A 112858-nucleotide genomic window follows, 5' to 3' on the forward strand; every position below is an offset into this window, starting at 1 on the left:
GCAGAACATCGTGATGCTGAAAGTGGCCGGCGACGCCAGCGGCAGCATCGACACCAATGTGTCCGTGTTCGATTTTCATGGCGATGCCGTCGACTATCGGGCGTACTACGTTGCCCACACCGTGTTCGCCAATGAAGTCGGGCCCAAAGAGCTGGCCGATCCGCAATGGCGCCTGTTCGACCGCTTCACCCGTACCGCCGCGCGCTGCGACAAGATCGTGTATGCCGCCAGTATCCCGGCGGGCATCCAGAGCAACAACATCTACGATCCCGGCTACCGCACCAGCGCCTGCGGGTCGCCCGGCGGGCAGAGCGCCCGCATTCTGGACGGCCGCAACGAGATCTTCAACCGCTACGACACCCGTACCCGCGGCATGGCGGTGGAGCCGGGCGTGACCTTCGCCAATACCAACCGCGAGCTCGAATCGCTGATGTACCGCTACATGTTCATCCGCGACGAAAGCTGGCGTCCGAACTTGAACAACAGCCAGCGCGCCCGCGTGGTCAATGAAGGCACGCCTGACGAAGAGGTGGAGATCCGCGAAACCACCATCGACCTGAGCAAGCTGGTGTCGCTGTCATGGAAATCGCGTGCCGGCGGGACGCTGTCCGACGTGCTGATCGTGTCCGGCATCAGCGGCCAGACCGGCATTTACACCGATCCCTATGGCCGCCTGAAAGACATCACCGCCGACGCCGGCCTGCCGGGCAGCTATGGCGACGGCTCGGAACTGGGCAAGGCTGCCTATGCGCTGCCGGCGCAGGCCACGCGCGACTGGGAGCTTAAGCCCGGCGCCAGCGGCGGCCATGCCTATGTGCTGGAGTTCGCCATGCCGCAGGATGCCCGCGCGGAAAATAGCCTGCTGGCGCGCTGGGACGGCGGGCAATGGACCGCCCTGGCCACGGCCGAGTGCGTCAGCGGACAGCCATACCAGTCTGCCTACCTGACCGGTATGCCGTTCGATGTTGCCGGCTCTTGCGCCGGCGGGGCCCTGGTAGGCTACGACGCGGCGCGCAAGGCGTACTGGGCCCGCCTGCAAGAGGATGGCCAGTTCGCCATCATTGCCCGGAAGTAGCGCGGGCCAGTGACCTGGCCGGCTACGGCTAGATCAGGGCGCGGATGCCGGCGATGCCGTGCGCGCCGTGCTGGCGGGCTTCGGCCAGGGTATCGGCGGATTGCCCGCCCAGCGCCAGCACCGGCAGCCCGGCGTCGCGATTGCCCGCCACGAAGCCCTGCCAGCCGATGCCTGGCACGCCGGGGTGCGACGGCGTTTCCAGCACCGGCCCCAGCACCGCGAAATCGGCGCCCAGCTCGCGCGCATGCACGATCTGGGCGTTGCCGTGGGCCGAGACGCCCACCAGGGCGCCCGCGGGCAGTTCAGGACGCGTACGCAGCGCTGCCGCATCGGCCCAGCGCAGGTGCACGCCGTCGGCCTGGCGCCACCAGGCGGCCGGATGGGCGCTGTTGACCAGCAGCCGCGCACCGGCGGCGTGGCAGAGCTTCAGCATCGCCTGCATGGCGTCGCGCAGCGACGTGGCGCCCGGGCCGTCGGGCCAGTCAGGCTCGCGCAATTGCACCAGCTTCAGGCCGCGCGCCAGCGCGCGTTCCAGGCGTTCCAGGAAGGCCGGCACGCCGGCCCGGCCGCCAATGGACGAAATGCCGTAGGTGTCGGGCAGCTGCAGCCAGCGCAGCGGGGGCAGGGTGGCCGGCAGCAGGTCGCCCACCTGGCCGGCGTGGGCCGGGTCCACCCATTGCAGCTGCTGGTTTTCCAGGCCGCGCGGCTCGCCCCGCCAGCCGGTGACCTGGCAGAAGGCCAGCCGCACCGTGGTGTGCGGATAGACGTGCACGTAGGTGACCCAGGGCACCGCCTGGGTGACTTCGATGCCGATTTCTTCGCGCAGTTCGCGCGCCAGCGCCTGCAGCACGGTTTCGCCGGGTTCGAGCTTGCCGCCCGGCAGTTCCCACCAGCCCTCCCAGGGCTTGCCGACGGGGCGCTGCCCCAGCAGCAGCTGGCCGTCGGCGCGCAGGATCAGGCCGGCGGCGACGTCGACAATGCGCTCAGACATGGCGCGCCGCCCAGTCCCGCGCGAACTGGTGGGCCACGCGGCCCGAGCGCGAACCGCGTTCCAGCGCCCATTGCAGGGCTTCGGCGCGGCAGGCTTCGATGTGCCCGGCCGGGCAGTCCAGTTCGCGCAGCCAGTGGTGCACGATGTCCAGGTAGTCGTCTTGTTTGAACGGGTGGAACGACAGCCACAGCCCGAACCGTTCGGACAGCGAGATTTTTTCTTCGACCGTTTCGCCCGGGTGGATCTCGCCGTCGGGCTGGTGCTTGGCCTGCAGGTTCTCGCTCATGTATTCCGGCATCAGGTGGCGCCGGTTCGAGGTGGCGTAGATGAGCACGTTGTCGCCCGAGGCCGACACCGAGCCGTCCAGCACCGATTTCAGCGCCTTGTAGCCGGCCTCGCCTTCTTCGAACGACAGGTCGTCGCAGAACACGATGTAGCGTTCCGGCCGCGTGGCCACCAGTTCGACGATATCGGGCAGGTCGCCGAGGTCGGACTTGTCGACCTCGATCAGCCGCAGCCCCCGGTCGCCATAGGCGGCCAGCATGGCCTTGACCAGCGAACTCTTGCCGGTGCCGCGCGCGCCGGTCATCAGCACGTTGTTGGCGGGTTTTTTCTGCAGGAACTGCAGGGTGTTGCGGTCGATGATGCCTTTCTGGCGCTCGATGTGCTGCAGGTCAGTGAGGTCGATGCGGGCCACGTGGCGCACGGCGTCCAGCCAGCCGCGCGCGCCGCGCTTGCGCCAGCGGTAGGCATGGGCGGACCAGTCGATGTCGGGCGGGGCGGCCGGCAGCCAGGCTTCCAGTTGGGCCAGCACGCGTTCGGCGCGTTCGATCAGGACGGAGAAGTCGGAGGAAGTCACGTCGGTTTCCGGGTGCGGTGGGTTCAGGAACGATAGTCGGCGTTGATGCTGACGTACTCGTGCGAGAAGTCGCAGGTATAGACGGTTTCGCTGGCCTGGCCGCGCGCCAGCGCGATGCGGATGCCGATTTCGGCCTGCTTCATCACGCGCTGGCCGTCGGCTTCCTGGTAGTCGGGGTTGCGGCCGCCGTCGCGCGCCACCAGCACGTCGTCCAGCCACAGGCGCAGCCTGGAGACGTCGAGATCGTCGATGCCGGCATAGCCGATGGCGGCCAGGATGCGGCCCAGGTTGGGGTCGGACGCGAAGAACGCCGTCTTGACCAGCGGCGAGTGCGCCACCGAGTACGCCACTTTCAGGGCTTCTTCGGTGGTCAGGGCGTCTTCGACGCGGATGGTGATGAACTTGGTGGCGCCCTCGGCATCGCGCACGATCTTGGTGGCCAGGTCGAGCGCGGCGGCCGACAGCGCGTCGCGCACGGCGGCGTAGTGCGGGTCGGACTCGGCGCTGATGTCGATGCCCGACTGGCCGGTGGCGGCGATGATGAACGAGTCGTTGGTAGAGGTGTCGCCGTCGACGGTGATGCGGTTGAACGAGCGGTTGGCGATTTCCAGCGCCAGCTTGCGCAGCACGGGCTGGGCGATGCCGGCGTCGGTGGCCAGGAAGCTGAGCATGGTGGCCATGTTGGGGCGGATCATGCCGGCGCCCTTGCTGATGCCGGTGAAGGTGACGGTTTTGCCGCCGATCTGCACGCGCCGCGAATGGATCTTGGGCAGTGTGTCGGTGGTCATGATGCCGTGCGCGGCGTTGAACCACTGGTCGGCGCCCAGCCCGGCCAGCGCGGCGGGCAGGGCGGCGGTCAGGCGATCGAGCGGCAGGGGCTCGAGGATGACGCCGGTGGAAAACGGCAGGATCTGCTGCGCCGGCACGCCCATCAGCTTGCCCAGCGCGGCACAGGTGTCCTGGGCCTTTTTCAGGCCTTCGGCGCCGGTGCCGGCGTTGGCGTTGCCGGTGTTGATGACCAGCGCGCGGATCGGCCCGCCGGTGGCCAGGTGGGCCTCGCAGACCTGCACGGGGGCGGCGCGAAAGCGGTTGCGGGTAAAGACGCCGGCCACATTGGTGCCGGCCGTCAACTGGAATACCGTGAGATCGCGTCGGTTCGCTTTGCGGATGCCGGCTTCGGCAACGCCGATTTCAACGCCGGCAACGGGGAAAATTTCGGACTCGGAGGGGATCTGCAGGTTAACGGCCATGACTTCGTCTCTGTGGCTGGGCGGACAGCGCCGCGGGGGCGGGGAAGTCCGTATTATCCCACTGCCTGGGCGGGACTCGATCCGTGAACTCGAACCGCCGCGCAGCACTCATGCCGCCGGCGCGGTGGTCGGGTGCCGGATACCGTGTTGTTGAGACATTCGCTGCGCACATCGGTGTCAGGCACCTGGCGGAGCCAGACACCTTGGCAAAGACGGCGTGGGTACCGCCCAGGTGTCAGGCTCCGCAGGTGCCTGACACCGCTATACGCCACAGCCATTGCGCCGCCCCGGCTCGCCCGAGCACCGCGGGACGGTGCAAGAACCCCAAGCCCCGAAGCAGCAAAACACCGCTCAGCGCGCATTCCCCCGCGCCGCCACTACCTGCAACTTGAGTTCCCCCAGCGCCTGGTACAACGCATCGCGCCCCGCTTCGGGCAGGTCGTTGAACATTCCCTTGACCCAGCTTTCGTGCGCCCGCGCCATGCGGTTGAAAATGCGGCGCCCCTGCGGCGTCAGTTTCAGCACCGAGCTGCGCCGGTCGGTTTCCATCTTGGTGCGCATCACCAGCCCTTCTTTTTCGAGCTGGTCGGTAATGCCCGTGATGTTGCCGTTGGTGACCATCATGCGGCGCGACAGTTCGCCCATTTTCATGCCCTTGGGCGCGCGCTGCAGCTGCGCCATCAGGTCGAAGCGGGGCAGGGTGGTGTCGAATTCGGTGCGCAGGCGGGTGCGGATCTCGGATTCGATCAGGTTGCAGCAGGTCAGCATGCGCAGCCACAGGCGCAGCGCATGGTGGTCGTCGGGCGCGGCGCGGGTTTCCAGGTCGGGAGCGTCGATCATGGCGGGCATCAGCAGGCGGGCCGGCGGCTGCCGGCCAGGCCCATTTGGTCGAAGATGGCGCGCGTCAGCGGGCTGGCGGGATCGTTCAGCGTAAGCACGATGTCGTAATGATTGGTGTGCGGCATGGGCACGTGGCGGGCCGGCAGGCCGCGGGCGCGCCAGGCCTGCAGGTAGTCGTCGGTCTGGCGTTTGAATTCGTCGGTCTCCGTGCCGCCGTAGCTGGCCAAAAGCGGGCAGGCCGCGCCGGCGGGCAGCAGCGCCGGGCTGTTGCGTTCGGCGTCGGCCGGACTCAGGCGCATCCATTCGTTGATGTGCGTATGCACCAGCGGGCGCAGGTCGTACAGGCCCGACAGCGGCGCGGCGCCGGCAACGACATCGGCCGGCACGCCGTACTGGCCGTGCCAGCCGCCGGCCAGCAGCATGCCCACCAGGTGGCCGCCGGCCGAACTGCCGGCGATATGGATGCGGGCCGGATCGCCGCCATGGCGCGCAATGTGCCGGTATACCCACGCCAGCGCGCGGCGGTTCTGGTCGACGATGCGGTCCAGCGTGACCGCCGGCGCCAGCGAGTAGTTCACCGCCACCACCACCGCGCCGGCCCGCGTGAAGGCCGGCGCCATGCTGCTGGAGTCGTCTTTGGACAGCAGCCGCCAGTAGCCGCCATGGATGTACACGAACACCGGCGCGCCGGCCGCCGGCGCCTCGGCCTGCGGCGCGGCCGGGAAAATGTCGAGCAGTTCGTCGGGATGTTCGCCGTAGGGCACGTTGGCCGCGCAGGGCAGCGTGGCGCGCGCGGCCTGGCTCTGGGCGGTGTACTGCGCCAGGATGGGCTGGATGTCGGGCACGGTGGCGCGTGCGTTGTATTGCACGTCCAGCGCGGCGCGGTCGTATTGGCGGTAAAGGGCGGGCATGGCGTGGCGCGGGCAGGGCCCTGGTAAAAACCCTAGGCTTGTATTGCCGAATACTTTAAACCTAAACTATGCCGCACGCCAGCCCTCGCCGCATCGTCCGGGCGATGCCGGGCGGGCCGATGGCAGAAGCATCCGAACTCGCAATATTCCATAAAAACATCCGCCGCGCGGCATGCGCAAGGAGCACCAAGATGCGTTTCCTGACTTCCCTGGTAGTGGCCGCCGCGCTGGCGCCCGCCCTGTCATCGGCCGACCCGATCAAGGTCGGCATCGCCAATGATATATCGGGGCCGTTCGCGGCGCTGGGCGCCGAAGCGCGCGACGGCTTCAACCTGGCCATCAAGCAGCTCGGCGGCAAGCTGGGCGGCCAGCAGGCCGAATTCATGCAGGCCGACATGGGCGGCAACCCCGACCAGGCGCGGCAGCTGGTCACGCGCTACATCCAGCGCGACAAGATCGATTTCTTCACCGGCCCCATCGGCTCGAACGTGGCGCTGGCCGTGGGCCCGGCGCTGTTCGCCGCCAAGGTGCCGTACCTGTCGAACAACCCCGGCCCCAGCCAGTACGCCGGCGCGCGCTGCAACCAGTACTGGTTCGGCACCTCGTACCAGAACGACGCCTTCCATGAAGCCGCCGGCAAGGTCGCGGCCGACCGCGGCTTCAAGAAGGTGCTGATCATGGCGCCCGACTACCCGGCCGGCAAAGATGCCCTGACGGGCTTCAAGCGCGGCTACAAGGCCGACGTGGCCGAAGAGGTCTACACCAAGCTGGGGCAGATCGACTACGCCGCCGAGCTGGCGCAGATCCGCGCCGCCAAGCCCGATGCCGTGTTCATCTTCCTGCCGGGCGGCATGGGCATCAACTTCGTGAAGCAGTTCGTGTCCACCGGCCTGGCGCAAAGCGTCAAGCTCATCGGCCCGGGCTTCTCGGCCGACGAAGACGTGATCCAGGCGGTGGGCGAGCCCATGCTGGGCATGTACAACACGGCGCAGTGGGCGCACGATCTCGACGTGCCGCAGAACAAGCAGTTCGTCGAGGCCTTCCGCAAGGAATACAACGGGCGCTATCCGTCGGTGTACGCCGCCCAGGCCTATGACGTGATCATGGCCATGGATGCCGCGGTCAAGCAAGCCGGCGGCAAGGTCTCCGACCGCGAGGCCATCGTGCAGGCGCTGGCCAAGGCCGATTTCCCGTCGGTGCGCGGCAAGTTCACCTATGGCAAGAACCACTATCCCATCCAGGCCTACTACCTGCGCGTCATCGAGAAAGACAGCGAAGGCCGCATCACCAACAAGCTGGTGGGCAAGGTGTTCGACAGCTATCAAGACGTGTATGTGGGGCAGTGCAAGCTGTAGCCCCGCCATCCGCCCGCGGGCCGGCGCGCCCGCGGCGCTTTTTTCTTCGCGTGTATTTCTTTGCGTGTTAATGGGCCTTAGATGACGCTGGTCGTCGAGCAACTGCTGAACGGTCTGCAATTCGGACTGATGCTGTTCCTGATCGCCGCCGGGCTGACCCTGGTTTTCGGCATCATGGACATCATGAACCTGGCGCACGGTTCGCTGTACATGGCGGGCGCGTATGTGGCGGCCGAAACCATGCAGCGCACCGGTTCGTTTGCCGCCGCGGTGCTGGTGGCGGCGCTGGCCACGGGGCTGGTGGGCGTAGCGCTGGAACTGGTGCTGGTGCGCCGGCTGGCGGTGCGCGACCATCTGGCGCAGGTGCTGGGCACGTACGCGATCATTCTGATCGCCAATGACCTGGTCAAGATGATCTGGGGGCCGGCGCCGGTCATGCTGAACCTGCCGGCCGCGCTGTCCGGCCCGGTGCGCCTGCTGCCCGACCTGATGTACCCGGCCTACCGGCTGGTGATCATCGCTTGCGGCCTGGCGGCGGCGGTGGGCCTGTACTGGTTCGTGACGCGCACCCGTGCGGGCGTGCTGGTGCGCGCCGGCGCGTCCAACCGCCAGATGGCCACCCTGATGGGCGTGCGCGTGCCGCTGCTGTTCCTGGGCGTGTTCGTGCTGGGCGCCATGCTGGCGGCGGTGGCCGGCGCGCTGCTGGGCCCCATCACCGCCGTGCAGGTGGGCATGGGCGAAGAAATCCTGATCCTGGTGCTGGTGTGCATCGTCATCGGCGGCATCGGATCGATACGCGGCGCCTTCGTGGGGGCGCTGCTGGTGGGCATGGTCGACACCGCCGGCCGGGCTTTCCTGCCCATGCTGCTGCGCGAGGTGCTGCCGCCGGCCATGGCGTCCAGCCTGGCCGCCACCCTGGCCGCCATTTCCATTTACCTGCTCATGGCCGGCGTGCTGCTGTTCCGCCCGGCGGGGCTGTTTCCGGCGCGTGGTTGAACAATGCGCAGATCCACTTTCTGGACCCTGGGCCTGCTGCTGTTGCTGGCGCTGCTTCCGGCCATCACGGCGGCGCTGGGCCTGGACTTCTATGTGTCGGTGGCGCGCCGCATGCTGATCTACGCGCTGGCCGCCACCAGCCTGAACCTGATCCTGGGCTACGGCGGCATGGTGGCGCTGGGGCACGCCGCGTTTTTCGGGGCCGGCGCCTATGTGGTCGGCATCCTGGACGCGGCCGGCATCCACGCGGCGCTGCTGGCCTGGCCGGCGGCGGCGGCGGTGGCCGGGGGGCTGGCGCTGCTGATCGGCGCCGTGTCGCTGCGCACGCGCGGCGTGTACTTCATCATGATCACCCTGGCGTTCGCGCAGATGGTGTACTACCTGTTCATCTCGCTGCGCCAGTACGGCGGCGAAGACGGCCTGAACCTGTCCGGGTACTCGCTGCTGCCGGGCATCGACCTGGCCGACAGCACCAGCTTTTATTACCTGGTGCTGGCACTGTTCGCCGCGCTGATGTGGGTGTTCGGCCGCCTGGTCGACTCGCGCTTCGGCACGGCCCTGCAGGGCATCCGCGAAAACGAGTCGCGCATGGAGGCCCTGGGCTATCCGGTCTACCGGTTGAAGCTGGCCGCCTTCGTGCTCAGTGGCGCGGCCGCCGGGCTGGCGGGGGCGCTGCTGGCCAACCACAACCTGTTCATCTCGCCCAGCCTGATGCACTGGACACAGTCGGCCAACCTGCTGGTAATGGTGCTGGTGGGCGGCATCGGCCTGCGCTATGGCGGGGTGGCCGGCGCAATACTGATGCTGGCGCTCGAAGAGGCGTTGCGCATGTGGACGGAATACTGGCACCTGCCGCTGGGCATCCTGCTGCTGTGCGTGGTGTTCGGCGCGCCGCGCGGCGTGGCCGGGCTGGTGGGGCCATGGTTTGCCGGCGCTGCGCGCGGGGGGCGGCCATGACCGCGGCTTCCCCCGCCGCCGGCACGCCCGCCCTGCGGGCCGAAGGACTGGTGCGCCGCTTCGGCGCGCTGGTGGCCACCGACCACGTATCCCTGACACTTGCGCCGGGCGAGATCCACGCCCTGATCGGCCCCAACGGCGCAGGCAAGTCGACCCTCATCCACCTGCTGTCCGGCACGCTGGCCGCCGACGAGGGCAGGCTGGCGCTGGGCGGCGACGACATCACCCGGCTGAACGCGCACCAGCGCGTGGCGGCCGGGTTGTCGCGCTCGTACCAGGTCACCAATATCTTCAAGTCGTTCAGCGTGCGCGACAACCTGCTGCTGGCCGCGCAGGCGCACGCCGGCAGCAGCTTCCGCTACTGGAAGCCGCGCGCGGCCGACGCGGTGCTGCACGACACGGCGCACGCGCTGGCACAACAATGCGCCATCGATGCCAGCCTGCTCGACCGCCCGGCCGGCACCTTGCCGCACGGCGAGCAGCGCAAGCTGGAATTCGCCCTGGCCCTGGCGGCGCGGCCCGGCGTGCTGCTGCTGGACGAACCCATGGCAGGCATGGGGCCCGACGAAACCCTGCGCCTGACCGAGCTGATCGAGTCGCTGCGCGGGCAGGCCGCCATGCTGCTGGTCGAGCACGACATGCAGGCCGTGTTCCGTCTGGCCGACCGCATTTCGGTGCTGGTGTACGGGCGCATCATCGCCACCGGCACGCCGGCCGAAATCCGCGCCAACCCGGCCGTGCGCCAGGCCTATCTGGGCGAAGACGAGGCCGCCACGGAGCCCACGACATGTTGAGCATGCAGGCGGTGCAAAGCGGGTACGGCGCCAGCCAGGTGCTGTTCGGCGTCGACCTGGACATCGGCGCCGGCCAGGTGGTGACACTGCTGGGCCGCAACGGCATGGGCAAGAGCACACTGCTGCGCACGCTGTTCGGCCAGCTGCCGCTGCGCGGCGGCGCCATCCGCTTTGCCGGGCAGGACATCGGCGGCTGGACGCCCGACCGCATTGCGCGCGCCGGGCTGGCCATTGTGCCCGAGGGGCGGCAGTGCTTTCCCAACCTGACCGTGCGCGAGCACCTGACCGCCTTCACGGCCGTCCGCAACCCCGACATCGCCCGGCCCTGGACGGTAGAGCGGGTGCTGGAACTGTTTCCGCGCCTGGGCGAGCGCGCCCGCAATATGGGCAACCAGCTGTCGGGCGGCGAGCAGCAGATGCTGGCAATCGGCCGCGCCCTGGTCACCAACCCGCGCCTGCTGGTGCTGGACGAAGCCACCGAGGGCCTGGCGCCGCTGGTGCGCGAAGAAATCTGGTCATGCCTGGCCACCCTGCGCGCCGCGGGGCAGACCATCCTGGTCATCGACAAATACGTCGAGCGCCTGCTGGCCCTGGCCGACCGCCACGTCATCCTCGAGCGCGGCCGAACCGTCTGGAGCGGCGATTCCGCCGCGCTGGACGCCGACCGCGGCCTGTGGGAGCGTTACCTGGGGGTATAACTCGCGCGCCGGCAACCTTGGCAGGTGTCTGACTCCCGCAGGGTGTCAGACACCGAAGTCTGCAACGACTGTCTCAACAGCACGGGGTCTGGCTGCGGAGCCAGACCCGTGACAGGGCATGGGCGGCGGTTCGATTCACTGACCGAGTCCCGCGTCGTCCGGGCGGGTGGGGGCGGCGCGTTGGGCGGCGGGGAAGTCTGCGCAGCAGACCGAGGGCGCCTGCATGCGCCCGAGCCCGACGCACGTGCGCCGCCCCCACCCGCCCGGACGACGCGGGACGGGCCAGGAACACAACCCACCCCACCCAGCGCAACCCCCCCAGTACAAACCCGCATTCCTTGCGCACCCCCCGCTTGCGGTATATAGTTGAAACCTAAACTAATTGGACGGCCGGCACGTTTCGCCACCGCCACGGTTCACGGAGCCTGTAGCGCAATGAAAATCGTCTGCCTGGGCGGCGGCCCCGCCGGCCTGTACTTCGGCCTGCTGATGAAGCTGCAGGACCCCGCCAACGAAGTCACCGTCATCGAACGCAACCGGCCGTACGACACCTTCGGCTGGGGCGTGGTGTTCTCGGACGCCACCATGGACAACCTGCGCCAGGCCGATCCGGTCTCGGCCCGCACCATCGGCGACGCCTTCAACCACTGGGACGACATCGACATCCACTTCAAGGGGCGCAGCGTGCGCACCCATGGGCACGGCTTCATCGGCATCGGCCGCAAGAAGCTGCTGAACATCCTGCAGGCGCGCTGCGAAGACGTGGGCGTGAAGCTGGTGTTCGAAACCTTCGTGCAAGACGACCAGGCCGTGGCGCGGCAATACGACGCCGACCTGGTCATCGCTTCCGACGGCATCAACAGCCAGGCGCGCACGCGCTATGCCGGCACCTTCCAGCCCGACATCGACACGCGGCGCTGCCGGTTCGTATGGCTGGGCACCACCAAGGTCTTCGACGCCTTCACCTTTGCCTTCGTGCAGACCGAGCATGGCTGGTTCCAGGCCCATGCCTACCGCTTCCAGGACGGCCTGTCGACCTTCATCGTGGAAACGCCCGAAGAAACCTGGCAGGCGGCCGGCATCGGCGACATGAGCCAGGAAGAGGGCATCGCCTATTGCGAAAAACTGTTCGCGCCCTGGCTCGACGGCCACAAGCTGATCAGCAACGCCTCGCACCTGCGCGGCGCCGCCATCTGGATCCGCTTTCCGCGCGTCATCTGCGACACCTGGGTGCACTGGAACACGCTGGATACGCCGCGCGGCCCGCGCCGCGTGCCGGTGGTGCTGATGGGCGACGCGGCGCACACCGCGCATTTCTCGGTGGGCTCGGGCACCAAGCTGGCCCTGGAAGACGCCATCGAGCTGGCCCGCTGCCTGGGCGGCGCCGAAGGCGGCCTGCAACAAGGCTTGCAGCATTACCAGGATGTGCGCAGCGTCGAAGTGCTGAAAATCCAGAACGCCGCGCGCAATTCCACCGAATGGTTCGAGAACGTGCAGCGCTATGCCGGGCTGGACCCGGAACAATTCGCCTATTCGCTCTTGACCCGCTCGCAGCGCATTTCGCACGAAAACCTGCGCATGCGCGATGCCGGCTGGCTGGAAGGCTACGAACGCTGGCTGGCCGGGCGCGCCGGCGCGAGCGGCGATGCCGGCGCGCGGCCGCCCCTGCCCATGCTGACGCCCTACCGCGCGCGCGGCGTCGAGCTCAAGAACCGCATTGTCGTGTCGCCGATGGCCATGTATTCATGCGTGGACGGGGTACCGGGCGAGTTCCACCTGGTGCACCTGGGCGCGCGGGCCCTGGGCGGCGCCGGCCTGGTCATGGTCGAAATGACCTGCACCTCGCCCGACGCCCGCATCACCCCGGGCTGCCCGGGCCTGTGGAACGACGCGCAGGCCGGCGCCTTCGCGCGCATTGTCGATTTCGTGCACGCCAACAGCGACGCGCGCATCGGCATGCAGCTGGGGCATGCCGGCCGCAAGGGCTCTACCCAGCTGGGCTGGCAGCAAATGGACTACCCGCTGGCCGAAGGCAATTGGCCGCTGCTGTCGGCCTCGGCCCTGCCGTACCTGCCGGGCGTATCGCAGACGCCGCGCGCCATGGACCGCGCCGACATGGACCGCGTGCGCGACGATTTCGCGGCCGCCGCGCGCCGCGCCGCCCAGGCCGGCTTCGACTGGCTGGAACTGCACTGCGCCCACGGCTATCTGCTGTCCAGCTTCATCTCGCCGCTGACCAACCAGCGCGACGACGAGTACGGCGGCAGCCTGGACAACCGCCTGCGCTATCCGCTGGAAGTCTTTCGCGCGGTGCGCGACGCCTGGCCGCAAGACCGGCCCATGTCGGTGCGCATCTCGGCGCACGACTGGGTCGAGGGCGGCATCACGGCCGACGATGCCGTCGAGATCGCGCGCCGCTTCAAGGCCGCCGGCGCCGACATGATCGATTGCTCGTCGGGCCAGGTCAGCCCCGACCAGCACCCGGTGTATGGCCGCATGTACCAGACGCCGTTCGCCGACCGGGTGCGCAACGAAGCCGGCATCGCCACCATCGCGGTGGGCGCCATTTTCGAGGCCGACCATGCCAACGGCATCATCGCCTCGGGCCGCGCCGACCTGTGCGCCCTGGCGCGCCCGCACCTGGCCGATGCTTCCTGGACACTGCGCGAGGCGGCCCGCGTGGGCTACTGCGACACCGCGTGGCCGCGCCAGTACGCCGCCGGCAAGCGGCAGCTGGAAACCAACTTCGAACGCGCCGCGATGCTGGCGCAACAGGACGCCAAATGAACGCCGCCGCACGCCCGCTGGAAGGCCGCCACGCCCTGGTCACGGGCGGCGCCCGCGGCATCGGGCTGGCCTGCGCCCAGGCCCTGCTGCAGCGCGGCGCCGCGCTTACGCTGCTGGGCCGCGACCGCGCCGCGCTCGATGCGGCGGTGGCGTCGCTGGGCGGGCCGGGCGCCGTGCGCGCCGTGGCGGCCGACGTGTCCGACCAGGCCTCGGTGCAAGCCGCTTTCGACCAGGCCGCGCAGGCCGGCGGCGCGATCGACATCCTGGTCAACAATGCCGGCCAGGCGGCCAGCCAGCGCTTCGAGCGCACCGACGCGGCCCTGTGGCAGGCGATGCTGGCCGTCAACCTTACCGGCACCTACCATTGCATCCAGGCCGCGCTGCCGGGCATGCTGGCCGCCGGCTGGGGGCGCATTGTCAACGTGGCCAGCACCGCCGGCCTGATCGGCTATCCGTACGTCAGCGCCTATTGCGCGGCCAAGCACGGCGTCGTGGGCCTGACCCGGGCGCTGGCGCTGGAAGTGGCGCGCAAGGGCATCACCGTGAACGCGGTATGCCCCGGCTTTACCGAAACCGACATCGTGCGCGGCGCGGTCGACAACATCATGCAGAAAACCGGCCGCACGGCCGAACAGGCCCGCGCCGAGCTGGCGGCCCGCAACCCGCAGGGCCGGCTGGTGCAGCCCGATGAAGTGGCAGAAGCCGTGGCCTGGCTGGCCCTGCCGGCCTCGGCGTCGATCAATGGCCAGGCCATCGCCGTGGACGGCGGTGAAGTCATGCCCGGCTGAGCCCCACCCAGGAGACCCCATGAACAGCGCGCTTCCCGAGCACACCATGAAGCACCACCGGCGCCCGTACGCCGATTACGCCGCCCGCACGTTCCTGTGGCAGGTGTCGGCCGACGGCAAGGTGGCCACCATTACGCTGAACCGGCCCGAACGCAAGAATCCGCTGACTTTCGATTCGTACGCCGAGCTGCGCGACCTGTTCCGCGGGCTGGTCTACGCCACCGACATCAAGGTGGTGGTGATCACGGGCGCGGGCGGCAATTTCTGCTCGGGCGGCGACGTGCACGAAATCATCGGCCCGCTGACCCGCATGAGCATGCCCGAACTGCTGGATTTCACCCGCATGACCGGCGACCTGGTCAAGACCATGCGCGCCTGCCCGCAGCCCATCGTGGCGGCGGTCGACGGCGTGTGCGCCGGCGCCGGCGCCATGATGGCGCTGGCGTCCGACCTGCGGCTGGGCACGCCGGCCGCGCGCACGGCCTTCCTGTTCACCCGGGTGGGGCTGGCCGGCGCCGACATGGGCGCCTGCACCCTGCTGCCGCGCGTGGTCGGCCAGGGCCGGGCATCGGAACTGCTGTACACCGGGCGCGCCATGAGCGCCGACGAAGGCGCGCAATGGGGGTTCTTCAACAGCCTGCACGACAGTGCCGCGCTGCTCGAAGCGGCCCAGGCCCTGGCCGCGCAGCTGGCCGCCGGCCCCACCTTCGCGCACGGGGTCACCAAGAAGCTGCTGCACCAGGAATGGAACATGGGCGTGGACGAGGCCATCGAAGCCGAGGCCGAAGCGCAGGCCATCTGCATGCAGACGCGCGACTTCCGCCGCGCCTACGAGGCCTTTGTGGCCAAGCGCAAGCCGGTATTCGAAGGAGATTGAGGTGGCTGACACGACATGGTTGGACTGGCCGTTTTTCGACGACCGCCATCGCGCCCTGGCGGGCGAGCTCGAAGCCTGGTGCGTCGACGCGCTGGCCGATATCGACCACCATGACACCGACGCGGCTTGCCGCAAGCTGGTGGCGTCGCTGGGCCAGGCCGGCTGGCTGCGCTACTGCGTGCCGGCCGGCCCGGATGGCGCCTGGGGCGGCGCGCTGCCCCAGGTCGATTCGCGCATGGTCTGCATCTTGCGCGAAACCCTGGCGCGGCACGACGGCCTGGCCGATTTCGCGCTGGCCATGCAGGGCCTGGGCAGCGGCGCCATCGCGCTGATGGGCTCCGATGCGCTGCGCCGCCAGTACCTGCCGCGCGTGGCCGCCGGCCAGGCCATTGCGGCTTTCGCGCTGTCCGAACCCGATGCCGGTTCCGATGTGGCGGCGCTGGCGTGCAGCGCGCGCGCCGACGGCGACCACTATGTGCTCGACGGCGCCAAGACCTGGATATCCAATGGCGGCATCGCCGATTTCTATTGCGTGTTCGCCCGCACCGGCGAAGCGCCGGGCGCGCGCGGCATCAGCGCATTCGTGGTCGAGGCCGGCACGCCGGGCCTCGAGATCGCCGAGCGCATCGATGTCATGGCGCCGCACCCGTTGGCCACGCTGGCGTTCGACAACTGCCGCATTCCCGCCAGCCAGCGGCTGGGCGAGCCGGGGCAGGGCTTCAAGCTGGCCATGATGACACTGGACATCTTCCGCGCCTCGGTGGCGGCGGCCGCCCTGGGCTTTGCCCGGCGCGCGCTGGACGAGGCCGTGTCGCGGGCCCGCGGGCGCCGCATGTTCGGCCAGGCGCTGGCCGACCTGCAGCTGACCCAGGCCGCGCTGGGCGACATGGCCACCGCCATCGACGGCGCGGCCCTGCTGACCTACCGCGCCGCCTGGCTGCGCGACGTGCGGGGCGTGCGCACCACGCGCGAGGCGGCCATGGCCAAGATGGCCGCCACCGAATCGGCGCAGGCCGTCATCGACCGGGCCCTGCAGATGTTCGGCGGCGCCGGCGTGGTGTCGGGCGTGCCGGTGGAAAAGCTCTACCGCGAGATCCGCGCGCTGCGCATCTACGAAGGCGCCACCGAGGTCCAGAAGCTGATCATTGCCAGAGAGCTGCTGAAGGACTAGCAGGCGGCCGCTTATCGCATTGCCAAGGGGAATTTCATGGAACGCTCTGCCCACCTGGATACTTACGCCCGCGACCACCTGCCGCCCGCCGACGAATGGCCCGAGTTCCTGCTCGACGGTCCCGATGTGGCCTATCCGGCGCGCATGAATTGCGCGGTCGAGCTGGTCGATGCCATGGTCGCCCGCGGCCACGGCCAGCGCACGGCGCTGCGCTGGCGCCGCGACGGCGCGGCCGCCACGCTGAGCTACGCCGAGCTGCAGGCGCTGACCAACCGCATCGCCCGCGTGCTGGCCGAAGACATGAAGCTGGTGCCCGGCAACCGCGTGCTGCTGCGCGGGCCCAACAACCCCATGATGGCCGCCGCCTGGCTGGCCGCCATCAAGGCGGGGCTGGTAACCGTGCCCACCATGCCGCTGCTGCGCGCCAAAGAACTGAAGCAGATCATCGGCAAGGCCCAGGTGTCGGCCATATTGTGCGACGCGCAGCTGCGCGCCGAGGCGCAGTACTGCATGCAGGCCGGCCACGAGCATTTCTGCCCCGAGCTGCGGCAGGTCATGCTGTTCAACGACCCGGCGCCCGACGCGCTGGACGCGCTCGCGGCCGCCAAGCCCGACGACTTCGCCGCCTGCGACACCGCGGCCGACGATGTCTGCCTGATCGCATTCACCAGCGGCACCACCGGCATGCCCAAGGGCTGCATGCACTTCCACCGCGACGTGCTGGCGATGTGCGACCTGTTTCCGCGCCACGTCATCAAGCCCGGCCCCGACGACATCTTCTGCGGCACGCCGCCGCTGGCCTTCACCTTCGGGCTGGGCGGGTTGCTGTGCTTTCCGCTGCGCGTGGGCGCCAGCGTCGTGCTGGCCGAGAAGCTCACGCCCGACGGCCTGCTTGAACTGATCCAGGATTTCCGCGCCACCATCGTGTTCACGGCGCCCACGTTCTATCGCCAGATGGCGGCGCTTGCCGGCAAGTACGACATCGGCTCGCTGCGCAAAAGCGTGTCGGCCGGTGAAGCGCTGCCCGACGCCACGCGCCAGCTCTGGAAGCAGGCCACCGGCATCGAAATGATCGACGGCATCGGCGGCACCGAGATGATCCACGTCTTCGTGTCCAGCCCGCCCGACCAGGTGCGCCCGGGCGCCATCGGCAAGGTGGTGCCGGGCTACGTGGCCTGCGTGGTCGACGAGAACATGCAGCCCGTGCCCAATGGCACGGCGGGCCGCCTGGCGCTGAAGGGCCCAACCGGCTGCCGCTACCTGGCCGACGAGCGCCAGCGCCGCTTCGTGCAGCAGGGCTGGAACCTGCCGGGCGACACGTTTGTGCAGGATGACGACGGCTATTTCTTCTACCAGGCGCGCAACGACGACATGATCGTCTCGGCCGGCTACAACATTGCCGGCCCGGAAGTCGAAGACGCCTTGCTGCGCCACGAGGCGGTGGCCGAATGCGGCGTGGTGGGCGCGCCCGATGACGAGCGCGGCCAGCTGGTGAAGGCCTTCGTGGTGCTCAAGCCCGGCTTCGAGGCCGGCCCCGAAATGGCGGCGGCGCTGCAGGCCTTCGTGAAGGCCGCGATCGCCCCGTACAAGTATCCGCGCGCCGTCGTGTTCGTCGACGCGCTGCCGCGCACCGAAACCGGCAAGCTGCAGCGCTTCGCGCTGCGCAAGATGGCCTGAACCCGCTTACCCAGGACCGCCATGGCAGCCCCTTTTGTCAGCGAAGTGGAAGTGCGCTTCCGGCATTGCGACCCGGCCGGCATTGTGTTCTATCCGCGCTACTTCGAGATGATCAACGATTTTGTCGAAGAGTGGTTCGACAAGGGCATGGGCCTGCCTTTCCATGCCCTGCATGTCGACCGGCAGATCGGCACGCCGCTGGCATCGGTGCAGTGCGACTTCACCGCGCCCAGCCGCTGGCACGAGAAGCTGCGGCAAGAACTCGGCGTGCGGCGCATCGGCGGGGCGTCGTTCGCCGCCGATGTGCGCTTTGTCGGCCCCGACGGCGGGGCGCGGCTGAAAGCGGCGCTGACCATCGTGACGGTGAACCTGCGCACCATGCGCTCCACCGCCATTCCCGACGACCTGCGCCAGCGCATGCAGGCGTTTTTTATTACAGGATGATCCCATGAAGATTCTGCAACCGCCGGGCTGGATGCCGCCGCGGGGATATTCGAACGGCGTGATGGCGCAGGTTGCGGTGGGCGACCGGCTGGTGTTCGTGGGCGGGCAGGTGGGCTGGAACGGCCAGCAGCAGTTCGAGACCGACGACTTCGCCGGCCAGGTGCGGCAGACGCTCGAAAACATCGCGGCCATCCTGGCCGAAGGCGGCGGCCGCCCCGAGCACATCGTGCGCATGACCTGGTACGTGACCGACAAAGACGAGTACGTGGCCTCGTATCCCGAGATCGGCAGGCACTACCGCGAAGTGATCGGCCGCCATTTTCCTCCCATGACGGCGTTCCAGGTGGCCGGTTTGATCGAAGACCGCGCCAAGGTCGAGATCGAAGTCACCGCGCTGATCCCGGCGGCCTGAGGCCGGCCGCCTCAGCGGATGACCAGCTGCCCGGCTTCGAGGCAGGCCTTGCCGCCGGGCCGGTCTTCCAGCAGGGTCGTCACCTTGATGCCCACCTGCAGCGTCACCCCGCCAAAGTAGCGCTTGGCGGCGCTGATCGTCGCCGATTGCAGCGGCTGCATCCGGCGTTCCAGCTCGGCTTCCTGGTGGTCCAGGTCCTGCAGGTCGGCGCACGTCTTGGCATAGGTGTTGCGGGCGCGTTCGCCGACCCCGGCGGCCGCCTTTTCCGGATGCATCTGCAGGAACATCAGCACCTTTTCCAGCTTGGCCTTTTCTTCGTCCAGACGCGCGCGCGCAGCCTTCAGGTCGGCGCGGCGCGCCTCGGCATGCGGATCCAGGCCCACACGCACCACCGTGGGCACCGCGGCCATCGAGCCCAGCGTGCCCGCGCGCACGCCATGCAGCGCACAGACCTCGCCGCCCGTGACCACGCCTTGCTGCGAGCCCGGCGGGCCCACCATCACGCTGTGGCCGGCCAATACGCGGCTGTGGCGGATTTCGCGCTCGGCCGCCACCTGCTGGCCGGCGCTGATGGCGGCGTGTTCGATGAAGCGCGCCTTGACCGAGCCTTCGCACTGCACTTGCGCGGTGCGCGGGCCGGCGGCGCTGTCGCCCGGCGCCGCTTCGGTCATGCCGATGATGCCGCCGTTCACGGTCAGGCTGCCGCCCGCATGGATATGCGCGGCCTCGACCGTGCCGGCCACCACCACATCGCCGCTGACCCGCACGGTCATGCCGGCGGTGATGTCGCCCTTGACGCGCAGGGTGCCGTCGAAATCGATGTTGCCCGAGTTCAGGTCCACGGCGTCGACTTCCACCACCGAGTTCACCTGTGCCCCCTGCGGCAGCAGCATCGGCGCGCCGGCCGCCGTCGCACGCAGCAGGCAGGGGTCCTGCTCGTCGGGCGCCACGCCGGCCAGCCCGGCGGCAAAGGGCAGGTCGGGCACCGGCTCGGGCGGCACCGGCTGGCCCAGCACGTCCAGGCCCGCCACGCCCGGCACGGCGGGCACGCGCCGCACCAGCGCCGTGCCCGGCTGCACCAGCACCAGGCTGCCCAGCTCGCGGTAATCGACCGGCGCGTCGTCATCGTGCACCCGGGCCAGCGGACTGGGAACCAGGCTGTCGAAGCGGGTGGGCGTGCCCGGCTGGGCGGAGACGCCGCGCGCCACCGGCAGCGCCTCGCAGTGCCCCTGCCGCAGTGCTTCGCGCAGGGCGCCGTTGTCGATGCCCGCCACCACGCCCTGCGCGGCCAGCGCCGCGCCGATGTCGTCCTGGGTCACGGCGCGGCCGCCGCGCGCCGCCGTCAGGGTCAGCAGGGCGGCCATGCGGTCGGGTTCGATGTCGATGCGCAGCGTGCCGTCGAGCACGGCGCCCACGGGGCCCGCCACGGGCGTGCCCGGCTCCGCTTCGCGGCACTGCGCCACAAAAGCCGCCACGCTGGAATGATCCAGCACCTCGGGCCCCCAGCCCCGCGCCTGCGCGGCCGCGGCCAGATCGTCCCAGCCCGGCCCCGCCGCCGCGCCGTCGCCGGCGGGCGCATAGGTGGCCGCCAGCACCCGGGTGTCCGGATCCAGCGTCAGCTGCAGTACCGCCTCGTCGCCCATGTCTGCTCCTGTCCCCGCGCCCCTGCCGCGACCGGCCCAGCGGGTTATTTAATTAGTAAAACACAGAAATATTAAGACATATACGGGACGGAAAGACAGCCATTTGGCCGAACACAATGGCGAACGAGCGACAGCAGGGCCAGACAGGTGCCACGGTCAGACAGGCAGACAGGTGTCTGACTCCCGCAGGGTGTCAGACACCGAAGCGCGCAGAGGCTGCCTGACCTGCACGATGTCAGGCACCTGCGGCGCCCGACACCCGGGCCAGGAAGAAGCGCGCGGCGCTTCGGGGGTCAGCGCATTCCGGCAAAAACGGCTTCTGCCGCTTCCAGCGTGGCGTCGATGACCGCGTCGTCGTGGGTGGCGGACACGAAACCGGCTTCGAAGGCCGACGGCGCGAAGTGCACGCCGCGGTCGAGCATGGCATGGAAGAAGCGCTTGAAGGCCGCCGCGTCGCCGGCCGACACTTCGGCGAAAGACGCGGGCACTGTATCGCGGAAATACAGGCCGAACATGCCGCCGATGGCATCGGCCGCGAACGGGATGCCGGCGGCCTGGGCGCGCTGGCGCAGCCCATCGGTCAGGCGCAGGGTCTGCGCGGCCAGCCGTTCATAGAAACCGGGCTGGGCAATCAGGCGCAGCGTGGCCAGGCCGGCGGCCACCGCCACCGGGTTGCCCGACAGGGTGCCGGCCTGGTACACGCCGCCCAGCGGCGCCAGGTGGGCCATCAGGTCGGCCCGGCCGCCCAGCGCGCCCACCGGCATGCCGCCGCCGATGACCTTGGCCAGGGTGGTCAGGTCGGGCTTGATGCCCGCCAGGCCCTGCACGCCCTGCGGACCGACGCGAAAGCCCGTCATGACTTCGTCGAAGATCAGCACGGCGCCATGCTGCGTGCAGACGTCGCGCAGGCCTTGCAGGAAGCCGGCAGCCGGCTTGATCAGGTTCATGTTGCCGGCCACCGGCTCGACGATCACGCAGGCGATGTCGGCGCCGTGCTGCGCGAAGGCGGCCTGCACCGCGGCCAGGTTGTTGTATTCGAGGGTCAGCGTGTGCGATACGAACTCGGGCGGCACGCCGGCCGAGCTGGGGTTGCCGAAGGTCAGCAGGCCCGAGCCGGCCTTGACCAGCAGGCTGTCGGAATGCCCGTGGTAGCAGCCTTCGAACTTGACGATCTTGGCCCGGCCGGTGGCGCCCCGCGCCAGGCGGATGGCCGTCATGGTGGCTTCGGTGCCCGAGCTGACCAGCCGCACCTGTTCCAGCGAGGGCAGGCGTTCGATCAGCACTTCGGCCAGCTCGATCTCGGCCCGCGTGGGCGCGCCGAACGACAGCCCGTCGAGCGCGGCCTCGCGCACCGCCTGCACCACTTCGGGGTGGGCGTGGCCCAGGATGGCGGGGCCCCAGGAACCGACGTAGTCGATGTAGCGGGTGTCTTCTTCGTCCCACACATAGGGGCCCTGCGCGCGCTTGATGAAGCGCGGCGTGCCGCCCACCGAGCGGAAGGCGCGCACGGGCGAATTGACGCCGCCGGGAATGCTGCGGCAGGCACGATCGAAGAGTTGGGCGTTGCTGGACATGGTGTTACGGCTGGAAGTGAGTAGAAGCGGTGAAAGGCGCCGCGCAGGCCTGCGCGGCCTGCCGGATGTCGGGCGCCTCGAACAGGCCGGTGATGACGGCGACGCTGTCGGCGCCGGCCTGGGCGACTTGCGGCGCATTGGCCGGCGTGATGCCGCCAATGGCCACCACGGCGGGCCGCGGCGCCGCGCGGGTGGCGGCCAGCACGCGGGCCTGGCCGAGCAGCGCCAGCGGGGCGCGCACCGCCTGCGGCTTGGTGGAAGAGGGAAACACCGCGCCGAAGGCGATGTAATCGGCCCCGGCCTCGAGCAGCTGGCGCGCCAGCGCCAGGTCGTCGTAGCACGACGCGCCCAGGATCAGGTCCGGGCCGGCCTGGGCGCGCGCCTGCGCCAGGTCGCCGTCGTCGCGGCCCAGGTGGGCCCCGTCGGCGCCGACTTCCAGCGCCAGCCGCCAGTGGTCGTTGACCAGGAACACCACGCCCAGTTCGCGGCACAGCGGCGCCAGCGTGCGGGCCTGCGCGGCGCGCAGCGCGGGGCTGGCGTCTTTGCGGCGCAGCTGCAGGGCGGTCATGCCGCCGGCGGCGGCCAGGCGCACGGCGTCCAGCAGGCGGCCGGTGTCGTCCCATTCGGGGGTGACGCCGTACAGGCCGGCCGGAAAGCGCAGGGGGCTCATGGATGCCTTGGGGGTCATGGCGCGCCGATGCGGTTGGGAATGCGCCGGCCCATGCCGGCCAGGAACGCGCCGCCTACGCTGTCGTCGGCATGGCGCAGGGCCTGTTCGACAGCCTTGGGCATGTCCAGCCCCTGGGCCAGCATGGCCGCGACGGCGGTGGCGGCTACCCCGCCGGTGTCGCTATTGCGTTCGGGCGGCGCCTGCCAGGGCCAGGTGGCGGTCTGGCCGCCGGGGCCCAGCAGCACGTTGGCATGGTGCCCCGGGCGCACCGGCGCGCCCAGCACCAGCACCCATTGCGCGCCGCCCGCCACCAGGGCGTGCATCGGGCTGGGCGCGTCGCCGATGTCGATATCGCCATCGGCATGCCATTGCGCCAGCCGCAGGTGCTCGACCACCACCAGGTCGGTTTGCGGCAGCACGAGTTCCAGGGTGGCGGCCAGCAGGTCGTCGGCGTCGTCCTGCGAGGCGGCGTCGTGCGCCGGCAGGCCGCGCTGGCCCAGGTGCAGCACCAGCGGCACCTGGTTGTAGTCGGCGGCCACCTGCGCGGCCACGCTGGCCGCCTCGGCGCCGTACAGCCCGCCGACCTTGATGGCCTGCACCGGCATGTCCTCGAGCAGGCAGCGGGCCTGGTCGTCGAGCAGCTCGGGCGATACGGGGTGGATTTCTTCGATGCCGGCGGTATCCTGCACGGTCAGGGCGGTGGCCGCGGCCAGGCCGTGGCACCCCAGGCGGGCACAGGTGACGGCGTCGGCCGGCAGGCCGTCGGCGCCAGACGGGTCGACCGGCCCGAAAATCAGGATAAGAGGGGGAGTCACTGGAGCCACATGCTGCGCGAAAGAGGGGGGATGCGCCGGCTGCGCCAGGGCAAATCGGGCAACCCCTATTGGGTTTCGGTAAGATTGCCCCATTCTAATGGATGCGCCTGGCGCTTGGCCCGCACCCGGGGGCGGGCGTCCGTCGATGTAACAGAGAAAAGAGAACTATGCGTACTTGGATGTGTCTGATCTGTGGTTGGGTTTACGATGAAGAGGCCGGCTTGCCCGATGAAGGCATCGCTCCCGGCACCCGCTGGGAAGACGTGCCCCCCAATTGGGTCTGCCCCGAATGCGGGGCCCGCAAGGAAGACTTCGAACTGATGGAAATCTGATCTCGCGAGTGTCCCGGCCGTTCGCGGCCTGGCCGCCTGTGCACAGCCCCAAGGGGTTGCCATGACCGACGAAAACCACGATACGCAGGCCGACGACGACGACGCCACCGACGCCCCGGCCACCGATTTTTCCAATCAGTTCCTGATCGCCATGCCCCAGATGGTCGAGGGCAGCCTGGCCGGCTCGGTCATCTATGTCTGCGAACATACCGCGCGCGGCGCGCTGGGGCTGGTCATCAACCGGCCCACCGACCTCACTCTGGCCAGCCTGTTCGAGCGCATCGATCTCACCCTCGAGATCCGGCCCGTAAAAGACTCGCCCGTGTTCTTCGGCGGGCCGGTGCAAACCGACCGCGGCTTCGTGCTGCACGCGCCGGCCGGCGACTACAGTTCCAGCATCAAGCTGGGCGACCTCGCGCTGACCACCTCGCGCGACGTGCTGCAGGCCGTGGCCGACGGCAACGGCCCGGCGCGCATGCTGGTCACCCTGGGCTATGCGGGCTGGGGCGCCGGCCAGCTCGAAAGCGAAATGGCCCAGAACGCCTGGCTCAGCGTGGGCGCCGACGCCGACATCATCTTCGATGTGCCGCCCGAAGACCGCTACCCCGCCGCCCTGAAGCTGCTGGGCGTCGATCCGGTGATGCTGTCCGGCGGTGCGGGGCATGCCTGAAGAAACCCTGCTGGCCTTCGATTTCGGCGAAAAGAAAATCGGCATCGCCATCGGCAATACGCTGACGCGCCAGGCGCGGCCCCTGGAAATCATCTTCTCCGAAGTCCGCGAGGCGCGCTTTGCCCGCATCGGGCAGCTGCTGCAGCTATGGCAGCCGCAGCGCGTGGTTGTCGGCCTGGCGCTGGCCACCGACGGCGGCGAACAGCCCGCCACCGCGCGCTGCCGGCGCTTCGCCAACCAGCTGCACGGCCGCTTCGGCCTGGCCGTCGAACTGGTCGACGAGCGCGGCTCCAGCATGGAAGCCCAGCGCCTGCTGGGCACCCATGCGCCCGACGACGCGGTGGCGGCCGCGGTCATCCTGCAACGCTATCTCGACGCCCTGCCATGATCCGTGCCAGTCGTGCGCCGACCCCGATCGCGGGTATGATGCTGGCCGGCCGGCGGCGCGCCACACGGGTGGGCGCCGATGCGGCCTGGGAGCCCCTGATTTGCTGAAGTTGCCGCGTGTCATCCTGCGCCTGGCCCTGGTGGCGCCGTGGATCGTGTTCGGCCTGCTGTGCGTGGGCCTGGCCTACCCTTTCATGGAACTGCCCGCGCGCGCCGGCCTGAACCGCTACTGGTCGCGCAAGCTGATGGCCATGTGCGGCATCCGCGTGGTGGAAAGCGGCGACCCGGTGCTGTCCGGCCCCGTGCTGTGGGTGGCCAACCACGTGTCCTGGGTCGATATCTTCGTGGTCAATTCGGTGCGCGCCACGGCCTTCGTGGCCAAGAGCGAGATCCGCGGCTGGCCGCTGATCGGCTGGCTGGCCGCCGGCGCCGGCACGCTGTTCATCGAGCGGGGCCAGCGCCACGCCGTGCATGCGGTGGGCGAATCGGTGCAGGCGCGCTTCCGGCAGGGCGTGGCGGTGGGCCTGTTTCCCGAAGGCACCACCAGCGAGGGCGACACCGTGCGCCCTTTCCACGCCAGCCTGTTCGAGCCGGCCCGCACCGCGGGCGTGCCTATTCAACCGGTGGTGCTGCGCTTCCTGCAGCATGGCCGGCGCAGCCCGCTGGCCGCGTTCGTGGGCGAAGAAACCCTGGCGGTGAACTTGTGGCGCGTGCTAGGGGCCACCGGCCTGGCTGTGGAAGTCGAATTCCTGCCGCCGCTGCAGGCGCAGGCACCCGACGGCCAGCCGGTCAGCCGGCTCGAGATGTCGCGGCTGGCGCGCGCGGCCATCGCCGCCCGGCTGTAGGGCGCGCCCGCCGGCCCGCGGCCCGGCGATTCCCGCCGCGCTATTCGCCCAGCGGGTCCTGGAACTGCGAGCACTTGATCTGCGCCACCTTGCGGTCCTGCAGGCGCATGGCCGTCAGCGAGCCGCCCCATACGCAGCCGGTGTCCAGGCAGATGACGTCGGGCCGCACCAGCAGGCCCAGGGTGGACCAGTGCCCGAACACCACGGTGATGTCGCGCGTGGCGCGGCCGGGCACGTCGAACCAGGGCAGCAGGCCGGCCGGCCATGCGCCCGGGGCCACCTTGGTGGCGAATTCCATGTGGCCCGCCGGCGTGCACAGGCGGATGCGGGTCAGCGCGTTGATGATCACGCGCATCCGCTTGCCGCCCTTGTGGCGTTCTTTCCAGTGGGCCGGCTCGTTGCCGTACATTTTCTGCAGCGCCTTCTGCCAGTTCGGTCCGCGCAGGGCGTCCTGGACTTCGCCGGCCAGCGCCAGGGTCTTGGCCACGTCCCATTTGGCCAGCACGCCGGCATGCACCAGCAGGTGGCCCTGCTCGAAGTGGGCCAGCGGCCGAAAGCGCAGCCAGTCGATCAGTTCGTCGGCGTCGGGGGCCTGCAGGATCTCGTCGATGGTGTCCGACTTCGACGGCTTGCGCACGCCGGCGGCGGCGGCCAGCAGATGCAGGTCGTGGTTGCCCAGCACCGAAACGGCGCGCTCGCCCAGCCCGATGATGCGGCGCAGGCTGGCCAGCGACTGCGGGCCGCGGTTGACCAGGTCGCCGGCAAACCAGAACTGCGCGTCGGGGTCGCCGGCCAGGTCGGGGTGCGCAAGAAGTTCGTCCAGCGGCGCGCAGCAACCTTGCACGTCGCCGATCATCCAGATGCTGCCTTTCATGCGGGGCTTCGTCTCCAGGGCCAGCGCGCCTGCGCGAACCGCGCGGTGGCGTGGCGGTATTCCATCAGGCTGAGCGCGCCCAGCGCCAGCAGTGTGGCCCCCAGGTTGGGGCCCAGCGCCGTCAGCCACGGCGGCCAGCGGCTCAGCATGCCGACGTTCAGCGCCAGCTGGTTCAGCATGAAGAAGCCCACGCCCAGCAGAATGCCGATGAACACCTTGGCGCCCACGCCGCCGCGGCGCGTCTGCATGAAGCCGATGGGCGCGGCGATGGTGATCATGACCAGCAGCGTGAAGGGATACGAGACCTTGCGCCACAGCGCCACCACCTGGCGGCCGGCGTCGAGCTGGTTGTGGTGCAGGTAGTCGATGTAGTCGAGCAGGGTGCCCAGCGACATGCGCTCGGGGGTCAGCACGCGGGCCAGCAGGCGTCCGGGGCTGAGCGTGGTGTCCAGTTCGCGCTGCGGCAGCTTGCTTACGCGCGCCGGCGGCGTGCGCGGCGGCTTGGCGTCGGCCAGCGCCTGCGCGGCGCGGTCGTCGATGTGGGTTTCGGCCACGTCTTTCAGCATCAGCTTGTCGTCGGTGAACGCGCCGGTGGCGGCCGTGGACATGGTGGTCAGCTGCAGGCCCGGCTTGAATTCATACACCGTGACGCCCTCGACGTTGCCGTCGGCCAGCAGTTTGGCGATGTTGATGATGCGGGTGCCGCCGTCGCGGGTGGGTTCCTTGAACCAGTAGCCGCTGTCCATGCGGGTGCCGCTGGCCTTGCCGCGGAACATCAGGCTGGCCTCGCCGCTTTTGATCTCGGCGGCCGGCGTGACGAACTCGGACAACAGCGAGGCGCCGATCATCAGGGGCAGGGTGATCAGCCACAGCATGCGCAGCAGCCGCATGCCGCTGACCCCCGAGACCCGCAGGATGACCAGCTCGTTGCGCTGCGCCAGCCCGGCCAGCGCCAGGATGGCGCCGATCAGCAGCCCGATGGGCAGCAGGTCGTACAGGCGGGTGGGCAGCGCCAGGGCCTGCATGTACAGCAGGGCCAGCATGCTGAACTTGTCGCCCACGTTGTCCAGGTCGTCGACCAGGGCGAAGAACGTGAACAGGCCCAGCAGGGCCAGCAGGACCACTGCACAAGAGCGATAGATTTCGCGGGCCAGATAGCGGCGGGCTGTACGCATGAAAAGGGTGTGCGTCGGTATGCGCGTAAACGTGAAAGCTTACCAAAATCGGCCGGCATCCCGGCACTTCCTTGCGTGTGTCAAGGAATGTCAACCATGCGCATGCGGCGGGTCAGGGTGCCGGTGCGCGAATTCAGGTAACTGGTGTGCCGGTGTTTGTCGTAATAGCGCGGGTTGGGCAGCATGGCCGCCAGGCGCGCCGCCTGGGAACTGCCCAGCCCGGCGGCGCTGGTCTTGTAGTAGTGGCGGGCGGCCGCCTCGGCGCCGAACACCCCCACGCCCCATTCGGCCACATTCAGATACAGCTCCAGGATGCGCTGCTTGGGCATGACATGTTCGATCATGTAGGTCAGCACCAGTTCCTGGCCCTTGCGCAGGTAGCTGCGCGAGCTGGACAGGAACAGGTTCTTGGCCAGCTGCTGGGTAATGGTCGAGCCGCCGCGCATCTTGTGGCGGCCGCGCGCCTCCTGGCGCTGGTTGTATTCCCAGGCCTTGCGGATGGCGTCCCATTCGACGCCGTCGTGCTCGGTGAAATTGGCGTCTTCGGACGCCACCACCGCGCGCTTGAGCGAATTGCTGATGCGGTCGTACGGCACCCACCGGTACTGCAGCTCGGCATCGGGGTCGGTCTCGCGCAGCCGCGACAATTCCTGGCGCATGATGGCGCTGCTGCCCGGGTCGCGGTAGGCATACCAGACCACCAGGCAGAACATCCACAGCTGGTACATGATCAGCAGGCACAGCAGTGCCATGATGCCCGCGCCGATGACCCGGCCCCAGCGGATCCGGCCCATGGTCGAACGGCGCGTCGGCATGCCCGGTCAGTCCCTGGCCAGCAGCGCGGCGCGCAGGGCGGCCAGCACGGGCGACGGGTCGGGCCGCACCCCGTGCCAGATCAGGAAGCTTTCGGCGGCCTGGCCCACCAGCATGCCCAGGCCGTCGGCCGTGCGGGCGGCGCCGTCTTCGGTGGCCTGGCGCATGAACGCCGTGGGATGAGCCGCATACATCATGTCGTAGGCCAGGGCATCGGGCGCGTACAGGCCGCGCGGCAGCTCGGGCGCGGCACCCTGCAGGCTGCTGGCGGTGGCGTTGATCACCACGTTCCAGCCGCCCGCGGCGCCGGCCTCGGCCAGGGCCCCCGCCGTGACGTGCGTGCCCGGCACGGCGCCGGCCGCGGCCCAGCCGGCGGCCAGGTCGTGCGCGCGCTGGGGGCTGCGGTTGACGATATGGATGCGGGCGCAGCCGGCCGCGGCCAGCGGCTGCAGCACGCCGCGGGCCGCGCCGCCGGCGCCCACCAGCAGCACGCGGGCGCCTTCCAGCATCACGCCCAGCCGCAGCAGGTCGCCCACCAGCCCCACCCCGTCGGTGTTGCAGCCATGCCAGGCGCCGTCGCGCAGCCACAGCGTATTGACCGCGCCGGCCAGGCGGGCCCGCTCGCTCAGGTGCGCGCCGGCCAGTTCGCGGGCCTCTTCCTTGAACGGCACGGTCACGTTCAGGCCCAGGCCGCCCTGTTCGCGAAACGCCTGCACGGTGGCCGCGAAGCCGTCCACCGGCGCCGGCAGCCGCTCGTACTGCAGCGGCTTGCCGGTCTGCGCCGAGAACATGGCGTGGATCTGCGGCGAGCGGCTGTGCGCCACGGGGTTGCCGATCACGGCGTAGCGGGGCAGGGAACTGGCCTGGCTCATGGGACTCGGGTTTCCAGGGTGTCGTTGACGAAATGCCAGGTGCGGGTAATGACCAGCATGTCGGCTTCGCGCGCAATCTGCGGCGGGAAGGGAGGAAAGGGCGCCGCCATCTGCACGATGCGCCGCGCGGCCTGGTTCAGCACGGCGTGTTCCGACGGCTGGTCGATCTCGACACTGGCCACGCTGCCGTCGGCGCGCACCGATACGGTGATCTGCAGCGAGCCGTAGATGCGGCCGCGCGCCTCTTCGGGGTAGTGCCGGGTGCCGATGGCCTCGACGCGCGAGCGCCAGGCGTCGAGATAGGCGGCGTAGCGCGATGCCTGCGCCGAGGGCGCGACGAATTCCTTGCGCGGCTGCGCGTTGTACGACTGGATGCGGGCGGCCAGCGTGGCGACCTGCGCGTTCTGCACCACGCCGGGCTGGTCGTGCACGTCTTCGCCGGGCGCCGTGGCGTCGGGCCACGGGTAGACCGGCTGGCGCTCGGTGCCGGTCTTGGCCTGCGCTTCCAACTGGGTCAGCAGGCGCATCTGCTCGGCTTCGAGCTGCGCCTGCCGCTTGCGCATGGCCTGCAGCACGATGGTCTCGGCTGATTCGCCGGTGCGCGGCAGCGGCGTGGCGGCCACGCCGCGCTCGGCATTGCCGCCGCCGTCCACCTGGCTTTGCGCCACCACTTGCGCCTGGACGGGGGCGGACTGCGTATGGGCGTTGACCAGCACGATTTCCAGCGGCGCCTGGGCGGGCCGGGCCGGCGCAGGCGCGGCAAACCGCCACGCCAGCGCGCCGGCGTGCAGCAGCAGCGAAATCGCCAGTCCGATCCGCAAGTAGTGCTGGGCAGGCNATACGTACAAATGTTCGTATATAGAACATACTGATTCCCGGCCCGCGCGGGAATGCATGCTCGGCTGGGCGCGCTGCGCGCGTCTGGCCGCCCGGCGCGAGCATCTCAAGAGCGTATCGACATGGATCTTCCTATCCAGAGCCTGGCCGTGGTCGGCGCGGGCGCCATGGGCAGCGGTATTGCGGCCCTGTTTGCCGCCAAGGGGCTCGACGTGGTCCTGATCGACCCGGTGCCCGGCGCGCTGGAGCGCGCCGCCGGTGTCATCGACCGGCAGCTCGGGGTGTATGCCCCCGGCGCCGTGGCCGAGACGCGGCGCCGCATCCGCATGGACGCCGGCCTGGAAGCGGCCTGTTCCTGCGACCTGGTCATCGAGGCCGTTCCCGAAAAACTGGAGCTCAAGCGCGACGTGTTCGCGCGGCTGGACACGCTGTGCCGGCCCGAGACTATCTTCGCCACCAATACTTCGGGCCTGTCCATCAATGCCATCGCCCAAGCGGTCACGCGCCGCGACCGCTTCGTGGGCACGCATTTCTTCACTCCCGCCGACGTGATTCCGCTGGTCGAGGTGGTGCGCAACGACCACACCGCTCCGGCCACCGTCGACACGGTGATGGCCGCGCTGCGCCATGTGGGCAAGCGCCCCGTGCTGGTCAACCGCGACATTCCCGGCTTTATCGCCAACCGCATCCAGCATGCGCTGGCGCGCGAAGCGATGTCGCTGCTGGAAAAAGGCATCGCCAGCGCCGAAGATATCGACGAAGTGGTCAAGTGGAGCCTGGGCATCCGCCTGGCGCTGACCGGGCCGCTGGAACAGCGCGACATGAACGGCCTGGACGTGCACCACGCCATCGCCACTTATCTGTATCCCGACCTGGAAAACCGCACGACCCCGTCGCCCCTGCTGGCCGGCAAGGTCGCCAGCGGCCAGATCGGCGCCAAGGCCGGCAAGGGCTTCTACGACTGGCCAGCCGAACGCCGCGAGCAGGTGCTGCGCGACAAGAGCTCCGCCCTGGGCGACCTGGTGGACTGGCTCAATAGCCGGCAAGCCGATTGACCCCCATCCTATTCTTTTCAAACCCCTGACCCGGCGGGCCGCTGCGCCGGGCGGCCGCCACCGGCCGCGTGCCACGGCCCCCAACGGACACGCTTTACCGGAGCTGGAAGCAGCATGAACAAACTGACGTCGTTTTTCACGGAGCTGATGCGCAAGTATCTGCCCGACCCCTTCGTATTCGCCATCGCGCTGACGCTGCTGACCGTGCTGATGGCCATGGGCATCGAGGGCCAGAGCCTGGGCCAGGTCACCCGTGAATGGGGCAAGGGCTTCTGGAGCCTGCTGGCCTTCACCACGCAGATGGCAGTGATCCTGGCCATGGGCTATGTGCTGGCCACCGCGCCGCTTACCGACCGCCTGCTGAACCGCATCGTCAGCCACGTGCACCAGCCGCGCACGGCCATCATCGTGGCCACTCTGGTGGGCGGCATCGGCAGCTACCTGAACTGGGGTTTCGGCCTGGTCATCGGCGGCATCGTGGCCAAGAAACTGGCGTTGAAGGTCAAGGGCGTGCACTATCCGCTGATCATCGCGGCGGCCTACAGCGGCTTCACCATGTACGGCCTGGGCCTGTCGGCCAGCATTCCGGTGCTGATCGCCACGCCCGGCCACCCCATGGCCGACCAGATGGGCGTCATCCCGCTGTCGGAAACGATCTTCTCGGCGCCCATGCTGCTGACCAGCCTGGTCATCATCGTGACCTTGCCGCTGCTCAACGCCTGGCTGCATCCCCGCGGCGGCGACAAGGTCGTGGAAGTCGACCCCGCCATCGACAAGCCCACCGAAACCGCCGCGGCCGGCGACCTGATAGAACAGAACACCTTCGCCTCGAAGCTGAACAACAGCCGCCTGCTCAGCCTGGCGATCGGCCTGCTGGGCATGGCCTACGTGGCGTTCCACTTCATGGACGGCGGCTCGCTGGACCTGAACCTGATCAACTTCACCATCCTGTTCCTGGGCGTGCTGCTGCTGGGCACGCCGGCCGCCTACGTGGCCAAGCTCAATGAAGGCATCAAGACCATCTCGGGCATCATCCTGCAGTACCCGTTCTACGCCGGCATCATGGCCATCATGGCCGGCTCGGGCCTGGTCAACACCATCTCGCACGTGTTCGTCGACGTGGCCTCGGCCGGCACCCTGCCGTTCTGGGGCCTGATCAGCTCGTTCTTCATCAACTTCTTCGCGCCCTCGGGGGGCGGCCACTGGGTGATCCAGGGCCCGTTCATGATCGACGCCGCCAAGGAAATCGGCAGCTCGATCAGCCAGACCTCGATGTCGGTCATGCTGGGCAACGCCTGGAACGACCTGGTGCAACCCTTCTGGATCCTGCCCGCGCTGGCGCTCTCGAAGCTGAAGCTGCGCGACGTCATGGGCTACACCGTCATCATGATGCTGTGGGTGGGGCTGATCGACATCGTCGCCGTGCTCGCCTGGGGCATCCTGACCCACTAAAAGAGCATCGATATGAACAAAGCTCAGGCTTATCTGGTTACCGGCGGCAGCGCCGGCATCGGCGCCGCCATTGTGCGCGCGCTGCTCGACGCGGGCCACCGCGTGGTCAACATCGATTACCGCCTGCCCGCCAACCCGCCCGAAGGGCTGGTGTCGATCCAGGCCGACCTGACCGACGAAGCGCAAACCAGGGCCGCGGCCGCCCAGGCCACGCGCGACCACGCCATCGTGGGGCTGGTGAACAACGCCGGCGCCACCCGGCCCGGCACCGCCGACACCGCCACCCTGGCCGACCTGGATTACGTCGTGGCGCTGCACCTGCGCACGGCGCTGATCCTGGTGCAGGCCGTGCTGCCCGACATGCGCGCGGCCGGCTTCGGCCGCATCGTGAACATGTCGTCGCGCGCGGCGCTGGGCAAGCCCGACCGCGTGGTGTATTCGGCCACCAAGGCCGGCCTGGTGGGCATGACCCGCACGCTGGCCATGGAACTGGGCGGCGACGGCATTACCGTCAACGCCATCGGCCCCGGCCCCATCGCCACCGACCTGTTCCGCAACAGCAACCCCGACGGCGCCCCGCAGACGCAGCGCATCATCAACAGCATCGTGGTCAAGCGCCTGGGCACGCCCGAAGACGTGGCGCGCGCCGCGATGTTCTTCCTGTCGCCCGACAACGGCTTCGTGACCGGGCAGATGCTGTACGTGTGCGGCGGCACCACGCTGGGCGTGGCGCCGGTCTGAATGAACGGCCGCGCCGCCTTCGCCCCCGGCCGCCGCGCCTCAGCGGCGCCGCAGCGCCTGGTCGATGTGTTCGGCCGCGCGGCGCAGCGGCGGCAGGAAGGCGTCCAGCATGGCCTCGCGCGAGTAGCGGTTGGCATGCCCGCTGACGTTCATGGCGCCGATCACGCGGCCGCCCCGGTCGATGATGGGCACCGCCACCGACTGCAGGCCGGGTTCGAGCTCCTGCACCACGCAGGCATAGCCGTCGGCGCGCACCTGCGCCAGAATGCGCTTGAGCCTGCCCGGGTCGGTGACCGTGTGCCGCGTCAGGGGGCGGATATCGCTGGCGGCCAGCACGCGGTCTTGTTCGGCCGGCGGCAGGCCGGCCAGCAGCACGCGGCCCATGGAAGTCACCCAGGCCGGCAGGCGGCTGCCCACCGACAGGTTGATGCTCATTACCTTGTGGGTGGACAGGCGCAGGATGTACACCACGTCGACGCCGTCCAGCACCGACACCGAGCACGATTCGCGCGTGGTCTCGGCCACCTCTTCCATGTAGGGCAGCGCCAGGTCCCACAGCGGCGTGGCCGACAAGTACGAATAGCCCAGTTCGAGAATGCGCGGAGTCAGCGCGAATTTGCGGTCTTCCACCGACACATAGCCCAGGTGGGCCAGGGTCAGCAGGATGCGGCGCGCGCCGGCGCGCGTCAGGCCGCAGGCGGCCGCCACTTCGGACAGCGTCATTTGCGGGCGCTGCGGGCCGAACGCCCGTATCACCGACAGCCCGCGCGCGAACGACTGCACGTAGGTATCGCTGGGTTGCTGGGTTTCCTGCGTATCGATAGCCATGCGTGCGCCAACCCTGATCACCACCCGGGAACCCGCCAGGCGCATCCGCCTTGACACTCCCAGGTCACCATGAAACGATGTTCTTTAAAAGAACGAAAGTTCTAATAAAGAACAAATTATGACACGCCCTTTTTACTGCGGACACTCATGATCTCAAAGCTCGTTGCAAACGCGGCAGCCGCCCTGGCGGACGTACCCGACGGCGCCACCGTCCTGATCGGCGGTTTCGGCACGGCCGGCCAGCCGATGGAACTGATCGACGCCCTGCTCGAACAAGGCGCGAAAGACCTCACCATCATCAACAACAACGCCGGCAACGGCACCACCGGCCTGGCCGCGCTGCTGGGCGCGGGCCGCGTGCGCAAGATCATCTGCTCGTTCCCGCGCCAGGTCGATTCGCAGATCTTCGACGGCCTGTACCGCAGCGGCAAGGTCGAGCTGGAACTGGTGCCGCAGGGCAACCTGGCCGAGCGCATCCGCGCCGCCGGCGCCGGCATCGGCGCCTTCTTCACGCCCACCGGCTACGGTACGCCGCTGGCCGACGGCAAGGAAGTCCGCGAGATCAATGGCCGCCATTACGTGCTTGAATACCCCCTGCATGCCGACTACGCGCTGATCAAGGCCGAACGCGGCGACCGCTGGGGCAACCTGGTGTACCGCAAGACGGCGCGCAACTTCGGGCCCATCATGGCCAGCGCCGCGCGCGTGGCGGTGGCCCAGGTGCGCCAGGTGGTCGAACTGGGCGAGCTCGATCCCGAAACCGTCGTCACCCCCGGTATCTTCGTCAAGCGCGTCGTGCAGATCGACGCCGCCCCGGCCGCCAAGGAGCAGCAATGAGCAGCAAACTGACCCGCGACCAGATCGCCGCCCGCGTCGCGCAAGACATTCCCGAAGGCGCCTACGTCAACCTGGGCATCGGCCTGCCCACGCTGGTGGCCAACCACCTGCCGGCCGACCGCGAAGTGATCCTGCATACCGAAAACGGCATGCTGGGCATGGGCCCCGCCCCCGCCAAGGGCCAGGAAGACTATGACCTGATCAACGCCGGCAAGCAGCCCGTTACCGAACTGCCGGGCTGCTCGTTCTTCCACCATGCCGATTCGTTCGCCATGATGCGCGGCGGCCACCTGGACATCTGCGTGCTGGGCGCCTTCCAGGTGTCGCAGCGCGGCGACCTGGCCAACTGGCACACCGGCGCGCCCGACGCCATTCCGGCCGTGGGCGGCGCCATGGACCTGGCCATCGGCGCCAAAGACGTGTTCGTGATGATGGAACTGCTGACCCGCGACGGCCAGAGCAAGCTGGTGGCCGACTGCAGCTACCCGCTGACCGGCGTGCAGTGCGTGTCGCGCGTGTACACCGACCTGGCCGTCTTCGACATCGGCGCCGACGGCGTCACCGTCATCGACATGTTCGGCGACATGAGCGCCGACGAACTGCTGCGCCTGACCGGCCTGCCGCTGAAGTTTTCCCGCTGAATACGATTGGAGATACCCCATGCTTTTCATGGTCCAGATGCAAGTGAACCTGCCCGTGGACATGCCCGCCGAACGCGCCGACAAGCTCAAGGCCGATGAAAAGGCCTTGGCGCAGCAGCTGCAGCGCGACGGCAAATGGCCGCACCTGTGGCGCGTGGCGGGCCGCTACGCCAACGTCAGCATCTTCGACGTGGCCAGCAACGACGAACTGCACCAGCTGCTGTCGTCGCTGCCGCTGTTTCCGTACATGGATATCCAGGTAACGGCGCTGGCGCGCCATCCCTCGGCCATCTGAGCCCCGCGCGAGCCCGCCATGCCCTACATCATCGAAACCTTCGACAAGCCGGGCCACCAGGCCGTGCGCCAGCAGCAGCGCGCCGCGCACCTGGAATTCCTGGACGCCAACAAGCATCTGCTGCTGGCCTGCGGCGCCAAGCTGCACGACGACGGCCAGGATGCCGGCGGCGGGCTGTACGTCGTGGATCTCGACACGCGCGAGGCCGCCGAAGCCTTCATCGCCGCCGACCCCTTCAGCCAGGCGGGCCTGTTCGAGCGCGTGGCCATCACGCGCTGGCGCAAAGCCTACGTCAACGGCCAGTGCCTGCTGTAATGCGGGCCGCATCCCAGGAATCTTCTTATGTCTTATGCTGACCTGAGCCAGGTACGCCTGTACTACGTCATCGACGGCCCCGCCGACGCCCCCGTGCTGGTGCTGTCGAATTCGCTGGGCACCTGCGCCGACATGTGGGCGCGCCAGGTGCCGGCGCTGTCGCAACACTTCCGCGTACTGCGCTACGACACGCGCGGCCACGGCAAATCGTCGGTGCCGGCGGGCGAATACAGCTTCGCGCAGCTGGCCGGCGACGTGGCCGAGCTGCTCGACCACCTGGACATCGCCCAGGCCGATTTCTGCGGCCTGTCGATGGGCGGCCCCACCGGGCTGCAGCTGGCGCTGGACCACCCGCAGCGCGTGCGCCGGCTGGTGCTCAGCAACACGGCGGCGCGCATCGGCAGTGTGGAAAGCTGGTCGGCGCGCATCGCGGCGGTGGCGCAGAACGGCCTGGAAAACATGGCGCCCGGCCTGGTCGAACGCTGGCTGTCGCCGGCGTTTCGCGCCGACAAGCCGGGCCTGACCCAGGTGCTGGTCGACATGCTGCGCCGCATTCCCGATGAAGGCTACAGCGGCAACTGCGCGGCCCTGCGCGATGCCGACCTGCGCGGCCGGCTGGGCGACATCAAGGCGCCCACGCTGGTGATCGCCGGCACGCAAGACCCGGCGGCCACCCCGCAAGACGGCCGCGAGCTGGCCGCGGGCATCGCCGGCGCGCGCTACGTGGAACTGGACACTTCGCACCTTTCCAACTGGGAACAACCGGAAGCCTACACCCGCGCGGTCGCCGACTTCCTTACGGAGTAAGCCTATGCAACGCTGGAAGCAACGTCCCGAAGGCTCGAACTGGGGCGACTACGGCCCCGACGACCAGCTGGGCCGGCTGAACCTGCTGACCGAAGCGCAGGTGCTCAAGGGCGCGCGCGAGATCCGCGCCGGCAAGACGTTCTGCCTGTCGCTGCCGCTGGACCTGCCGGGCGGCAATGTGCTGAACGCCCGCCGCCACCCGCCCCAGCTCAGCCCCACGCGGCTGCAGGACACGCCGTACCTGAACTTCCCGCTGCGCAACCTGAACCCCGACGCGGTCGACGTGCTCAGCGACGACCAGGTGCTGCTGTCGATGCAGTACTCCACCCAATGGGATTCGCTGGCCCACGTGGGCGCGCTGTTCGACGCCGACGGCGACGGCCGCGCCGAGCTTTGCTACTACAACGGCTACCGCGCCGGCGCGGACATCATCGGGCCGGCCGACGCCGACCACGCCGGCTGCGGCTGCAACAGCGGCGGCCCCTCGGCCGCGCTGAAGCTGGGCGTGGAAAACCTGGCCTGGCAGGGCATGCAGGGGCGCGGCGTGCTGCTCGACCTGGCGCGCCACTTCGGCACCGGGCGCACGCTGATCGGCCATGCCGAACTGATGCAGGTGCTGAAAGCCGACGGCATCGCCGTCGAATCCGGCGACATGCTGGTGCTGCGCACCGGGTTCGCCGAGAAAGTCGTCGAAATGGCCGGCCAGCCCGACCCCGATGTGCTGCACGCCTACGGCGCCGCCCTGGACGGCACCGACGCGGCCCTGCTGCAATGGATTACCGACAGCGGCATCGTGGCGATCTGCGCCGACAACTACGCGGTCGAGGCCTACCCCGCGCGCGACCGCCAGGGGCCGCGCGCCATGCTGCCGCTGCACCACCACTGCCTGTTCAAGCTGGGCCTGCCGCTGGCCGAGCTGTGGTACCTGAAAGACCTGGCCGACTGGCTGCACGCCAACGGCCGGCGCCACTTCATGCTGACCGCCCCGCCGCTGCGCATGCCGCACGCCATCGGCTCGCCGGTCACGCCCATCGCGACCGTGTAACCGGCCGGCAGGCAGCTGCCTGCCCCGGTTGCCAGCTGACACACACTGCCGCGCCGCGCGCTTGCGCCATCGGGCGCGGCATTCTATGGTGGAACACGGGCCATGCGCCCCGGAGGACCACCATGAAAAAGATCCTGGCTTCGCTGGCGCTGGCGGCGGCGTCCGCCGCGGCCGCCGCCCAGAGCCTGCCGTACGGCGTGTCCATCGACAACCTGGCCGCCACCCGCCAGGCCGACGGCAGTTCGGTCATTACCGGCATCGTGTCCAACCACGGCGACAAGGCCGTGCAGGGCCTGACGGTTACTTTTGTGCTGTACGACGCCCAGGGCCGCGAAGTCGGCCGCACCACGGGGCGGCGCGACACCGCCCTGGCGCCCGGGGAAAACTGGCAGGTGCTGGCCACCACTCCGCACGCCTTCACGCGCTTTACCGCCATGGACATCAAGGCCCAATAAGCCCGCGCCGGCCGCCGCCCGCAAGCCGGGGGCCGCCCAGTAGCCTGTAAGGGTGGTGTGGGAAAATGGCAGGGTACCCACCCCATAACAACAAAAGGACACGTCCCATGTTTCCGAAACGACTTTCCGACGGCTACCAGGCATTTCTCGACGGCCGCTTCCACAACGAACGCAAACGCTACGAACAGCTGGGCGAAACCGGGCAAAGCCCCGAAATCCTGCTGATCGGCTGTTGCGATTCGCGGGTGTCGCCCGAAGTGATCTTCGACGCCGGCCCCGGCGAAATGTTCGTGATCCGCAACGTCGCCAACCTGGTGCCTCCGTACGAAGGCGAGGCCAAATCCTCGTCCCTGCACGGCACCAGCGCGGCCATCGAATTCGCGGTCAGCGCGCTCAATGTGAAACATGTCGTGGTGCTGGGCCATGCCTCGTGCGGCGGCGTGCGCGCCGTGTTCGACGACGCCAAGCCGCTGACCGAAATCGACTTCATCGGCAAATGGATGTCGCAGGTCACCTCTGTGGCCGAAGCCACCCCGCGCACCGGCGACCGCGACACCGATATCCAGCGGCTGGAATGGGCCGTGGTGGAACACAGCCTGAAAAACCTGATGACCTTCCCGTCCATCCGCAGCCGGGTCGAACAGGGCCAGATGGAACTGCACGGCGCCTATTTCGGGGTGGCCACCGGCCTGCTGTTCCTGCGCGACCCCGGCACCGGCCAGTTCTCGCCCTGCCAGCCGCAGGCGGCGGCGTAATTCATACGTATGCGAACGCCCGGTTCCGGGCGTAAGCCTGGCGCTATCCAGGCCCGGGCATAAGCATTAACCTTCGATGGGTTGGCGCCACGGCATCTTGCCCGCGCCCCCACCAAAGGAACCCGCATGAAACTCTATTTTTCGCCCGCCTCGCCCTTTGTACGCAAGTGCCTGGCGGTGGCGCACGAAACCGGCCTGGCCGGCCGGATCGAAAAGCTGCCCAGCGCCGCGCACCCGGTCAACCGCGACCAGACCATCATCCCCAGCAACCCGCTGGGCCAGGTGCCCACCCTGATCACCGACGATGGCCAGGCGCTGTACGACAGCCGGGTCATCTGCGAATACCTGAACGACCTGGGCGGCGGTGCGCTGTTCCCGGCCGCCGGCCCGGCGCGCTGGCAGGCGCTGGCCGACCAGGCGCTGGCCGACGGCATCCTGGGCGCGGCGTTGCTGGCCCGCTACGAAATCACCGTGCGCCCCGAGCCCAACCGCTGGAGCGGCTGGATCGACGGCCAGATGGGCAAGGTGGCCGACGCCCTGGCGCAATTCGAACGGCGCGCGGCCTCGCTGGCCGGCCGGCTGGACATCGGCAGCCTGACCCTGGGCTGCGCGCTGGGCTACCTGGATTTCCGCTACGCCGACTACGACTGGCGCAGCAGCCACCCCGGCCTGGCCGCCTGGTACGCCAGCTTCAGCCAACGCCCGTCGCTGGCCGAAACCGCCCCGCCGGCGCCCGGCGCCTGAACCCGCCGGCATGGCCGCGCCCGGCCTGCGGCACAGGGTGCGGCGGGCTTCTATTCTTATTACCAGAATGACTTAGACAAGCCAATCTAGCGGCTGTTACGGTTATGAGCATAGAACCCTGCGGCGCCGGGCGGCGGCACGTGTCCGTGTCCGCCGCAACCATTGCGGGCCGCTGCAAGCCGCAGGCTGTTCCCTTGCGCCCTCCGGGGCGTTCCAAGAAGGGCAACCTGCCATGTATGTGTACGACCCCGTCGATCAGCAACTCGTCGAACAGCGCGTCGCGCAGTTCACCGACCAGACCCAGCGCTTTCTTGCCGGCCAGCTGACCGAAGACGACTTCCGCACGCTGCGCCTGCAAAACGGCCTGTATATCCAGCGCCATGCGCCCATGCTGCGCATCGCCATTCCCTACGGCCTGCTGGCCGCGCGCCAGCTGCGCACCCTGGCCCACATCGCGCGCACCTGGGACCGCGGCTACGGCCACTTCAGCACGCGCCAGAACATGCAGTTCAACTGGCCCAAGCTGGAAGACGTGCCCACCATCCTGGCCGAGCTGGCCAAGGTGCAGATGCATTCCATCCAGACCAGCGGCAACTGCATCCGCAACACCACGTCCGATCACTTCGCCGGCATCGCGCCCGACGAGCTGGTGAACCCGCTGGTGTGGTGCGAGATCATCCGCCAGTGGTCTACCCTGCACCCCGAATTCGCCTTCCTGCCGCGCAAGTTCAAGATCGCCGTCAGCGGCGCCGAAGAAGACCGCGCCGCCGTGGGCGTGCACGACATCGGCCTGCAGGCGGTCGAGCGCGACGGCGTGCTGGGTTTTCGCGTGTGGGTGGGCGGCGGCCTGGGCCGCACGCCCATGGTGGGCCACCTGATCAACCCGTTCGTCGAATGGCAGCACCTGCTTACCTACCTGCAGGCCGCGCTGCGGGTGTACAACATGCACGGCCGGCGCGACAACAAGTTCAAGGCGCGCATCAAGATCCTGGTCAAGGACCTGACGCCCGAGGCCTATGCGCAACAGGTCGACGAGCAATGGCAGCTGACCAAGGGCGGCCCCGATACCCTGACGCAGGAATACGTCGACACCATTGCCGGGCGCTTCACCTGGCCCGACTACGACGCGGCCGCCGCCGGCGAGCCCGACCCCACCGGAATGCACGCCGCGGCGCACCCGGCCTTCGCGCGCTGGCTGCGCAAGAACGTGCATGGCCACAAGGTGTCCGGCTACGCCGCGGTCACCCTGTCGCTCAAGCCCACCGGCGTGCCGCCCGGCGACATCACGGCCGAGCAGATGGAAGCCGTGGCCGACCTGTCCGAACGCTACGGCTACGGCGAGGTGCGCGTGTCGCACGAACAGAACCTGGTGCTGGCCGATGTGCGCCGCGCCCAGCTGTTCGAGCTGTGGCAGGAACTGCGCGCGCTGAACATGGCCACGCCCAATATCGGGCTGCTAACGAACATCATCTCGTGCCCCGGCGGCGATTTCTGCGCGCTGGCCAATGCCGTGTCGATCCCGGTGGCCGAGGCCATCCAGCGCCGTTTCGACGACCTGGACTACTTGTTCGAAGTGGGCGAGCTCGACCTGAACATCTCGGGCTGCATCAACGCCTGTGGCCACCACCACGTGGGCCACATCGGCATCCTGGGCGTGGATAAGAACGGCGAAGAGTGGTATCAGGTCACCATCGGCGGCCGCCAGAACGGCGCGGCCAAGCCGCTGCCCGACCTGCAATCGCTGCGCGGCGGCGGCGCCGCCATCGGCCGCATCATCGGCCCTTCGTTCGCCCGCGAACAGGTGCCCGACGTCGTCGAGCGGCTGGTGCGCACCTACCTGCGCCTGCGCGACAGCGACGCCGAGCGCTTCATCGACGTGGTCGACCGCCTGGGCATCGCGCCCTTCAAAGAAGATGTCTATTCCGATCCGGCGGTGGCCAAGGCCGCCCCGGCGCAATCCCGCGAGGCTGCTCATGCTTGATGCCATTGCCACGAACCCCGACGCCGCGCGCCTGATCCGCCACGGCCGCCTGCAGGCCAACGACTGGCGCGTGTTCGCCCCCGAAGCCGGCACCGAGCCGGGCGCGCAGCTGCCGGCCGACGAACCGGGCTGGATCGTGCCGCTGCCTGTGTGGACCGCCGCGCGCGACACGCTGCGCCAGCGCCGCCATCCGGTGGCCGTGCTGCTGGCTCCGGCCACCGACCTGAACGAGCTGGTGGGCGCGGACGGCCGGGTAGACCCTGCAGGCATCGCCTTCATCGCCATCGACTTTCCCGTCTACACCGACGGGCGCGGCTATTCGCTGGCGCAATTGCTGCGCACGCGGCATGGCTGGCAGGGTGAACTGCGGGCGCTGGGCGATGTCATGATCGACACCATCCACTACCAGGCGCGCGTCGGCTTCGACAGCTTCCTGGTCAAGGAAGGCCACGACCCGCACAAGGCGCTGGCGGCCTTCAAGACCTTTACCGTGCACTACCAGAAAACGTATCCCAAGCCCCGGGCCCCGGAAGAACTGCTGGCGGCATAGCGGCAAGGCCAGGTGCCAGGCTCCCGAAGGGTGCCTGACACCGCTGTACGCCACAGCTATCTCAGTCGTACGGTGTCTGACACCCTGCGGGAGTCAGACACCTGGCCGCGCTGGCTACATGCCTTCCCAGTGCGGGCCCGGCACGTGGATGTCGAACAATTCCAGCACGCGCGCCACGGTGTGGTCGACCATCTGCTCGATGGACGCGGGGCGGTGGTAGAACGCCGGCAGCGGCGGAAAAACAATGCCGCCCATTTCGGTAACGGCGGTCATGTTGCGCAGGTGCGCCAGGTTGAAAGGCGTTTCGCGCACCATCAGCACCAGGCGGCGGCGCTCTTTCAGCGTAACGTCGGCCGCGCGCGTGATCAGGTTGTCGGACAGGCCGTGCGCCACGGCCGCCAGGGTGCGCATCGAACACGGCACGATCACCATGCCGGCCGTCTGGAAGGCGCCGCTGGCCAGCGTGGCCCCGACATCGCGCACGCTGTGCACGTGGTCGGCCAGCGCTTGGACATCGTGGCGGCCGACATCCAGTTCATGCTTGATGTTGAGCACGCCCGAGGCGGACACCACCAGGTGCGACTCGACGTCGTCCACCCCGCGCAGCGCCTGCAGCAGGCGCACCGCGTACAGGGCGCCGGTGGCGCCCGTGATGCCGACGACCAGCCGCCGCGGAGACGTCATGCGGTGGTGGCGCCGGAGGTTTCCAGCAGCGTCTTGAGTTCGCCGTTGTCGTTCATTTCGGTCATGATGTCCGAACCGCCGATGAACTCGCCGCTGACGTACAGCTGCGGAATGGTGGGCCAGTTGGAATATTCCTTGATGCCCTGGCGCACTTCGTCGTCTTCGAGCACGTTGACGGTGACCAGCTTCTTCACCCCACAGTCCTTCAGGATCTGGATGGCGCGGCCCGAAAAGCCGCACTGGGGAAACTGGGCCGTGCCCTTCATGAACAGCACAACGGGATGCTGGGTGACGGTGTCGCGGATGAATTCTTGCACGTCGCTCATGGTGGTCTCACAAACAGGAAAAGCAGGGGTGGCGGAATGAACTCATTATAGGGACCCGCCGGAAATCCGCTCGATGCCCGACAGGTCGCGCAGGCTGGAAACTTGACCGAACCCCGCCGCGGCCAGCAACTGCCGTACCGCGGCCGCCTGGTCCCAGCCGTGCTCCAGCCACAGCGCCCCGCCGGGGCGCAGCCGTCCGGCCGCCCCGGTAATGATGGCGGCCAAGTCGCGCAGGCCGTCGGCGCCGTCGGTCAGGGCGCTGCGCGGCTCGAACCGCAGGTCGCCGCGCCCCAGGTGCTGGTCGTCGCGGGCGATATACGGGGGGTTCGACACAATCAGGTCGTAGCGCGCGCGTGCCGGCAGCGCTTCGTACCAACTGCCCTGCGCGAAATCGACCCGGGCGCCCAGCCGCGCCGCGTTGCGCACCGCCACCTGCAGCGCGGCCGCGCTGGCGTCGGTGGCGGTCACGGCCGCCTGCGGCGCGCCCAGCGCGATCGACACGGCAATCACGCCGCTGCCGGTGCCCAGGTCCAGCACGGCGGCCTCGGGGCGGTCGGCCAGCCAGGCCAGCGCCGTCTCGACCAGCAACTCAGTTTCGGGCCGCGGAATCAGCACGTCGGGCGTTACCGCGAAATCGTGCCCCATGAACTCGCGATGGCCCACCAGGTAGGCCATGGGCTCGCCCGCCAGCCGGCGGGTGGCCAGCACCTGGTATTGCTGCGCCTGCCAGGCCTCGATGGGATCGGTATCGTGCGCCAGCATCCAGGCGCGCGGCTTCTGCAAGACATGCTCCAGCAGCATGCGCGCCTCCAGGCGCGGCAGGCGCGGGTCTTGCAAGAAAGCCTGCAGGATGGGGCGCTGCTCCACTTCAGGCATCATCCCCCAGCGCCGCCAGCTGCTCGGCCTGGTGTTCGGCGATCAGGGCGCCGGTCAGTTCTTCGAGATCGCCTTCCATGATCTGCTGCAGCTTGTACAGCGTCAGGTTGATGCGGTGATCGGTCACCCGCCCCTGCGGGAAGTTGTAAGTGCGGATGCGCTCGGACCGGTCGCCCGAGCCCACCAGGCTCTTGCGCTCGGCCGCTTCCTTGCTTTGGCGCTCGCGCAGCTCGCGGTCTTTCAGGCGCGCGGCCAGCACCTGCATGGCCTTGTCTTTATTGCGGTGCTGCGAGCGGTCGTCCTGGCATTCCACCACCAGGCCGGTGGGCAGGTGCGTGATGCGCACCGCCGAGTCGGTCTTGTTGATGTGCTGCCCGCCCGCGCCGCTGGCGCGGAACGTGTCGATGCGCAGGTCGGCCGGATTGATCACGATCTCGTTCATGGCGTCGGCCTCGGGCATCACCGCCACGGTGCAGGCCGACGTATGGATGCGGCCCTGCGCCTCGGTGGCGGGCACCCGCTGCACGCGGTGCGCGCCCGATTCGAACTTCAGCCGGCCGTAGGCGCCATCGCCGTCGATGCGCGCGATCACTTCTTTGTAGCCGCCCAGTTCCGAGGGGCTTTCGGACATCAGCTCGACGCGCCAGCCGCGCTGTTCGGCATAGCGCGAATACATGCGCAGCAGGTCGCCCGAGAACAGCGCGCTTTCGTCGCCGCCGGTGCCCGCGCGGATTTCCAGGAACAGGCTGCGGCCGTCGTTGGGATCGCGCGGCAGCAACAGCAGCTGCAATTCAGATTCGAGCCCTTCCAGGCGCTCGCGGCCGGTCTTGATCTCGTCTTCGGCCATGGCCTTCATGTCGGGATCGGCCAGCATTTCCTGCGCGGTGGCCAGGTCGTCTTCGGTGCGCGCGAACTGCGCGAACGCCTGCACCACCGGCTCGAGCTCGGCGCGCTCGCGCGACAGCTTGCGAAAGCGTTCCATGTCGGCAGCGGTGTCGGGTTCGGCCAACAGGGCGTCAACCTCGATCAAGCGGTGGGACAGCTGTTCCAGCCGGCTGCGCATGGAAGATTTCATAAGGGATACCAGGAAGACAAATAGCGGATTGGCAGAAAGCGGGCGCCCGGAAAGCGAACGCCCGCCATGGCGGCGGGCATTGCGGCAGCAGCGCTAACGGCGCGAATCGCGGCCCGGGAACAGGCGCGGCATCCAGGCGAGCAGTTGTTTGCGCTCGTCGCCTTCGCTGCGGTTCAGCGCCGCCAGCGGGCCGTGCAGGTACTTCTGGGTAAGCCCGTGCGCCAGCTGGTCGAGCACGGCTTCGGGCGATTCGCCGCGCGCCAGCAGGCGGCGGGCGCGCTCGAGTTCGGCGGCGCGCACGTCTTCGGCGGCCTGGTGCAGGTCGCGGATGACGGGCACCACTTCGCGCGACTGCATCCAGTGCATGAAGCCCTGGACGCGCGTTTCGATGATGGCTTCGGCCTGCACCACGGCAGCGCGGCGCGCGTCGGTGCCGCTTTGCACCAGGCGGCCCAGGTCGTCGACCGAATACAGATAGACGTCGTCGAGCCGGCCGACTTCGGGTTCGATATCGCGCGGCACGGCCAGGTCGATCATGACCATGGGGCGGTGGCGGCGCAGGCGCGTGGCGCGCTCGACCAGGCCCAGGCCCAGAATGGGCAGCGAGCTGGCCGTACAGGACACGATGACGTCGAACTCGGCCAGGCGCTCGGGCAGGTCGGCCAGCTTCATGGTGCCGGCCGAAAAACGCCCGGCCAGCGTTTCGGCGCGTTCGGCGGTGCGGTTGGCCACCACCATGCTGCGCGGGCGCTGCGCGGCGAAATGGGTGGCGCACAGTTCGATCATTTCGCCCGCGCCGATGAACAGCGTGCGAGCCTGGTCCAGGTTGCCGAACACGCGCTCGGCCAGCCGCACGGCGGCCGCCGCCATGGACACCGAATGCGCGCCGATGGCGGTTTGCGAACGGACTTCCTTGGCCACCGAGAAAGTGCGCTGGAACAACTGGTGCAGCAGCGTGCCCAGCGAACCGGCTTCGCCGGCCGCGCGCACCGCGTCTTTCATCTGCCCCAGAATCTGCGGCTCGCCCAGCACCATGGAATCCAGCCCGCTGGCCACGCGGAACGCATGGCGCACCGCGTCGTCTTGCTGGTGGCGGTACAGATGCGGGCTGAGCGCCACGGCTTCGATGCGGTTGTGATCGGCCAGCCACGCCGGCAGCTGTTCGGCCACCTGCGCCTCGGCGGCGCAATAGACCTCGGTGCGATTACAGGTGGACAGGATGGCCGCTTCGCGCACCGAGCCGCCAAAGGCCGAACGCAGGCCTTCCAGCGCCGGCCGCACCAAGTCGACCGGCATGGACACGCGTTCGCGCACCGACACGGGCGCGGACGTGTGATTCAGGCCGAAAGCGAGAACAGCGACGGACATGGGACGCGGCAAGCGCCGCCCGGCGAGGGTCGGCGCATTTGTAACATTAGGTCGATGAAAATTATACCTCTGCGGGTAATCCCGAGGGTAGTGGCCGCAAGCCGGTTTGTGGCTGAAGCGCCTGCAAGAATCAAGAAAATTGTGTATAGTTGCGGACTTCGTTGGCCTGGTAGCTCAGTTGGTAGAGCAGCGGATTGAAAATCCGCGTGTCGGTGGTTCGATTCCGCCCCAGGCCACCATTCATTTTCCCCAGAACGTCCCAAACAAGCCTAAAAAACCTTAGAAACCAAGGGCTTATCGGTAAAATCTGACTCACTGGGTTCATAGTCGTCTCAAGAAATCCCAAGCTTGCGGGTCCCCTACGGGGTCCCCCATAATGATTTCGTCGAAATCGCATTTTGGGGGGACCCCATGGGACTGCTCACTGACGTCAAAGTCAAAACCGCCACGCCGCACGGTAAAGAATATTTACTGTCCGATAGCGACGGCCTGTACCTGCGAGTACGCCCATCCGGCAAGACCTGGCTCTATATCTACAAACATCAAGGCACCAAGACCAAACTCGGACTCGGCAGCTACCCCGTTGTTTCGCTGGCCACTGCTCGCCAAAAGGCGCGGGCCGAGGCTGAAAAACGCGCCAGTGGTATCGACCCCAAACAGGCACGCCGACAGGAAGAAGAGCGCGAGCGTGTTTCCCGGCTCAACACATTTGAGCGCATGGCACGTGCATGGCATGCACAGTCCAAAGTGGACCGCGTGTGGTCGGATGATTACGCGAACAAGCTTATCCGCCATCTAGAACTGCACATCTTCCCTTGGGTCGGCAAACTAACTATCGACAGCATTCAACCCACCGAAATTGTGCGATGCCTGCACCGCATCAAAGAGCGTGGCCATCTTGAAACCGCCCAGCGCGTCCGCGAAGTTGTTCAGAATATCTACCAACACGCGGTCGATGTCGGCGCCCTGGAGCCGGCCAAGAACTTCGTCAACAATCGGACGGGCGGACTGCCAGCGCCGCGTAGTCGCCACTATGCCGCCATCACCGATCCCAAGAAACTCGCTCAACTGTTGATCGACATTCGGGCATACAGCGGGCATGTCATCACGCGCAGCGCCCTGCTCCTGTCACCCCTAATCTTTCAACGACCCGGCCAGATACGGCTGGCCGACTGGGAGGATGTCGATTTCGAGCAGGAGCTGCTGCGCAGTCCGCCCGAAAAAATGAAGATGCGCGAATGGATGAAACGCGATAACCGGACTCCCGCGCACCTGACTCCCCTGCCCCATCAAGCGATGGCGATCCTCCAAGAACTGTATCCGCTGACCGGCCCCACCGGGCCAATCTTTCGGAGCATGGCAAAACGCTCAGAAGGCAGCCGCTACATGAGCAACAACACCATCAACAGTGCCTTGAGAACGCTCGGTTACGACACTCAGGAGGAGATCACGGGACATGGCTTTCGAGCCACTGCGCGAACGCTCATCCGCGAATACCTGGGATGGGATAAGGACGTAATCGAGCGCCATCTGGCACACGTCTCAGATGAAGAACTGGGCGGTAGCTATGATCGCGCCGTTTTTCTCGCGCAGCGACGCAGGATGATTCAGGAATGGTCCGATTTTCTGGACGACTTGGCCGCAGGCAAAGAGGTCGTACCGGTAGATGGCATCACGCCCGAAGCGCAGCCGGCTCGGCTCAAAGTCAGACACAAGGCAGTTCAATTGCCCAGAGAGGAGCAATCTATGGCGTCGGAGCGGGCAGCCTGACGGCCTGATAAGTATCGGGACTGTTAATCCATTCCTGCAAGTCGTTGCTCGGCCATGCGGAAGCACGGCCACCCAAATGAATCGGCGCGGGGAAACGGCCTTCGGCGATTCGCCGATAAACCGTTGACCGACTCAACGCGGCAATACGAACTACGTCACGCAGACGGTAGAACGCAGGCGCAGCGTCAGACGACGATGGGGCGGGGCTGATGGCAAGTCTATGGTGAACAGGCATGGCACGCCTCCTTATTTACCAGGTAGACCTAGCTTGCCGCACTGTCCGTAGGAAGCACACTTAGCACAGCATGGTTCAACGTATTCAAGCGGATTCTCGGGCTTATTTGGGCCGACGCGAGAGGACGCACAGAACGAAGTGCTTGAGCCCAACGAGCTAGAAAGATCATTGCATGAAATACATTTTTGTAGTAACATTTTAGTATGTTCACGCAGTTTGAATGGGATGCTGCCAAGGCGGGAGCCAACCTACGTAAACACGGTGTGAGCTTCGAGGTCGCGATGCGGGTGTTTGCCGACCCTTTGGCGTTAACTGGGCTGGATCGCGTGGAACGAGGCGAGCAACGCTGGCAGACGCTTGGCATGGTGGATGGGTATCTCCTGCTTCTGGTGGCTCATACCGTTCTTGAACTGAACGCGGACAATCAATCCATTGAAGTTATCCGCATCATCTCGGCCAGACGGGCCGACAGGAAAGAAAGGCGACGTTATGAGCAAGAAATCCGTTAAACATGAGGTAAATCTGGCTAACCTGCCTCCCCTTAGCGACAAACAGAAAGCCGAACTGGCCGCGCTGTCGACGCGCGCTGATGAGGATGTCGATTACGGCGACATCCCTCCGTTGACGGCGGAGTTCTGGAAGACCGCTGAACGCGGCAAGTTCTATAAGCCGACCAAGACGTCCACCACCGTACGCATTGATTCAGATGTCCTAGCATGGTTGCGGTCGCAAGGCAAAGGCTATCAGTCTCGCATCAATGCGATTCTGCGACGGGAAATGCTGTCATCACTAAAGTAAGCAGTGATCAGCCCATACCAGCGATCAACACAGTAGAGGCTCCTAGCTCTGTTGCCGCGCTTAACGTATCGGCTGAGGGCCGCCCCTTCCCCTTCTTCGTACCCCTGACGACCTATCCGCAAAATCCTGTAATTGTTGCAGATACCCAGGTCACTTATTGGCTATCGGTCAGGTCTAAGACTAAGTTGGCCCAACGCTTCAAGTGTCCTAACGACAGCCTCCACATGGTCGCATTAGGCACATTGCCGGTAACGCGACGTTGGTAGTTTCCATCGTGATACCGAAGCAAATAGACTTTGCAATTGCCGCGCCGCTGAACAGGTATCCGCGGCCAAGCAATAGGGCCGGACCGCACTTCGCTTCGAACCTCTTGCAGAGTTTCGCCCCATGCGGGTATCCACTATTCCCTCGCTGCGCTCGGTTGACACCTTCGACCCGACTTATCGCTTCGGGCCTGCGCGTGCTTCGCACTTGCACCAAATGGCAGCGAGACGGTGGGTGGCGGACTTGCCGTTCCGGTCAGTGTGTCACGGCGTTCTCGGATTCAAGGGCTGCACGCCGGCGGCGCTTGCGGCCCGATAGGCCGGTGCCCCCTTGAGTCCTGCCCTGCGCCGTGCCTGTTCCCCGGAGACAGGGCAATTCCGCTCTGATTACCGGAGAAAACGATGAATACGACGACTTCCTTAACAGCTTCGGCCATCACTGGTCCGGCTCGTCTGAACTTCTTGCCTAAACTCTTTACCGAGCAAAGCTACTTTTATGGTGAGCGTGCGGTATTTGAATGGATGCGCCGACGGTGCCAGGACTACAACGGCGGATACCGGGAGTATTACGCGGTATCGAACGGTGCGTATTTCATGGCGCCGCATCGCCCTGAACCCATGCGCTTGCAGTGGGCGCTGAACTGGTCGAATGAAACGGTGTCGTCCGAGACGGCTGGCATCGTGGCGACATTGTTCGGCATCTATGAAATTCTGGAGTCTTTTCCCGACGAAGATTTGGCTGAGCACTATCGCTTGTTGTGCCAGTATGCGTATGAATTACCTGAGAGCTGCTCCATCATGCGCTTGATTGACTAATCCATCTTGGGGCTTGCGTGGAAACGCAGGCCCCACTTTTCTCGGTCAGATACTCTTTTGATTCACGCGCTTGCTTAATTCCTCGGCACTTTCCTTACGTTCGCTATAGCGGTCCACTAGATACGTTGTGGCATTGCGTGTCAGCAGCGTGAACTTCATCAGTTCTTCCATCACGTCTACGATGCGATCGTAGTAGGCCGACGGCTTCATGCGTCCGGCTTCGTCGAACTCTAGCCACGCTTTGGCAACCGACGATTGATTGGGAATCGTCAGCATACGCATCCATCGGCCCAGTACACGCATCTGATTAACCGCATTGAACGACTGCGAACCACCGGATACCTGCATGACGGCCAGTGTCTTGCCTTGTGTGGGGCGTACCGCACCGACTGAAAGCGGTATCCAGTCGATCTGGGTTTTCATCAGGCCGGTCATCGCACCATGGCGTTCGGGCGAGCACCACACCATGCCCTCAGCCCACTGCGCGAGTTCGTGTAGCTCCTGTACCTTGGGGTGATCGGCGGGCGCATCATCGACCAGCGGCAGCCCAGAGGGGTTGAATAGGCGAGTTTCACCACCGAGGACATGCAGGATGCGCGCGGCTTCTTCGGCGGCCAGGCGACTATACGAGCGTTCGCGCAGCGAGCCATAGAGCAGCAGAAAGCGCGGGGCATGGGTAGCACGCGCCGGGGTGAATAACCGCTGTGTATCGGGCTGTTGGAATAATTCCGTGCCGATATTGGGTAGATCCATCTGCAATGCCTTAGACACGACGACCCTCGGCATCAATCACAGGCTCGCCGTCTTCCTTGGTGAACGCACCACGTTGCGGTTGGGGCAGAATGTCCAGCACGATTTCCGATGGGCGGCATAGACGCGTGCCCATCGGGGTGACGACGATAGGGCGGTTCATCAGGATAGGGTGCTGTTCGATAAAATCGAGCAACTGTTCATCGGTCCATTTGGGGTCGCCTAGTCCGAGTTCGGCATACGGTGTGCCTTTTTCGCGGAGCACGTCGCGCACGCTCAAGCCTGCATCGGCCAACAGCTTGACCAGTGTTGCGCGCGTAGGCGGTGTTTTCAGGTACTCGATGACCGTGGGGTCTTCGCCGCTGTTGCGAATCAGAGCCAGGGTGTTGCGGGATGTGCCGCAGGCGGGATTATGGTAGATCGTAATGTTGCTCATAGTAGTTCCGGCTTATCTCTGGGAAACGCTGGCGCTGGCTTCGTACCAGCCCTTGCTTTGGTTGACGATACGCACCACCAGCAGCATGACGGGTACCTCGATCAGCACGCCGACCACGGTGGCCAGTGCAGCCCCCGATTCAAAACCAAACAGGCTGATGGCAGCCGCCACGGCCAGCTCGAAGAAATTGCTCGCTCCGATCAAGGCTGACGGGCAGGCAATGTTGTGTTTTTCACCTGCGCGGCGGTTGAGCCAATAGGCCAGCCCCGAGTTGAAAAATACTTGGATCAGGATAGGCACGGCCAGCATGGCGATGACCAGCGGTTGTTGCAGAATGGCTTGCCCCTGGAAGGCAAACAGCAACACCAGTGTCAGCAGCAAGGCCGCAATAGATAGCGGGCCAATGCGTTCCAGTGCTTGATCAAAGGCTGCTTGGCCCTTGCGCAGCAGTGCCTTGCGCCAGAGTTGAGCGATGATGACAGGTACCACAATGTAGAGGGCGACCGACACCAACAACGTGTCCCACGGCACGGAGATGGCAGAAAGGCCGAGCAGCAACCCGACAATGGGTGCAAACGCAAACACCATGATGGTGTCATTCAGTGCGACCTGTGACAGCGTGAATACCGGATCACCGCCGGTCAGTCGGCTCCACACAAACACCATGGCTGTGCAGGGAGCAGCAGCTAGCAGAATGAGCCCTGCGACATAGCTGTCAAGTTGTTCTGCAGGCAACCATTGGGCAAAGACATGGCGGATAAAGATCCATGCCAGCAACGCCATCGAAAACGGTTTGACTGCCCAGTTAATAAACAGCGTGACGCCAATGCCGCGCCAATGTTGTTTGACCTGTCCCAATGCGCTGAAGTCGACCTTCAGCAGCATTGGGATGATCATGACCCAGATCAGAATACCGACAGGCAGATTGACCTGGGCGATCTCCATGCGACCAATGGCCTGGAATACGTCGGGAACGAATTGCCCCAACGCAATGCCCACGACAATGCACAGGAAAACCCATACCGTCAGATAGCGCTCGAATACGCTCATCGTTGGCACCGGTGTGAGTCGGGCCGTTTCAATCGCTGCGGTCATGAGTGCCTCACTTCTTGCCGATGTCGCGCAACTCTTGTTGCAACGACAGGCTATCCAGGCGCTGGAAAGGCAATGAGATGAACAATTCAATGCGTCGGCGAAGCGCCATGGCGGTGTCGGAAAAGGCTTTGCGTTGCTGTTCTTCGGGGCCTTCAACTGCTGCAGGGTCTGGTACGCCCCAGTGAGCCGATACCGGTTTGCCCGGCCATATCGGACAAACTTCCCCCGCAGCGTTGTCGCAAACCGTGAAGATGAAATCAAACACGGGCGCGTCGGGCGCGACGAACTCGTCCCAGCTTTTGCTGCGGTAGCCCGTTGCAGGCAGATGCAGTCGTTCCAGCGTCGCTAACGCTAACGGGTGAACTTCGCCCTTGGGATGACTACCCGCAGAATAGGCACGAAAACGGCCATTGCCCAAGCCATTGAGCAAGCCTTCAGCGAGGATGGAACGGGCCGAATTGCCCGTGCAGATGAATAACGCGTTGTAGGTGGTATCGGTCGTCATGGTGTCAGCAGTCGCAGTGAGAGGATTCGGAGACTTCGCATACGCCGCCCTGGCAGCAATGTTCAGTCAGGTAGCCGAGTAGCCCATTCATCTGGGCAAAGTCGGCGCGGTAGATGAGGTTGCGGCCTTGCTGCTCAACCGTGACAAGACCTGCATGAGTGAGTTCTTTCAGGTGGAAGGACAAAGTGTTGCGGGCCACAGCAAGTTGCTCGGCCAGTACGCTGGGCGTCAGGCCTTCTAGGCCAGCAATAACCAAGGCGCGAAACACCCGAAGGCGTTGCGTGTGGGCCAAGGCGCTAAGTGCGGAGACAGTTTGAGCTTCGTTCATATTTCCATGATACAACGTTTGTTGAATTAATGCATAGAGGAATGTCGAAATGCTGCGCCGTATCCCTCGCAGTGTGCCTTGAGGCGTTGCGCAGATAGTCAAGACCATGCAACGTCAATCAATAGACTTGCCTTGTAAGGCGACACAGGGCACCCGCATCATCTGCTGTTGGAGAATGAATGGGCGGCCTTGCTTTTAGGCCATCATGCCACGACGTGCTCCGCGTCAAAGGCGGCGCGTGCTGTGCACGCTGGCGGCCTGGTGGCCGTCTGTGACCCTGTGACGGCGTGCGCTGCGCCGTGCCTCTTCGGTTATCCGGGCAATTCCGCCCAGTTACCGGAGAAGGTCATGAGCGACAAATCCCACGTTTCGCTGGAGCAGCATGTCTGCCTGGTGTGCGGCACCACTTTCGATACCGGCAGTCTGCTGCTGGACAAGCGTCTGCGTCAATGCATGGAGCACCACACGGTTACCGGCTGGGGCCTGTGCCGTGAGCACGAACAAGTGTTTAAGGATGGCTTCGTCGCCTTGGTTGAATGCGACCCAGCGCGTAGTGGTGGCGTGAAATCGGGGTGCATGAAACCCGAAGACGCTTATCGCACAGGTCGAGTGGCCCATCTGCGGCGCGAAGCATTCGCTCAGGTGTTCAACGTGCCGATTGAAAACACACAACCTTGCGTCTTTGTCGAGCCCGGCGTCCTCGCACATTTGCAGGCGATGGTCGAACCCGCATCGGACTGATGCGTCTGGCGCGCCGCCCCATGTCGTATCCGGGTGCGGCGCGCTTTTTTATGCGCGGCAGTCGATGGATGTACGACGCTAAGTGTCCATGGCCTGCCCTGATTCGACAGGGGTATTACACAGGTTTGCCGCCAAGGGTCTTGCCGATGGCGATGAACGGGTCAATCAGCGCGTGACCCGTGTGGTGCGTCATCGCTTGCAACGTCACGCCGTCTCGGTAGGTGTCATCGGTGTACCAAACGCCTTGTACGTCTTGCCGGGACAACAAGCAAAGCACGGTGAGGGCATAGTCCATGACGGGTCCTTCTGGGTAATGCTCGCTCCCCCCACAGGTGACGTACTGGATGTGGTGCAAGCGGCCTTGAATGAAAGGCACGTTTGACAGCGCGCCAGGCCGCGGGCGGGACAGGTATTGAAGCTCACCTTCGGCACAGACATTCGCTACCAAGTCCGCGTCCTCTACGGCATGGATGCGATCGTACGATGCGTGGCTCGGTACGAAGGGGCGGCCAATTCGGTTGGCAATGCGCAGGTGCAATTGCGCAAGATCCGTGTCCGATGGGGCGTGCTGGAACAGCACTTTCCCGCGTTGATGGAATGACCGCGTAGTGCGTCTCCCGGCCGGGCCGCGCTGCTCCAGGTTCGCTTTTCGCTCATCCCTGACGGGACGGGTCAAGCCCGCCTTGCGTATCGCTGACGCGGCGCGCGCGATGCGCGCTCAACGTCACCCCACTTCCATTCTCTGCTGTTGAGACAGGTGGCGGCTTTGCTTTGCCGTCAGTGTGTCACGGTGTGCTCCCAGTCAAGGGCGGCGCGTGCCGGGCACGCTTGCGGCCGATGGCCGTCTTTGACCCTGTGACACGGTGCGCGGCGCCGTGCCCTTGCCGGTTTCCCGGGCAATTCCGCCCGATTCCGAACCGGAGGCAGTCATGCAGCAATATTCCCTTTTCGTCGATAGTCCGATCAACCCGAGTAATACGCTGCTGGTGCGCGAGGCCGATGGCGCGATGCGCCCGGCCCAGCGGGCCGAGATTCTGGCCGTGGCGCGTGAGCTGGTGTCGATCGACACGTTACATGGCGAGGATCTGAGCAATCCCGATAAAGCTAAGGCATTTCTGCAGTTGCGTCTGGCGGGCCTGGAACACGAGGTGTGCGCGTTGATGCTGCTCGATGTGCAATTGCGGTTGATCACATACCTGGAGCCATTTCGCGGCACCTTGAGCCAGGCGCCCGTTTATCCGCGCGAAATCCTCAAGCTGGCCCTACGGCATAATGCGGCCGGACTCATGATGGCCCACAACCATCCGTCGGGTCTGGCCGAAGCCAGTCAGGCGGATAGGCAATTGACCCAGGCCGTGCAGCAGGCCTTGGCGCTCATTGATGTGCGGCTGCTCGATCACTTCATTGTCGCCGGCACCACGGTGGTGTCGATGGCGCAGCGCGGGCAGCTCTAGCCGGTTGTGCCGAAGGCGGGCGATGCCCGTCTGACTTCCTTTCATGGGGTCGATGGCGACGTTTTTGACGGGTAACACGGCGGTTAGGGACGCCTGCGCGCGCCGGGCGGCGCTTGCCTGGCATGTCTGGGGCGCATCCGTCAAGGGTCGCGTCCGGCCCCCGTGTCCTCGCTGCGCTGCGGGCCGCGCCAGGGCCGTGCGCTTTGTCCCCTTGACGGTGCGCTCCCGGGACATGCCGCGTGGTGGCCATGGGCACGAAGGGCCACTCCGGCCCTACGTGCCCAGATGGGAACTCACCCCCGGGCTTCTCTTACGCAAGGAGCGCATCATGAACACCACGATTTTCTCTGAAACCACCGCCGTGCAAGCCGTCAGTGACAAGGTATCGCAAGACGCGGCACAGCAAGCGCACACCGTGCTCGACCACGTTCAAGCCGCCGTCCAGACGGATGAAGGCGTGTCGCCCCAGCCGCAGGCCCCGGCGGCTGAACTGCGCTTTATCGCGCTCTCGCGCTTGCGCCTGTCCCAGCGCAATGTGCGCAAGACCGCCGGGCCGGTCGATGCCCTGGCCGATAGCATCGAGCGCGTGGGCCTGCTGCAAAACCTGATCGTCGTACCGCATGCGGACGGCAAAACGTTCGACGTCGTGGCAGGCGCTCGGCGTTGGGCCGCATTGCGCCTGCTGGCCAAGAAAAAACGCATGGCCCGCGAGCAGACCATTCCGTGCTTGGTCGTGCCCGATGCCCGCGCCATCACCGTCAGCCTGACTGAGAACGTGCAGCGCGAAGCAATGCACCCGGCTGATCAGTTCGAGGCGTTTCTGGCGATGGTCAACGAGGGGCGGCCTATCGAGGATATTGCGGCCGATTTTGGCGTGACGCCGCTGGTAGTGCAGCGCCGCCTGAAACTGGCCCGCATCTCTCCGCGCCTGATGGCGGCGTACCGCCAAGGCGATGTCACGCTGGAGCAATTGATGGTGCTGACGCTGACCGAGGACCACAAGGCGCAGGACGCCGCGTACTTCGATGCGCCACCCTATGAGCGCGAGCCTTACGCGCTGCGTCGGCGGCTCACGCAAGGCGACGTGGACGCGGCGCGTAGCCCCTTGGCGCATTTTGTGGGCGTGGACGCCTATACGGCGGCAGGCGGTGGCATCCGGCGCGATTTGTTCGCCCAAGACGGCGATGGCGTGTATCTCACCGATGCGGATCTGCTGGCGCGGTTGGCGGCAGACAAGCTGGAAGCGCTGGCCGCAGACGTTCGCGCCGAGGGGTGGAAATGGGTTGAAGCGGTGGCCGTGTTCGGCTACAGCGAACTGGCCGCGTTTCGCCGCGCCCCGCAGATCGAGCGCCAGCCCACCGCCCGGCAAGCCAAACGCCTTGCCAAGCTGCAAGCGCGGCAGGCAGCCATTGAGCAAGCGCTGCATGCCGCCGAAGACGCCGAGGACGAAGATGCCGCCGCTACGCTCTACGAGGAAGGCGACCGCGTGGGCGAAGCGCTGGACGCGCTCTATGCCGATTTGCTGGCCTACGCGCCTGAAACGATGGCGGCATCCGGCGCGGTGGTGACCCTCGATCACGATGGGCAAGTCCTCGTTCATCGCGGCTTGCTGCGCCCGGAGGACGCCAAGGCCATCGAATCCCCCAGCCACGCCAAACACCCCAGCAGCGGCGACGGTGAGCCAGACAGCCAGAGCGACGCCGCCGACGCGCCACCTGCCAAAACGCTGTCCGAACGGCTGGTGCGCAACCTGAGCGCACACCGAACCGCCGCGCTGCAAGCCACGCTGGCGAAAAAGCCCGAGGTGGCACTGGCCGCGTTGGTGCATCGACTGGCGTTGACCGTGTTCTATCACGGCGGCGACAGCCTGCTGCAAATCGCTGCGCAACCGCAGGATGGTTTGACACACCATGCGCCGGAACTGGCCGAGAGCAAGGCGGCAGGCGAGTTCGCTGCGCTGCGCACCGCATGGCGTGAACGCCTGCCTGCCCGCGAGGACGAGTTGTTCGACGCCGTGCGCCAGATGAAGCGGGCCGATGTGCTGGCGCTGTTGGCGGTGTGCGTGGCAGGCACGGTTGATGCCGTGGTACGCAGCGAACACGACACCCACGCTGACGCATTGGCGCAAGCCGTGGCGCTGGACATGAGCACTTATTGGCAACCCACTGCCCAAGCGTACTTCAATCATGTCTCCAAACCCCACATTCTGGCGGGATTGCAGACCTTCAAACCCTCGGAAGTGAACCGCGTGGGCGGCTACAAGAAGCCGCAGATGGCCGCAGAAGCCGAGCGGTACGCCACGGCGGCGGCATGGTTGCCTGACATGCTGCGCACATCAGTGTAAACGCGTCCGATACGCATGGGCCTTGGCGGCGCAGGTTCGCGCCGTCAGGCGGATGCGGCATCGCCCGCCGTTGTGAGGTCATGAGCGGCGGGCGTTTTTTGTGCCGACGATTTGCCCGTCCATCGGGGGCCGTACAAACCGCGCCCGCTCGCGCCTGTAGGCTCAGGCGCGAGCGGGCAACGGCCAGGGCCGCGTCGGCCTGGACGCGGCCCAGTACGCGCCGCAGAGCGGCGACAAACGCAACCAGTCGCGCATCGGCAGATAGACCACGTGAGGTAATGAACACGCCCGGCGAACCGGGCAGGCGAATCCGCCGCTACGCTGGAATGCGACCAGATCGGTTGTGTAGGAGCCGGCCGTACTCGATCCTATTGCGTAGGCGTGCCGGCGAGGGCACCTCAGCGCCCAGCGATGGGAGCGACCGTCGACCTTGCGCCATGCCGCGCCGATGTACCCATCACACCGCACCGACACCTTATCGCAAATCCCGGACGGATCACTCGACATGCCCAGGCATCACACCGCGCGCCGCTGCACCGTCATGACATTGACCGAGCCAGCCATGAAGACTCTTGCGTACCGTCCGTCCCAAGGCGGCCTTGTTGTTGTGAATCCTGGCTCCGGCACGGCGGCCCGGCAAACCTCACCGGGCCGCCTCGGGCTTGTGCGGTGCAACCGGCTGTCACAACGATTTTCCCCTGCGCGTGCCGCGCCTTCCTCGCGAGTCAAAATCGCCGTGCCTACCGGTCGTCCACTGGCGTTCCCGCCCCAAGGGGTGCACCGCGCCCGACCTGCGCCTGATCGGAATCACACAAGGACGCGATGGGCGCGGACTTGAAACTTCAGGAGAGTCATCATGGCTAACATCGGCACCTTCACCGCTCAGGACAACGGCTACACCGGCACGGTGCGCACCTTGACCTTGAACGTCAAAGTCAAGTTCGTTCCGGCCGACAAGGACAGCGACAAGTCGCCCGACTACCGCATCGTGGTGGGCAGCTACGAGATCGGCGCGGCATGGCGCAAGGTCTCCAAACAGGACCGTTCCTATCTGTCGGTCACGCTCGATGATCCGTCGTTCCCGGCCACCATCTACGCCCGGCTGATCGGGAACGAGGCCGGCGATTTCGACCTCATCTGGTCGCGTCCAGCGAAGGCGAACTAGGGTTCGCCCGCACGCCCGGTTCGCCGGGCGTGCTTCACATTCCGTTACTATCGGAATATGGACGCTTTGAACTCCCGTCCTTCTTCTGCAAGTGGCCGTTCACGGCTTACCGTCCGCGCTTTTGAAATGGCGGCGCGCCTGCGTTCGCGTCGTAAGAATCTTAAACTGACATGCCGTTTCGTTGCCGAAAGATTAGGCATTCCCGCCGTGCGCTATCGTTTCTGGGAAAAGCAATTTGGCCCTGCTGCTGAAAAACAGTACCTTGAGGCTGTTGCGCAAGTGCTTCAAGTCTCGCCGGAGTGGTTGGCCCATGGCACAGGGATCTTGCCTATTCCGGCAGATCAGGTCGAATCTGCAAAATTCGTGGATTCATTTGCGAATCGCAAGGCGACAGAGGAAGAACGAATCGTGCTTGGCCAACGAGCACTGGCTAGGCGAGTCGCACTTGAACTAAGCCGTCAGGAAATTGCCTTGCGAATCGGTATCGCAACCTATCTTCTTGCCAACTGGGAGCGTGTGCTGCCACTTAAACCCAAAGTCGAGTTTGAGAATAAATGGGAAGAGGCGTTGGGCGTCCCCGCAGGATGGTTGCGCCGGATAGACATCGAAACGCCAGCTCCTTCGAAGGAGGCTGTGACTCAAATCATTGAGGCAAGAACGGCCGATAGTGTGGCAGCCGAAATTCGTACTGCTGGGACATGGCTTTGCCGCGCGTCTTTCGCGCGTCGAACTGTTCTCCATCACGAACTCTCGCCGACTGAACAGCGGTTAGCGGACATCTTTGCGCTGCGATATGGTGTCGACGGAGAAGCGCACACGACCTTGCAAGTCATCGGGGATCGCTATGGTCTGACTCGCGAACGTATCCGCCAGATCGTGGAAAAGATGGTGGAGCGTTCGGCACGAATGCAGCTTCTTACCCCGCATATTGACAGGCTTGCCGACGAAATCCGTCCGTTGTTACCGGCAACGATGGACGCAGTGGATACTCAACTGCGAGGCCGACTCGGAGAGCGCTTGTCTATTGAGAGCGTCAGTCGGTTTTGCCGTGAAATTCTCGGGCGTAATATCGTTGCGTTAACGGATCGGCCAGCTGATATGGCCTATCTATGGTCACCTACAGTCATCGATCCCGCAACCCATGATGTAACCCGTATTCGCGCCGCACGCGATGCGGCGTTGCGACTAATTCGAAGCTGCGGTGCTGCGCAAGCCATGTTTGTTGCGGGCGCTGCAAGTGAAATTACGGGAACGGGCCTCACACCAGACGAAGCCATGCAAGGCTGTCGTATGGTGCCAGGCTTTGAGTGGCTTTCAGAAAGGGATGGCTGGTTTTGGTTCGGCGAGGGTAACGAAAACCGTTTGGTGACGATCGCTCTAAAAGTGCTAGCGGTCTCCGGCCGTCGAGTCGATGCAGAGGAGATTCTGGCCAGCTTTATTCGTGCGCGCCGTGGTTACTATCCACCGGAGCAACTGCGGCCTTATCTCATTGAGCCACCGCTACAGATTGTCGTCGAAGTGTTGCGTCGGGTGAAAGGACTAAAGAACGTGCAGTCGGACGATTTCTTGCTCGACAAACCTGTTCCCGTCGAAACGGTGTTGTCCGATGCGGAGCTTGCGGTCTATAGCCTAATGCGAGATAACGGCAACATCATCTCTCGCCATACCCTCGTCACCGAACTGGTCAAGACAGGCAAGGTGAAGCTGATGGCACTGCATGTCAGTCTCAATAGTTCTCCCATTTATCGCCAATTAGATCGAGGCGTCTTTGCGTTGCGGGGAGCCACCTTGAATCCCGCGTCTCTGCGCGAGGCACAGAGAACCGTTGGTGGCGACGCGAGCAAATCGGCACGAATCAGCGAGCGTGACAAAGATGGCTACTACCATTTCACCTTCGAACTCACGGAGTATATGGTTAGAACCCGTGTCTGGGAGGTGCCGCGCGCGCTGGACGACCTCATTACAGAAGAAGGAAACGTGACTCTGCAAGGATCAGAGCAACCGGTAGTGTTCGCACGCCTACCTAGCGGCTCGTGCCGCCTCAAGCAGTTTGTATCCAGACTTTTACAGCAAGGTTTCGTAGCGGGAGATATGCTTAACCTTGCTCTCCATCCCGAGCAGCGTCTGATTCGCGTAACCCAACTTGGACCAATCATGCAACGGGCCGAGACTGGCGATCAACCTAGGCTTTTTTAGTCCAAAGGTGCTTGGTTTGTCGCTCGCCAGACCATACCCAGTTCTCCCTCTACCTGCGATAACAAGCTTTTAGCCTGGCTTGCATCGTCAACATAAGCCAGTGCCATTAAGGTCAGCGGGTGAATCTGCATGACTTCGCACAGCTCGGCCAGCTTGCTGAGCGTAGGGTTCTTCAGGCCGCGTTCGAGCGTGCTCAGATAGGTCCGGCTGGAGACGTCCGAAAACGCTTCTTGGCTCAAGCCACGCAGCGTGCGTACGGTTTTGATGGCTTGGCCTATGTCATATTGTTCCGCCATCCGCCTGTCATCCCCAAAATGAAGAATGACACCTGACAGCGCCCTATAGAGCTACAATCTATAGTGTTCATTGTGCTGGCCATATCAGCCGGTTTTACGGATTCACGGTTTTGCACATTGGTGGGAAACCGCTTTTCCGTATTGGCGGATTTGCGCCAATACGGAAAAGCGGCGTTACGATATCGCGTAAAGTCGGCTTTGCGTATTGTCGATGGCGCGGCTCGGCGTGCTGGTGCGTTGCCCATTTTGTGCTTGTGGCTTGGAGGCCATTATGCCGCTGCTGACTGACGCTCAACAGGCGCAACTGCTGGCCCATGGTCAGCGGCGCGCTAACGATCCGGGCTTCGATCCCATGCCGGTGGTCAAGCTGTACACGCCCGATGCGGGCGCGGTCTGGTTGCTGGCCTTTGCTTATCCCGACGATCCGGGCCGGCTACACGCCTTGTGCGATGCCAATACGGGCTGTCCGCAACTGGTCGATATCCGCTTGGACGAACTCGAAGCCATGCGCGGGCCGAACGGCTACCGCGTGGCCGTGGATGCAAGTTTTAGAGCCGCGCGTACGCTGTCGGATTACGCCGCCCGGGCGCACGCCCGAGGCGCTTACACCGAGGACTAGCGCCTGGCGGGAGCCTTCCCACCGCTTTTGGCTGGCGGCCACAATAAGCCGTCGGCGAGTCACTTCTCGACATCCTGTTCGGGGTCGGGGGACTTATAGCGGGAGGAAGGACCATGGTCATGACCATTGGGGCCGCGCCCTGGCAGGCGACGGCGGCTTATCTGTACCTGTTGCGGCTCGATGCCGCGAGCCTCGCCTGGGAATATCTGCGCCGTAATGCCGACTACCGCGCATGTTGGCGCCGCTACGGTCGTACCGCGGCCGTGAGTGTTACCCGGCCCTGGGGGCTGGCGCTGCTGGAAGATCCACAGCTTGACGCACGGCGTGCGCATCCGGTCTGGGACAACCGGCTGTCGGCACTCCTGCACATCCAGGCGGATGATCATGCCGCGCAATCCGGCCTGGACCTGTGGCATATTCCCGGTCCCAAAGACGTGATTGTGTTGCCGACGGGCGTGGCAGCGCTATGCGTGCGTGCTTCGGTACCAAGCACGACACTGCGGGCGCGCCTTGGGCCGGGCGTGCTCGACGGTCGCCCGGCGCTGTGCGCCGTGCCGCTTGATACGCGTCTACACGCCCAGGCGGCACTGCTGACCTTGCACGCGGCCCGGTTCGCGCCGCGCCGGGCCTGTCCCGTCCGGCCTATCCCCTGCGCCGCCCTCACTGCCAAGGTGGACCAAGCCCACCTACACCATCTGCACGCCTTGCAGGCGCTCGATGGCGTACAGGCCGGCGCATCCCAGCGTCGCATCGCCGACGTGCTGTACGGACGCGAACGCATGCGCCGCGACTGGCATGCTGACAGCGCCCTGCGGGCGCAGGTGCGCCATAGCCTTGCGCGGGCCGTCGCACTGATGCGTGGCGGCTACCGGGACCTGGCCGGGCTATCCCCGGACGACCTCGACCAATAGTTCGCTTGCGTCCGATCAGGGGGAGAAAAATGTGCCCCCCTGAAGATACTCCCTTACGCACCTGCCTCGGCTTGCGCAGACTGTCTCCAGCCAGCGGGAATTGTCCCGCGTGCGCATCGCATTGCTGGAGGCAACATGATCTCGTCACACGCTGTCCTTGCCGCACCGTCCACGCCCGCACTCACCGCCGTACCGACGGCAACTTCGGCACGCTATCTGACCAACAGCGAAGCGGCCGATTATCTGCGTCTGTCGCCGCGCACGCTCGAAAAACTGCGCGTATTGGGCGGCGGCCCACGTTTTCGTAAGTTCGGCCGACGCGTGCTGTATGCCGCCGTCGACCTGGAGGCGTGGGCCGACGATCACAGCTACGCCATGACGTCTGACCCCGAATACCTCGAACACCGCGCTGGCCGTTAACGGCTGGGCGCGCAACGAGAAGCGGACATGGCTGCGCGGCGACTCCCGCCAAGCGAACGCGATCAGCTCACGCTGTTTCGCGCGCTGCCGGGCGACATGCGTCCGCGCGATGCGCAGGACCTCATGGCCTATCCGTTCTTCTCGTTGTCGAAATCGCACCGTGTGGTGCCCATCGACTTCACGGCCGGGCCGGTGCGTATTCAGGTCGAAGCCGTCCCCGAACACGGCATGGCGACAATCTGGGATGCGGACATCTTGATCTGGGCGGCCAGTCAGATCGTCGCGGCCCGCGACCGCGGACTGCCAACGTCTCGGCTGATTGCGGCCACCCCGCACGAAATCCTGACCTTCACCGGGCGCGGCACCGGCGCACGCGACTACCGGCGCCTGCGTGCGGCGCTTGATCGCCTGCAATCGACCACGGTAGCCACGTCGCTGCGTCAGGCCGATGGCCGGCGTCTGCATCGGTTCTCGTGGATCAATGAATGGAAGGAAGTCGTTCACGCCGATGGCCGCTCGGCGGGTCTCGATCTGATCCTGCCCGACTGGTTCTACAGCGGCGTGCTTTGCAATGCGCTGGTGCTGAGTATCGACCCGCGCTACTTCCGGCTAACCGGCGGCATCGAGCGCTGGCTGTACCGCCTGGTGCGCAAGCACGGCGGCGCCCAGCGCATGGGGTGGCGTTTCGAGCTGCGCCACCTCTATGTCAAATCCGGCAGCCATGCCCGCTATGCCGACTTTGCGCTGGACGTCCGTCGTTTGGCTCAGCGCCAGACGCTACCGGGCTATCGCCTGCGTGTGGCATATGCGGGTGGCGCCGAACAGTTGTTCTTCTACCGACATCCTGCGCAAGCCGGCCACTTGCCGGCCCCTGTGGCGAGATGTGAACGGAGCACATCAACATGTGGATAACTTGTGGGCAACCCTGTGAACATCCTGTGGATGCATTCGTGCTATCGGGCGCATCCGGTTCGTGCTATCAGGCGCAAAACAGTCGTGCTATCAGGCGCAGCGATGCCTTGAAACCCGCGCCAATCAAGGCGCTCCGGGCCGTTCCTAACTCTCTAACTAAAAGACTAACTAAGACTACTAGCGCGAGGTTGTTTGGTCAAAAATTGACCAGTGAACCATGCGAGGCCGTTAAAAGCAGTAGACAACCGGAGCCATTACCGGTCGTTATCGGCGCGCTGGATGCCGACCTCGGTCGGCCTCACACTGGCCGAGTCATTGCGCTACTGAACCAGAAAGGCGGCTCGGGCAAGACGACGCTGGCTACACACCTGGCTGGGGAGTTGGCCAGCGAGGGATTCAACGTCGCGTTGCTCGACGCCGATCCGCAAGGCTCGGCCTCGGGCTGGGCCGAGCGACGTGCACAAAACGGGCACAAGCGCCTGTACGGTGTTTTCGGCCTGGCACGCGAGTCCTTGCATGTTGACGTGCCGCACATCGCGCGCAGCGCCGATTTTGTCGTGATCGACGGCCCGCCGCGGACGGCGGCCATCACGCGCTCAGCGCTGCTGGCCTGCGATATCGTGCTGATTCCTGTGCAACCCTCGGCCTATGACGTGTGGGCCAGCCAGGAGATGGTACGTCTCATCGAGGAAGCGCGCCTGTACCGCCCGCAGCTTCGGGCGGCCTTTGTCATCAACCGGCGCGTCGTGGGCACCGTCATCGGCCGCGAAGCGCGTGCCGCACTAGCAGAGCAGATCCTACCGACACTGGCGGTCGAGATAAGTCAACGCATTGCGTTTGCGGACAGCGTGGCCGGCGGCTTGCTAGTGCGCGAGCGCGACGCCCGTGGCGCGGCCGCTCGCGAGATCGCGCGGCTTGCCGCTCAAGTGCGCAAGGCGCTGCGATGAGCGAGTCCCGCGAGCGTCCCATGATCGGTACGCGACCCGCGCCACGCGGCGCGACTGCCTGGGTAAAGCATGGCGACGGGCCTGCGCCCGTTTACAGCGCACGGCTGACCATTGATGTAACGCCCGCGCTGCGCGGGCGCATCAAGGTGGCCGCATTCCAGCATGGCGTGACCGCCGCCACCATGCTGCGCACCGTATTGGAACGCGAGTTCCCGGAGCGCACGTCATGACGGTGCCGCCATGTACGTGACGCGCGTGGCGCTGGCGAGCATAGGTCGGCACGTACGCATCCGGCTGCGCTTTGGCGCGCCGCAACGCATCGTGCGGCTGGATGCATACCGGCGCCTGGCGATCTTCATGCCCGGCGCGGTGTGCTGCCGCGTGAGCTGGGCCGCCAATGCCTACGGTACCGTGGCCTGGACGCTGATGGTGATGCAAGCGGCTACACCGCTTGATGCCGTCCAACGCATCTCGGGCGTTGTGCCCGGGGCGCGTCTCTTGCTGCGCGTTGATGGCAAGCGGCAGGTCAAAACCGTGCTTGCGCTGATCGATGCCGTCGAGGTCGGCGGCATCGCACCTGTGACGGTTTCGCCCGCCTACTGGCGCACCGTGGCCAACCGGCTCGCGGCTCGGCAAGCGCCACCGGTCTACACGGCCGAGCGGCATGCCGCTTACCTTGCGCGTCGCACTTTACAGGGAGTAAATGATGTCTGATGTGCCATGCGTTGCGTGCCGGCCCGCCTGGCGCTATCGCGTAGCGGTGCTGGCCAGCACGACGGTCGGTCTGGCGGCAATTTTGGCGTCCGGCCTGCTGCGTGCCGTAGCGCCTGCCGCCGCGTCCGGCGATCCGGTTGCTACATTCGCGCCCCGCCTAGTCTACAACGCCAGCGACAGCGTGCCGCGCGGCTTCTATGTTATCCATGCGCAGCCGCCGCGTGTGGGCGATACCATCCTCACGCGCTTGCCCGGCGATGCCGCGAGGCGGGCTGCCGAGCGCGGCTACTTGCCAGCTGGCGTGCCGCTGATCAAACCGATCGCCGCTGGCTATGGCGATCATGTCTGCGTGCGCAACGGTATCGTGCGCATCAATGGCCGTGTGGTGACGCGCACGCTCACACACGACCGCCAGGGCCGGCCAATGTCTGCCTGGCCAGGCTGCCGGCTATTGACCATACACGAATGGTTTTTGCTCGGCACGACGCACCCGGCGTCGTTCGACAGCCGCTATTTTGGTCCCGTTACGCACGCGGCCGCCTACGGCGTGGCCGTGCCGCTCTGGGTGTGGGGCACGCCATGAGTGGCGTGTTGTCGGTCAGTCACTTTGCGCGCCGGTTGCACTGCGCTATGCGGCGCGTATGCGGTGTTCGGCGCAGTGGCCATGTCAGCGGCTTGGCCAGATGGCTGCGCCCCGGCGTGCAGACCGCTTACCCTCGCGGCGGCTCGCCGTCTACGTCTGGCTGGCCCGGCCTGTGGCCGTCGCCCGCGCCCGGCGCACCCGGCATCGACCGGATCGCCAGTCTATTCCCGTCACCAAGACGGCGGCAAGGGGCGCAGGGTGACAGCGAGGGCAAGATAAAAGGGCCAGCACGTGGTTGGCCGCAAACCCTTGTCTGCACGTGTGGGGAGACGACACGCGGGTCGGTGGACCGTGTGCCGTGGAAGGACGCTTGGGCTCATGGGTGCAGGCGTCGCCGTGTGCTGTCTGCGCTCGTGTGCGCTTGCCTTGTCGGGAGTGTGGCCGATGGCGCAACCTGACGACGATCGTTTCCGGCCCCAGCCCGGTGCGCCTCGCCAGCGCGGCGGTGGCGGCGAACGCTTTGTGTCGCTGGTGCGCCGTCAGGTGGCCAAGACAGGCCAGGCGGCCGGCCGCTCGATGCGTGGCCGCCAGTTCGGCCGGGGCCGGGTCGCGGCTCGATTGAGAGGGCGCACGCCGACGCTGCGCAGCCGGCGCGTCGTCATCAAATCGCGTTTCGTGATGATCAAACCCGGCTCGGATGCCATCGCCGCGCACCTGCGCTACATCGAGCGCGATGGCGTCACCCGCGACGGCGAACGCGGCCAGGCCTATGGCGCCCAAACCGACGCGGCCGATACGCAAGCTTTCGCCGATCGCTGCCAGCAGGACCGGCACCAATTCCGATTCATACTTTCCAGTGAAGATGCTGTGGAGATTGGCGATCTGCGCGCCTTCACTCGCACCTTCATGCAGCGCATGGAAGTCGATCTGCAAACCCGACTGGATTGGGTGGCCGTCGATCACTGGGACACCGACAATCCGCATACGCATATCGTGCTGCGCGGACGGGCCGATAACGGGCAGGATCTAGTCATTGCACCGGAATATATGAGCCATGGCATGCGCGAGCGCGCTGCCGAGCTGGCCACCGAGTGGCTCGGGCCACGTACGGAACGCGAGATCGCCGACACCTTGCAGCGCGAAGTCCAGCAAGAGCGGTTCACCACCTTGGATCGGTCACTGTTGCGCCTGTCAGTCGACGCCGAGGCAACAGGTGCATCGGGCTTGCGCGGCGACTCGTCTTATCAGCACGCGCTGGCCGCTCGCTTGCAGCATTTGACCGGCATGGGTTTGGCCCATTTGAACGATGATGGCCGCTATCAGCTTGATGCAAAGTTGGAGGCCACGTTACGCAGCCTGGGCGAGCGCGGCGACATTCTGCGCGCCTTGCACCGGGCAATGCGCGACCAGGCACGCGAATACGTCATCGAATCCGGGCCAGCGCTGCGCCATCCCATCATCGGCCGCATTGCCGACAAGGGGCTTGCCAATGAGCTGTATGACAAAGGTTATCTCGTCATCGACGCGGCCGATGGCCGGGCGCATTACCTAGCATTGCCGCCCGGTATGGTGCTGGCCGACTTCCCGACGAATGGCATCGTAGAAGTGCAGCCTATCCCGGAAAGCGCTGCCGACAGAAACATCGCCAAGCAAGCGGCGGGCGGTCTATATCGACCCGGCGAACACTTGGCCGAACTCGAACGCTGGCAAGCGCAGCGTGAAGACAGTCAGGATCAGAAACGCCTGCCCAGTCCCGAAGCCATGGTGCGCTCGCATGTGATGCGTCTCGAAAGTCTGCGGCGTGCCGAGATTGTGGAGCGTGTGGACGATGAAACCTGGAAGGTGCCAAACGATCTCATCAAGCAGGGGCGGGAACATGATCTGAAGATGCGCCACGGCATCAACATCACGGTACGCTCGCACCTGCCTCTGGCGAACCAGATCGACGCGCGGGGCGCAACCTGGCTGGATCGCAAGCTGATCGACAACGGCAAAGACCTGACAGGACAGGGTTTCGGCGGCGAGGCGCGAGAGGCCATGCGGGCGCGTGCGGCCCACTTGGAAAGCGAGGGGCTGGCTCGACGTCAGGGGCTGCACGTCATCGTTGCGCGTGGACTGCTCAATACGCTGCGTGACCGGGAAGTGGCAGCGGTAGCTCAGCGGCTGGCCATGGAAACGGGCCTGACGTATCAGCCGCTGGGCGAAGATGGCCAGGCCGCCGGCGTCTACCGGCGTTCACTAATGCTGGCCAGCGGTCGCTACGCCATGCTGGACGATGGGCTGGGTTTTACGCTAGTGCCATGGCGGCCGGTACTGGCGCAGCGGCTGGGTGAATCCATGTCGGTCTCGATCGAGAATGGCCGGGCGACGTGGGAGTTAGGTAAACAGCGCGGCCGAGCATTGTGAGGCTAATGTCGGGGTTCGCTCTCAACCTGACGCGCCAACTCCAAATAGGCCTGCTCCAGATACTCCGCTTCAACATCTCGTGCGCCCATGGCTTCCAGGGCCTGTAGCAGCGACTCGGCCACAATTGTGTCCCCTTCCTTGCATGCGCGTTTGAACGCTGCAAGTACGTCGTCACCTAAGGTTGAAGCTGCTTTGTCCATGATTTAGCCCGCGAACTCTCACAGCACTCGCAAAAAAGAAGCCGCTCGGTCCATAAGTGACTAATTTCGTTTGGCCTTTTGAAGGCGATAATAATGGGTTCCACGATTCATTTACGTTTCGACCGCAGCAATTCCCGCCTCTTTCTCCGTAATCCCATTCCAGCCTTGTGAGATTGACCGAGCTACGGCCACGCACCTCACTTACGTGCTTTATTTGCTGTTTCCTGAAACGTCTTCAGCATTAACTAATCAAAAATTGCCCCATCATTCCAGCATCCTCGTGCTCAAGAATATGGCAGTGATACATAAATGGCGAACTCACCGCAGTCTGCGAAAACTTCACAAGCAACTCGACCGGCTCCTGAACTATGACCGTATCTCGGAGACCTTGATCACGGATGCCCGGGCTCGAGCCATTTCGACTCAGTACCTCAAAGTGAACACCGTGAATATGGAACGGATGCGCCATCATCTCACCTGAGACTTCCCAAATCTCGGTGTCTCCAAGTCGAATCCTTTCGTCAATCCGCGACATATCGAAAGCGCGGCCATTGATGCCGAACATTGTCATTCCGCCGCGCATTTGGCCTCCCATACCTATGTTCATTTCGAAACGACGCCGCCGAACGGCATTCGAAACGTTCGGGCGCTCCCAGCTGACAAGCTTGTCCGGCACGGCCTTCACCAGTGCCTCTCCTGACTGCGGTTCGAACCTGACAACCGTCTCGCGTCCGATACCACCCAGATTAGTGACGCCTGTCATTGTTCTCATCATCATCGACATGGTGTTGTCTGGCCCCGCTTCGAGCAGAGCGGGACGGCCATCAGAAAAATCAACAATAATCTCAGCCCGCTCGCCGGGAGCAAGCCTCAAAGAACGCAATTCCACTGGCCCTTCGAGTAGCCCGCCTTCGGACGCAATCCATTGAAATGACCGGCCATCGTCAAAGGCGAGATCAAAGTCTCTGGAGTTGGCCCCATTGACCAAGCGAAGCCGAACTAGACGACGTGGCACTCGAGCCACCGGATTGACGGTTCCGTTGACCATCAACGTATCGCCGCGTCGGCCGTGCATCATCGACATCATTCCTTGCGGGAGGACAAGCATCCCATCCTGGAATTGTCGATCCTGCAATACCAACGGAAGATCATCGACGCCATACTCAGACGGTAGTCCGAGCGCTCTTTCTTCGTCGTCAGAAACGATCAGGACGCCGGCCAGCCCGGCATAGACTTGCTCGGCGGTACGACCATGGGCATGCGAGTGATACCAGAGCGTCGCTGCAGGCTGACGAATGGGAAGCACGGGTCGCCACGTAGCACCTGGACGGATCGTCTGGTGTGGACCGCCATCAAGCTCTCCGGGAATGAGTAACCCATGCCAATGGACTGTTGTATCTTCGCGAAGGGAGTTGGTGACGGCAATTTGCACGTCATCACCGCGATGGACACGCAACGTCGGTCCAAGATAGCTGCCGTTATAGCCCAAGGTATCGCTTTCACGCCCGGAGTAGAAGGCTGTTCTGCCGGACTGCGCGGTCAGCACAATCGCTTGCCCCTTCGTGCGGGCATCAATCAGCTCAGGAATTCGTAACGCCGTTGAAGCGCTATTAGCCCTAGAAGGCCATAGGAGGGATCCCGCCAGGAACGAACCTCCTGCCAGGCCTGCCCCTGTGAGGAAAGATCGTCGGGTCAATGTCATAGCGAAGTTTTCTCAATTCCAGGCCATGCTTTGCACCCAGCTTTAAGTCAAAACGCTCACTGACAATTAGAAGGATGCTTCGCCCAGCCGATGCCTCGCCGCACTCCCATTGCTTCGGGGACATGTATGTCATATGCGGCAATGGTAATTAGCGTAAACCTTACCACCATGGAAAGGTCAAGCATCCCTCTCAAATTGGATCTAAAGTGCCCCGCGAGATCCTCCCGTGTTTTCACTCTCTCGAATGCACATTACTCGTCAATTTTCGCGACTCTAAGCCTCAACGCGTTACCGATCACGCTCACAGATGACAACGCCATAGCCGCCGCCGCAATGACGGGAGAGAGAAGGACGCCAAAAATCGGATACAGCACACCGGCGGCAACGGGAATGCCCGCCGCGTTATAAATAAACGCAAAAAACAAGTTCTCTTTGATGTTTCGCATCGTTGCTTGGGAAGCACGCCGTGCGCGTACGATGCCCATGAGGTCGCCTTTCAGCAGCGTCACGCCGGCGCTTTCCATCGCCACGTCAGTACCGGTCCCCATGGCTATACCAACGTTAGCGGCGGCCAAAGCGGGCGCATCATTGACGCCGTCACCAGCCATGGCAACAATTCTGCCCTCTGCCTGGAAGCGCTTTACGGCAGCGCTTTTATCTTCGGGCAGCACTTCGCCTATAGCCTCATCGATGCCGAGCTGCTCGGCAACGGCACGCGCAGTCGCTTTGCTGTCCCCGGTAAGCATCACAACTCTGACTCCCGACCTGTGTAGCGCATCGATCGCCTGGGGTGTCGACTCCTTGATGGGATCGGTGATGCTAACGAACCCGGCGTAGTGACTATCAATCCCGACATAAATGACTGTGGCGCCTTTCGCTCGTAGCGAATCGCCCGAGTCCTCGGCTGATATCACAATGCCGTGCTCTGCCAAGAATTTGGCGCTGCCGCAAACAATGTGCTTTTTGTCGACGGTTCCAATTACCCCCTTACCAACGGGAGAATCAAAATTCTCTACGGGTAAAAGCGCCAACTTCGCCTCTTGTGCAGCATCGACGATCGCAGTGGCTAATGGGTGCTCGCTGGCGCGCTCCACGCTGGCCAGCATTTGCAGCAGCACAGCGCGGTCTACGGCTGCCGCGGGCTGAATACTGGTGACCTTTGGTTTGCCTTCGGTCAACGTCCCCGTCTTGTCCACAATTACCAAATCAACTTTCTGCATCTGCTCGAGCACTTCGGCGTCTCGGATAAGCACCCCATGCTGTGCAGCACGCCCCACCCCGACCATGATCGACATAGGTGTAGCCAGCCCCAACGCGCAAGGGCACGCAATGATCAGCACAGACACCATCGCGATGAGTGCATACGTGAAGGCAGGAGCCGGTCCCCAGTAAAGCCAGGCGGCAAAGGCAACCACAGATGCCACGATTACCGCAGGCACGAACCAGCCAGCCACTTGATCAGCCAGCCGCTGAATTGGCGCTCGACTGCGTTGCGCGGCCGCGACCATCTGTACGATTTGCGCTAGAAGCGTATCTGCCCCTACCCGCTCTGCCCGCATGACGAAACTACCAGTTTGGTTCAGCGTCCCCGCAGTAACAGAGGACCCTGGCGCCTTTGTCACCGGAATTGGTTCACCCGTTATCATCGATTCATCTACGGTGCATCGTCCCTCCAGAACCTCCCCGTCTACAGGGACTTTCTCACCCGGCCGAACTCGCAGTCGCTCGCCGACTTGGATCGACTCCAACGCGACAGTCTCGTCGCTGTCATCTTCTCTGACCCTAACCGCCGTCTTTGGCGCGAGGTTCAACAGCGCTTTAATCGCTCCAGAAGTCCGCTCTCGTGCGCGCAGCTCCAGCAGCTGCCCCAGTAGGACAAGCACCGTAATAACAGCAGCCGCCTCAAAGTAGACTGCGACAGCTCCCTGAGTCCGAAAGTTTTCGGGGAACCATTGTGGCGCGACCGTGGCGACGACGCTATAGATCCACGCAACGCCAGTGCCCAATGCAATAAGTGTGAACATGTTCAGACTTCGAAACACGAGCGACTTCCACGCTCGCACGAAGAATGGCCATCCCGCCCACCACACTACGGGGGTGGCCAACACAAATTGCAGCCAATTCGATAACTGTGGACTCACCAGTCTATGAATGTCGAATAGGTGCCCTCCCATCTCGAGTACGACTACGGGCAACGTAAGCACCAGGCCGATCCAGAATCGACGAGAAAAGTCACGCAACTCGCTACTTTCTTGCTCGCCGTCTAACGACACAGTCACCGGCTCGAGCGCCATGCCACAGATAGGGCAACTGCCCGGTCCAATCTGCCGAATCTGCGGATGCATCGGACATGTGTATTCCGCACTCGATGATCCGGCACGCGATACGCCAGCGTCAGTCGTTCGGCCATGAGAGGAGCCATGATGATGGTCATGTCCTTCACAAGCGTGCCTCGTTGAAGGAGCCTTAGCGTCCTTCTCATCCCGATGATGACTGTGCTGGAACGCGTGTGTCGCAGGCCCATGCTTGTGGTCCGCCAAGTCCTGCTTTGGTAATGACTTCCGCGCCATGCCAACCTCCAGTGACTGAGGTTCTAAGCCTAAACCTTCCCCCCATTGGAATGTCAAGCTCTAAAGCTGGGCATTCAGCAAAACTATCGAGCCATAATCTCGATAGCGATACCCAGACGAAAGATAGGCCACTTGTGCTTGCGCTGAATCACCACATGATCCATCACGGCTAGTGCCTTTAGTGCTTACACATTATAATTTTTCACCATGGCTCTATTACGCATACTAGTTATCGTTTTACTGACGCTGGCGGTCCCCGTTGCGACCACGGCGAGCGTACTCGCGCCTCACGCCATGCCTGCGATGCAGATGTCCGTTCAGCCGCACGATACTGCAACAACCCAAAATTCGATGTCCGACGGGCACTGCGCAACAGATTCGGCCGATACGAAGTCGTCTCCGCACTCCAGCGGATCCAAGCCATGTAAGCCGAGTGCAGCCTGCAAGCTCTGCCATTCCTTTCCGTCTCCTCAAGCCGTCTCTTGGCAACCGTCGTGGACTATCCAGCCACACCTGCTGCTCTTGACTGATACGGCAGTCAGCACGCGCGACCCATCAGGGTTGTGGCGCCCTCCTCGTTCGCTCTAACGCTCCCTAGATTTGGTGTCCCGCCAGTTTGACTGGCGGAGATCGATGCGCGTCCCCGTCACGCGTAGGCCCCGTCATGGAGTTGGAGCATGTCTCCTCGTTTGGATTTTCTTACCCTGCCATTGTTGGTAGGGTGGGTGGCCGTGGCTCACGCCGCCCCGCTTTCGTTTGAACAGGCAATCTCTTTAGCACAACAAGAATCCCCCGCCTTACGCGCCGATACCGCGGAAATACGAGCCGCTCAGCTTTCGGTCATCCCTGCAGGAGAACAACCGGATCCCAAGATTGCGCTCGGCATCGACAACTATCCCGTATCGGGAATGGGCCGATGGACCATGAATGGAGAGTCGATGACCATGCAAAAGGTCTCCATCATGCAAGACTTCATCAACTCGGATAAACGAGAGGCTCGCAAAGACGGTGCTCGCGCCGCCGTTGGTGTGGCCCAGGCCCAGCGGCGTGTTGCGCTACTGGACATTCGGCGGGCTGTCGCCCAAGGGTGGATCACCCGGTATTACCTCGAGCGCAAAGTGGAGGTTCTCAACAATATCCACCGCGACAACAGAATTGCGGTAACGACGGCCGGCGCACAAGTCACAGCCGACCGCCTATCGCCGTCCAATGCTCTTGAACCCCGTATCGCGGCGGCTGATATCGAAGACCTGAAAGACCAACTGACGCGAGACATTTCAAAGTCCAAAGCGAACTTGCGGCAATACATCGGCTCGGCGGCCGATGAACCCTTAATAGGCGCTCCGCCACCCATGGAAGTTGAAATCGGTGCATTGCGCGAAGGGCTAGATCGCCACCCTCTGTGGGACTCCTATGATGCTCAGGCGCGCAGCGCCAGTGCCGCCATTCGAGAAGCCGATGCGGAGAAGAAACCCGACTGGGGCGTAGAACTCGGATTCCAGCGGCGAGACCCGCAATTCGGCAATATGGTGTCCCTGCAATTCACCTGGGAATTGCCTATCTTTTCATCGACGCGACAGGGACCTCGCGCCGACGCCAAACGTCAAGATCTCATACGTGTCAACGCCGAACGCGAGACAGCCAGGCGGGAACGCAGTAGCGCTCTCGAGAGCACATTTTCCGATTACGAGGCGGCATCCCGCCTGGGCCACCGTTTGGCCACCACGACGCTGCCGCTCGCACGATCCTCTGTGGACTTGCAGTACGCCAGCTATCGAGCCGGAAAATCCTCTCTGAAGCAAGTTCTGGCGGTTCGTCGCCTGCTGCTCGATCAGCAACTCAAACTCATTGACCTGCAATGGCAACAAGCGATGCTCGCCGCAGAACTCTACTTCAGCTATGGAGAGTTAGCCCAATGAAGGCCTCATTCACTCTCGGTCAAATCACGCTTGGCATGGTCGTAGCCGCAGCTATTGCGGCAGGCGCAGGCTATGCCCTAGCCAATCGCAACGTACCGACATCATCGGCCGTATCTACTGCCATAAATTCCAAGGGCGATCGGCAAGTACTCTACTGGTATGACCCCATGGTGCCCACTCAGCACTTTGATAAGCCGGGAAAGTCCCCCTTCATGGACATGGAGTTAGTGCCTAAATACGCCGACGAAGGAAACGGCGCGCAAGGCATCATGATCGAACCTACCATCCAACAGAACCTGGGCATTCGAATCGTCAAAGTTCAACAAGGTCCAATACCAGGCGCTATTGAAGCGACGGCCAGCATAAAGTTGAATGACCGCCTCGTAACCATACTGCAGGCGAGAACCACCGGATACGTTGACAAAGTCTACCCCCTGGCGCCGGGCGACGTTCTAGCGAGCGGAACACCCATTGCCGAGTTGATTGTTCCAGAATGGGAAGGGGCGCAATTAGAGTTTCTCGCCCTGATGCGAAGTGGCGAGCGCTCCCTCGCTCGCGCCGCTCGCGAACGCATGCGGCTTTTGGGGATGCCAGACGATTTGATCGAGCGTGTCGAGCGCACCCGCAAGGCGCAACCCACCTTGACAATCAGAGCCCCATCAACCGGACTGCTCCAGACACTCAACGTGCGTAACGGAATGGCTGTCAGCGCGGGAACAGTTCTGGCGCAACTCAATGGATTGGATGCGGTCTGGCTCGATGCCGCTGTTCCTGAGACCCAAGCCCGAGCGATGCGGCCCGGCCTAGAAGCGAAGGTGAGTTTCCCTGCATTCCCCGGACACACAGTCGTTGGGAAAGTCAGCTACATCCTGCCTGAGGTAGACGCAGCCAGTCGGACGGCGCGGATACGCATCGAACTCCAAAATCCGGATGGCCAGCTCAGACCAGGTCTATTTGCCAAGGTAGAGTTTGCTCACACAGGAGAAAAGGCCGGCCTACTTATTCCTTCCGAATCGGTAATCCGCTCAGGCAAGCGGAATGTGGTCATCGCAGTAACCGACAACGGCCGATTTTTGCCGACGGAAGTACAGCTAAACGGCGAGGCCGATGGAAAGACGGTGGTCGCGAAAGGCCTCAAAGAGGGCCAAGGCGTAGTGGCTTCAGGACAGTTCTTGATCGACTCTGAAGCGAATCTACGCGGGGTACTCGCGCGCTTGGCGACCGACAGCTCGGCTGCAGCAACACCTTCCGCCGGGCCAACAACCGGTGCCAGCCACCACAAGGCGACGGGCACAGTGAAAACCATTACGCCGACAGATATAACCATATCGCACGGCCCCGTCCCATCGATAGGCTGGCCCGCCATGACAATGACGTTCAAAGTGATCGATCCCGGGCTGACGCGGGATATCAAGACTGGCGAGGCAGTCGCATTCCAATTCGTTCAAGAAGAGGACAGCTATGTGGTCCAGACCATCCAAGCCTCGGGAGCATCTCGATGATAGAGAAACTCATACGGTGGTCTATCAACAATCGGTTCCTGGTGCTCTTGGCCACACTCTTTCTATTCTTTTGGGGACTCTGGGCAATCAAGAATGCGCCCATCGATGCACTGCCAGACCTCTCCGACGTCCAGGTCATCGTCCGCACCACGTATCCCGGGCAAGCGCCTCAAATTGTAGAGAACCAGGTCACATATCCCCTGGCCACAACCATGCTTTCGGTCCCCGGGGCCAAGACCGTACGGGGCTACTCCTTCTTTGGCGACTCGTTCGTATACATCATCTTCGAGGACGGAACTGATCTCTACTGGGCACGCTCCAGGGTGCTCGAATACTTGAACCAAGTTCAAGGGCGACTGCCCGCCACGGCAAAGCCATCTTTGGGCCCGGACGCCACCGGAGTCGGCTGGATATACGAATATGCGTTGGTCGACCGGTCCGGAAATCATGACCTCTCACAGCTACGAGGACTTCAAGACTGGTTCTTGAAATATGAACTGAAGAGTGTGCCGGATGTCGCTGAAGTCGCGTCGATCGGAGGCATGGTAAAGCAATATCAGATCGTGATTGATCCGATAAAACTCGCGGCATTCGGCGTGACTCAGGATCAGGTCATCCAGGCCGTACGCGCCTCAAATCAGGAAGTGGGCGGCTCCGTTCTGGAGCTTGCCGAGGCCGAATACATGGTACGCGCCTCAGGATATCTCGCAAGCCTGGAAGACTTTCGGAATATTCCTCTGGCGGTCAAATCGGGCGGAACACCCATTCTGCTTGGCGACGTGGCCACGATCCAGCTAGGGCCCGAAATACGACGCGGGATTGCCGAGCTCAACGGCGAGGGTGAAACCGCCGGCGGCGTGGTGATCCTTCGCTCGGGCAAGAACGCCCGACAGGCCATATCCGCGGTCAAGGCGAAGTTGGACGAGCTCAAGGCGAGCCTGCCGCCTGGCGTGGAAATCGTACCCACGTATGACCGCAGCAAACTGATTGATCGCGCAATCGAAAACCTCACATCCAAACTCATCGAAGAGTTCATTGTCGTTGCTCTCGTATGCGCGATCTTTCTTTGGCATTTGAGGTCTGCGCTGGTGGCGATTATTTCTCTGCCTCTTGGAGTGCTAACCGCCTTCATCATCATGCATTATCAAGGCGTGAGCGCAAATATCATGTCGCTTGGCGGCATCGCGATTGCCATTGGCGCCATGGTGGATGCAGCAGTCGTGATGATTGAGAACGCTCACAAGCACGTCGAGACATGGCGCCACGAGCACCTGGGACAAGAGCTCAGGGGCGAAGCGCACTGGCGGGTAATGGCCAACGCGGCAGCTGAAGTAGGGCCGGCGCTATTCTTCAGCCTACTGATCATTACGCTATCGTTCATCCCCGTTTTTACCCTCCAAGCGCAAGAAGGTCGCTTATTTGGCCCTCTGGCGTTTACCAAAACCTACGCCATGGCCGGTGCAGCTGGACTGGCCGTCACACTTGTCCCAGTATTAATGGGTTACTGGATTCGAGGGCGCATTCCGCCAGAGGAAAAGAATCCGCTTAACCGATTCTTGATACGAATCTATCGGCCTTTGCTTGATGCCGTACTGAGAAGGCCTCGCACAACTCTTGCTGCGGCGTTGATCATCCTGCTAACCGCGATATGGCCCGCAACACGCCTTGGCGGTGAATTTCTGCCGCCCTTAGACGAAGGCGACCTACTCTACATGCCATCTGCTTTGCCGGGCCTGTCGGCTTCGAAGGCATCCGAGCTCCTTCAGCTGACCGACAGGATGATCAGGACGGTACCAGAGGTGGCGAGCGTATTCGGCAAGGCGGGCCGCGCCGAGACAGCCACGGATCCTGCTCCGCTTGAGATGTTTGAGACGACGGTCCAACTCAAACCACACGATCAATGGCGCCCAGGAATGACCGTCGACAAGCTGATCCAAGCGCTCGACGATGCGGTCAAAGTTCCCGGGCTTGCCAACATATGGGTTCCGCCTATTCGCAACCGGCTGGACATGTTGGCTACAGGCATAAAAAGTCCTATCGGTGTAAAGGTGGCGGCGGCCAACTTGGCCGATATAGAGAGCGTAGCGCTCGCTATCGAGCAGGTCGCCAAGACAGTCCCAGGAGTAAGTTCCGCTTTGGCCGAACGCCTCACAGGAGGTCGTTATGTCGACGTCCAAGTTGATCGCATCTCCGCCGCACGCTATGGGCTGAGTATTGCCGATGTGCAGTCGGTCGTGTCAGCCGCAGTGGGTGGAGAAAATATCGGGGAGACCGTAGAAGGCCTGGCACGCTATCCGATCAATGTCCGCTATCCCCGAGAAATACGAGACTCGGTCGAAGGCCTTCGCAACCTCCCCATGTTTACCAGCAATGGCCAGCAGATCACATTGGGAACGGTTGCACGTATCGCTATCGAGAACGGGCCGCCGATGCTCAAGAGCGAGAATGCCAGGCCGACAGGCTGGGTCTACATCGACGTACGAGGACGCGACCTGGCCTCCGTGGTCTCAGACCTACGCCATGCGGTTGCACAACAAGTAGCGCTCAAACCGGGCATGAGCATCTCGTTCTCTGGGCAGTTCGAATATATGGAGCGCGCCACGGCCCGTCTGACCCTTGTGATACCCGCTACGCTATTGATCATTTTTGTCCTGCTTTATCTGACATTTCGACGATTCGATGAAGCACTTCTCATCATGGCCACACTTCCTTTCGCGCTGGTCGGTGGTGTCTGGTTCCTGTATCTCCTGAACTATCACTTATCCGTTCCGGCAGGCATCGGATTCATCGCTCTTGCTGGTGTATCGGCCGAATTCGGCGTGGTGATGCTTTTTTACCTGAAGCAGGCGGCCGCATCCCGCCAGGACAGCGGCTTATCGTTAACGCCATCGGTTCTTGAAGACGCCATTCGCGAAGGTGCCGTAATGCGCGTACGCCCCAAGGCCATGACAGTTGCAGTCATCTTGGCGGGTCTGCTGCCGATTCTGCTTGGCAGCGGCGCAGGCTCAGAAATCATGAGCCGTATCGCCGCGCCCATGGTCGGTGGAATGATCACCGCCCCTCTGCTTTCCATGTTCGTCATACCCGCCGCATATCGTCTGATGCGCGGTCGAGTCAACGCGTCTTCGGACGCATCAACAAGCCCTCACGCTAAAGGAACCTGAAATGAAGTCTCCACGTTTTACCATTCCGCTCATCATGCTTACCACGCTGGCCTCACCCGCAATGGCGGCCGGCATGCAAGGCATGTCCTCGAGCCAGATGCAACAGATGCCAATGAAGCAAATGGGAATGTCCCAATCAAGTAATTCGGATTCGACCGCGCAAAGTGCTGAAGGGACCGGAGCGATCGACGCCCTGGACACGCAGTCTGGCACCGTCAAACTATCGCATGGCCCAATCAAATCCTTGAACTGGCCTGCCATGACAATGAGTTTTCCCGTCGCGGAAAAAAAACTGCTCCAGGGCCTCAAAGTGGGGGACAAAGTGAAATTCTCTCTTCGTAATGGGAGTTCTTCGCCCGTCATAACGAAGATCACACCGACGCAGTAACCCTTCCCATGATGTGGCATCGGTAACAGGGCACACCGATGCCACACCGTCACTCTTTAATACTTCGCCTGTGTGGATTGACTGCTGTGTGCTTTGTGCGTATGGGTTCGCGGCAGCCTGTCGAAGAAGGAAGTGCTGCTTATGATGACATTCGCAAGGACATTAACGTCCTTCTCTGTGTGCGTTACGTTGGCACTGCGATCTGGCAATGCTCAGGCGCAGATGATGGGAGAGGCCATGATGGGCGGGATGATGTGGCTGATGGTTATTTTTCTGCTGCTCATCGCCGCGGTGCTTATTCTTGCCATCGCAGCGCTGGTGAAGCATCTTTTTAAGAAATGGTGACCTAATGGGCGAGCCAGAAAACTTGGAACCAATTCTTCATAGCTGACGAAAAAGTAATACTACTGTTGGATTGGGGTCAGGCTCCCCCTGTCAGAATTGTTCTTACGCATCCCGGCACCCAAGGCGCACATCGGATACCCCGCTTGTACGAACGGCTTGCCGAATTTAGAAAAGGCAGTGTCTCTGGATGCGCGAGGCATTACCCCTTTATTGAGGATGATTACCATGAATCGACTTGCTATTGTGACCATCGCTTCTGTTCTGTTCGCCACCGCTTCGGGCGCCAATGCGGATCCCTTGCCGAGCGGTTCCGCGAACGTTGCAAATTCCTCGCTCACTCGTGCTCAAGTTCAGGCCGATCTCGCGCTCTGGAAACGTGCGGGGATGGAACGTCTTCAAAAACGAGCGGAAGTGGATCCGAGCGTCTATGCCTCAACGGATTATCGGGCTCACTATGCAGAGTATGTACGCTTGCGCTCCAATCCGGATTCCGCACGCAACTGAGTCTTCAATGAACGCGTGCGTCGCTAGGACATCGGGCAACACGAAGGCCGCAATGATCTTCGGTGAGGTGTTGCCCACGACTATGCCTCTTGTCTGGTGCCACTAACTAAAGGGCGCTTGAAACGTTGCCTAAGGTGAAACCCTCTTTATCGCTATCGATGGTCGCCGAAAAATTGAACGCATCGAACAGTTTCTTGTCTATTCATCTATCGGCCAACCGTTAATTTTCAGGAGCAGATATGAACACGAAAACCCTTCTTGCCGGCATTGTGACGTCAACTGCCATGGCATTCGGCGTGCCCGCCATCGCCGCAACCCCCGCACACGATGGCGGCAACATGAACACCGGCATGCACGACATGCAGGGCAACGGCAAGAACATGCCTATGGGGGACATGATGGGGATGATGAAAAATTGTCCCATGATGGCTCAGTTGCCTCCTGGCAACGAAAAGCTTTCGATGCAGATGCATGCCGCAATGATGAAGGCTATGGGGGATATTCTTAGCAAGTATGCCGATCAGGTCAAAGTCCCTGAGGGCAAGTAGCTGGAACGTAACGATTGAACCTTAGCTTGCCCGATTTGGAGGAACCCAAAATGCAATGCAGCAAAAAGACGATGGCGTATGTGGCCGTGGGAGTCGTGGCGGCTATCGCCGCAGCCTACGCACTCCTTCCTGGTATGCGTGAAACGCTACTGGGTGTGGCCCCGTTGTTGCTGGTGCTGGTTTGCCCGTTGTCGATGCTATTCATGATGAAAGCGATGGGTGGCCAAAATCAAGCAAAAGAGGCTGACCGGCCCCACGTAGACGTAGATCCGGTCGCACAAATAGGCTCGAAGGCTTCGCAGTAGGATGCGAGGTCACGGAGTGAAACCGAACTGCAGAGGGTCTCTTCTTGCGTCACCTGGCATCGGCTCGGAGGCCTATTGCACTACGCCCGTATTCACATTCCTGCATTCCCGCCGATATCGCATGCTGAATCCCACAGGCACGGGCCTCACTCACAGCAGTGAGGCCACAGCCTCGCGCCTCTTCGTCTGAGATTTACGGCATGAGCGCACCGTTGCTGGTCCAAACCCTGTTGGCTATCGGTGCCGGACTGCTGCTCAATCTCACTCCGTGTGTCCTGCCCGCTGTGCCGCTCAAGGTACGCGCAGTGTTGCGCGAAGCGGGCGAACGTCAGGCGATGCGCGTGACCTCCGCAGCACTCTTTGCTGCCGGATCAGTAGCTTTTTTTGGCAGCTTGGGATTGGCCACCTCCCTCTTGCAGTGGCGTTGGGGAGTGCTCTTCCAGTCGCGACCACTCCTGATTGCCATGAGCGCTCTGCTTACCGCCTTGGCCATTCTGAGTTTCTTTGGGCGCAGCCTGCCTCTGCCCAATGCTTTGGTAACGCTGCGCGGCAGACGTCTGCTTGAACCTTTCGTCTCTGGACTGGTAAGCGCGCTACTGTCCACTCCCTGCACCGGGCCGCTTCTGGGCGGCGTGTTGGTCTTTGCGCTAGCACAACCGCTTGCCAACATTCTCGTTATCTTTGTCGCAATCGGTCTGGGACTGGCGGCACCTTATGTCGTGCTCATTTTGCGACCGAGCCTACTCAAGCGTATGCCACGTGCCGGAGCATGGACGGCAGTTGTGCAGCAAAGCTTTGGCTGGTTGCTGCTCGCAGCAGCACTTTTTTACGCACAAAGCGTGCTACCCGCCGCGTGGGGTACCCCCATATGGATAGCGCTGCTTATCGCCATACTCGGATGGGCGGCCGTCACGTTCCAGCGGGCCACAGAGCGCAGTGCCCGAACAGCCGCAATATCGGTGGGTGTCATAGCGGTAGTGCTCGGCTACTTCGGTTCTGGACTCGGCCAGTCGTCAGAAACCGCCATCGCGTGGCAACGGTTGCGCGCTACCGATGTAGAGGCCCTACCCACGCTCGGTCGGCCTGTCTTAATGGAATTTACCGCTCAGTGGTGCATCAACTGCAAGGTTCTGGAGAAAACGGTGTATGCGGACAGAGATGTCGTCGCGGCCCTGAAACACACTGGAACCGTTCCACTGCAGGTGGATCTCACTCGCCCCGCCCCGATTCTTGAACACCTACTCGCCTCGCACGGTGGGGTGGGCCTGCCCTTTGCCGTCGTGCTCGATGACAAGGGGCGCGAAGTGCAAGCGCTCTCGGGTCTTTTTACCAGCACCAGCCTAGTGCAAGCGCTGAACAAAACCCTGACACAGGAGAACGGATCATGAATCGCCAGACCCGATACGGACTAGGCATGCTTGCCGCTATCGTGGTCGTCGCGGGCGTCGCCCTCCTGATTGCTGGCACGCTCCAGACTTCCCTCGATTCGCCTGCGGGCGGCATCACTACGTATACAGAATTTGCCGATTCGGCCAATCATGTCAAGGCATCACTCACGAAGACGGGACAGGACGGAGTAATTACGCTGCACATTGGCGACGGTTGGCACGTCAACGCCAACCCAGCCTCTCTAGACAACCTGATCCCGACTTCCGTACTCGTTGTGGGCGATGGCGAGGAGCGTTCAGTGCAAGCTGATTACCCGGCCGGCAAAAATAGTGGAATCAAGATCGATACAACCGATATCATGGTTTACGATGACGGCACGCGCATTCCGGTGCATCAAATCGAGATCGACGCGGGCGAACACCTCGTCATGCGGGTTCAGGCCTGCAACGATCAAGGGATCTGTCTCGCACCTGCGACGATTTCTGTCGTTCAGGAGCAAGTCTAACTGCGGAACCCGCGCCACGCGGAGCAAACAAAGATCCTGTCAAGCGTAGGATATGGCGACTGCGGACGAATCATGACTTTCAACGTTCGGTAAATCACCTCAAGAGGAACATTTATCATGCACACAGTAAAGAAATTGGCCTTGGGTGTGGCGCTCGGCCTGCCGCTCTCAGTCTTTGCCGCCGGTATCCCTGTCAAAATGTACAAAAATCCCGACTGCGGATGCTGCGATCGATGGGCCGCATACATGGAAGCCAACGGCTTTGCCGTGGAGACTATCAACACACGTGATCTCGCCTCCATCAAGGCGAAATACCATGTCCCCGCGAGCCTTGCTGGCTGCCATACAGCACTGATTGAAGGCCATGTAGTAGAAGGCCTGGTGCCTGCCAAGTATGTCAAGCGGATGCTCTCGGAGCACATTGCAGGCCAGGGGTTATCGCTTCCCGGCATGCCGGTGGGCGCGCCGGGCATGCCCGGTGACCAGGCAGGACCTCTCACCGTCTACACCCTGGGTCCGGGCGCCCAGTCCAAAGCGTACGCAAATTTCTAGTATCGAAGAAGCGAGCTGCAGACCAGCGTCGTCACCGCGGCCGCTGCTGTTCGGTCACTTCCTTCTGCATGCGCAGGACGTCGGACGACCACGTGCTCTTGATGTAGGCGAGCACCGCAATAATCTGTTCATCGCTCAACGTACTACCGAATGCTGGCATGTCGCTCTGATAGTCCGATGGCGCGGTTCGTCCTGGAATCAGGCCGTTTTTCACTAGATCAAAAAGCACTGCATCGGGATGGTGCCAGGTATGGCCAGTATCATCGTGTGGCGGCGCGGGCAGTCGTCCATTGGCTAAGCGCTCACGCCAACGTGGCTGTCCCTGCAACTTTGCCCCATGGCAAGCAGCGCAAGCGTACGCATAAATAGCCTTCCCCTGCATAACATGCCCTGAGTTCGTGGGATCGATGAACGTCGCACTGGACGGAAGGTTGACCCAATACAATAGGGATGCTCCCCCAACGGCAGTCATACCAATGGCTGCAACGGCCCATTTTCTATTGAATTGGAGAAATGCCATAGCCTGATGAGTATTCCAGTCGGTGGTAATTAACGAGTCCAATGTAAGTCAAAGCCAGTAGTCGATTGCGCTACTCGCGCTGCTACAGGAGAGAGTACTCCCAACCAATCCATACTTGCCAAGATACGGCGAGCGTCGATTCCATGAACAGGCTCTCAAGCTTGATACAGCCGCGGCGGCGGTTAGCCTTAAACAGCGAATCAGCGTGATCAAGCGCCGAACATAGACGAACAACATCATTGCTGACGGTGGCGATCTTCCTCCCACCTTCGCCTCCACGGATGCACCAATCGATTAGCAGACCGTGCATTCGAAGCGGCTTACCTGCACCATATTCCTCGCCCCTGAAAAATGCACGACGCTCCTCCATCTACTAACAGCCTCATCTACTTCGCCGCTCGGACTGCGGCAAAACTAACGAGAGCAGATACAGAACACGTGCTGAAGGGAGGCAGCCAATATGAGTTCATGATTGCTCCTTTTGCAAAAACTACGCCTGCTTTCTCCGCGCCGTTAATAGCGCGTGTTTATGACAACCTCCCACCCGGTCGTTAGTCTGCATCCCCCTAACGCATGTCAAATATTAGGTTCCGTTGGGAGAAAGAATGCCTAGCCATGCGACACCCGCGAAAATCAGAACCGCTAAGCTTGCCTCCATGAACAGACTCTGCCGTAGTTTGACAACTGCCTGCGTGCGATTTTCGCCTTTCAGCGACGCTTCCAGAGCGGGACTCAACCTAAACCGATTCGCCGCCGCAAGCGCGAGCATTCCTCCAAATAACAAGAGCTTCCCTAAAAGCAGACGGCCATAAAGCGTTGAGGAAAGCGGACTAAGAGATGGTCCAGCGATCATCAAGTAATTGAGGACTCCACTCACGACCAGCGTTGCCACGATCAGCGTACCAATCCGTGCGAAGCCATTGGAAGCTCGGCTCAGGAGTTCTACCGAACCGTGAGCGGTGCCCGGCTTGATTACTGCAAGCATAAAGAAGGCAACCAAAGCGCCTATCCAGGCGCCCGCCGCCCAGAGGTGCATGACGTCGGAAGCGAGATGAATGTATCCGCGCACGCCATCATCCATAGCGCCGTGGCCCGCCCAGGCAAGTGTCGCAAGTCCCACGCCGCTTGAGACTGCCATAACAGAAAATCGCAATCTTGGATTCAATTTGAGTATTGCGATGACTGCACAAGTCATCAGCGCTAGGATACGAACGCACCAGGCGATTCCCAAATGGGTACCTGTAAGGAGCATTTCGAATACATGCGTCGACAGCTCGGCGTAGTTTTGCGCGCCAGACATGACCTTGGCCATGAGCGCCAATGCCCACATTGACAATGCAATGCCGATTACTGCAAACGCGCCAACAAGTATTCGATAACGTCTTGAGATCGCAGAAGATCGCTCGTCATGCCCCAAAGCGTAGACACCGAACATGGCGACGCCAAATGCCGCCGCCACGTCCAGATAGAGTGCGAGGCGCAACGCGATAGTCAACCAATCCCCAGCCATGGGTTATTTCACCTGGAAATCCACATTACCGGTGATCGGATGCGTATCCGACGAAACTGCGCGCCATTCCACGCGGTACTCGCCTGGCTGCAATGCTTGTGCCGGTGTAATAATCATGGTTTTTCCATCACTGGCACCGGACACGCTGGCGCTTATCTTCATCGCACCGTGATTCGGCATACCGGCCATGCCTGTCATGGACAAGCTAGCGGCAGAGAATTGCGACACGAGCGTTTCGGAAAACTTCAAATCGATAGTGGCAGGTGCAGTGACCTGAGATTTGTCGGCGGGCGTCGACGACACCAGCGAAGGGTGCGCAAATGCAGCGGTGGCGAACAAGCCGGCGGCGATTGGCGCAACGAATTTTGCAATGAAGTCTAAACGAAGCATAGATTTCCTACCTTAATGTGTGATGGTGGTTAAGTAAGCAATGCTTAGGCAGCTAGTGTCTCAAGCATTTAACGTCACAACCGTTTTCAACTCAATAAGCAACCGCACGCTGAGATAGCGCACGTGCATTCTTAATGCAGAGATGCTTGGAAGTGATTTTGACAGGATCACCCTGACGCGAATCAAACGACGGCATTACTCTTTCGTAAGCATTCAGAATAGTTCGCCACTCTGACCCAATGCAACGGACGCGACGCCGCATAAGCATACTCAAATAAAGTGTAGCGACAGTGCGGCGACCAAACTAAGCCGGAACGAAATTTGCTGCACACCAAAAGTCAAAATCAATCTGCGCCGTTCGCATGGGCGCTGTGCTTGGCATGGCAACAACCAGCGCACAACAGGGAGTCGACAATGGACAACACCGAAAGAAAATCAATGAAGATGAGTTACGGACGCTTTGCGCTGATGATCATTGCCGCTACAGTCATCATGTACGGGCTCATGTATTTGAATGTCTACGTCTTATCGCATATTGAGTTCAGTCAAATGCGAATATGGATGGCGATCCTAATGGGTGCGGTGATGGCCATCGTCATGCTTGGCTTCATGTGGTCCATGTATAGGAGCGCGAAAGCCAACATCGCCATCGTGATCAGCAACGTAGCAGCCTTCGCCATTGCACTGTGGTTGGCACGCAGTCAAACCACAGTTGACGATATCTCTTACATGAGAGCAATGATTCCTCATCACTCTATCGCAATTTTGACGAGCGAACGTGCTCGCATTCGCGATCCGCGAGTCCGGAAGCTAGCAGACGGGATTATTCGAGCACAGCTCAAAGAAATAGAGGAAATGCAGCAGTTGATCGCCGACCTGGAAACAAACCCGCCGGCAAACGATACGCCTGTTCTCCGAAGCTATCGAACACTTGGCTTACCGCCTCCGAAACCACAGTAGGAAACCCACTCTAGCGGTATTGCTGATACACGCTGGCTTCGCCAGCATTCCCGATCAGAAAAACATCATATGCGAATCGCTTGCCACCATAGGCCGGTCCGTCCATCCCCGGAGAACCGAGGGGCATACTTGGCACGGCCAGGCCCACGGCGGCCGGACGCTCACGCAATAACCGCCTGATCTCACGTGCTGGAACATGTCCCTCAAGGGCATATCCCTCAACCCGGGCGGAGTGGCACGACCCATAATCGTCCGGAATTCGGTTCTGACGGCGAGCTACTGAAGTGTCCGTCACGTCACGGACGCTCACTTGAAAACCATTATCTTGAAGATACTTCACCCAGTCTTTGCAACAACCGCATGTAGACGTCTTCCATACGTCAACCGTCACCGCCGTTTTTGCTAAAGACGCGACGGGAATTAACGCAACGGCCGCCAGCATTGCACGGCGGCTTAGATATCCGCCTTCAGATTCGAGTAGCGTCATCCTTACGCTCCATTGATTGAAAAATTTGCTGAGCATCTAGAACCAAATTCGGACACCAGCCAAGATCGTCCGTTCAGATCGGCTTTCCCCATCCTCGCTCGCGTATCTGGCTGTCTTACCGAACTTGCGGCCGAACGACACGCCAATATACGGTGCTACCTCTCGCGTTATCTCGTAGCGAAGCCGCAACGACAGCGATGCATCGGATAAGCCCGCGCCTATACCACGCGCTTTGTCATCCTTTCCGTAAAGACTGGCCTCGACCTCGGGCGTCAAGATCAACCGCTGGGTAAGCAGCAGATCGTACTCGGCTTTCAACGCCAATGCGGTCCGTCCTGCCTCACCAACGTAGGCAGTTAGCTCCGTTTCAAATTTGTACGGCGCTAGACCTTGGATGCCCATTGCCGCCCAATTGCGTTTAGGTCCGGTACCAAAATCGCGGCGGGCACCTAGTTGGAAGTCCCAATATGGAGAAAAGGTATGACTCCAGAAAGCCTCTAGTTTACCATCGGTGCTGCCATTGACACGATCGCCCTCACTCTTGATCCAGAGCTTATTCAAATCACGCCCGATCCAAAATTGACCATCCCATTGCAGACCGGTCTCGCCATCTCGATTATAGGCCACCCCTAGTTTGTCAAAAAGCAGATGGGTCGTAATCATGTCATCCATCATGTGAGGATGAATATCGTAGGCTGAATAGCGGTGATCGGTTGTACCGTCACTTGTCGGCAACGTCCCCACTGCAGGCCCATTCTGAAAAGATCCCATCAACATCCCATCCATGGAGCCGTGGTCCATTCCTTGCATAGGCTGATTCTTCGCCCCCTCCGACATACCCGGCATCGAACTATGATCCATGCCTTTCATTGAATTTTGGCCCATGCCCTTCATCGAGCCATGATCCATCTCTTTCATGGGCGACGCCTTCGCTCCTTCCGACATACCGGGCATCGAACTATGATCCATGCCTTTCATTGAATCCTGGCCCATGCCCTTCATCGAGCTGTGATCCATTCCCGGCATCGACTTATGGTCCATACTCGTAGCATCGGCCTGAGCCAGAGCCGCGGTAGCTGCAAATCCCATGAATGCACCGCTCAGAACCGATGCCAGCCGTTTTCGTTCCACGCTTAACGTCCCCATTTTGACTTACTCCACGACGACGGCGCGGAACATGCCCGCTTCCATGTGATATAGCAGGTGGCAGTGATACGCCCAGTTCCCTCTAGCATCCGCGCTTACGCGATAACTGACACGTTGCGCGGGATTGAGGCTTATCGTGTGCTTACGAACTTGAAAATTACCCTCAGGCGACTCGAGGTCGCTCCACATCCCATGCAAGTGAATCGGGTGCGTCATCATCGTGTCATTGACCAAGACGAATCGCACGCGCTCGCCAAACTTCAGGACAATAGGCTTCGCTTCAGTGAATTTCAATCCGTTGAAGGACCACATGTACCGTTCCATATTTCCCGTGAGATGCAATTCGATCTCCCGAGTGGGCGGTCGATTATCTGGGGGCTCGACCATCGAATGCAGATCGGCGTAGGTCAAAACCTTGCGCCCATTGCCTCGTAGGCCCACACCAGGATCATCTAGCCTGGTTGACACCACATCAGGAGGCATAGTCGTTGCGGGACTATTCTCTGCGGGATAGGGATGCTTGACTTCAACCATCCCTCCTTCCCCGTCTCCAGCGCCATGATTCATCCCGCCGTGACTCATTCCCGCCATGCCGCCCATACTGCCGTGGTCCATTCCGCTCATCGCGCCTTGGTTGCCTGCGCCCGACGAGGATTGATCAGCGTTGCTCATTGAGCCATGATCCATCCCCTTCATTGAGCCGCCCGACTCTCCGCCCATATCCATTCCGGACATATCGTGAGCCATTCCCATATCCATCATGGTGAGGACCTGTACCGGATCCGTAGGTGGCACTTCTGCCGCCATACCCTCACGCGGAGCCAGCGTGGCGCGCGCGAATCCAGAGCGATCCATAGCCTGTGAGAAGATCGTATAGGCCCGATCTTCACTCGGCTCCACAATGACATCGTATGTCTCGGCGACAGCAATTCGGAATTCTTCTACTTCCACCGGCCGGACTGGTTGGCCATCAGCAGACACCACTGTCATTTTTAATCCCGGGATACGAACGTCAAAATACGTCATCGCTGAACCATTAATGAAGCGTAGGCGAACGCGTTCTCCAGGCTTAAACAGGCCTGTCCAATTTCCCGCTGGGGCCTTACCGTTGGTAAGAAATGTATAGGTCGCACCGGATACGTCAGCCAGGTCGGTCTGATTCATGCGCATTTTCTGCCACATGAGACGCTCGTTTAGGGCATTCTTCCACCCGCTCTTCTTTGCGTCATCCATCAGGTTTTCTACGGATGGCTGGATATAGTTGTAATAATCGGGCATGACCTTAAGCTTGCGGAACACGCTCATCGGGTCTTCGTCTGTCCAATCGGAGAGCAGCACGACGTAATCGCGTTCAGCTCGCACAGGATCTGGACGCTTGGGTTCAATAACAATCGCCCCATACAGGCCCGTCTGCTCTTGGAAGCCAGAATGGCTGTGATACCAGTACGTACCGCTTTGACGCACTTCGAATTGGTAGGTAAACGTTTCGCCAGGACGAATCCCTGGAAAGCTCAACCCAGGGACACCATCCATGCCTGTCGGCAACAAGATGCCATGCCAATGAATTGACGTATCCTCGCTCAGGCGATTTGTGACGCGCAGCGTTACCGTATCCCCTTCCTTCCAGTGCAGGGTCGGCGCGGGCAACATGCCGTTGACGGTAGTTGCCATTCGGGGAGACCCCGTGAGGTTGGCCGGGGATTCACCTATTTCCAGATCAAACTCAGTGCCAGACAGTACATTGGCCTGCTCGGGAGTTGGGAGCGCCCACGCCGGTTGCCGCCAAAGCCCCAGACCGGTCAACAATCCACCCGCTGCCAGGCCTTGAACAAACTGGCGGCGTTGGTTCGAAACAGCTTTTGTCATTTGCTCTCTCCCCGGACTGCCACTGGCCGCCCGGCTCCGAATTACCATCATTTGACCGAAACGGCCCCCTTCATGCCCGCGGGATAATGCCCCGGCTCAAGACATGCGAACGCCACGTGACCCGCCTTATCGAATTGCCAGACGATTTCGCCGGTCTTGCCAGCCTCCAGAGAGACGGAATTCGCCTCTTCGTGGCGCATACCTGGATCCTTCAGCATCATTTGATAATGGCCACTCAGGTCAGCCTCAGTACCCAGCACCATTTCGTGACGGATCTTGCCCGAGTTAGTAACCCTAAAACGCACCGTTTCGCCGGCTTTAACGTCAATACGGTCCGGTGTGAACCGCATGGCGTCTGTCATGACGACATCGATGGTGCGAGACACTTTGGATGCGTTGCCAGCCTTACCAATCGGAGCAGCTGTCTCGTGACCACCGCTATGGTTGCTACCATGCTCACTTCCGTGCGAACCCGCAGCTAGAGCACCAAACGAAATTACCGCGGCACCAACCGCAGCAATTAGGCGAACGCGATTGATCACTTTGCTCATCTTCATCCTCGACAATCGAAGTTGGGAAAGGCTGCCACTGTAACGAGCCACCCCTAACTACAGTCTGTCAGAAAGATTACTTTTTTGTAATGTCCTGATCGCGTTGAATTGTAAAACCCACTTCTGAACCGTGATTATCCGATTTCGCAAACGCGGCACCGCCATGCATCCGGGCAATTGCGCTAACGATTGCGAGCCCCAAGCCGTGTCCGTCTGCCCGTCCACTGCGAGCGTCATCCGCGCGAAAGAATCTATCGAAGATTCTGGGTAGCGCATCCCGGTGAATCGGTGTCCCTGGATTCCTGAGGCTGATTTCGACGAACTGATCGTCTTGTGCGCAACGAGCAAGTATCGTCTGACCATTTGGCGTAGCTTTTATCGCATTGCTCACGAGATTTGCAATGGCTCGTCTTAACAAGCGTGAGTTTGCGTGTACTTGCACATTTCCATCAACCACTAAGCGCACCCCGGCCTCTTCCAAAGCCGCCTCGTAGTATTCAACCACCTGATCTATCTCATCGCGAACCATCACGGGCCGGAGGTCGCGGGCAGTCTCGCCACCATCGGCACGCGCGAGAAACAGCATGTCGTTAATGAGCGCCTTCAGGCCGTGAAGCTCCTCCAGGTTGGATGCCATCACATCGCGCAATTCCTCAATGGAACGCTCCGAAGAAAGAGTAACTTCTGTCCCGTTGATCAACGTGGCCAGCGGGGTGCGCAATTCATGCGCTACGTCAGCGTTGAACCCCTCCATCTGCTGATAAGCAGCCTGGACACGTGCCAACATTTTGTTGAACGTGTGCGTGAATTCTCTCAATTCACGATCGATCCCACCCTCTGGCAACCGCACCTTTAAATTATCAGGCCCGATCTGGGCCGCGCGGGCGGACAGCCGACGGATAGGGGCAAGGGATCGTCGAACCGCCCAAGCTGACAGTATCACCGTCACACCTATCCAAATGATGCATATCAGCACTAAAGCTGTAGCGAAGGCATAAAGGAACTCCGCACTGGGACGCACATTGACAGCGACAAGGAGCTGACCTTGCGGAAAGAGCTTTCCGTCAAGGGCAGCCTGCATTCCGCGCATATGCAATCCATCTTGCGTTTGAAGAGACACTTCGCCATCGGAAAATACTCGAGTGATCTGCGGTGCCTCGGCACCGTAGAAAACTTCACCATTGGGCCGTATGATCCACACCCGGAGATTGGTGTGCCCGACGAGAATACCGTCAAGCGTCTGACGCAAGCCATCGTACTGCGACGGCTCCGTCTGCATATCCACCATGTGGTCGATAAGCTCGAGCTTTCCCGAAACTTCCGTCATCTCCTGGCGTTGAACCTCACGCTTTAACGCCAGGAACAATGTGCAGCCTGCCACCGTGGACACCACGAGCGCAATCAAACCTAACAAAAGAGTGAGGCGGACCTGAATAGAATTCGTTGGAAGTAACCTCATTCACCGCGTTCCTCTAACACATAACCCATACCACGTACCGTATGCAAAAGCCTCCTGTCAAAAGGGTCGTCGATCTTAGCTCGCAAGCGTCGCACAGCGACTTCAATCGCATTCGTGTCGCTATCGAAGTTCATATCCCAAACTTGTTCAGCCAACATCGTTCTGGACAGAACTTGCCCCTGCCGGCGCAATAAAAGCGCAAGCAGCGTGAACTCCTTCGCCGTCAAGTCCAGTCGCATACCCGCGCGATGCGCCTTTCGCCGAGCAAGGTCCAACTCGAGATCGCCCAGTTTAAGCAGCGTTGATTCCTGGCCGCGGCCTCGCCGAAGCAATGCCTGGATACGCGCCAGTAACTCAGAAAACGCAAACGGCTTCACCAAATAATCGTCAGCTCCGTTCTCAAGGCCCCGCACCCTATCCTCCACTTTGTCTCGCGCAGTGAGCATGAGAACGGGAGTGTCCTTGGTTTCACGCAAGTCCTTCAGAATCCAAAATCCGTCGATTCCTGGCAGCATGACATCGAGCACGACGAGATCGTAATTGCCCTCCAGGGCGGCGTGCCGGCCGTCGACTCCGTTGCTTGCGATGTCCACGACGTAGTTATGTTCCGTCAAACCCTTTTGCAGATAGTGTGCCAGCTTACGCTCGTCTTCGATGACCAGAATTCGCATAACGAACCTCCTATTCCTTGCATAAATGTAATCAGCTAGTCCGATTCATGTCAGTACCAGACACGTAAAGTTTGAGATGTCGCCCCAACCCCAATTGGGTCATCTGATTCGAACGGAACCATTCATGCTAAATCGAAAATCACTGCTTACCGTTGCCGTCGCTGGCAGCCTGCTCGCCCCCGCAATCTCGAATGCGTCGCAGACATTCGAAACTACCAACGACGAGATTGGTCTTGTCACGCATTATGCACCGACTTCAGTCACCCGCGAGCAGGTTCTTCAAGACCTTGCCATGTGGAAAGCTCAACCCATTGCCAGCGACGGATGGCGAGAGACCGACAGCGACCAAGCGTGGCAAGCGCCGACGTCCGTTAATCGCCATACGTCTCACCAACCCCTTACGACTGCCAGTCAGGAACACGAACGTTGGCGCGTGGTTGATGGAGAAGCCGGCTGGATTGGCCCGTTCGGGGTTTGACGTTCATCCCCTTTTTTCAGGTCGGTACGTAGAACCTGAACATGGCATCCGCTATAGCCCCTTCTCATAGTTGATGCTCTGATCTCGTCGATGCATATGCGGCCATTTCCTGCGCTGCAGGGAGCAGATCGTCCCATGCATCTACGCGTCGCACCACACACTTGTAGATCCTTGTAGGAGATTTATATGAAACGCATTTCGTGCGCCATTGTCGCAGCAGCTATTTCTTTCGGTGCGATTGGCATCGTTCATGCTGAGACCAAGACTCGCGCCCAAGTCCGTGCCGAGCTGCAGGAAGCGAAAGCTAAAGGTCTGGTTACGTATGGAGAGCAGGAATACCCGGCGCCCGCCGTGTACACCAGCGGCAAAACCAGTGAGCAGGTGAAAGATGAACTGCAACAGGCTAGAGCCGCCGGCTTGATCACTGACGGTGAGCAACAGTACCCGCCGCAAGTTCCCGTCAGCAGCAGCAAGACGCGCTCACAGGTGCTCGCAGAACTGAAGGATGCTAAGGCTGCGGGCCTGGTTTCCTATGGCGACTTGGATTACCCGCCTACGCTCACCAACTGACCCACAACACCTCGGACTCCTGATTGTCCAATTTGCCTTAATGGGCTTAGCAAGCCTCAGGCGCTGAATCAGCATTCGCGCCTGGCACTCCCCTCCACGCGTTGCATGAAGAGAATGCATGAAGATCCTATACACCAACTTCCATAGGGCTGACGGAGGAGGGCACACAACATACATCATCTCTTTAGTGAGGGCATTGAAAGAAGCACATGAAATCGTAGTTTCCGCTCCATTGACAAGCCGTCTGCATCAGACGCTACTGTCGCTCTCCGATGTTAGGGTAGTCAATCATGACTTTCGAGGTGGGTTGCTGAAATGCGTACGCGATGCGCGCCGCTTCAGAGCATTCCTGCGTAGCGAGCGATTCGACATCGTTCATGTCAATGGTTCCGCAGACCATCGACTGTGCATGTTGGCGGTCGCAGGAATGGGTGTCGATCGGCCCGCAATTGTCTATACGCAGCACAACGACAGAGACGTCAATCGATTAGGCACACTCATCCGAGCGCGTTTCGGTACCACGCGCGTGATTTGCGTGTGCGCCCACAGTAGACGAAAACTGGAACAAAGCCCATTCAACCGATGCGGACTTACTACTGTTTACAACGGCGTCGACGTTGACCGATTCTCCCCCCCGCCCGCCTCTGACGTCAGGCACTATCGCAAACGCTGGATCGAGCCGCGACGGTCTGGCCGTTTGGTGGTTGGAAGCAATGCCGGCACGGCTGATTACAAGCGTTGGCTCGATATGGTAGAGGGTGCGGCATTATTGCCGAAGCATCTTCGCGATCAGATTATAATTTTGATCGCCGGCGTACCGCCCTCGGAAGACCAAGTATCCAAAGTCGAACAACTCGGCATGATGGACCATGTAATCTTCGTCGGCCTGCTCGACGACGTTCGACCATTCATTGCAACACTGGACGTCGGGTTCGTACTTTCATCGGAGGTCGAGACCATATCGTTCGCCTGTCGCGAGATGATGGCAATGGGCGTTCCCGTTATCGTCAGTGATTCGGGTGGACTTTCGGAAAACGTGGAACCTTACTGTGATGGCTGGGTGGTTCCTGCGTGCAATCCGCGTTCCGTTTCACTTGCCATAGCGAGCATCTTGACGAACCGCCAAAGCCTGATTCCCATGCGGCATGCTGCGAGAAAGAAGGCAGTCTCCGAATTCTCACTTACACGGTTTGTGTCCGACACACAAGATGTATACCTAGCAACAAAGTAGGAAACTCATTCCATCCAGCACGGGTTGGAACTTGCTCGCTTATGCGGTGATAGGGAGACCAGCGGCTCAAGATAGCGCTGTTCGACTTTTTTTATAGAAAGTCTTCTGCTTGCGGCTACGTCGTCAGCAATCGGTCTTGAACTTCTTCAACTAGTGACAAGCCGGTACCGATCCAGACACGCCACACAAACAGTCTCTTGTGATCGTCAGAAATGCGCACGGCTCCCATGTCCATTCATTGGATCTGTATCGTGTGTTCTTTAGCGCCCTAGCCTAGCTGGATACGGTGGAATCACGCTGGTCGCCACACATCGTCAACGATCACTGCATCACACCAAAAGCCGTAGTGTCAGCACGTTGAATTCCGACGATTTCAATACAAAAAAGTAATTCCATCGTACGCATTTTGACAGAGAATGTCTCATAAAATTCCGATGTCAATATGCACTGCTTATCATGTTCCCCGGCATAAGAAACGTTCTACCGACGCAGCCGATGAGTAGCCGCTCTGCCAATGGAGTGCGACAGGGCTTGCAAGCATTCTAGTAACCTGCCGACAACGCAGCAGCTAGAGTGTGTCACTGCAGTCATACTGAGCGTGACCTCTATCCTCCGCGAAGGGATGAGGTGTTTCGCACCGCGCATACTGCGTACACAGTATGCGCGGTTTTTCTTCGCACATGCATGGTGAATCCTATTGAAAGTACGCACGAACGTTCTTCTTGACAGTGTCACGGATTATCTCTTCGCGCTTCTCAACGGCTGCGTGAACCAAGCTTCCAGGCCTGCAGATTGCAGACTAAAACGTAATCTCGTTGTTGGCATTTAGCAAGGGTCGATCCAATAGAATTTGTTGTACAGCTATTTGATTTTTGAAAGACATCTTGCCGCGCTTAAATGCTCTGCTTGAGTCGGAACGTAAGGAGTTTCTCGTGAAGAATTTTTTGAAGTATCTACCCCTGGGACTGGCGTTGATTTCTATGCAATCGGCCATCGCAGGTTCAGCATCGACGTCGGAGAAATCCGCATTCGCACAAGATGCAGAACTCTCCCGTGCAGAGGTGCAGGCCGATTTGGCTATCTGGAAGCGAGCTGGCATGGACAAGTTCTGGCGAGGGAATCAGACTCCAAACACATTCAGCCGGGAATACCGAATGGCTCAGGCCGAATATCAACGGATGCGAAATGGCACGGAGTATCAGCAGGAACTACAACGTCGGACACAATGAGGCTCCTACCGCGCTTGATACGAACTGCCTTTCGCAGACTGAGTATCTCGCAATTGCATGCCACTTCGGTGGCATATTTTTTTGCTAGCTGTTGTCGCCAGCACAGGGAGCATTACAATCTTTCTTCCTTTCCGTTAACTTTCTCAACTTCATTCGAATGAGCGCCTCGACTGAACAGCCATCAACCGACGAGCGTCGAACGTTATGGATCGTGCTGATTCTCAACGCAGCTATTGCGGCGGCGTTTTTCATAAGCGGGGTAACCGCGGATTCAAGTGCGTTGATTGCGAACGGTGTCGACAACCTTTCTGACACAGCCGTCTACGCTCTCGGGCTGATAGCGTTGAGCCGCGGGAGCTTGTGGAAGCAGCGCGCGGCGATGGCATCGGGCGTGATGTTACTTGTTTTTGCTGTAGGGATATTGCTGGATGTGGGACGCCGCTATTTTCAGGGTAGCGAGCCAATCGGGCCGACAATGATGATCATGTCGCTTGTTGGCGGAGGAGTCAATTTCTATTGCTTGCGTCTTCTGCATCGGCTGGAGAATCCTGATGTCAATTTGCGAGCGGCAACGACATTCAGCCTTAACGATTTTATATCTAATGGTGGAATTTTGTTGTCTGGCGTACTGGTCTTTTGGCTGAACAGCAACTGGCCTGATCTTCTAGTTGGGCTGGCGACAACGTTAATCGCCATCAAGGGTGGCGTTGACATATTGCGCGATGTCAAAACAGATATCCGAAGGAATAATGGCTATGGCACGAAATAATATCAAGATATTCGGTGACAGATATCACCGACGATTTAGATACCGTGCGCCACTGTACTCCGCCATGACGAATCTAACGATCTCGAGAGAGTAGATAACAAGAACCCCGTAGGCAGAAGAATGGGGTCCATAGACTCAGCTCCATTAACGAATCGGCCGCTTTGCTATTCTCACCCCGCTCAAACGCATCCAGTCGCCCAGTTCCGGACGTGCCAATACCTCATACTCGGCCAGGCGTTGGGCTGCCGACATATCGTCCGCAATCGGTAAGCCAGGATGGCAAATCAAAAGATCGCCATCTCGCGCATTGTTCAACCAATGATGCAATAGCCTAGCATAACGACGTTCGCCTCCTTGAAATCTGTAGATTCCAAGCATACGCCGATTGATAGGCCAACCTTCGCATCGAGCGGCCCGCGCCACCTCGTCCGCGCCCAGAGCTCCAATTAAGTGGGCTTTGGCGGAATCGAGAATAGGGATTCCCGTCAACAGTCCGGGAGCGGTATATCGCAGCCAGGGCTTCCGGCGCCCACGGTAGCGTTCGCGCAATATGCAAAGCAATCGTGGTAGGACGCCGGGCAACTGATGAACATGTTGATGGCCATCGATATAGTCTGGAGGCCGTCCCAGTGTCTTCTCAAAAGTATCAAATTGACGCAGGAGCTGGTTGTCGACCCATGCTCTCTCAAGACGACCAGAATAGACACGGCCTATAAGTGTGCGTAGTGCCAATACGTTCGGTTGACTCGTTCCTCCAAATGCTGCGGTGAGATTCAGATGAAGGCCAACATCAAGATCAGCATCATTCAGCCGTCGCCCATTGACGACAAACGTGGGCCCGTGTACCAAGCAGCTAATTGCGCTGAGACGATCTAGTTTTATTAGTTGAAGTATGCCTGCATCAATACCAGAACTCATGCCGAAGTCGTCGCCGCAAAACACAACACGCTTCCAACATCGTTCTTCACCTTGCTCAGCACTAACGAGGCGGCCATGAAGCTCTTGATGATGGAAGCACGCTGGTTCGTTTTGGTGGGCGTCGGAGCTACCACGACACATTGGTTGGCCGTGGTGATGTGCGTTGAGTGGTTGTGCATACGCCCGTTGGTTGCGAACATCGCCGGATGGTTCATCGCATTCATAGTGTCTTTTATGGGACATTATTTGCTCACTTTTCGCCATTTAAGCGCGCGTTGGACGATAGCGCTACGACGCTTCTTTCTCGTATCGACATGCGGATTTTTGTTCAACGAGGTTGTGTACGCCTGGCTGCTGAGCAATACGAGGCAAAGCTACGAGCTTATGCTCGGTTTGGTTCTCTTAGGCTTGGCTTTCGCCACATTCCTCGCTAGCCGGTTGTGGGCATTTAGATGTCGCTCTGGCGGTTGACCCTCACTCCTACTGTATCCCTCGTCTCTGTGCACCGACACCCGAGCAAACGACTTTATCGACTGGCTGTTTTACGCAGCTCATAGAGGACAAAGCGCCGACTGGAATATCGAGATTTTGCAACAACTCCAGGTGAGGCCAGTAGCGGCCAGGATTTATCACGGGAAACTGCCACCCACAACCGACCGGATGGGCTAAATGGCGGCAAAGTGGATGCTTGCCAGGGAAGCAATTTCGCTTTGCCTTGCGAGTAATATCGCGCAGAGAAAGGTCTCGAGCCTACAAAATAGAGCGTGTCGCCGGGCTGCTGCAGCTTCTCAACCATTGCGACGAGGCCCTTCTCTGTCTTGAAGCGTGGTTCGTCGAGAATACCTAGTGTGCCGATCACAACAGCAGCGATGGGGACAAGCAGCGACGCTGCGAATACGAAAGAGTTCGCAAGTCTCTGGTTCCGGGTCAGTTCTACACTTGAGAGCCAACAGCCAAGGCCTAGAGCCAGCGGCGGCAGGCTTGGCAAGACATATGTCCATAAGATGTTGCCGGAAAAAGTAAAAAGGACCGGGGCTACTAATGCCCACGACACTAGTAGCTTGACTATGGGTTCACGTAGAGCGGCTTGAGCAGCCTGGCGTAGACTGGATTTCAGTGGCAGCACCAGTAGGCCGGTCACGAGCAACAGACTCCACGGTGCTGAAGCCGCAATCCAATCTAACCAAATTGCTCCCCATGCGCGAGCGTGGGCGGTGCCGTATCGATCACCTGCCCAACCCGCGTCGACGAAGCGAAGGAAATGCTCGCCCACGAGGAAGTACTTCAGAAATCCAGGCGTCTTGAGTTCTGCGATGACATACCATGGCAGTGAAATAGCGAGCATCAATGCAAGCCCTACCGACCACGGTAGAGCCTTTAATGCCTTTCGGCCTTCACGCGCCCATAACGCCCAAGCCAAACTCGCGCCTCCAATCAATACCAGAGCAAGCGGGCCTTTGGCCAACAGACCGATCGAAAGACCAATGAAGAATCCATAGCGCCAGAATGCAGTGGGGCAAAAGGGAGCCACCATTAGTGCAAGCATCGATAGTGTCACGCCCAAAGTGAGAAACGGGTCCGTGAGAACGGCGCCGGCGCTCACAAATGGCAGAAGCATCGCAGCCAGCATTAGCACAGCCCATCGCGCCTGCTGCAAGCCGAAGACTCTTCGTGCAGCCACATAGACGAGGCGCGCAACCAGTAGCATGACTAGCAAGGACGGTAGGCGTACCGCGAACTCGCTCAATCCGAGTAATTTGATGCTCAGGGCCTGAGCCCAAAAGGCTAGAGGAGGTTTTCCCCAAAAGGGCTCCCCCGGTTCAAACCAGGGGGTGACCCAGTCTCCCGAGACGGCCATTATCCTCGCAATCTCTGCATAGCGCGGCTCTGACGTGTCAATCAGTGGAAGCGTTGCCATGGCAAACAAACGGACCCCCAATACAACCACGACGGCAATTAAGAGAGACTTACTACTTATTCTCACCGACTTGCTCCGCCGACGAATCTCCAGGTACAGGCGCTTCGGTTGATTCGATGATCTCCCGTACAAGATAGACGGGACGTTGTTTTGATTCCATGTATGTTTTTCCCAGATATTCGCCCAACAGGCCGATAGTCAGCAACTGAATGCCGCTAAGTAATGTGATCATCGCCATTAGGGACGGATAACCGGGCACTGAGTCGCCAAAAATCAGTGTCTTGAGCACTATCGCAAGACCAAATCCCCCCCCGAGCAATGCAATTACGGCGCCGATTGCAGTGGCCCAACGCAGCGGTGTCGTCGAAAACGAGGTGATACCCTCCATCGCCAAGCCAAACAGGGCAAAGTAATTCCATTTGGTGGTACCGGCCGCTCGAGGTGCTCGATCGTAGTCGATGACGGTCGTTGGCATGCCCACCCATGCATATAGACCTTTCATATATCGGCATCGCTCTGGAAGCCTAAGCATGGCATTGACAGTACGCCGACTCATCAATCGGAAATCACCAGTATCGGCCGGAATTTTTGAATGGCTAAGACGGCTAAGTAGGCGATAGAAGGCGTATGCCGAGAGCTTTTTGGCCCATCCTTCTCCTTGTCGAGATCGACGACGCATGCATACTACGTCGGCGCCAGCTCGCCAAGCAGCAACCATGGCCGGAATCAGTTCAGGGGGATCTTGTAGGTCGGCGTCCAACACGATCACTGCGGCACCACGAGCATGCACCAAACCAGCCGACATCGCGGCTTCTTTGCCGAAGTTGCGGCTCAGGCACACAATGCGCACTGCGGAATTTTGCCGGGCCACTGCGCGGAGAAACGCGACGCTATCGTCAGTGCTACCGTCATCGACGAAGATGATTTCGTATGGGTACCCCTGGCTTTGCAGCAAAGGTTGCAATCGATTCAGACACAGGGGAAGAACTTCTTGCTCATTAAAGAAAGGAATAATGATGGAAAGGCAGTCACTTTGAGCTGCCGAGGCGACTGGTTTCACGGGTGGTTGGTAGGCAGCTAGAGCGTGCATGAAATCGACCTAGTAATACGATGCATCACTCTAGCCGCTGACCCACGACAACACGCAGACGACTACATTACATTTTGGTCAGTTTCAAGAAACGAGAAACCTATGTTCAAGAAGCAGACACCGATCACATACACCCAACTCAAAAACACTTATGAGCCGTGTGTCGGGAAACCATGTGACCTTATGGAAGCCGTTGTCGCGATTTTCCCCCAACCACCTCAACAGCCTCAAGCGTCATAAGACCAATATCGGTCACTTGTTCGAGCGATATCGCAAAGGCCCGAAGTTTGATGTCACTATCCACTATTTCAATGACGACTGCGCGATCGTTTTCTAGAACATGTTTACGATGGAGCTGTGCCGCATGGCCAAATCCCAATAGCGCTTCCAAGACTGTCACCCCTGCCAGGCCGCTGTCGCGGGCGGCAGTTGCTACATACTCGAATACGCGACGGTCACCGACGTATGCAGACTCATCGGTATAGATGCGTAGAAGTTTCATTGTTTGTTCGGTCACTGTATGTCTCCTTCAATGGGAGTTTCACTCTTGAGCGCTCCTTCAGGGATATCGCTCTTCCGTTTCTCCTTCGGCTCCAGCACTACCTTAGCAATCGCAGGCAGGACTAGCAGCGTTAATATCGTTGCCGCGATCAATCCTCCAATGACCGTCGTCGCGAGTGGCTTTTGCACTTCTGCGCCTGTACCCAGCGCTAGTGCCATTGGCACAAAACCAATGGCGGGCACAAAGCCGGTCATCACAACTGCCCTCATCTTTTCCTTCATCCCTTCCCGGATGGCTTCGGACAGTGGCAAGCCTGCTTCGGTATGTGCACGGATTGCGGTCATGACCACCAAACCATTCAACACCGCTACCCCCGCCAGGCAGATGAAACCGACTGCGGCCGAAACCGAGAAATTTATCCCTGTCATAGCCAACGTGAAGACCCCTCCTGCGAGGCCTAACGGAACGGCGAGGAACACAGAAAGTGCGCGTCCGAATCCACCTAATGCCATAAACAGAAGCACGAATATCGCAAGAAAGCATATCGGCACGACAATCGAAAGCCGTTGTGATGCTGCCTGCAGGCTTTCAAACTGACCACCCCATTCCAGATAGTAGCCAGCCGGAAGTTGCACTTGAGCAATCTTTGCTTGCGCCTCTTCTACGAAGGAGCCGGCATCGCGACCATCCAGGTTGACTTGCACCACTACACGCCGTTTACCATTCTCGCGCCTAATTTCGTTTAGTCCCTCCGTTAATCGAATTTGCGCGACTCGGGCAAGCGGAACTTGACGCCGCAACTGTCCTTCCATCTCGGGTAGTAGTATGGGCAGTGCTCGAATGGCATCAAGGTTCATGCGGGTTGCTTCGGGCACACGGACAGTGATGTCGAATCGCCGATCTCCCTCGTATAGAAGCCCCGATGGACGTCCTCCCAGTGCCGCGGCAATAGTGTCTGCAACGTCTTGGACGGTAAGCCCATAGCGTGCAATCTCTGCGCGGTTTAGTTTTACATCGAGTGTTGGCGCCCCACCCACTTGGTCGGCCTTGACACTGCCCGCCCCGGGGATGTCCTGGAGTACGCGGACCATTTCGTTCGCAGTTTGCTGCATTTTCTCGAGATCATCGCCATAAAGCTTGATGGCGACATCGCCGCGTACACCTGCAATCAATTCATTGAAGCGCAGCTCGATGGGTTGACTTACCTCGTACAGATTGCCGAGTTGAGTACCTGCAGCTTTCTCAACGCGCTCAATAACCTGCGCTTTGGTAGTCACGCCGTCCGGCCATTCTTCTTGCGGCTTGAGAATGACGAATCCATCGGACACGTTCGGCGGCATAGGGTCTGTGGCGACCTCTGCAGTCCCGGTCTTGGAAAACATCAACTCGACCTCCGGCAGTTTTTTAATCGCATCCTCGACCTTGAGTTGCATCGCGAGCGACTGTTCTAAGCTGACAGAAGGAACCCGAGTTGAAGCCACCGCCAGATTTTTCTCGTCCAGCTTCGGTATGAACTCTGATCCGAGCAGCCCGAACGCTGGAATTGCGGCGAGAAAGAAGACCAGTCCCGCAAAGATGAATGGCCATGGCCGTGCGATCGCCTTGTCGAGAAAAGGTAAGTATCGCTCTTTCGACTTTGCAATAAGCCAGACTTCCTTTTCTGCAACCCGACCACGAATCAGAATTGCAACAAGCGCCGGAACAAGCGTGATCGCCAGAATGAATGCCGCGACCAGGGCCAGCATGATGGTGATCGCCATGGGCGAGAATGTCTTGCCTTCGACCCCTGTGAACATAAGGAGCGGGGCAAAAGTAAGGAGAATGATCACCTGACCAAATACAGTCGGCTTAATCATTTCCTGTGCGGCACGCATTGTCTCTTCCAGGCGCTCTCGAAGGAACAGCAACCTGCCTTCATGCTGTTGTCGATGGGCGAGTCGGGCTAAGCAATTTTCAATGATTATGACTGAGCCGTCGACAATAAGGCCAAAGTCGAGCGCACCGAGACTCATGAGGTTGCCCGGAACTTTAAAAGCGTTCATCCCCATTGCCATCATCAGAAACGAGAACGGAATTACGAGTACCGCGATCAGCGCTGCGCGCCAATTGCCGAGCAACAGAAATAAGGAGGCTGCGACGAGTATCGCTCCTTCAGTCAAGTTACGCTCGACAGTGGAGACAGTCGCATTTACCAATTTTGCTCTGTCCAACACCGTTTTTACCTGAATGCCTGGCGGCAAACTGGTCGCAATTTGGTCGAGTTTGGCGGATACATCCTCTGCTACGACTCGACTGTTCTCACCGATGAGCATAAGGACTGTACCAATGACGGCTTCTTCGCCATTCATACTTCCCGCGCCAGTACGCAGATCTCCACCGATCTTTACGTCGGCGATTTGACCGACAGTGATAGGCACTCCCCCACGCGTAGCAGCAACGGCATTGCGAATTTCATCGACCGAGCCGACACGCGCATCGACCCGCACAAGATACGCCTCACCACCACGGTTATAGTAGTTGGCACCTACTGCGATATTCGCCCGTTCCAGCGCTTCACCCAATTCGCTGTAGGAAATGCCATAGCTCGCGAGCTTTGTAGGGTTGGGTTCGACAACAAATGTCTTCGCATAACCCCCAATGGAGTCAACACCAGCAACGCCCGGAAGCGCCTTGAGTTGCGGGGCAACGATCCAGTCTTGTACGGTACGAAGATACCCAGCTTTGGCGACCTCATCGACCATCCGATCGCCTTCAGGAGTCAGATAACTACCATCTGGCTGCCAGCCGGGCTCACCCGCGACCTTCTGCGCTCCTTCTCCGTCTGGATAGGTATATCCAACCGTATACAACAGCACCTCGCCAAGTCCGGTGGTGACAGGTCCAATCTGTGGCTGTACTCCATCTGGCAAACTTTCCTGTGCTTTGATCAGCCGCTCGCCCACCTGCTGGCGAGCAAAATATAGGTCGGTTTTGTCAGTAAAGATCGCAGTGACTTGGCTAAAGCCGTTGCGTGATATGGAGCGAGTGGATTCCAAGCCAGGAATGCCGGCAAGCGAAATTTCGACCGGATAAGTAACGAGCTTTTCAATCTCCACTGGCGACAATCTAGGATCGACTGTGTTTATCTGTACCTGATTGTTGGTAATGTCTGGCACGGCATCAATAGGCAGTTTGGTGAGCTGCCAGACTCCAAGGGCTCCAATTGCGAGGAAGAGGAAAAGCACCGCCCAGCGCGCACGGACGGACAAAGCCATGAGACGTGCAATCATGCTTATTCCTCCTCGCCTGCGCCCTTGCCAAGCTCAGCTTTGAGCAGGAATGCCTGGCCGGTAACAATCGTCTCGCCTGGGGAGAGGCCTTTTACGACTTCGACACGCCCAGCGCTGCGCTGGCCAATGGTGATAAAGCGTGCCTTGAAGCCGTCTGCAGTTCGTACAAAAACCGTGTCTTTGCCGTCTAACGTTTGGATCGCCTCCTCAGGAACGACGATCACGCCAGAAGCTTCAGTTTTCTGCGGGAATATCCGTACTCGGACAGCGAGTCCTGGCTGGAGCGAGCCCGCCTCGACGTCGATGACAGCAGTTGCCTGCCGCGTTGCAGTATTGAGGGATGGAGTAACTGATCCAACTTTCGCTTCTAGAGTGCCGCCTCCTGGTAATTCCACAATGGCACGGTCCCCAGGCGCAATGCGGAAGATGTCGCTAGGAAGTATGGCTGCTTCCACTTGGATCTGCTTAGGATCGGCGATTCTGAAGAGCTCAGTTTCAGGTTGAACGAAAGCACCTAAGCTCAAGCTCTGCGTAGTGATTCGGCCACTAATCGGGCTGGAAACGGCTACACCTTGACCGTCTTTGGTAACATTGGCGACCTCGGCCTCAACTTTGGCTCGACGGGCATCGGCCGCAGCGGCTTGAGCTTCTGCCTGTGCCCGCTCCAGGTCGACTCGTGCGGAGACTTGCTGCTTGTATAGATATTGTTCACGTGCCAACTCCTTCCTTGCGAGTTCAGCTCGTGCGTATGCGGCCGTTCTTGCAGCAGCTAACTGTGCCGCATCGCGGCTGGCAACTACCGCTAGCACTTCACCAGCTTGGACCGGATCTCCTAGCCGCTTGAAGACTTGCGTGACCGCCCCACTTGCTCTGGCCGTGACGATCGCTTCCCCTCCTGGCTGCGGTGAGACGACGGCTTGCGCCCCGATTTCGGCATCCAGTCCACCGGGCTGCAAGACTTCAGTCGTGATCCCTGCCTCGCGAATTGCATCGATGCTCATCGTGAGGCTATCAGGCTGTGCGGGCTCGACGAGGCTGGCTTCCTGAGAGCTGCTTACGATACCTGCCGAAGGAGCTGTGTAGCGCGCAATACCAAAGCCGCTGATACCGGCGAGCAGGACAGCGCCAACAACGCTTCCGATCAGGCGCTTGTCATATGGATTCATTTCCGGTCTCCGATGCAGTTATGCAACCTTGAGTTGTGTGTTCATACAAAATCGGCGCTGGAGTTAAAAAGCGCCTTCTGTTCATTGCTTTATTCATCAGCATGCACGTCGACCTTATTCCTTGCTCGTTATCGAGAAGAACAGGCAACTGCGGCGACCTCGTGGCGAATGACATCGCCACGGCATATTTTGGAAACGAAAAATCAGGGTGGCGATACATATGAGGCGCTGCACTTAGTAGCCAATGAGGCGATCTATTTCCGCCCGGGCGAGGAACGCTTCACTGAGGGCGGTTAGGTAGGATATGTTTCCCTGGGTAAGTGCGCGCTGTGCATCGAGAACTTCCAGATAGCTCATTTTCCCGGCTGCAAACCCTTTTCGTGCAGCTTCATATGCCCTTTGCGCCCCTGGTAGTACTGCATTTCGATATTGCTGCGCAGAGGAAGCAGCTAGATCGTATTTTGATGCGGCTTGAATCAACGATGAATTTAGACGTGCCTCGAGATCACGATATACATCTTGAGCTTTATATGAGCGCATGGATGCCGCATAAACGTTGCCCTGATTGCGATCGAAGAGCGGCAAAGGAATGGAAATGCCAAGCTGCCCGCGATTACGCCCCATTTCATTGTCGCGAGCAACCCCTACGCTGACAGTGATGTCAGGATAGCGCTTGCTTTTTTCTACTTCGAGTTCGGCTCGACTGAGTTCCAGAGCGGTGCGTCCCGACGCTAAAAGGGGAGATTTATCGAGCGATGCCTTTAACTCGTCTAATGAAGGCCGGGGTGGCAGGGATTCCAGACTGGCTGCAACACCCTCGAAATCGGGTTGACTCTCACCCCAAGTGAGCGCAAGAGCGCGCCGAGCATTTGCCAATGTATTCAATGCGGCTTGTTCCGCTAAACCGCTATTACTTAGCTCGACTTCAGCCCGCGTCTTTTCCAGGGGAACCGCTTTTCCGGACTCAACCCGAGCAGTAGCGACACGTAGCGCACCTTGCGCAATGTCTCTGGTCTCGCGCGCTACGCGTACATTTTCCTGGGCAATTGCCACTTCGAAGAATGCTGCCGACACCGATGCACGCAAGCTAGAGCGTGTGGCCTCTAAATCCAATTGAGATATATCTCCTGCCAATCGAGCAGCCTGTTGTCGAGCTCCGCGTTTTCCTCCCAGTTCGATCGGTACGTTGAGCATCGTTGTGGTCGTTCGTGTAGCTCGTCGTTGGTCCTCTACGTTCACGTCCAAACTCGGATTGGGCATTACTCCCGCTTGGGTAATGAGGCCGTCGGCTGCCCGAGCTTCATTCCGTGCGGCAGATAACATCGGATTCCGCGTCAATGCCTTGTCGATCGCTTCTTGCAACGTGATGACGTCATTGGAATTAGTCGCTGCGCCTGGATCAGCACTAGATGCCAAGACCGAGGCCGACAGGGCATAGAGACATACGCCTGCTATGAGGAACGGTAGACGTGGCAAACGCATTTTTGAACCTTGAAGAACGCCTTGGCGACGCAATATTGGCACGTAGTAGCGACGCCGCTACCGACGAAAATATAGATGGCTGGTACTGTATCGAAGTGGTCCCGACAAAATAGCGACGCCAAGATGACAAATTTGCAAACTATTCAGGCCGAAGACCATCTAATTACTGATTAGTAATTTGGTTGTTCGTCATTTGACGTCAATATGTTCGTAAAATGCCAGCTATTGCAGGCAAATCCTTATTTTTTGTAATTAGCACCTCCGGAATCAAGGGTGGGAAAATTGAAAATATTGGTCATTGAGGACGAGCGAAAGCTCGCGGAATATCTCAAGCGCGCGCTTTCCGAACATAACTACGTCGTCGATATTGCAATGGATGGTATTAGCGGACTTCATCTAGCCCAGGAGACGCAGTACGACTTGATTCTTCTAGACGTAATGTTGCCTGGACGAGATGGCTTTTCGGTATTGGCGGAATTGCGAAAAGGCGATCGGGTCCCTATCCTGATGCTTACCGCACGCGACAAGCTGGAGGATCGTGTTCGAGGGCTGCAAGATGGTGCTGACGACTACCTGGTAAAACCTTTCGCGCTTTCAGAATTATTGGCACGCGTGCTTGCGCTGAGTCGACGCCAGAGTAACTCAGTTATCGAGCCGAACCGCCAAAATGTGCTAAAGGTCGGCGATCTGGAGCTCGATCTGTTACGCCGCAGGGCGTCGCGTGGAGGCGTGCGCCTTGATCTCACGGCCAAGGAGTTCACCTTGCTGGCACTGTTAATGAAGAAACAGGGCCAAGTCTTGTCACGCTTGGACCTGGCGGAGCAAGTGTGGGACATTAACTTCAACAGTAATACGAATGTAGTCGAAGTGGCAGTACGCCGACTGCGCGGCAAGGTTGATGACCCTTTTCCAACAAAACTCCTCCATACAGTACGCGGTATGGGATACGTACTTGAACCACGGGAAATTTGATGGCGATTCGTCCTAGAAGATCGTTAAGACGATGGCTATCGTGGTGGCTGGTGCTTCAAACATTTGCCGCCTTAGGTCTGGTATGCATAGTTGTATATGGTTCCGTGTACCTAAACCTTTTGGCTCGGCAGGAGACCTTGCTTGAGCAAAAGAAGGGGGTAATCGTTCACCTAGTAGACGAGTTTGCTTCTTTTGGTGATTTCTCCCATTTGGAGCACAAATTAACGGATTTTTTCTATGGCAAATCTGAATTTAGTCTTCGGCTGAAAATCAATGGCAAGCTCATGACCTATGGTGAGCATGAGCCGGCATTGAGTCCCAGAGATATTAAGCAGACGACCTTCACGCTTACCATGCCTCAGCAGCCTGGAGTGCAAATGGAGGCAGAGCTCCTGTTAGACATATCACCCGACATACAACTCCTAACCATACTGGCGTGGACCCTATTCGCCTGCGCGCTTGGCGGCGCGTTGCTTGTCTCGATGATTGGAGATGTACTGGTTCGCCGAGCCTTGTTTCCGCTTCATGATGTTGGGCGGCAAGCTGAGATGCTATCGCCACACAGAATTGGTGAGCGTCTTGATGAAAGCGGTCTTGCCGAAGAACTGCAGCCGCTAGTGCGGCAGTTCAACCAAGTACTACAGCGTGTTGAGCGAGCGTATGTCCAAATGGAAGGCTTCAATGCGGATGTGGCTCACGAGCTACGTACCCCGTTGGCAACACTGATTGGCGAAACGGAGTTGGCGTTATCAACGCGGATGTCACGGACCGGGCTTCAAGAGACTTTGGGCTCAAACTTGGAAGAGTTACAGCGCATGTCGGGTATCGTTAACGATATGCTCTTTCTATCACAGGCGGATCGTGGCGCAGCCGCGCGCACAACTCGGGTGTGCAACCTGCGCGAGCTCGTATACGAAGTACTCGCTTATCATGAAGCAGAAGCTTTTGAGGCAAAAGTATCTTTCATGGTTGTCGGAGACAAGTCTGCGGCTGTCGACAGAACGCTATTCCAGCGGGCGGTTTCGAATCTTGTCTCCAACGCGGTGCGCTTTGCCCTCCCAGATACCCAAATTCAGGTTCGCATCGAGGAGAGGGACGAAGGACAAATGGGGGTCACTGTAAGAAATATCGGTGATCCAATCAGTACAGAGCATTTGCCTCGCCTCTTTCACCGCTTCTATCGGCTGGACTCGTCCCGGGCCAGCAACGCTATGCATCATGGACTCGGCTTGGCCATTGTAGCTGCGATAGCTCGAATGCATGGAGGGCAGACCTATGCGAGTTCCGACCATATCTCGACAACTATTGGTTTCAGCATAGACGGAAGCAGATCGATGGATGCCTAGCGACCCTTTTCACCTACAACATTGCAGGGACATTACATTTTTCGCTGCACTACTTTTCATATTCGTAATACGTTTGTCCGCTTATTGACGTAGCTAGGCAGCTAAAGTCTTCTCTGTTGATCAATAGTGCAAGTACGAACCCCAGTGCGTTGTGATCGCTTGCTCCATGGTCTTTGAATTTTCGACCTCCAGATAACGCCCATGTGTGGCGAAAATCCCTCAAAAAGGTGCATGGTGGGGCTATTCAGATCTACTGATGAAGATACTTATTATCGATGACGAGAGGAAGCTGGCAGAGACTGTCAGGCGTAGCCTGACAGGGAACGGCTACCTCGCTGATATAGCATTGGACGGCGCAAGCGGATTACAGCTTGCATATGAAATGCAGTACGACTTGATTATTTTGGACATTAATCTCCCCGACATGGAAGGATTTGAGGTCCTGCAACGAATCCGGCAAAGTGATGCTGTCCCAGTCATGATGCTAACCGCACGAACGAGCTTGGAAGATCGAGTCAGGGGCTTAGAACAAGGTGCAGACGATTACCTCGCGAAACCATTTGCTCTTTCTGAATTGCAGGCAAGGGTTCAGGCTCTTCGCCGCCGTGGAAGCGGCAACGAGAGCAGACGGGGACCGAACGTGCTTCGCGTCGCAGATTTGGAACTTGATTTACTGAGGCGCCGCGTCGTGCGTGGCAACGCACGCATCGACTTGACCGCCAAGGAATTCAATTTGCTGACGATTCTTATGCGCCGTCAAGGCGAAGTTGTCTCACGCTTGGTATTGGCCGAGCACGTATGGGATATGAACTTCAATAGCAATACAAACGTCGTGGAAGTAG

At 61.8% G+C, this 112858-nt stretch carries 119 protein-coding genes and 1 tRNA gene (2 of these 120 cut by a window edge); 72 read left to right on the forward strand and 48 right to left on the reverse strand.

All coding sequences use genetic code 11. The features are described from left to right. Positions 1-1075, forward strand: the 3' portion of a protein-coding gene (locus tag J2P76_RS08960; protein ID WP_207406496.1) for a metallophosphoesterase family protein. It extends 878 nt beyond the left edge of the window; only the last 1075 of its 1953 coding nucleotides appear in the window; its start codon lies beyond the left edge, outside the window; it ends in the stop codon at positions 1073-1075. 28 nt (positions 1076-1103) lie between these two features. Here J2P76_RS08960 and J2P76_RS08965 read toward each other — a convergent pair whose 3' ends face one another. The 5 genes from J2P76_RS08965 to J2P76_RS08985 form a co-directional block, all read right to left on the reverse strand. Continuing rightward, complete coding sequence (locus J2P76_RS08965) at positions 1104-2066, reverse strand: Nudix family hydrolase (RefSeq protein ID WP_207406498.1); 963 nt, start codon at positions 2064-2066, stop codon at positions 1104-1106. Then, a complete protein-coding gene (locus J2P76_RS08970; protein WP_207406500.1) occupies positions 2059-2925 on the reverse strand; it encodes a DUF815 domain-containing protein in 867 nt (288 codons plus the stop codon). The genes J2P76_RS08965 and J2P76_RS08970 overlap by 8 nt, the downstream gene beginning before the upstream one ends. Before the next feature lie 23 nt (positions 2926-2948). After that, positions 2949-4175 (reverse strand): bifunctional glutamate N-acetyltransferase/amino-acid acetyltransferase ArgJ, encoded by a 1227-nt coding sequence (gene argJ, locus J2P76_RS08975; protein ID WP_207406502.1) that lies wholly within the window; start codon positions 4173-4175, stop codon positions 2949-2951. A 351-nt stretch (positions 4176-4526) separates the two neighbouring features. Beyond that, positions 4527-5015: a MarR family winged helix-turn-helix transcriptional regulator gene (locus J2P76_RS08980; RefSeq protein WP_207406504.1), complete on the reverse strand. Its 489-nt coding sequence runs from the start codon at positions 5013-5015 to the stop codon at positions 4527-4529. Between the two features lie 8 nt (positions 5016-5023). Next, positions 5024-5926: an alpha/beta hydrolase gene (locus J2P76_RS08985; protein WP_207406506.1), complete on the reverse strand. Its 903-nt coding sequence runs from the start codon at positions 5924-5926 to the stop codon at positions 5024-5026. Between the two features lie 191 nt (positions 5927-6117). Here J2P76_RS08985 and J2P76_RS08990 point away from each other — a divergent pair, with 191 nt between their 5' ends. From J2P76_RS08990 to J2P76_RS09045, 12 genes are all read left to right on the forward strand, one after another. Continuing rightward, the gene (locus J2P76_RS08990; RefSeq protein WP_207406508.1) at positions 6118-7281 is read left to right on the forward strand and encodes an ABC transporter substrate-binding protein; all 1164 of its coding nucleotides are present in this window, start codon (positions 6118-6120) and stop codon (positions 7279-7281) included. Positions 7282-7362: 81 nt separating this feature from the next. Continuing rightward, on the forward strand, positions 7363-8277 hold the full coding sequence (locus tag J2P76_RS08995; protein ID WP_207406516.1) for a branched-chain amino acid ABC transporter permease: 915 nt from the start codon (positions 7363-7365) through the stop codon (positions 8275-8277). 3 nt (positions 8278-8280) lie between these two features. After that, complete coding sequence (locus J2P76_RS09000) at positions 8281-9234, forward strand: branched-chain amino acid ABC transporter permease (protein ID WP_207406518.1); 954 nt, start codon at positions 8281-8283, stop codon at positions 9232-9234. Beyond that, positions 9231-10028: an ABC transporter ATP-binding protein gene (locus J2P76_RS09005; RefSeq protein ID WP_207406520.1), complete on the forward strand. Its 798-nt coding sequence runs from the start codon at positions 9231-9233 to the stop codon at positions 10026-10028. Before J2P76_RS09000 ends, J2P76_RS09005 begins: the two co-directional genes overlap by 4 nt. Then, positions 10022-10726, forward strand: a complete 705-nt coding sequence (locus J2P76_RS09010) for an ABC transporter ATP-binding protein (RefSeq protein WP_207406522.1) — start codon at positions 10022-10024, stop codon at positions 10724-10726. The genes J2P76_RS09005 and J2P76_RS09010 overlap by 7 nt, the downstream gene beginning before the upstream one ends. Before the next feature lie 435 nt (positions 10727-11161). Then, complete coding sequence (locus tag J2P76_RS09015) at positions 11162-13513, forward strand: bifunctional salicylyl-CoA 5-hydroxylase/oxidoreductase (protein ID WP_207406531.1); 2352 nt, start codon at positions 11162-11164, stop codon at positions 13511-13513. After that, positions 13510-14301, forward strand: a complete 792-nt coding sequence (locus tag J2P76_RS09020) for an SDR family NAD(P)-dependent oxidoreductase (protein WP_207406533.1) — start codon at positions 13510-13512, stop codon at positions 14299-14301. The genes J2P76_RS09015 and J2P76_RS09020 overlap by 4 nt, the downstream gene beginning before the upstream one ends. A 19-nt stretch (positions 14302-14320) precedes the next feature. Continuing rightward, on the forward strand, positions 14321-15178 hold the full coding sequence (locus J2P76_RS09025; RefSeq protein WP_207406535.1) for an enoyl-CoA hydratase family protein: 858 nt from the start codon (positions 14321-14323) through the stop codon (positions 15176-15178). A gap of 1 nt (position 15179) precedes the next feature. Further along, positions 15180-16349, forward strand: a complete 1170-nt coding sequence (locus tag J2P76_RS09030) for an acyl-CoA dehydrogenase family protein (RefSeq protein ID WP_207406541.1) — start codon at positions 15180-15182, stop codon at positions 16347-16349. A gap of 36 nt (positions 16350-16385) precedes the next feature. Beyond that, the gene (locus J2P76_RS09035; protein ID WP_207406542.1) at positions 16386-18026 is read left to right on the forward strand and encodes an AMP-binding protein; all 1641 of its coding nucleotides are present in this window, start codon (positions 16386-16388) and stop codon (positions 18024-18026) included. Positions 18027-18047: 21 nt separating this feature from the next. Continuing rightward, positions 18048-18470, forward strand: a complete 423-nt coding sequence (locus J2P76_RS09040; protein WP_207406543.1) for an acyl-CoA thioesterase — start codon at positions 18048-18050, stop codon at positions 18468-18470. 4 nt (positions 18471-18474) lie between these two features. Continuing rightward, positions 18475-18882, forward strand: a complete 408-nt coding sequence (locus J2P76_RS09045) for a RidA family protein (RefSeq protein WP_207406544.1) — start codon at positions 18475-18477, stop codon at positions 18880-18882. An 11-nt stretch (positions 18883-18893) separates the two neighbouring features. On the opposite strand, the gene J2P76_RS09050 is transcribed toward J2P76_RS09045, so the two are convergent. The 4 genes from J2P76_RS09050 to J2P76_RS09065 all read right to left on the reverse strand — a co-directional run bounded on the left by J2P76_RS09050 (position 18894) and on the right by J2P76_RS09065 (position 23584). Continuing rightward, entirely contained in the window at positions 18894-20525 is a 1632-nt protein-coding gene (locus J2P76_RS09050) for a DUF342 domain-containing protein (protein ID WP_207406545.1), read from the reverse strand. A gap of 293 nt (positions 20526-20818) precedes the next feature. Continuing rightward, complete coding sequence (gene hemL / locus J2P76_RS09055; RefSeq protein ID WP_207406546.1) at positions 20819-22099, reverse strand: glutamate-1-semialdehyde 2,1-aminomutase; 1281 nt, start codon at positions 22097-22099, stop codon at positions 20819-20821. A 4-nt stretch (positions 22100-22103) separates the two neighbouring features. After that, a complete protein-coding gene (thiE, locus tag J2P76_RS09060) occupies positions 22104-22769 on the reverse strand; it encodes a thiamine phosphate synthase (RefSeq protein ID WP_207409157.1) in 666 nt (221 codons plus the stop codon). A 14-nt stretch (positions 22770-22783) separates the two neighbouring features. Further along, positions 22784-23584 (reverse strand): bifunctional hydroxymethylpyrimidine kinase/phosphomethylpyrimidine kinase, encoded by an 801-nt coding sequence (locus J2P76_RS09065; protein ID WP_207406548.1) that lies wholly within the window; start codon positions 23582-23584, stop codon positions 22784-22786. A 167-nt stretch (positions 23585-23751) separates the two neighbouring features. Here J2P76_RS09065 and J2P76_RS09070 point away from each other — a divergent pair, with 167 nt between their 5' ends. The 4 genes from J2P76_RS09070 (at position 23752) to J2P76_RS09085 (ending at position 25818) form a co-directional block, all read left to right on the forward strand. Then, entirely contained in the window at positions 23752-23916 is a 165-nt protein-coding gene (locus J2P76_RS09070) for a rubredoxin (RefSeq protein ID WP_003814980.1), read from the forward strand. Between the two features lie 61 nt (positions 23917-23977). After that, positions 23978-24586: a YqgE/AlgH family protein gene (locus J2P76_RS09075; protein WP_207406550.1), complete on the forward strand. Its 609-nt coding sequence runs from the start codon at positions 23978-23980 to the stop codon at positions 24584-24586. Continuing rightward, positions 24579-24974 (forward strand): Holliday junction resolvase RuvX, encoded by a 396-nt coding sequence (gene ruvX / locus J2P76_RS09080; RefSeq protein ID WP_207406552.1) that lies wholly within the window; start codon positions 24579-24581, stop codon positions 24972-24974. Before J2P76_RS09075 ends, ruvX begins: the two co-directional genes overlap by 8 nt. 103 nt (positions 24975-25077) lie before the next feature. Beyond that, the gene (locus J2P76_RS09085; protein WP_207409158.1) at positions 25078-25818 is read left to right on the forward strand and encodes a lysophospholipid acyltransferase family protein; all 741 of its coding nucleotides are present in this window, start codon (positions 25078-25080) and stop codon (positions 25816-25818) included. A 40-nt stretch (positions 25819-25858) separates the two neighbouring features. Here the strand turns inward: J2P76_RS09085 and J2P76_RS09090 are convergent, their stop codons facing one another. From J2P76_RS09090 to J2P76_RS09110, 5 genes are all read right to left on the reverse strand, one after another. Continuing rightward, complete coding sequence (locus J2P76_RS09090) at positions 25859-26692, reverse strand: symmetrical bis(5'-nucleosyl)-tetraphosphatase (RefSeq protein ID WP_207406554.1); 834 nt, start codon at positions 26690-26692, stop codon at positions 25859-25861. Next, positions 26689-27867 carry an LPS export ABC transporter permease LptG gene (gene lptG, locus J2P76_RS09095; RefSeq protein ID WP_207406556.1) on the reverse strand — a complete coding sequence of 393 codons (1179 nt, stop codon included), beginning with the start codon at positions 27865-27867 and terminating at the stop codon, positions 26689-26691. The genes J2P76_RS09090 and lptG overlap by 4 nt, the downstream gene beginning before the upstream one ends. A gap of 80 nt (positions 27868-27947) precedes the next feature. After that, positions 27948-28682, reverse strand: coding sequence for a monofunctional biosynthetic peptidoglycan transglycosylase (gene mtgA / locus J2P76_RS09100; protein WP_207406558.1), 735 nt, complete (start codon positions 28680-28682; stop codon positions 27948-27950). 6 nt (positions 28683-28688) lie between these two features. Then, positions 28689-29552 carry a shikimate dehydrogenase gene (gene aroE / locus J2P76_RS09105; protein ID WP_207406560.1) on the reverse strand — a complete coding sequence of 288 codons (864 nt, stop codon included), beginning with the start codon at positions 29550-29552 and terminating at the stop codon, positions 28689-28691. After that, positions 29549-30448, reverse strand: coding sequence for a TonB family protein (locus tag J2P76_RS09110; RefSeq protein WP_207406562.1), 900 nt, complete (start codon positions 30446-30448; stop codon positions 29549-29551). The genes aroE and J2P76_RS09110 overlap by 4 nt, the downstream gene beginning before the upstream one ends. 63 nt (positions 30449-30511) lie before the next feature. Here J2P76_RS09110 and J2P76_RS09115 point away from each other — a divergent pair, with 63 nt between their 5' ends. The 3 genes from J2P76_RS09115 (at position 30512) to J2P76_RS09125 (ending at position 33637) form a co-directional block, all read left to right on the forward strand. Next, positions 30512-31444: a 3-hydroxyacyl-CoA dehydrogenase family protein gene (locus J2P76_RS09115; RefSeq protein WP_207406564.1), complete on the forward strand. Its 933-nt coding sequence runs from the start codon at positions 30512-30514 to the stop codon at positions 31442-31444. A 114-nt stretch (positions 31445-31558) separates the two neighbouring features. Further along, on the forward strand, positions 31559-32896 hold the full coding sequence (locus J2P76_RS09120; RefSeq protein ID WP_207406565.1) for a short-chain fatty acid transporter: 1338 nt from the start codon (positions 31559-31561) through the stop codon (positions 32894-32896). Between the two features lie 12 nt (positions 32897-32908). After that, the gene (locus J2P76_RS09125) at positions 32909-33637 is read left to right on the forward strand and encodes an SDR family NAD(P)-dependent oxidoreductase (protein ID WP_207406567.1); all 729 of its coding nucleotides are present in this window, start codon (positions 32909-32911) and stop codon (positions 33635-33637) included. 39 nt (positions 33638-33676) lie between these two features. On the opposite strand, the gene J2P76_RS09130 is transcribed toward J2P76_RS09125, so the two are convergent. Then, positions 33677-34465, reverse strand: coding sequence for an IclR family transcriptional regulator (locus J2P76_RS09130; RefSeq protein ID WP_242697330.1), 789 nt, complete (start codon positions 34463-34465; stop codon positions 33677-33679). 147 nt (positions 34466-34612) lie between these two features. Here J2P76_RS09130 and J2P76_RS09135 point away from each other — a divergent pair, with 147 nt between their 5' ends. From J2P76_RS09135 to J2P76_RS09185, 11 genes are all read left to right on the forward strand, one after another. Next, on the forward strand, positions 34613-35302 hold the full coding sequence (locus J2P76_RS09135; protein WP_207406569.1) for a 3-oxoacid CoA-transferase subunit A: 690 nt from the start codon (positions 34613-34615) through the stop codon (positions 35300-35302). Next, on the forward strand, positions 35299-35943 hold the full coding sequence (locus tag J2P76_RS09140) for a 3-oxoacid CoA-transferase subunit B (RefSeq protein ID WP_207406571.1): 645 nt from the start codon (positions 35299-35301) through the stop codon (positions 35941-35943). Before J2P76_RS09135 ends, J2P76_RS09140 begins: the two co-directional genes overlap by 4 nt. A gap of 19 nt (positions 35944-35962) precedes the next feature. Continuing rightward, complete coding sequence (gene catC / locus J2P76_RS09145; protein ID WP_012251359.1) at positions 35963-36238, forward strand: muconolactone Delta-isomerase; 276 nt, start codon at positions 35963-35965, stop codon at positions 36236-36238. A gap of 18 nt (positions 36239-36256) precedes the next feature. Continuing rightward, positions 36257-36553, forward strand: a complete 297-nt coding sequence (locus J2P76_RS09150; protein ID WP_207406573.1) for a YciI family protein — start codon at positions 36257-36259, stop codon at positions 36551-36553. Positions 36554-36580: 27 nt separating this feature from the next. After that, the gene (gene pcaD, locus J2P76_RS09155; protein ID WP_207406575.1) at positions 36581-37360 is read left to right on the forward strand and encodes a 3-oxoadipate enol-lactonase; all 780 of its coding nucleotides are present in this window, start codon (positions 36581-36583) and stop codon (positions 37358-37360) included. Between the two features lie 4 nt (positions 37361-37364). Then, on the forward strand, positions 37365-38405 hold the full coding sequence (locus J2P76_RS09160) for a cyclase family protein (protein ID WP_207406583.1): 1041 nt from the start codon (positions 37365-37367) through the stop codon (positions 38403-38405). 122 nt (positions 38406-38527) lie between these two features. Continuing rightward, positions 38528-38860 carry an FxLYD domain-containing protein gene (locus J2P76_RS09165; RefSeq protein WP_207406585.1) on the forward strand — a complete coding sequence of 111 codons (333 nt, stop codon included), beginning with the start codon at positions 38528-38530 and terminating at the stop codon, positions 38858-38860. Positions 38861-38967: 107 nt separating this feature from the next. Further along, positions 38968-39615: a carbonic anhydrase gene (locus tag J2P76_RS09170; protein WP_207406587.1), complete on the forward strand. Its 648-nt coding sequence runs from the start codon at positions 38968-38970 to the stop codon at positions 39613-39615. A 126-nt stretch (positions 39616-39741) separates the two neighbouring features. After that, complete coding sequence (locus J2P76_RS09175) at positions 39742-40359, forward strand: glutathione S-transferase (RefSeq protein ID WP_207406589.1); 618 nt, start codon at positions 39742-39744, stop codon at positions 40357-40359. 232 nt (positions 40360-40591) lie between these two features. After that, a complete protein-coding gene (locus tag J2P76_RS09180) occupies positions 40592-42340 on the forward strand; it encodes a nitrite/sulfite reductase (RefSeq protein WP_207406591.1) in 1749 nt (582 codons plus the stop codon). Next, the gene (locus J2P76_RS09185) at positions 42333-42890 is read left to right on the forward strand and encodes a DUF934 domain-containing protein (RefSeq protein ID WP_207406594.1); all 558 of its coding nucleotides are present in this window, start codon (positions 42333-42335) and stop codon (positions 42888-42890) included. Before J2P76_RS09180 ends, J2P76_RS09185 begins: the two co-directional genes overlap by 8 nt. Before the next feature lie 114 nt (positions 42891-43004). Here the strand turns inward: J2P76_RS09185 and J2P76_RS09190 are convergent, their stop codons facing one another. The 5 genes from J2P76_RS09190 to hemA all read right to left on the reverse strand — a co-directional run bounded on the left by J2P76_RS09190 (position 43005) and on the right by hemA (position 47219). Continuing rightward, a complete protein-coding gene (locus J2P76_RS09190; protein ID WP_207406596.1) occupies positions 43005-43574 on the reverse strand; it encodes a UbiX family flavin prenyltransferase in 570 nt (189 codons plus the stop codon). Next, on the reverse strand, positions 43571-43900 hold the full coding sequence (gene grxD / locus J2P76_RS09195; protein WP_207406598.1) for a Grx4 family monothiol glutaredoxin: 330 nt from the start codon (positions 43898-43900) through the stop codon (positions 43571-43573). Before grxD ends, J2P76_RS09190 begins: the two co-directional genes overlap by 4 nt. A gap of 45 nt (positions 43901-43945) precedes the next feature. Continuing rightward, the gene (gene prmC / locus J2P76_RS09200) at positions 43946-44779 is read right to left on the reverse strand and encodes a peptide chain release factor N(5)-glutamine methyltransferase (protein WP_431603388.1); all 834 of its coding nucleotides are present in this window, start codon (positions 44777-44779) and stop codon (positions 43946-43948) included. Beyond that, positions 44769-45851, reverse strand: a complete 1083-nt coding sequence (gene prfA, locus J2P76_RS09205) for a peptide chain release factor 1 (RefSeq protein WP_207406599.1) — start codon at positions 45849-45851, stop codon at positions 44769-44771. Before prfA ends, prmC begins: the two co-directional genes overlap by 11 nt. Before the next feature lie 93 nt (positions 45852-45944). Next, positions 45945-47219, reverse strand: coding sequence for a glutamyl-tRNA reductase (gene hemA, locus J2P76_RS09210; RefSeq protein WP_207406601.1), 1275 nt, complete (start codon positions 47217-47219; stop codon positions 45945-45947). Between the two features lie 163 nt (positions 47220-47382). Here hemA and J2P76_RS09215 point away from each other — a divergent pair. Both J2P76_RS09215 and J2P76_RS09220 read left to right on the forward strand, forming a co-directional pair. Beyond that, positions 47383-47458, forward strand: a tRNA-Phe gene (locus J2P76_RS09215). Between the two features lie 172 nt (positions 47459-47630). Then, the gene (locus J2P76_RS09220) at positions 47631-48989 is read left to right on the forward strand and encodes a tyrosine-type recombinase/integrase (protein WP_012251373.1); all 1359 of its coding nucleotides are present in this window, start codon (positions 47631-47633) and stop codon (positions 48987-48989) included. On the opposite strand, the gene J2P76_RS09225 is transcribed toward J2P76_RS09220, so the two are convergent. Then, positions 48964-49224: a helix-turn-helix transcriptional regulator gene (locus J2P76_RS09225; protein ID WP_012251374.1), complete on the reverse strand. Its 261-nt coding sequence runs from the start codon at positions 49222-49224 to the stop codon at positions 48964-48966. The genes J2P76_RS09220 and J2P76_RS09225 overlap by 26 nt on opposite strands. 203 nt (positions 49225-49427) lie before the next feature. Between J2P76_RS09225 and J2P76_RS09230 the strand changes: the two genes are divergently transcribed. The 3 genes from J2P76_RS09230 to J2P76_RS09240 all read left to right on the forward strand — a co-directional run bounded on the left by J2P76_RS09230 (position 49428) and on the right by J2P76_RS09240 (position 51101). Then, positions 49428-49733, forward strand: coding sequence for a BrnT family toxin (locus J2P76_RS09230; protein ID WP_041863196.1), 306 nt, complete (start codon positions 49428-49430; stop codon positions 49731-49733). Continuing rightward, complete coding sequence (locus J2P76_RS09235) at positions 49714-50022, forward strand: BrnA antitoxin family protein (RefSeq protein WP_012251376.1); 309 nt, start codon at positions 49714-49716, stop codon at positions 50020-50022. Before J2P76_RS09230 ends, J2P76_RS09235 begins: the two co-directional genes overlap by 20 nt. Positions 50023-50687: 665 nt before the next feature. After that, positions 50688-51101 carry an antirestriction protein gene (locus J2P76_RS09240; protein ID WP_012251377.1) on the forward strand — a complete coding sequence of 138 codons (414 nt, stop codon included), beginning with the start codon at positions 50688-50690 and terminating at the stop codon, positions 51099-51101. Positions 51102-51146: 45 nt separating this feature from the next. On the opposite strand, the gene arsH is transcribed toward J2P76_RS09240, so the two are convergent. From arsH to J2P76_RS09265, 5 genes are read right to left on the reverse strand one after another with little or no spacing between them, the layout of a single operon-like run. After that, positions 51147-51887: an arsenical resistance protein ArsH gene (arsH, locus tag J2P76_RS09245; RefSeq protein ID WP_012251378.1), complete on the reverse strand. Its 741-nt coding sequence runs from the start codon at positions 51885-51887 to the stop codon at positions 51147-51149. Further along, entirely contained in the window at positions 51865-52287 is a 423-nt protein-coding gene (arsC, locus tag J2P76_RS09250) for an arsenate reductase (glutaredoxin) (protein WP_012251379.1), read from the reverse strand. Before arsC ends, arsH begins: the two co-directional genes overlap by 23 nt. Before the next feature lie 12 nt (positions 52288-52299). Next, positions 52300-53382 carry an ACR3 family arsenite efflux transporter gene (gene arsB / locus J2P76_RS09255; protein ID WP_012251380.1) on the reverse strand — a complete coding sequence of 361 codons (1083 nt, stop codon included), beginning with the start codon at positions 53380-53382 and terminating at the stop codon, positions 52300-52302. A gap of 7 nt (positions 53383-53389) precedes the next feature. Next, entirely contained in the window at positions 53390-53887 is a 498-nt protein-coding gene (locus J2P76_RS09260) for an arsenate reductase ArsC (RefSeq protein WP_012251381.1), read from the reverse strand. 4 nt (positions 53888-53891) lie between these two features. After that, on the reverse strand, positions 53892-54215 hold the full coding sequence (locus J2P76_RS09265) for an ArsR/SmtB family transcription factor (protein WP_041863198.1): 324 nt from the start codon (positions 54213-54215) through the stop codon (positions 53892-53894). A gap of 348 nt (positions 54216-54563) precedes the next feature. On the opposite strand from J2P76_RS09265, the gene J2P76_RS09270 reads away from it, so the two are divergent. After that, on the forward strand, positions 54564-54956 hold the full coding sequence (locus J2P76_RS09270; protein WP_081483037.1) for an ATPase: 393 nt from the start codon (positions 54564-54566) through the stop codon (positions 54954-54956). Positions 54957-55071: 115 nt separating this feature from the next. Here the strand turns inward: J2P76_RS09270 and J2P76_RS09275 are convergent, their stop codons facing one another. Further along, positions 55072-55251, reverse strand: coding sequence for a hypothetical protein (locus J2P76_RS09275; RefSeq protein WP_151208990.1), 180 nt, complete (start codon positions 55249-55251; stop codon positions 55072-55074). A 117-nt stretch (positions 55252-55368) separates the two neighbouring features. Here J2P76_RS09275 and J2P76_RS09280 point away from each other — a divergent pair, with 117 nt between their 5' ends. The 5 genes from J2P76_RS09280 to J2P76_RS09300 all read left to right on the forward strand — a co-directional run bounded on the left by J2P76_RS09280 (position 55369) and on the right by J2P76_RS09300 (position 62115). Then, positions 55369-55557, forward strand: coding sequence for a hypothetical protein (locus tag J2P76_RS09280; protein ID WP_151208991.1), 189 nt, complete (start codon positions 55369-55371; stop codon positions 55555-55557). Positions 55558-55885: 328 nt separating this feature from the next. After that, positions 55886-56410 (forward strand): JAB domain-containing protein, encoded by a 525-nt coding sequence (locus J2P76_RS09285; protein ID WP_012251385.1) that lies wholly within the window; start codon positions 55886-55888, stop codon positions 56408-56410. 328 nt (positions 56411-56738) lie between these two features. After that, complete coding sequence (locus J2P76_RS09290) at positions 56739-58754, forward strand: ParB/RepB/Spo0J family partition protein (protein WP_158310099.1); 2016 nt, start codon at positions 56739-56741, stop codon at positions 58752-58754. Between the two features lie 856 nt (positions 58755-59610). Further along, positions 59611-59919, forward strand: a complete 309-nt coding sequence (locus tag J2P76_RS09295) for a DUF736 domain-containing protein (RefSeq protein ID WP_012251387.1) — start codon at positions 59611-59613, stop codon at positions 59917-59919. 57 nt (positions 59920-59976) lie between these two features. Next, positions 59977-62115: a sigma factor-like helix-turn-helix DNA-binding protein gene (locus J2P76_RS09300; RefSeq protein ID WP_081483038.1), complete on the forward strand. Its 2139-nt coding sequence runs from the start codon at positions 59977-59979 to the stop codon at positions 62113-62115. Here the strand turns inward: J2P76_RS09300 and J2P76_RS09305 are convergent. After that, positions 62112-62411 (reverse strand): helix-turn-helix domain-containing protein, encoded by a 300-nt coding sequence (locus tag J2P76_RS09305; RefSeq protein ID WP_012251389.1) that lies wholly within the window; start codon positions 62409-62411, stop codon positions 62112-62114. The genes J2P76_RS09300 and J2P76_RS09305 overlap by 4 nt on opposite strands. Before the next feature lie 271 nt (positions 62412-62682). Here J2P76_RS09305 and J2P76_RS09310 point away from each other — a divergent pair, with 271 nt between their 5' ends. From J2P76_RS09310 to J2P76_RS09350, 9 genes are all read left to right on the forward strand, one after another. Then, complete coding sequence (locus J2P76_RS09310) at positions 62683-63030, forward strand: DUF2958 domain-containing protein (RefSeq protein ID WP_012251390.1); 348 nt, start codon at positions 62683-62685, stop codon at positions 63028-63030. Between the two features lie 113 nt (positions 63031-63143). Further along, positions 63144-63941, forward strand: coding sequence for a DUF2285 domain-containing protein (locus J2P76_RS09315; RefSeq protein ID WP_012251391.1), 798 nt, complete (start codon positions 63144-63146; stop codon positions 63939-63941). Between the two features lie 135 nt (positions 63942-64076). Next, positions 64077-64361 (forward strand): helix-turn-helix domain-containing protein, encoded by a 285-nt coding sequence (locus tag J2P76_RS09320; protein ID WP_012251392.1) that lies wholly within the window; start codon positions 64077-64079, stop codon positions 64359-64361. 27 nt (positions 64362-64388) lie between these two features. Further along, positions 64389-65273: a replication initiator protein A gene (locus tag J2P76_RS09325; protein ID WP_012251393.1), complete on the forward strand. Its 885-nt coding sequence runs from the start codon at positions 64389-64391 to the stop codon at positions 65271-65273. Positions 65274-65548: 275 nt separating this feature from the next. Continuing rightward, positions 65549-66220, forward strand: a complete 672-nt coding sequence (gene parA / locus J2P76_RS09330) for a ParA family partition ATPase (protein WP_050978357.1) — start codon at positions 65549-65551, stop codon at positions 66218-66220. After that, positions 66217-66450, forward strand: coding sequence for a hypothetical protein (locus tag J2P76_RS09335; protein WP_041863204.1), 234 nt, complete (start codon positions 66217-66219; stop codon positions 66448-66450). The genes parA and J2P76_RS09335 overlap by 4 nt, the downstream gene beginning before the upstream one ends. 10 nt (positions 66451-66460) lie before the next feature. After that, on the forward strand, positions 66461-66934 hold the full coding sequence (locus J2P76_RS09340; protein ID WP_012251395.1) for a DUF2840 domain-containing protein: 474 nt from the start codon (positions 66461-66463) through the stop codon (positions 66932-66934). Then, positions 66924-67517: a S26 family signal peptidase gene (locus J2P76_RS09345; protein ID WP_242697331.1), complete on the forward strand. Its 594-nt coding sequence runs from the start codon at positions 66924-66926 to the stop codon at positions 67515-67517. Before J2P76_RS09340 ends, J2P76_RS09345 begins: the two co-directional genes overlap by 11 nt. Positions 67518-67961: 444 nt before the next feature. Then, positions 67962-69923: a relaxase/mobilization nuclease domain-containing protein gene (locus J2P76_RS09350; RefSeq protein WP_012251397.1), complete on the forward strand. Its 1962-nt coding sequence runs from the start codon at positions 67962-67964 to the stop codon at positions 69921-69923. 2 nt (positions 69924-69925) lie between these two features. Here J2P76_RS09350 and J2P76_RS09355 read toward each other — a convergent pair whose 3' ends face one another. The 3 genes from J2P76_RS09355 to J2P76_RS09365 all read right to left on the reverse strand — a co-directional run bounded on the left by J2P76_RS09355 (position 69926) and on the right by J2P76_RS09365 (position 74170). Beyond that, complete coding sequence (locus J2P76_RS09355; RefSeq protein ID WP_041863205.1) at positions 69926-70123, reverse strand: hypothetical protein; 198 nt, start codon at positions 70121-70123, stop codon at positions 69926-69928. 241 nt (positions 70124-70364) lie between these two features. After that, the gene (locus J2P76_RS09360) at positions 70365-71825 is read right to left on the reverse strand and encodes a multicopper oxidase family protein (RefSeq protein ID WP_012251398.1); all 1461 of its coding nucleotides are present in this window, start codon (positions 71823-71825) and stop codon (positions 70365-70367) included. Between the two features lie 251 nt (positions 71826-72076). Continuing rightward, positions 72077-74170 carry a copper-transporting P-type ATPase gene (locus J2P76_RS09365; protein WP_269446939.1) on the reverse strand — a complete coding sequence of 698 codons (2094 nt, stop codon included), beginning with the start codon at positions 74168-74170 and terminating at the stop codon, positions 72077-72079. 902 nt (positions 74171-75072) lie between these two features. On the opposite strand from J2P76_RS09365, the gene J2P76_RS09370 reads away from it, so the two are divergent. The 11 genes from J2P76_RS09370 to J2P76_RS09420 all read left to right on the forward strand — a co-directional run bounded on the left by J2P76_RS09370 (position 75073) and on the right by J2P76_RS09420 (position 85516). Next, entirely contained in the window at positions 75073-76314 is a 1242-nt protein-coding gene (locus J2P76_RS09370; RefSeq protein WP_012251400.1) for a TolC family protein, read from the forward strand. Then, the gene (locus J2P76_RS09375) at positions 76311-77816 is read left to right on the forward strand and encodes an efflux RND transporter periplasmic adaptor subunit (RefSeq protein ID WP_012251401.1); all 1506 of its coding nucleotides are present in this window, start codon (positions 76311-76313) and stop codon (positions 77814-77816) included. The genes J2P76_RS09370 and J2P76_RS09375 overlap by 4 nt, the downstream gene beginning before the upstream one ends. After that, on the forward strand, positions 77813-80980 hold the full coding sequence (locus tag J2P76_RS09380) for an efflux RND transporter permease subunit (protein ID WP_012251402.1): 3168 nt from the start codon (positions 77813-77815) through the stop codon (positions 80978-80980). The genes J2P76_RS09375 and J2P76_RS09380 overlap by 4 nt, the downstream gene beginning before the upstream one ends. 1 nt (position 80981) lies before the next feature. Further along, a complete protein-coding gene (locus J2P76_RS09385) occupies positions 80982-81368 on the forward strand; it encodes a copper-binding protein (RefSeq protein ID WP_041863211.1) in 387 nt (128 codons plus the stop codon). A 141-nt stretch (positions 81369-81509) separates the two neighbouring features. Then, complete coding sequence (locus J2P76_RS09390; protein WP_041863212.1) at positions 81510-81713, forward strand: hypothetical protein; 204 nt, start codon at positions 81510-81512, stop codon at positions 81711-81713. A gap of 225 nt (positions 81714-81938) precedes the next feature. Continuing rightward, positions 81939-82217, forward strand: coding sequence for a DUF4148 domain-containing protein (locus J2P76_RS09395; protein ID WP_085970280.1), 279 nt, complete (start codon positions 81939-81941; stop codon positions 82215-82217). 239 nt (positions 82218-82456) lie between these two features. Next, positions 82457-82765, forward strand: coding sequence for a hypothetical protein (locus J2P76_RS09400; protein ID WP_012251406.1), 309 nt, complete (start codon positions 82457-82459; stop codon positions 82763-82765). Between the two features lie 50 nt (positions 82766-82815). Next, complete coding sequence (locus tag J2P76_RS09405; RefSeq protein WP_012251407.1) at positions 82816-83070, forward strand: DUF2933 domain-containing protein; 255 nt, start codon at positions 82816-82818, stop codon at positions 83068-83070. 200 nt (positions 83071-83270) lie between these two features. Next, positions 83271-84458: a protein-disulfide reductase DsbD family protein gene (locus J2P76_RS09410; protein ID WP_012251408.1), complete on the forward strand. Its 1188-nt coding sequence runs from the start codon at positions 83271-83273 to the stop codon at positions 84456-84458. Further along, the gene (locus J2P76_RS09415) at positions 84455-84964 is read left to right on the forward strand and encodes a protein-disulfide reductase DsbD domain-containing protein (protein WP_012251409.1); all 510 of its coding nucleotides are present in this window, start codon (positions 84455-84457) and stop codon (positions 84962-84964) included. The genes J2P76_RS09410 and J2P76_RS09415 overlap by 4 nt, the downstream gene beginning before the upstream one ends. 117 nt (positions 84965-85081) lie before the next feature. Continuing rightward, a complete protein-coding gene (locus J2P76_RS09420) occupies positions 85082-85516 on the forward strand; it encodes a DUF411 domain-containing protein (protein ID WP_012251410.1) in 435 nt (144 codons plus the stop codon). A gap of 31 nt (positions 85517-85547) precedes the next feature. Here the strand turns inward: J2P76_RS09420 and J2P76_RS09425 are convergent, their stop codons facing one another. From J2P76_RS09425 to copC, 3 genes are all read right to left on the reverse strand, one after another. Then, entirely contained in the window at positions 85548-86036 is a 489-nt protein-coding gene (locus tag J2P76_RS09425; protein WP_041863213.1) for a c-type cytochrome, read from the reverse strand. A gap of 583 nt (positions 86037-86619) precedes the next feature. Then, entirely contained in the window at positions 86620-87546 is a 927-nt protein-coding gene (gene copD / locus J2P76_RS09430; protein WP_207406604.1) for a copper homeostasis membrane protein CopD, read from the reverse strand. 3 nt (positions 87547-87549) lie between these two features. Continuing rightward, positions 87550-87936 carry a copper homeostasis periplasmic binding protein CopC gene (gene copC / locus J2P76_RS09435; RefSeq protein ID WP_012251414.1) on the reverse strand — a complete coding sequence of 129 codons (387 nt, stop codon included), beginning with the start codon at positions 87934-87936 and terminating at the stop codon, positions 87550-87552. A 414-nt stretch (positions 87937-88350) separates the two neighbouring features. On the opposite strand from copC, the gene J2P76_RS09440 reads away from it, so the two are divergent. Further along, positions 88351-88896 (forward strand): DUF305 domain-containing protein, encoded by a 546-nt coding sequence (locus J2P76_RS09440; RefSeq protein WP_012251415.1) that lies wholly within the window; start codon positions 88351-88353, stop codon positions 88894-88896. A gap of 10 nt (positions 88897-88906) precedes the next feature. Here J2P76_RS09440 and J2P76_RS09445 read toward each other — a convergent pair whose 3' ends face one another. From J2P76_RS09445 to J2P76_RS09470, 6 genes are all read right to left on the reverse strand, one after another. Then, positions 88907-89383, reverse strand: coding sequence for a DUF411 domain-containing protein (locus tag J2P76_RS09445; RefSeq protein ID WP_012251416.1), 477 nt, complete (start codon positions 89381-89383; stop codon positions 88907-88909). Positions 89384-89419: 36 nt separating this feature from the next. Then, positions 89420-90244, reverse strand: coding sequence for a copper resistance protein B (locus tag J2P76_RS09450; RefSeq protein WP_012251417.1), 825 nt, complete (start codon positions 90242-90244; stop codon positions 89420-89422). A gap of 291 nt (positions 90245-90535) precedes the next feature. Continuing rightward, entirely contained in the window at positions 90536-92395 is a 1860-nt protein-coding gene (locus J2P76_RS09455; protein WP_012251418.1) for a copper resistance system multicopper oxidase, read from the reverse strand. A 47-nt stretch (positions 92396-92442) separates the two neighbouring features. Then, positions 92443-92946, reverse strand: a complete 504-nt coding sequence (locus J2P76_RS09460; RefSeq protein ID WP_012251419.1) for a cupredoxin domain-containing protein — start codon at positions 92944-92946, stop codon at positions 92443-92445. A 76-nt stretch (positions 92947-93022) separates the two neighbouring features. Next, positions 93023-94405 carry a heavy metal sensor histidine kinase gene (locus tag J2P76_RS09465; RefSeq protein ID WP_012251420.1) on the reverse strand — a complete coding sequence of 461 codons (1383 nt, stop codon included), beginning with the start codon at positions 94403-94405 and terminating at the stop codon, positions 93023-93025. Then, positions 94402-95076: a heavy metal response regulator transcription factor gene (locus J2P76_RS09470; RefSeq protein WP_012251421.1), complete on the reverse strand. Its 675-nt coding sequence runs from the start codon at positions 95074-95076 to the stop codon at positions 94402-94404. The genes J2P76_RS09465 and J2P76_RS09470 overlap by 4 nt, the downstream gene beginning before the upstream one ends. Before the next feature lie 124 nt (positions 95077-95200). Here J2P76_RS09470 and J2P76_RS09475 point away from each other — a divergent pair, with 124 nt between their 5' ends. From J2P76_RS09475 to J2P76_RS09495, 5 genes are all read left to right on the forward strand, one after another. Continuing rightward, positions 95201-95554, forward strand: coding sequence for a hypothetical protein (locus tag J2P76_RS09475; RefSeq protein WP_151208993.1), 354 nt, complete (start codon positions 95201-95203; stop codon positions 95552-95554). A gap of 186 nt (positions 95555-95740) precedes the next feature. Then, a complete protein-coding gene (locus J2P76_RS09480) occupies positions 95741-96124 on the forward strand; it encodes a DUF4148 domain-containing protein (RefSeq protein ID WP_012251422.1) in 384 nt (127 codons plus the stop codon). A gap of 118 nt (positions 96125-96242) precedes the next feature. Next, positions 96243-97355 (forward strand): glycosyltransferase, encoded by a 1113-nt coding sequence (locus tag J2P76_RS09485; protein WP_012251423.1) that lies wholly within the window; start codon positions 96243-96245, stop codon positions 97353-97355. A gap of 932 nt (positions 97356-98287) precedes the next feature. Then, positions 98288-98584: a DUF4148 domain-containing protein gene (locus J2P76_RS09490; RefSeq protein ID WP_012251424.1), complete on the forward strand. Its 297-nt coding sequence runs from the start codon at positions 98288-98290 to the stop codon at positions 98582-98584. A 157-nt stretch (positions 98585-98741) separates the two neighbouring features. Next, positions 98742-99353 carry a cation transporter gene (locus J2P76_RS09495; protein WP_012251425.1) on the forward strand — a complete coding sequence of 204 codons (612 nt, stop codon included), beginning with the start codon at positions 98742-98744 and terminating at the stop codon, positions 99351-99353. 144 nt (positions 99354-99497) lie between these two features. Here the strand turns inward: J2P76_RS09495 and J2P76_RS09500 are convergent, their stop codons facing one another. Together J2P76_RS09500 and J2P76_RS23630 are read right to left on the reverse strand one after the other, a co-directional pair. Then, positions 99498-100271, reverse strand: coding sequence for a ChbG/HpnK family deacetylase (locus J2P76_RS09500; protein ID WP_242697332.1), 774 nt, complete (start codon positions 100269-100271; stop codon positions 99498-99500). Then, the gene (locus tag J2P76_RS23630; RefSeq protein ID WP_231852733.1) at positions 100268-100495 is read right to left on the reverse strand and encodes a hypothetical protein; all 228 of its coding nucleotides are present in this window, start codon (positions 100493-100495) and stop codon (positions 100268-100270) included. Before J2P76_RS23630 ends, J2P76_RS09500 begins: the two co-directional genes overlap by 4 nt. Here J2P76_RS23630 and J2P76_RS09505 point away from each other — a divergent pair. Continuing rightward, entirely contained in the window at positions 100428-100742 is a 315-nt protein-coding gene (locus tag J2P76_RS09505) for a GtrA family protein (protein WP_331386540.1), read from the forward strand. The genes J2P76_RS23630 and J2P76_RS09505 overlap by 68 nt on opposite strands. A gap of 55 nt (positions 100743-100797) precedes the next feature. On the opposite strand, the gene J2P76_RS09510 is transcribed toward J2P76_RS09505, so the two are convergent. The 6 genes from J2P76_RS09510 to J2P76_RS09535 all read right to left on the reverse strand — a co-directional run bounded on the left by J2P76_RS09510 (position 100798) and on the right by J2P76_RS09535 (position 109698). Beyond that, the gene (locus J2P76_RS09510) at positions 100798-102255 is read right to left on the reverse strand and encodes an ArnT family glycosyltransferase (protein WP_012251428.1); all 1458 of its coding nucleotides are present in this window, start codon (positions 102253-102255) and stop codon (positions 100798-100800) included. After that, positions 102242-103279, reverse strand: coding sequence for a glycosyltransferase family 2 protein (locus J2P76_RS09515; RefSeq protein WP_012251429.1), 1038 nt, complete (start codon positions 103277-103279; stop codon positions 102242-102244). Before J2P76_RS09515 ends, J2P76_RS09510 begins: the two co-directional genes overlap by 14 nt. A gap of 181 nt (positions 103280-103460) precedes the next feature. Next, entirely contained in the window at positions 103461-103796 is a 336-nt protein-coding gene (locus J2P76_RS09520) for a DUF190 domain-containing protein (RefSeq protein WP_012251430.1), read from the reverse strand. Next, entirely contained in the window at positions 103793-107050 is a 3258-nt protein-coding gene (locus J2P76_RS09525; RefSeq protein WP_012251431.1) for an efflux RND transporter permease subunit, read from the reverse strand. The genes J2P76_RS09520 and J2P76_RS09525 overlap by 4 nt, the downstream gene beginning before the upstream one ends. A gap of 2 nt (positions 107051-107052) precedes the next feature. After that, a complete protein-coding gene (locus J2P76_RS09530; RefSeq protein WP_012251432.1) occupies positions 107053-108216 on the reverse strand; it encodes an efflux RND transporter periplasmic adaptor subunit in 1164 nt (387 codons plus the stop codon). Positions 108217-108450: 234 nt separating this feature from the next. After that, positions 108451-109698 (reverse strand): TolC family protein, encoded by a 1248-nt coding sequence (locus J2P76_RS09535; RefSeq protein ID WP_041863221.1) that lies wholly within the window; start codon positions 109696-109698, stop codon positions 108451-108453. A 282-nt stretch (positions 109699-109980) separates the two neighbouring features. Here J2P76_RS09535 and J2P76_RS09540 point away from each other — a divergent pair, with 282 nt between their 5' ends. From J2P76_RS09540 to J2P76_RS09550, 3 genes are all read left to right on the forward strand, one after another. Next, positions 109981-110670, forward strand: a complete 690-nt coding sequence (locus J2P76_RS09540) for a heavy metal response regulator transcription factor (protein WP_207409161.1) — start codon at positions 109981-109983, stop codon at positions 110668-110670. Further along, positions 110670-112016, forward strand: a complete 1347-nt coding sequence (locus J2P76_RS09545; RefSeq protein WP_012251435.1) for a heavy metal sensor histidine kinase — start codon at positions 110670-110672, stop codon at positions 112014-112016. The genes J2P76_RS09540 and J2P76_RS09545 overlap by 1 nt, the downstream gene beginning before the upstream one ends. A 256-nt stretch (positions 112017-112272) precedes the next feature. Beyond that, positions 112273-112858, forward strand: the 5' portion of a protein-coding gene (locus J2P76_RS09550; RefSeq protein ID WP_041863222.1) for a heavy metal response regulator transcription factor. 101 nt of this gene lie beyond the right edge of the window; 586 of the gene's 687 nt are visible here — the first part of the coding sequence; its start codon is at positions 112273-112275; the stop codon falls past the right edge of the window.

Source organism: Bordetella petrii (genome assembly GCF_017356245.1).
GTDB lineage: Bacteria > Pseudomonadota > Gammaproteobacteria > Burkholderiales > Burkholderiaceae_B > Bordetella_A > Bordetella_A petrii_D.

Coding starts and splice junctions, on each gene's coding strand:
- J2P76_RS08965 (WP_207406498.1), bottom strand. CDS start 2,066: ATGTCTGAGCGCATTGTCGACGTCGCCGCCGGCCTGATCCTGCGCGCC.
- argJ (WP_207406502.1), bottom strand. CDS start 4,175: ATGGCCGTTAACCTGCAGATCCCCTCCGAGTCCGAAATTTTCCCCGTT.
- J2P76_RS08980 (WP_207406504.1), bottom strand. CDS start 5,015: ATGATCGACGCTCCCGACCTGGAAACCCGCGCCGCGCCCGACGACCAC.
- J2P76_RS08985 (WP_207406506.1), bottom strand. CDS start 5,926: ATGCCCGCCCTTTACCGCCAATACGACCGCGCCGCGCTGGACGTGCAA.
- J2P76_RS08990 (WP_207406508.1), top strand. CDS start 6,118: ATGCGTTTCCTGACTTCCCTGGTAGTGGCCGCCGCGCTGGCGCCCGCC.
- J2P76_RS08995 (WP_207406516.1), top strand. CDS start 7,363: ATGACGCTGGTCGTCGAGCAACTGCTGAACGGTCTGCAATTCGGACTG.
- J2P76_RS09000 (WP_207406518.1), top strand. CDS start 8,281: ATGCGCAGATCCACTTTCTGGACCCTGGGCCTGCTGCTGTTGCTGGCG.
- J2P76_RS09005 (WP_207406520.1), top strand. CDS start 9,231: ATGACCGCGGCTTCCCCCGCCGCCGGCACGCCCGCCCTGCGGGCCGAA.
- J2P76_RS09010 (WP_207406522.1), top strand. CDS start 10,022: ATGTTGAGCATGCAGGCGGTGCAAAGCGGGTACGGCGCCAGCCAGGTG.
- J2P76_RS09015 (WP_207406531.1), top strand. CDS start 11,162: ATGAAAATCGTCTGCCTGGGCGGCGGCCCCGCCGGCCTGTACTTCGGC.
- J2P76_RS09020 (WP_207406533.1), top strand. CDS start 13,510: ATGAACGCCGCCGCACGCCCGCTGGAAGGCCGCCACGCCCTGGTCACG.
- J2P76_RS09025 (WP_207406535.1), top strand. CDS start 14,321: ATGAACAGCGCGCTTCCCGAGCACACCATGAAGCACCACCGGCGCCCG.
- J2P76_RS09035 (WP_207406542.1), top strand. CDS start 16,386: ATGGAACGCTCTGCCCACCTGGATACTTACGCCCGCGACCACCTGCCG.
- J2P76_RS09040 (WP_207406543.1), top strand. CDS start 18,048: ATGGCAGCCCCTTTTGTCAGCGAAGTGGAAGTGCGCTTCCGGCATTGC.
- J2P76_RS09045 (WP_207406544.1), top strand. CDS start 18,475: ATGAAGATTCTGCAACCGCCGGGCTGGATGCCGCCGCGGGGATATTCG.
- J2P76_RS09050 (WP_207406545.1), bottom strand. CDS start 20,525: ATGGGCGACGAGGCGGTACTGCAGCTGACGCTGGATCCGGACACCCGG.
- hemL (WP_207406546.1), bottom strand. CDS start 22,099: ATGTCCAGCAACGCCCAACTCTTCGATCGTGCCTGCCGCAGCATTCCC.
- thiE (WP_207409157.1), bottom strand. CDS start 22,769: ATGAGCCCCCTGCGCTTTCCGGCCGGCCTGTACGGCGTCACCCCCGAA.
- J2P76_RS09070 (WP_003814980.1), top strand. CDS start 23,752: ATGCGTACTTGGATGTGTCTGATCTGTGGTTGGGTTTACGATGAAGAG.
- J2P76_RS09075 (WP_207406550.1), top strand. CDS start 23,978: ATGACCGACGAAAACCACGATACGCAGGCCGACGACGACGACGCCACC.
- ruvX (WP_207406552.1), top strand. CDS start 24,579: ATGCCTGAAGAAACCCTGCTGGCCTTCGATTTCGGCGAAAAGAAAATC.
- J2P76_RS09090 (WP_207406554.1), bottom strand. CDS start 26,692: ATGAAAGGCAGCATCTGGATGATCGGCGACGTGCAAGGTTGCTGCGCG.
- lptG (WP_207406556.1), bottom strand. CDS start 27,867: ATGCGTACAGCCCGCCGCTATCTGGCCCGCGAAATCTATCGCTCTTGT.
- mtgA (WP_207406558.1), bottom strand. CDS start 28,682: ATGCCGACGCGCCGTTCGACCATGGGCCGGATCCGCTGGGGCCGGGTC.
- aroE (WP_207406560.1), bottom strand. CDS start 29,552: ATGAGCCAGGCCAGTTCCCTGCCCCGCTACGCCGTGATCGGCAACCCC.
- J2P76_RS09115 (WP_207406564.1), top strand. CDS start 30,512: ATGGATCTTCCTATCCAGAGCCTGGCCGTGGTCGGCGCGGGCGCCATG.
- J2P76_RS09120 (WP_207406565.1), top strand. CDS start 31,559: ATGAACAAACTGACGTCGTTTTTCACGGAGCTGATGCGCAAGTATCTG.
- J2P76_RS09125 (WP_207406567.1), top strand. CDS start 32,909: ATGAACAAAGCTCAGGCTTATCTGGTTACCGGCGGCAGCGCCGGCATC.
- J2P76_RS09130 (WP_242697330.1), bottom strand. CDS start 34,465: ATGGCTATCGATACGCAGGAAACCCAGCAACCCAGCGATACCTACGTG.
- J2P76_RS09135 (WP_207406569.1), top strand. CDS start 34,613: ATGATCTCAAAGCTCGTTGCAAACGCGGCAGCCGCCCTGGCGGACGTA.
- J2P76_RS09140 (WP_207406571.1), top strand. CDS start 35,299: ATGAGCAGCAAACTGACCCGCGACCAGATCGCCGCCCGCGTCGCGCAA.
- catC (WP_012251359.1), top strand. CDS start 35,963: ATGCTTTTCATGGTCCAGATGCAAGTGAACCTGCCCGTGGACATGCCC.
- J2P76_RS09150 (WP_207406573.1), top strand. CDS start 36,257: ATGCCCTACATCATCGAAACCTTCGACAAGCCGGGCCACCAGGCCGTG.
- pcaD (WP_207406575.1), top strand. CDS start 36,581: ATGTCTTATGCTGACCTGAGCCAGGTACGCCTGTACTACGTCATCGAC.
- J2P76_RS09160 (WP_207406583.1), top strand. CDS start 37,365: ATGCAACGCTGGAAGCAACGTCCCGAAGGCTCGAACTGGGGCGACTAC.
- J2P76_RS09165 (WP_207406585.1), top strand. CDS start 38,528: ATGAAAAAGATCCTGGCTTCGCTGGCGCTGGCGGCGGCGTCCGCCGCG.
- J2P76_RS09170 (WP_207406587.1), top strand. CDS start 38,968: ATGTTTCCGAAACGACTTTCCGACGGCTACCAGGCATTTCTCGACGGC.
- J2P76_RS09175 (WP_207406589.1), top strand. CDS start 39,742: ATGAAACTCTATTTTTCGCCCGCCTCGCCCTTTGTACGCAAGTGCCTG.
- J2P76_RS09180 (WP_207406591.1), top strand. CDS start 40,592: ATGTATGTGTACGACCCCGTCGATCAGCAACTCGTCGAACAGCGCGTC.
- J2P76_RS09185 (WP_207406594.1), top strand. CDS start 42,333: ATGCTTGATGCCATTGCCACGAACCCCGACGCCGCGCGCCTGATCCGC.
- J2P76_RS09190 (WP_207406596.1), bottom strand. CDS start 43,574: ATGACGTCTCCGCGGCGGCTGGTCGTCGGCATCACGGGCGCCACCGGC.
- grxD (WP_207406598.1), bottom strand. CDS start 43,900: ATGAGCGACGTGCAAGAATTCATCCGCGACACCGTCACCCAGCATCCC.
- prmC (WP_431603388.1), bottom strand. CDS start 44,779: ATGATGCCTGAAGTGGAGCAGCGCCCCATCCTGCAGGCTTTCTTGCAA.
- prfA (WP_207406599.1), bottom strand. CDS start 45,851: ATGAAATCTTCCATGCGCAGCCGGCTGGAACAGCTGTCCCACCGCTTG.
- hemA (WP_207406601.1), bottom strand. CDS start 47,219: ATGTCCGTCGCTGTTCTCGCTTTCGGCCTGAATCACACGTCCGCGCCC.
- J2P76_RS09220 (WP_012251373.1), top strand. CDS start 47,631: ATGGGACTGCTCACTGACGTCAAAGTCAAAACCGCCACGCCGCACGGT.
- J2P76_RS09225 (WP_012251374.1), bottom strand. CDS start 49,224: ATGCCTGTTCACCATAGACTTGCCATCAGCCCCGCCCCATCGTCGTCT.
- J2P76_RS09230 (WP_041863196.1), top strand. CDS start 49,428: ATGTTCACGCAGTTTGAATGGGATGCTGCCAAGGCGGGAGCCAACCTA.
- J2P76_RS09235 (WP_012251376.1), top strand. CDS start 49,714: ATGAGCAAGAAATCCGTTAAACATGAGGTAAATCTGGCTAACCTGCCT.
- J2P76_RS09240 (WP_012251377.1), top strand. CDS start 50,688: ATGAATACGACGACTTCCTTAACAGCTTCGGCCATCACTGGTCCGGCT.
- arsH (WP_012251378.1), bottom strand. CDS start 51,887: ATGCCGAGGGTCGTCGTGTCTAAGGCATTGCAGATGGATCTACCCAAT.
- arsC (WP_012251379.1), bottom strand. CDS start 52,287: ATGAGCAACATTACGATCTACCATAATCCCGCCTGCGGCACATCCCGC.
- arsB (WP_012251380.1), bottom strand. CDS start 53,382: ATGACCGCAGCGATTGAAACGGCCCGACTCACACCGGTGCCAACGATG.
- J2P76_RS09260 (WP_012251381.1), bottom strand. CDS start 53,887: ATGACGACCGATACCACCTACAACGCGTTATTCATCTGCACGGGCAAT.
- J2P76_RS09265 (WP_041863198.1), bottom strand. CDS start 54,215: ATGAACGAAGCTCAAACTGTCTCCGCACTTAGCGCCTTGGCCCACACG.
- J2P76_RS09270 (WP_081483037.1), top strand. CDS start 54,564: ATGAGCGACAAATCCCACGTTTCGCTGGAGCAGCATGTCTGCCTGGTG.
- J2P76_RS09275 (WP_151208990.1), bottom strand. CDS start 55,251: ATGGACTATGCCCTCACCGTGCTTTGCTTGTTGTCCCGGCAAGACGTA.
- J2P76_RS09285 (WP_012251385.1), top strand. CDS start 55,886: ATGCAGCAATATTCCCTTTTCGTCGATAGTCCGATCAACCCGAGTAAT.
- J2P76_RS09290 (WP_158310099.1), top strand. CDS start 56,739: ATGAACACCACGATTTTCTCTGAAACCACCGCCGTGCAAGCCGTCAGT.
- J2P76_RS09295 (WP_012251387.1), top strand. CDS start 59,611: ATGGCTAACATCGGCACCTTCACCGCTCAGGACAACGGCTACACCGGC.
- J2P76_RS09300 (WP_081483038.1), top strand. CDS start 59,977: ATGGACGCTTTGAACTCCCGTCCTTCTTCTGCAAGTGGCCGTTCACGG.
- J2P76_RS09305 (WP_012251389.1), bottom strand. CDS start 62,411: ATGGCGGAACAATATGACATAGGCCAAGCCATCAAAACCGTACGCACG.
- J2P76_RS09310 (WP_012251390.1), top strand. CDS start 62,683: ATGCCGCTGCTGACTGACGCTCAACAGGCGCAACTGCTGGCCCATGGT.
- J2P76_RS09315 (WP_012251391.1), top strand. CDS start 63,144: ATGGTCATGACCATTGGGGCCGCGCCCTGGCAGGCGACGGCGGCTTAT.
- J2P76_RS09320 (WP_012251392.1), top strand. CDS start 64,077: ATGATCTCGTCACACGCTGTCCTTGCCGCACCGTCCACGCCCGCACTC.
- J2P76_RS09325 (WP_012251393.1), top strand. CDS start 64,389: ATGGCTGCGCGGCGACTCCCGCCAAGCGAACGCGATCAGCTCACGCTG.
- J2P76_RS09335 (WP_041863204.1), top strand. CDS start 66,217: ATGAGCGAGTCCCGCGAGCGTCCCATGATCGGTACGCGACCCGCGCCA.
- J2P76_RS09340 (WP_012251395.1), top strand. CDS start 66,461: ATGTACGTGACGCGCGTGGCGCTGGCGAGCATAGGTCGGCACGTACGC.
- J2P76_RS09345 (WP_242697331.1), top strand. CDS start 66,924: ATGATGTCTGATGTGCCATGCGTTGCGTGCCGGCCCGCCTGGCGCTAT.
- J2P76_RS09350 (WP_012251397.1), top strand. CDS start 67,962: ATGGCGCAACCTGACGACGATCGTTTCCGGCCCCAGCCCGGTGCGCCT.
- J2P76_RS09355 (WP_041863205.1), bottom strand. CDS start 70,123: ATGGACAAAGCAGCTTCAACCTTAGGTGACGACGTACTTGCAGCGTTC.
- J2P76_RS09360 (WP_012251398.1), bottom strand. CDS start 71,825: ATGACATTGACCCGACGATCTTTCCTCACAGGGGCAGGCCTGGCAGGA.
- J2P76_RS09365 (WP_269446939.1), bottom strand. CDS start 74,170: ATGCATCCGCAGATTCGGCAGATTGGACCGGGCAGTTGCCCTATCTGT.
- J2P76_RS09370 (WP_012251400.1), top strand. CDS start 75,073: ATGTCTCCTCGTTTGGATTTTCTTACCCTGCCATTGTTGGTAGGGTGG.
- J2P76_RS09375 (WP_012251401.1), top strand. CDS start 76,311: ATGAAGGCCTCATTCACTCTCGGTCAAATCACGCTTGGCATGGTCGTA.
- J2P76_RS09380 (WP_012251402.1), top strand. CDS start 77,813: ATGATAGAGAAACTCATACGGTGGTCTATCAACAATCGGTTCCTGGTG.
- J2P76_RS09385 (WP_041863211.1), top strand. CDS start 80,982: ATGAAGTCTCCACGTTTTACCATTCCGCTCATCATGCTTACCACGCTG.
- J2P76_RS09390 (WP_041863212.1), top strand. CDS start 81,510: ATGATGACATTCGCAAGGACATTAACGTCCTTCTCTGTGTGCGTTACG.
- J2P76_RS09395 (WP_085970280.1), top strand. CDS start 81,939: ATGAATCGACTTGCTATTGTGACCATCGCTTCTGTTCTGTTCGCCACC.
- J2P76_RS09400 (WP_012251406.1), top strand. CDS start 82,457: ATGAACACGAAAACCCTTCTTGCCGGCATTGTGACGTCAACTGCCATG.
- J2P76_RS09405 (WP_012251407.1), top strand. CDS start 82,816: ATGCAATGCAGCAAAAAGACGATGGCGTATGTGGCCGTGGGAGTCGTG.
- J2P76_RS09410 (WP_012251408.1), top strand. CDS start 83,271: ATGAGCGCACCGTTGCTGGTCCAAACCCTGTTGGCTATCGGTGCCGGA.
- J2P76_RS09415 (WP_012251409.1), top strand. CDS start 84,455: ATGAATCGCCAGACCCGATACGGACTAGGCATGCTTGCCGCTATCGTG.
- J2P76_RS09420 (WP_012251410.1), top strand. CDS start 85,082: ATGCACACAGTAAAGAAATTGGCCTTGGGTGTGGCGCTCGGCCTGCCG.
- J2P76_RS09425 (WP_041863213.1), bottom strand. CDS start 86,036: ATGGCATTTCTCCAATTCAATAGAAAATGGGCCGTTGCAGCCATTGGT.
- copD (WP_207406604.1), bottom strand. CDS start 87,546: ATGGCTGGGGATTGGTTGACTATCGCGTTGCGCCTCGCACTCTATCTG.
- copC (WP_012251414.1), bottom strand. CDS start 87,936: ATGCTTCGTTTAGACTTCATTGCAAAATTCGTTGCGCCAATCGCCGCC.
- J2P76_RS09440 (WP_012251415.1), top strand. CDS start 88,351: ATGGACAACACCGAAAGAAAATCAATGAAGATGAGTTACGGACGCTTT.
- J2P76_RS09445 (WP_012251416.1), bottom strand. CDS start 89,383: ATGACGCTACTCGAATCTGAAGGCGGATATCTAAGCCGCCGTGCAATG.
- J2P76_RS09450 (WP_012251417.1), bottom strand. CDS start 90,244: ATGGATCATAGTTCGATGCCGGGTATGTCGGAGGGGGCGAAGAATCAG.
- J2P76_RS09455 (WP_012251418.1), bottom strand. CDS start 92,395: ATGACAAAAGCTGTTTCGAACCAACGCCGCCAGTTTGTTCAAGGCCTG.
- J2P76_RS09460 (WP_012251419.1), bottom strand. CDS start 92,946: ATGAGCAAAGTGATCAATCGCGTTCGCCTAATTGCTGCGGTTGGTGCC.
- J2P76_RS09465 (WP_012251420.1), bottom strand. CDS start 94,405: ATGAGGTTACTTCCAACGAATTCTATTCAGGTCCGCCTCACTCTTTTG.
- J2P76_RS09470 (WP_012251421.1), bottom strand. CDS start 95,076: ATGCGAATTCTGGTCATCGAAGACGAGCGTAAGCTGGCACACTATCTG.
- J2P76_RS09475 (WP_151208993.1), top strand. CDS start 95,201: ATGCTAAATCGAAAATCACTGCTTACCGTTGCCGTCGCTGGCAGCCTG.
- J2P76_RS09480 (WP_012251422.1), top strand. CDS start 95,741: ATGAAACGCATTTCGTGCGCCATTGTCGCAGCAGCTATTTCTTTCGGT.
- J2P76_RS09485 (WP_012251423.1), top strand. CDS start 96,243: ATGAAGATCCTATACACCAACTTCCATAGGGCTGACGGAGGAGGGCAC.
- J2P76_RS09495 (WP_012251425.1), top strand. CDS start 98,742: ATGAGCGCCTCGACTGAACAGCCATCAACCGACGAGCGTCGAACGTTA.
- J2P76_RS09500 (WP_242697332.1), bottom strand. CDS start 100,271: ATGAGTTCTGGTATTGATGCAGGCATACTTCAACTAATAAAACTAGAT.
- J2P76_RS09505 (WP_331386540.1), top strand. CDS start 100,428: ATGTGCGTTGAGTGGTTGTGCATACGCCCGTTGGTTGCGAACATCGCC.
- J2P76_RS23630 (WP_231852733.1), bottom strand. CDS start 100,495: ATGAATGCGATGAACCATCCGGCGATGTTCGCAACCAACGGGCGTATG.
- J2P76_RS09515 (WP_012251429.1), bottom strand. CDS start 103,279: ATGCACGCTCTAGCTGCCTACCAACCACCCGTGAAACCAGTCGCCTCG.
- J2P76_RS09525 (WP_012251431.1), bottom strand. CDS start 107,050: ATGATTGCACGTCTCATGGCTTTGTCCGTCCGTGCGCGCTGGGCGGTG.
- J2P76_RS09530 (WP_012251432.1), bottom strand. CDS start 108,216: ATGAATCCATATGACAAGCGCCTGATCGGAAGCGTTGTTGGCGCTGTC.
- J2P76_RS09535 (WP_041863221.1), bottom strand. CDS start 109,698: ATGCGTTTGCCACGTCTACCGTTCCTCATAGCAGGCGTATGTCTCTAT.
- J2P76_RS09545 (WP_012251435.1), top strand. CDS start 110,670: ATGGCGATTCGTCCTAGAAGATCGTTAAGACGATGGCTATCGTGGTGG.